At 69.3% G+C, this 115343-nt stretch carries 104 protein-coding genes, 5 tRNA genes, 1 pseudogene and 1 riboswitch (1 of these 111 only partly in view); of the genes and pseudogenes, 84 read left to right on the top strand and 26 right to left on the bottom strand.

What is annotated here, in order from left to right; all coding sequences use genetic code 11:
• Positions 1-2631 carry the 5' portion of a nitrate- and nitrite sensing domain-containing protein gene (locus ACH4EW_RS22565; RefSeq protein ID WP_398259529.1) on the bottom strand. It extends 1185 nt beyond the left edge of the window, so only the first 2631 of its 3816 coding nucleotides appear in the window; the start codon lies at positions 2629-2631; the stop codon falls past the left edge of the window.
• A 580-nt stretch (positions 2632-3211) separates the two neighbouring features.
• On the opposite strand from ACH4EW_RS22565, the gene ACH4EW_RS22560 reads away from it, so the two are divergent.
• From ACH4EW_RS22560 to ACH4EW_RS22520, 9 genes are all read left to right on the top strand, one after another.
• Positions 3212-3406 carry a hypothetical protein gene (locus ACH4EW_RS22560; protein WP_398259527.1) on the top strand — a complete coding sequence of 65 codons (195 nt, stop codon included), beginning with the start codon at positions 3212-3214 and terminating at the stop codon, positions 3404-3406.
• A gap of 88 nt (positions 3407-3494) precedes the next feature.
• Positions 3495-4271 carry a fumarylacetoacetate hydrolase family protein gene (locus tag ACH4EW_RS22555; RefSeq protein ID WP_398259525.1) on the top strand — a complete coding sequence of 259 codons (777 nt, stop codon included), beginning with the start codon at positions 3495-3497 and terminating at the stop codon, positions 4269-4271.
• The gene (gene gltX / locus ACH4EW_RS22550) at positions 4264-5775 is read left to right on the top strand and encodes a glutamate--tRNA ligase (protein WP_398259523.1); all 1512 of its coding nucleotides are present in this window, start codon (positions 4264-4266) and stop codon (positions 5773-5775) included. The genes ACH4EW_RS22555 and gltX overlap by 8 nt, the downstream gene beginning before the upstream one ends.
• 335 nt (positions 5776-6110) lie before the next feature.
• Entirely contained in the window at positions 6111-6830 is a 720-nt protein-coding gene (locus ACH4EW_RS22545) for an HAD family hydrolase (protein WP_398259521.1), read from the top strand.
• 87 nt (positions 6831-6917) lie between these two features.
• A tRNA-Gln gene (locus ACH4EW_RS22540) sits at positions 6918-6989 on the top strand.
• Positions 6990-7014: 25 nt separating this feature from the next.
• Positions 7015-7087 (top strand) — tRNA-Glu (locus ACH4EW_RS22535).
• Between the two features lie 60 nt (positions 7088-7147).
• Positions 7148-7220: transfer RNA gene (locus tag ACH4EW_RS22530), tRNA-Glu, on the top strand.
• 12 nt (positions 7221-7232) lie between these two features.
• Positions 7233-7304: transfer RNA gene (locus ACH4EW_RS22525), tRNA-Gln, on the top strand.
• 25 nt (positions 7305-7329) lie between these two features.
• Positions 7330-7402 (top strand) — tRNA-Glu (locus ACH4EW_RS22520).
• Positions 7403-7565: 163 nt separating this feature from the next.
• Here the strand turns inward: ACH4EW_RS22520 and ndgR are convergent.
• Positions 7566-8282: an IclR family transcriptional regulator NdgR gene (gene ndgR, locus ACH4EW_RS22515; RefSeq protein WP_398259519.1), complete on the bottom strand. Its 717-nt coding sequence runs from the start codon at positions 8280-8282 to the stop codon at positions 7566-7568.
• A gap of 174 nt (positions 8283-8456) precedes the next feature.
• On the opposite strand from ndgR, the gene leuC reads away from it, so the two are divergent.
• The 4 genes from leuC to ACH4EW_RS22495 all read left to right on the top strand — a co-directional run bounded on the left by leuC (position 8457) and on the right by ACH4EW_RS22495 (position 11597).
• Positions 8457-9881, top strand: a complete 1425-nt coding sequence (gene leuC / locus ACH4EW_RS22510; RefSeq protein ID WP_398259517.1) for a 3-isopropylmalate dehydratase large subunit — start codon at positions 8457-8459, stop codon at positions 9879-9881.
• A gap of 5 nt (positions 9882-9886) precedes the next feature.
• A complete protein-coding gene (gene leuD / locus ACH4EW_RS22505; protein ID WP_398259515.1) occupies positions 9887-10480 on the top strand; it encodes a 3-isopropylmalate dehydratase small subunit in 594 nt (197 codons plus the stop codon).
• 104 nt (positions 10481-10584) lie between these two features.
• Positions 10585-10812 (top strand): hypothetical protein, encoded by a 228-nt coding sequence (locus ACH4EW_RS22500; protein WP_398259513.1) that lies wholly within the window; start codon positions 10585-10587, stop codon positions 10810-10812.
• A 143-nt stretch (positions 10813-10955) separates the two neighbouring features.
• Positions 10956-11597: an HU family DNA-binding protein gene (locus tag ACH4EW_RS22495; RefSeq protein ID WP_398259511.1), complete on the top strand. Its 642-nt coding sequence runs from the start codon at positions 10956-10958 to the stop codon at positions 11595-11597.
• A 109-nt stretch (positions 11598-11706) separates the two neighbouring features.
• Here the strand turns inward: ACH4EW_RS22495 and ACH4EW_RS22490 are convergent, their stop codons facing one another.
• Both ACH4EW_RS22490 and cofC read right to left on the bottom strand, forming a co-directional pair.
• On the bottom strand, positions 11707-11910 hold the full coding sequence (locus tag ACH4EW_RS22490; protein ID WP_398259509.1) for a hypothetical protein: 204 nt from the start codon (positions 11908-11910) through the stop codon (positions 11707-11709).
• Positions 11911-11920: 10 nt separating this feature from the next.
• Positions 11921-12604, bottom strand: a complete 684-nt coding sequence (gene cofC, locus ACH4EW_RS22485; protein WP_398259507.1) for a 2-phospho-L-lactate guanylyltransferase — start codon at positions 12602-12604, stop codon at positions 11921-11923.
• A 149-nt stretch (positions 12605-12753) separates the two neighbouring features.
• Between cofC and ACH4EW_RS22480 the strand changes: the two genes are divergently transcribed.
• From ACH4EW_RS22480 to ACH4EW_RS22470, 3 genes are all read left to right on the top strand, one after another.
• Positions 12754-13506 (top strand): lysophospholipid acyltransferase family protein, encoded by a 753-nt coding sequence (locus ACH4EW_RS22480; protein ID WP_398259505.1) that lies wholly within the window; start codon positions 12754-12756, stop codon positions 13504-13506.
• Complete coding sequence (locus ACH4EW_RS22475) at positions 13503-14513, top strand: NAD(P)H-dependent glycerol-3-phosphate dehydrogenase (protein ID WP_398259503.1); 1011 nt, start codon at positions 13503-13505, stop codon at positions 14511-14513. Before ACH4EW_RS22480 ends, ACH4EW_RS22475 begins: the two co-directional genes overlap by 4 nt.
• Before the next feature lie 140 nt (positions 14514-14653).
• Positions 14654-15811, top strand: a complete 1158-nt coding sequence (locus ACH4EW_RS22470; protein ID WP_398259501.1) for a D-alanine--D-alanine ligase family protein — start codon at positions 14654-14656, stop codon at positions 15809-15811.
• 53 nt (positions 15812-15864) lie between these two features.
• Here the strand turns inward: ACH4EW_RS22470 and ACH4EW_RS22465 are convergent, their stop codons facing one another.
• Positions 15865-16350 (bottom strand): DUF3515 domain-containing protein, encoded by a 486-nt coding sequence (locus ACH4EW_RS22465; protein WP_398259499.1) that lies wholly within the window; start codon positions 16348-16350, stop codon positions 15865-15867.
• Between the two features lie 20 nt (positions 16351-16370).
• The gene (locus ACH4EW_RS22460) at positions 16371-16604 is read right to left on the bottom strand and encodes an Lrp/AsnC family transcriptional regulator (protein WP_398259497.1); all 234 of its coding nucleotides are present in this window, start codon (positions 16602-16604) and stop codon (positions 16371-16373) included.
• Positions 16605-16927: 323 nt separating this feature from the next.
• On the opposite strand from ACH4EW_RS22460, the gene ACH4EW_RS22455 reads away from it, so the two are divergent.
• Positions 16928-17899 carry a thiamine-phosphate kinase gene (locus tag ACH4EW_RS22455; RefSeq protein WP_398259495.1) on the top strand — a complete coding sequence of 324 codons (972 nt, stop codon included), beginning with the start codon at positions 16928-16930 and terminating at the stop codon, positions 17897-17899.
• A 188-nt stretch (positions 17900-18087) separates the two neighbouring features.
• On the opposite strand, the gene rpmB is transcribed toward ACH4EW_RS22455, so the two are convergent.
• Positions 18088-18273: a 50S ribosomal protein L28 gene (gene rpmB / locus ACH4EW_RS22450; protein ID WP_030928661.1), complete on the bottom strand. Its 186-nt coding sequence runs from the start codon at positions 18271-18273 to the stop codon at positions 18088-18090.
• 258 nt (positions 18274-18531) lie between these two features.
• Between rpmB and ACH4EW_RS22445 the strand changes: the two genes are divergently transcribed.
• From ACH4EW_RS22445 to ACH4EW_RS22380, 14 genes are all read left to right on the top strand, one after another.
• On the top strand, positions 18532-20154 hold the full coding sequence (locus ACH4EW_RS22445) for a DAK2 domain-containing protein (protein ID WP_398259492.1): 1623 nt from the start codon (positions 18532-18534) through the stop codon (positions 20152-20154).
• A gap of 558 nt (positions 20155-20712) precedes the next feature.
• On the top strand, positions 20713-22983 hold the full coding sequence (gene recG, locus ACH4EW_RS22440) for an ATP-dependent DNA helicase RecG (RefSeq protein ID WP_398259490.1): 2271 nt from the start codon (positions 20713-20715) through the stop codon (positions 22981-22983).
• Between the two features lie 115 nt (positions 22984-23098).
• A complete protein-coding gene (gene rsmD / locus ACH4EW_RS22435) occupies positions 23099-23683 on the top strand; it encodes a 16S rRNA (guanine(966)-N(2))-methyltransferase RsmD (protein ID WP_398259488.1) in 585 nt (194 codons plus the stop codon).
• 26 nt (positions 23684-23709) lie between these two features.
• Complete coding sequence (gene coaD, locus ACH4EW_RS22430) at positions 23710-24189, top strand: pantetheine-phosphate adenylyltransferase (protein WP_398259573.1); 480 nt, start codon at positions 23710-23712, stop codon at positions 24187-24189.
• Between the two features lie 99 nt (positions 24190-24288).
• Entirely contained in the window at positions 24289-25371 is a 1083-nt protein-coding gene (locus tag ACH4EW_RS22425) for an ATP synthase F0 subunit B (protein WP_398259571.1), read from the top strand.
• Positions 25372-25518: 147 nt separating this feature from the next.
• Entirely contained in the window at positions 25519-26190 is a 672-nt protein-coding gene (locus tag ACH4EW_RS22420) for a YceD family protein (protein WP_398259486.1), read from the top strand.
• A 2-nt stretch (positions 26191-26192) separates the two neighbouring features.
• Positions 26193-26366, top strand: coding sequence for a 50S ribosomal protein L32 (gene rpmF / locus ACH4EW_RS22415; RefSeq protein ID WP_003965982.1), 174 nt, complete (start codon positions 26193-26195; stop codon positions 26364-26366).
• A gap of 19 nt (positions 26367-26385) precedes the next feature.
• Complete coding sequence (gene rnc / locus ACH4EW_RS22410) at positions 26386-27210, top strand: ribonuclease III (RefSeq protein ID WP_114246886.1); 825 nt, start codon at positions 26386-26388, stop codon at positions 27208-27210.
• 94 nt (positions 27211-27304) lie between these two features.
• Positions 27305-28210 carry a bifunctional DNA-formamidopyrimidine glycosylase/DNA-(apurinic or apyrimidinic site) lyase gene (gene mutM / locus ACH4EW_RS22405; protein ID WP_398259484.1) on the top strand — a complete coding sequence of 302 codons (906 nt, stop codon included), beginning with the start codon at positions 27305-27307 and terminating at the stop codon, positions 28208-28210.
• Between the two features lie 109 nt (positions 28211-28319).
• Positions 28320-28601, top strand: coding sequence for an acylphosphatase (locus tag ACH4EW_RS22400; protein ID WP_398259482.1), 282 nt, complete (start codon positions 28320-28322; stop codon positions 28599-28601).
• A 209-nt stretch (positions 28602-28810) separates the two neighbouring features.
• On the top strand, positions 28811-28951 hold the full coding sequence (locus ACH4EW_RS22395; RefSeq protein ID WP_398259480.1) for a hypothetical protein: 141 nt from the start codon (positions 28811-28813) through the stop codon (positions 28949-28951).
• A gap of 88 nt (positions 28952-29039) precedes the next feature.
• Complete coding sequence (locus tag ACH4EW_RS22390) at positions 29040-29252, top strand: hypothetical protein (protein WP_018551753.1); 213 nt, start codon at positions 29040-29042, stop codon at positions 29250-29252.
• A gap of 321 nt (positions 29253-29573) precedes the next feature.
• Entirely contained in the window at positions 29574-33185 is a 3612-nt protein-coding gene (gene smc, locus ACH4EW_RS22385) for a chromosome segregation protein SMC (protein WP_398259477.1), read from the top strand.
• A 229-nt stretch (positions 33186-33414) separates the two neighbouring features.
• The gene (locus ACH4EW_RS22380) at positions 33415-34833 is read left to right on the top strand and encodes a sugar porter family MFS transporter (protein WP_398259475.1); all 1419 of its coding nucleotides are present in this window, start codon (positions 33415-33417) and stop codon (positions 34831-34833) included.
• Between the two features lie 77 nt (positions 34834-34910).
• Here the strand turns inward: ACH4EW_RS22380 and ACH4EW_RS22375 are convergent, their stop codons facing one another.
• Entirely contained in the window at positions 34911-35876 is a 966-nt protein-coding gene (locus tag ACH4EW_RS22375; protein ID WP_398259473.1) for an LLM class flavin-dependent oxidoreductase, read from the bottom strand.
• 273 nt (positions 35877-36149) lie between these two features.
• On the opposite strand from ACH4EW_RS22375, the gene ftsY reads away from it, so the two are divergent.
• Entirely contained in the window at positions 36150-37361 is a 1212-nt protein-coding gene (gene ftsY / locus ACH4EW_RS22370) for a signal recognition particle-docking protein FtsY (RefSeq protein ID WP_398259471.1), read from the top strand.
• Between the two features lie 201 nt (positions 37362-37562).
• Here ftsY and ACH4EW_RS22365 read toward each other — a convergent pair whose 3' ends face one another.
• The gene (locus ACH4EW_RS22365) at positions 37563-38222 is read right to left on the bottom strand and encodes a bifunctional DNA primase/polymerase (RefSeq protein ID WP_398259469.1); all 660 of its coding nucleotides are present in this window, start codon (positions 38220-38222) and stop codon (positions 37563-37565) included.
• Between the two features lie 423 nt (positions 38223-38645).
• On the opposite strand from ACH4EW_RS22365, the gene ACH4EW_RS22360 reads away from it, so the two are divergent.
• From ACH4EW_RS22360 to ftsH, 6 genes are all read left to right on the top strand, one after another.
• A complete protein-coding gene (locus ACH4EW_RS22360) occupies positions 38646-40121 on the top strand; it encodes a hypothetical protein (protein ID WP_398259467.1) in 1476 nt (491 codons plus the stop codon).
• A gap of 368 nt (positions 40122-40489) precedes the next feature.
• Positions 40490-41845, top strand: coding sequence for an ammonium transporter (locus ACH4EW_RS22355; protein WP_398259465.1), 1356 nt, complete (start codon positions 40490-40492; stop codon positions 41843-41845).
• Positions 41842-42180 (top strand): P-II family nitrogen regulator, encoded by a 339-nt coding sequence (locus tag ACH4EW_RS22350; RefSeq protein ID WP_398259463.1) that lies wholly within the window; start codon positions 41842-41844, stop codon positions 42178-42180. Before ACH4EW_RS22355 ends, ACH4EW_RS22350 begins: the two co-directional genes overlap by 4 nt.
• Positions 42181-42213: 33 nt before the next feature.
• A complete protein-coding gene (locus ACH4EW_RS22345) occupies positions 42214-44658 on the top strand; it encodes a [protein-PII] uridylyltransferase (protein ID WP_398259461.1) in 2445 nt (814 codons plus the stop codon).
• Positions 44659-44789: 131 nt separating this feature from the next.
• Positions 44790-46340, top strand: a complete 1551-nt coding sequence (ffh, locus tag ACH4EW_RS22340) for a signal recognition particle protein (RefSeq protein WP_398259459.1) — start codon at positions 44790-44792, stop codon at positions 46338-46340.
• A gap of 220 nt (positions 46341-46560) precedes the next feature.
• Positions 46561-48474 (top strand): ATP-dependent zinc metalloprotease FtsH, encoded by a 1914-nt coding sequence (gene ftsH, locus ACH4EW_RS22335; protein ID WP_398259457.1) that lies wholly within the window; start codon positions 46561-46563, stop codon positions 48472-48474.
• 33 nt (positions 48475-48507) lie between these two features.
• Here ftsH and ACH4EW_RS22330 read toward each other — a convergent pair whose 3' ends face one another.
• Positions 48508-49368 carry a class I SAM-dependent methyltransferase gene (locus tag ACH4EW_RS22330; protein WP_398259455.1) on the bottom strand — a complete coding sequence of 287 codons (861 nt, stop codon included), beginning with the start codon at positions 49366-49368 and terminating at the stop codon, positions 48508-48510.
• 256 nt (positions 49369-49624) lie between these two features.
• Between ACH4EW_RS22330 and proS the strand changes: the two genes are divergently transcribed.
• From proS to ACH4EW_RS22240, 18 genes are all read left to right on the top strand, one after another.
• Positions 49625-51040, top strand: coding sequence for a proline--tRNA ligase (proS, locus tag ACH4EW_RS22325; protein WP_398259453.1), 1416 nt, complete (start codon positions 49625-49627; stop codon positions 51038-51040).
• Positions 51041-51256: 216 nt separating this feature from the next.
• A complete protein-coding gene (locus ACH4EW_RS22320) occupies positions 51257-51850 on the top strand; it encodes a hypothetical protein (protein ID WP_398259451.1) in 594 nt (197 codons plus the stop codon).
• A gap of 157 nt (positions 51851-52007) precedes the next feature.
• Entirely contained in the window at positions 52008-52451 is a 444-nt protein-coding gene (gene rpsP, locus ACH4EW_RS22315) for a 30S ribosomal protein S16 (RefSeq protein ID WP_398259449.1), read from the top strand.
• A gap of 2 nt (positions 52452-52453) precedes the next feature.
• Positions 52454-52693 (top strand): RNA-binding protein, encoded by a 240-nt coding sequence (locus ACH4EW_RS22310; RefSeq protein WP_005311361.1) that lies wholly within the window; start codon positions 52454-52456, stop codon positions 52691-52693.
• Between the two features lie 79 nt (positions 52694-52772).
• The gene (gene rimM, locus ACH4EW_RS22305; protein ID WP_398259446.1) at positions 52773-53357 is read left to right on the top strand and encodes a ribosome maturation factor RimM; all 585 of its coding nucleotides are present in this window, start codon (positions 52773-52775) and stop codon (positions 53355-53357) included.
• Positions 53357-54178 (top strand): tRNA (guanosine(37)-N1)-methyltransferase TrmD, encoded by an 822-nt coding sequence (trmD, locus tag ACH4EW_RS22300; protein WP_398259444.1) that lies wholly within the window; start codon positions 53357-53359, stop codon positions 54176-54178. The genes rimM and trmD overlap by 1 nt, the downstream gene beginning before the upstream one ends.
• 129 nt (positions 54179-54307) lie before the next feature.
• The gene (gene rplS, locus ACH4EW_RS22295; protein WP_398259442.1) at positions 54308-54658 is read left to right on the top strand and encodes a 50S ribosomal protein L19; all 351 of its coding nucleotides are present in this window, start codon (positions 54308-54310) and stop codon (positions 54656-54658) included.
• A gap of 45 nt (positions 54659-54703) precedes the next feature.
• On the top strand, positions 54704-55474 hold the full coding sequence (gene lepB / locus ACH4EW_RS22290) for a signal peptidase I (RefSeq protein ID WP_398259440.1): 771 nt from the start codon (positions 54704-54706) through the stop codon (positions 55472-55474).
• Positions 55467-56546, top strand: a complete 1080-nt coding sequence (lepB, locus tag ACH4EW_RS22285) for a signal peptidase I (RefSeq protein ID WP_398259438.1) — start codon at positions 55467-55469, stop codon at positions 56544-56546. The genes lepB (ACH4EW_RS22290) and lepB (ACH4EW_RS22285) overlap by 8 nt, the downstream gene beginning before the upstream one ends.
• Entirely contained in the window at positions 56443-57342 is a 900-nt protein-coding gene (lepB, locus tag ACH4EW_RS22280; protein WP_398259569.1) for a signal peptidase I, read from the top strand. Before lepB (ACH4EW_RS22285) ends, lepB (ACH4EW_RS22280) begins: the two co-directional genes overlap by 104 nt.
• A 50-nt stretch (positions 57343-57392) precedes the next feature.
• Positions 57393-58139: a signal peptidase I gene (lepB, locus tag ACH4EW_RS22275; protein WP_398259436.1), complete on the top strand. Its 747-nt coding sequence runs from the start codon at positions 57393-57395 to the stop codon at positions 58137-58139.
• Positions 58129-58617 (top strand): NUDIX hydrolase, encoded by a 489-nt coding sequence (locus ACH4EW_RS22270; RefSeq protein WP_398259434.1) that lies wholly within the window; start codon positions 58129-58131, stop codon positions 58615-58617. Before lepB (ACH4EW_RS22275) ends, ACH4EW_RS22270 begins: the two co-directional genes overlap by 11 nt.
• Positions 58618-58681: 64 nt before the next feature.
• Positions 58682-58990: a DUF2469 domain-containing protein gene (locus tag ACH4EW_RS22265; RefSeq protein WP_003965949.1), complete on the top strand. Its 309-nt coding sequence runs from the start codon at positions 58682-58684 to the stop codon at positions 58988-58990.
• Between the two features lie 124 nt (positions 58991-59114).
• On the top strand, positions 59115-59474 hold the full coding sequence (locus ACH4EW_RS22260; RefSeq protein WP_398259433.1) for a YraN family protein: 360 nt from the start codon (positions 59115-59117) through the stop codon (positions 59472-59474).
• Positions 59474-61099 carry a YifB family Mg chelatase-like AAA ATPase gene (locus tag ACH4EW_RS22255; RefSeq protein ID WP_398259431.1) on the top strand — a complete coding sequence of 542 codons (1626 nt, stop codon included), beginning with the start codon at positions 59474-59476 and terminating at the stop codon, positions 61097-61099. Before ACH4EW_RS22260 ends, ACH4EW_RS22255 begins: the two co-directional genes overlap by 1 nt.
• 86 nt (positions 61100-61185) lie before the next feature.
• Entirely contained in the window at positions 61186-62340 is a 1155-nt protein-coding gene (gene dprA / locus ACH4EW_RS22250; RefSeq protein ID WP_398259429.1) for a DNA-processing protein DprA, read from the top strand.
• A 242-nt stretch (positions 62341-62582) separates the two neighbouring features.
• Positions 62583-63419: an RNA polymerase sigma factor WhiG gene (whiG, locus tag ACH4EW_RS22245; protein ID WP_398259427.1), complete on the top strand. Its 837-nt coding sequence runs from the start codon at positions 62583-62585 to the stop codon at positions 63417-63419.
• A gap of 117 nt (positions 63420-63536) precedes the next feature.
• Complete coding sequence (locus ACH4EW_RS22240; RefSeq protein WP_398259567.1) at positions 63537-64103, top strand: TetR/AcrR family transcriptional regulator; 567 nt, start codon at positions 63537-63539, stop codon at positions 64101-64103.
• A 215-nt stretch (positions 64104-64318) separates the two neighbouring features.
• On the opposite strand, the pseudogene ACH4EW_RS22235 reads toward ACH4EW_RS22240, so the two are convergent.
• Positions 64319-64795, bottom strand: a pseudogene (locus tag ACH4EW_RS22235) (murein hydrolase activator EnvC family protein); the annotation flags it as partial.
• Positions 64796-65072: 277 nt separating this feature from the next.
• On the opposite strand from ACH4EW_RS22235, the gene rpsB reads away from it, so the two are divergent.
• The 9 genes from rpsB (at position 65073) to ACH4EW_RS22190 (ending at position 74981) form a co-directional block, all read left to right on the top strand.
• Positions 65073-65945 carry a 30S ribosomal protein S2 gene (gene rpsB / locus ACH4EW_RS22230; RefSeq protein ID WP_398259425.1) on the top strand — a complete coding sequence of 291 codons (873 nt, stop codon included), beginning with the start codon at positions 65073-65075 and terminating at the stop codon, positions 65943-65945.
• A gap of 99 nt (positions 65946-66044) precedes the next feature.
• Positions 66045-66881, top strand: coding sequence for a translation elongation factor Ts (gene tsf / locus ACH4EW_RS22225; protein WP_398259423.1), 837 nt, complete (start codon positions 66045-66047; stop codon positions 66879-66881).
• Positions 66882-67040: 159 nt separating this feature from the next.
• Complete coding sequence (pyrH, locus tag ACH4EW_RS22220; protein ID WP_398259421.1) at positions 67041-67817, top strand: UMP kinase; 777 nt, start codon at positions 67041-67043, stop codon at positions 67815-67817.
• A gap of 180 nt (positions 67818-67997) precedes the next feature.
• A complete protein-coding gene (gene frr / locus ACH4EW_RS22215) occupies positions 67998-68555 on the top strand; it encodes a ribosome recycling factor (protein ID WP_398259419.1) in 558 nt (185 codons plus the stop codon).
• Positions 68555-69640 carry a phosphatidate cytidylyltransferase gene (locus ACH4EW_RS22210; protein ID WP_398259417.1) on the top strand — a complete coding sequence of 362 codons (1086 nt, stop codon included), beginning with the start codon at positions 68555-68557 and terminating at the stop codon, positions 69638-69640. The genes frr and ACH4EW_RS22210 overlap by 1 nt, the downstream gene beginning before the upstream one ends.
• A gap of 104 nt (positions 69641-69744) precedes the next feature.
• The gene (gene rlmN / locus ACH4EW_RS22205; RefSeq protein ID WP_398259415.1) at positions 69745-70851 is read left to right on the top strand and encodes a 23S rRNA (adenine(2503)-C(2))-methyltransferase RlmN; all 1107 of its coding nucleotides are present in this window, start codon (positions 69745-69747) and stop codon (positions 70849-70851) included.
• Positions 70852-70892: 41 nt separating this feature from the next.
• Positions 70893-71009, top strand: a riboswitch (TPP riboswitch).
• Between the two features lie 74 nt (positions 71010-71083).
• The gene (locus ACH4EW_RS22200) at positions 71084-72193 is read left to right on the top strand and encodes a thiamine ABC transporter substrate binding subunit (RefSeq protein ID WP_398259413.1); all 1110 of its coding nucleotides are present in this window, start codon (positions 71084-71086) and stop codon (positions 72191-72193) included.
• A 146-nt stretch (positions 72194-72339) separates the two neighbouring features.
• On the top strand, positions 72340-73953 hold the full coding sequence (locus ACH4EW_RS22195) for an ABC transporter permease (RefSeq protein ID WP_398259565.1): 1614 nt from the start codon (positions 72340-72342) through the stop codon (positions 73951-73953).
• A gap of 2 nt (positions 73954-73955) precedes the next feature.
• The gene (locus ACH4EW_RS22190) at positions 73956-74981 is read left to right on the top strand and encodes an ABC transporter ATP-binding protein (RefSeq protein WP_398259411.1); all 1026 of its coding nucleotides are present in this window, start codon (positions 73956-73958) and stop codon (positions 74979-74981) included.
• A gap of 39 nt (positions 74982-75020) precedes the next feature.
• On the opposite strand, the gene ACH4EW_RS22185 is transcribed toward ACH4EW_RS22190, so the two are convergent.
• A complete protein-coding gene (locus ACH4EW_RS22185; protein WP_398259409.1) occupies positions 75021-75350 on the bottom strand; it encodes a hypothetical protein in 330 nt (109 codons plus the stop codon).
• A 48-nt stretch (positions 75351-75398) separates the two neighbouring features.
• On the opposite strand from ACH4EW_RS22185, the gene ACH4EW_RS22180 reads away from it, so the two are divergent.
• Complete coding sequence (locus tag ACH4EW_RS22180; protein WP_398259407.1) at positions 75399-76481, top strand: IS630 family transposase; 1083 nt, start codon at positions 75399-75401, stop codon at positions 76479-76481.
• A 29-nt stretch (positions 76482-76510) separates the two neighbouring features.
• Here the strand turns inward: ACH4EW_RS22180 and ACH4EW_RS22175 are convergent, their stop codons facing one another.
• Entirely contained in the window at positions 76511-76921 is a 411-nt protein-coding gene (locus ACH4EW_RS22175) for a RidA family protein (protein ID WP_398259405.1), read from the bottom strand.
• A 352-nt stretch (positions 76922-77273) separates the two neighbouring features.
• On the opposite strand from ACH4EW_RS22175, the gene ACH4EW_RS22170 reads away from it, so the two are divergent.
• Positions 77274-77726, top strand: a complete 453-nt coding sequence (locus tag ACH4EW_RS22170) for an SRPBCC domain-containing protein (RefSeq protein WP_398259403.1) — start codon at positions 77274-77276, stop codon at positions 77724-77726.
• A gap of 80 nt (positions 77727-77806) precedes the next feature.
• Here the strand turns inward: ACH4EW_RS22170 and ACH4EW_RS22165 are convergent, their stop codons facing one another.
• From ACH4EW_RS22165 to ACH4EW_RS22150, 4 genes are all read right to left on the bottom strand, one after another.
• Entirely contained in the window at positions 77807-78991 is a 1185-nt protein-coding gene (locus ACH4EW_RS22165; protein WP_398259401.1) for a hypothetical protein, read from the bottom strand.
• Complete coding sequence (locus ACH4EW_RS22160; protein WP_398259399.1) at positions 78973-79707, bottom strand: ABC transporter ATP-binding protein; 735 nt, start codon at positions 79705-79707, stop codon at positions 78973-78975. The genes ACH4EW_RS22165 and ACH4EW_RS22160 overlap by 19 nt, the downstream gene beginning before the upstream one ends.
• A 287-nt stretch (positions 79708-79994) precedes the next feature.
• Positions 79995-81374 carry an aspartate aminotransferase family protein gene (locus ACH4EW_RS22155; RefSeq protein ID WP_398259397.1) on the bottom strand — a complete coding sequence of 460 codons (1380 nt, stop codon included), beginning with the start codon at positions 81372-81374 and terminating at the stop codon, positions 79995-79997.
• Entirely contained in the window at positions 81359-81850 is a 492-nt protein-coding gene (locus ACH4EW_RS22150; protein WP_398259395.1) for an Lrp/AsnC family transcriptional regulator, read from the bottom strand. Before ACH4EW_RS22150 ends, ACH4EW_RS22155 begins: the two co-directional genes overlap by 16 nt.
• A gap of 178 nt (positions 81851-82028) precedes the next feature.
• Between ACH4EW_RS22150 and ACH4EW_RS22145 the strand changes: the two genes are divergently transcribed.
• From ACH4EW_RS22145 to ACH4EW_RS22135, 3 genes are all read left to right on the top strand, one after another.
• Positions 82029-83468 carry a gamma-aminobutyraldehyde dehydrogenase gene (locus tag ACH4EW_RS22145; RefSeq protein ID WP_398259393.1) on the top strand — a complete coding sequence of 480 codons (1440 nt, stop codon included), beginning with the start codon at positions 82029-82031 and terminating at the stop codon, positions 83466-83468.
• 181 nt (positions 83469-83649) lie between these two features.
• Positions 83650-84810, top strand: a complete 1161-nt coding sequence (locus ACH4EW_RS22140) for a PotD/PotF family extracellular solute-binding protein (protein WP_398259563.1) — start codon at positions 83650-83652, stop codon at positions 84808-84810.
• 54 nt (positions 84811-84864) lie between these two features.
• Positions 84865-85407, top strand: coding sequence for a hypothetical protein (locus ACH4EW_RS22135; protein WP_398259391.1), 543 nt, complete (start codon positions 84865-84867; stop codon positions 85405-85407).
• Between the two features lie 48 nt (positions 85408-85455).
• On the opposite strand, the gene ACH4EW_RS22130 is transcribed toward ACH4EW_RS22135, so the two are convergent.
• The 5 genes from ACH4EW_RS22130 to ACH4EW_RS22110 form a co-directional block, all read right to left on the bottom strand.
• The gene (locus tag ACH4EW_RS22130) at positions 85456-86661 is read right to left on the bottom strand and encodes a serine hydrolase domain-containing protein (protein WP_398259389.1); all 1206 of its coding nucleotides are present in this window, start codon (positions 86659-86661) and stop codon (positions 85456-85458) included.
• 113 nt (positions 86662-86774) lie between these two features.
• A complete protein-coding gene (locus ACH4EW_RS22125) occupies positions 86775-87479 on the bottom strand; it encodes a response regulator (protein ID WP_398259387.1) in 705 nt (234 codons plus the stop codon).
• The gene (locus ACH4EW_RS22120; protein WP_398259561.1) at positions 87476-88606 is read right to left on the bottom strand and encodes a sensor histidine kinase; all 1131 of its coding nucleotides are present in this window, start codon (positions 88604-88606) and stop codon (positions 87476-87478) included. Before ACH4EW_RS22120 ends, ACH4EW_RS22125 begins: the two co-directional genes overlap by 4 nt.
• Before the next feature lie 65 nt (positions 88607-88671).
• Complete coding sequence (locus ACH4EW_RS22115) at positions 88672-89472, bottom strand: SAM-dependent methyltransferase (protein ID WP_398259385.1); 801 nt, start codon at positions 89470-89472, stop codon at positions 88672-88674.
• Positions 89473-89555: 83 nt separating this feature from the next.
• A complete protein-coding gene (locus ACH4EW_RS22110; protein WP_398259383.1) occupies positions 89556-90590 on the bottom strand; it encodes an adenosine deaminase in 1035 nt (344 codons plus the stop codon).
• 133 nt (positions 90591-90723) lie between these two features.
• Between ACH4EW_RS22110 and ACH4EW_RS22105 the strand changes: the two genes are divergently transcribed.
• Complete coding sequence (locus ACH4EW_RS22105) at positions 90724-91473, top strand: DUF4190 domain-containing protein (protein ID WP_398259381.1); 750 nt, start codon at positions 90724-90726, stop codon at positions 91471-91473.
• 89 nt (positions 91474-91562) lie between these two features.
• On the opposite strand, the gene ACH4EW_RS22100 is transcribed toward ACH4EW_RS22105, so the two are convergent.
• Positions 91563-92108 carry an NADAR family protein gene (locus ACH4EW_RS22100; RefSeq protein ID WP_398259559.1) on the bottom strand — a complete coding sequence of 182 codons (546 nt, stop codon included), beginning with the start codon at positions 92106-92108 and terminating at the stop codon, positions 91563-91565.
• 216 nt (positions 92109-92324) lie between these two features.
• Here ACH4EW_RS22100 and ACH4EW_RS22095 point away from each other — a divergent pair, with 216 nt between their 5' ends.
• The 7 genes from ACH4EW_RS22095 (at position 92325) to ACH4EW_RS22065 (ending at position 100125) form a co-directional block, all read left to right on the top strand.
• Positions 92325-93839 (top strand): gamma-aminobutyraldehyde dehydrogenase, encoded by a 1515-nt coding sequence (locus tag ACH4EW_RS22095; RefSeq protein ID WP_398259379.1) that lies wholly within the window; start codon positions 92325-92327, stop codon positions 93837-93839.
• Positions 93840-93881: 42 nt separating this feature from the next.
• Positions 93882-95132 (top strand): PotD/PotF family extracellular solute-binding protein, encoded by a 1251-nt coding sequence (locus tag ACH4EW_RS22090; protein ID WP_398259377.1) that lies wholly within the window; start codon positions 93882-93884, stop codon positions 95130-95132.
• 70 nt (positions 95133-95202) lie between these two features.
• Positions 95203-96351 carry an ABC transporter ATP-binding protein gene (locus ACH4EW_RS22085; protein ID WP_398259375.1) on the top strand — a complete coding sequence of 383 codons (1149 nt, stop codon included), beginning with the start codon at positions 95203-95205 and terminating at the stop codon, positions 96349-96351.
• Positions 96348-97274, top strand: coding sequence for an ABC transporter permease (locus ACH4EW_RS22080; protein ID WP_398259373.1), 927 nt, complete (start codon positions 96348-96350; stop codon positions 97272-97274). Before ACH4EW_RS22085 ends, ACH4EW_RS22080 begins: the two co-directional genes overlap by 4 nt.
• Positions 97274-98074 carry an ABC transporter permease gene (locus ACH4EW_RS22075; RefSeq protein WP_398259371.1) on the top strand — a complete coding sequence of 267 codons (801 nt, stop codon included), beginning with the start codon at positions 97274-97276 and terminating at the stop codon, positions 98072-98074. The genes ACH4EW_RS22080 and ACH4EW_RS22075 overlap by 1 nt, the downstream gene beginning before the upstream one ends.
• Positions 98075-98098: 24 nt before the next feature.
• A complete protein-coding gene (locus ACH4EW_RS22070; protein ID WP_398259369.1) occupies positions 98099-99514 on the top strand; it encodes an NAD(P)/FAD-dependent oxidoreductase in 1416 nt (471 codons plus the stop codon).
• 149 nt (positions 99515-99663) lie between these two features.
• Entirely contained in the window at positions 99664-100125 is a 462-nt protein-coding gene (locus tag ACH4EW_RS22065) for a hypothetical protein (protein ID WP_398259367.1), read from the top strand.
• A 123-nt stretch (positions 100126-100248) separates the two neighbouring features.
• Here ACH4EW_RS22065 and ACH4EW_RS22060 read toward each other — a convergent pair whose 3' ends face one another.
• Both ACH4EW_RS22060 and gabT read right to left on the bottom strand, forming a co-directional pair.
• Complete coding sequence (locus ACH4EW_RS22060) at positions 100249-101049, bottom strand: phosphatase PAP2 family protein (protein ID WP_398259365.1); 801 nt, start codon at positions 101047-101049, stop codon at positions 100249-100251.
• Between the two features lie 221 nt (positions 101050-101270).
• Positions 101271-102611, bottom strand: coding sequence for a 4-aminobutyrate--2-oxoglutarate transaminase (gene gabT, locus ACH4EW_RS22055; protein WP_398259363.1), 1341 nt, complete (start codon positions 102609-102611; stop codon positions 101271-101273).
• 245 nt (positions 102612-102856) lie between these two features.
• Between gabT and ACH4EW_RS22050 the strand changes: the two genes are divergently transcribed.
• The 4 genes from ACH4EW_RS22050 (at position 102857) to ACH4EW_RS22035 (ending at position 110965) form a co-directional block, all read left to right on the top strand.
• Positions 102857-105313, top strand: a complete 2457-nt coding sequence (locus ACH4EW_RS22050) for an ATP/GTP-binding protein (protein ID WP_398259361.1) — start codon at positions 102857-102859, stop codon at positions 105311-105313.
• A gap of 122 nt (positions 105314-105435) precedes the next feature.
• The gene (locus ACH4EW_RS22045; protein WP_398259359.1) at positions 105436-107022 is read left to right on the top strand and encodes a PucR family transcriptional regulator; all 1587 of its coding nucleotides are present in this window, start codon (positions 105436-105438) and stop codon (positions 107020-107022) included.
• Between the two features lie 213 nt (positions 107023-107235).
• Positions 107236-108681 (top strand): aldehyde dehydrogenase family protein, encoded by a 1446-nt coding sequence (locus ACH4EW_RS22040; RefSeq protein ID WP_398259357.1) that lies wholly within the window; start codon positions 107236-107238, stop codon positions 108679-108681.
• A gap of 331 nt (positions 108682-109012) precedes the next feature.
• Positions 109013-110965 (top strand): acyl-CoA dehydrogenase family protein, encoded by a 1953-nt coding sequence (locus ACH4EW_RS22035; RefSeq protein WP_398259355.1) that lies wholly within the window; start codon positions 109013-109015, stop codon positions 110963-110965.
• Positions 110966-111156: 191 nt separating this feature from the next.
• On the opposite strand, the gene ACH4EW_RS22030 is transcribed toward ACH4EW_RS22035, so the two are convergent.
• Complete coding sequence (locus ACH4EW_RS22030) at positions 111157-112110, bottom strand: N-acetylmuramoyl-L-alanine amidase (RefSeq protein ID WP_398259353.1); 954 nt, start codon at positions 112108-112110, stop codon at positions 111157-111159.
• A 540-nt stretch (positions 112111-112650) separates the two neighbouring features.
• Between ACH4EW_RS22030 and dxr the strand changes: the two genes are divergently transcribed.
• Both dxr and ACH4EW_RS22020 read left to right on the top strand, forming a co-directional pair.
• Positions 112651-113904 (top strand): 1-deoxy-D-xylulose-5-phosphate reductoisomerase, encoded by a 1254-nt coding sequence (dxr, locus tag ACH4EW_RS22025; RefSeq protein WP_398259351.1) that lies wholly within the window; start codon positions 112651-112653, stop codon positions 113902-113904.
• On the top strand, positions 113901-115211 hold the full coding sequence (locus ACH4EW_RS22020; RefSeq protein ID WP_398259349.1) for a M50 family metallopeptidase: 1311 nt from the start codon (positions 113901-113903) through the stop codon (positions 115209-115211). Before dxr ends, ACH4EW_RS22020 begins: the two co-directional genes overlap by 4 nt.
• The last annotated feature ends 132 nt before the right edge of the window (positions 115212-115343 follow it).

Raw genomic sequence — 115343 nt, 5'->3', positions numbered from 1 at the left:
GAACAGATCGGGCTGGGACGAGTCCGTACGGCCCGTTCCGTCACCCTGGCGGCGGGCGCCGAGCCGGGCACCGTTGCCGAAGGCACCGGCGAGGCCGCCGCCCTGACGCTGCGGCTGCTGGCGCGAGGTGTCCTGAGGGCCGGTGTGGGACAGCCCGGCGGACTGGAAGCCGGCGTTCTGCTGATCCGACTGACCCGGCTGACCCTTTTGGTCCTTCCTGTTCTGCTTGTTCTGCTTGTCCCGCTTGTTCTGCTGTCGGCGGGGGCCGCCGTCACGCGTGGGCAGCGCGGCACGCGGACCGGAGCCCGCACCGACCTGACCGCGCGCGGAACCCGGGCCCGCGGCGAGCTGGTCGGCCGGGGCCGACGGAGCGCCTCCGAGGCCGGGACCGGAGCCGTTGCCCGCGCCCGCACCGCCGAGCAGACCGCCGGGGGCGGAAGGCTGCTGCTGCCCCGGTCCCGGCTTGGGAGCCGGCTGCTTGCCACCGTGCGCGACATCGACGGGGAGCATGACCAGCGCAGTCGTACCACCGGAGTCGGAGGGCCGCAGCTGGATCCGGATGCCGTGACGCAAGGACAGCCGGCCGACCACGAACAGACCCATGCGGCGGGAGACCGAGACGTCCACGGTGGGCGGCGAGGCGAGCCGCTCGTTGATCGCCGCGAGATCCTCGGGGGAGAGACCGATGCCGGTGTCGTGGATCTCGACCAGCACCCGCCCGTCGGGCAGCGCGTGACCGGTGACCTTGACCTTCGTCTGCGGCGAGGAGAACGACGTGGCGTTCTCCAGCAGCTCGGCGAGCAGGTGCACGAGGTCGTTGACGACGCGGCCCGCGACCTCGGTGGCGGGCACCGCGGCCAGTTCGATGCGCTCGTACTGCTCCACCTCGGAGGCGGCGGCACGGAGCACGTCGACCAGCGGGACGGGGCGGGTCCACCGACGGCCCGGCTCCTCACCCGCGAGGACGAGGAGGTTCTCGCCGTTACGGCGCATACGGGTCGCGAGGTGGTCGAGCTTGAAGAGCGAGGACAGCTGGTCCGGGTCGGCCTCGCGCGACTCCAGTTCGGAGATGAGCGAGAGCTGACGCTGGATGAGGCCCTGGCTGCGGCGCGAGAGGTTGGTGAACATCGCGTTGACGTTGCCTCGCAGGAGGGCCTGTTCGGCGGCGAGGCGGACGGCCTCGCGGTGCACGTCGTCGAAGGCCGCGGCCACCTTGCCGATCTCGTCCCGGGAGTGCACACCGACCGACTCGACCGAGGTGTCGACGTCCTGCGGGTCGGCCTCGGAGAGCTGCTTGACGAGCTCGGGCAGCCGGTCCTGGGCGACGCGCGTAGCAGTGTCCTGCAGCCGCCGCAGCGAGCGGATCATCGACCGGGCGACGACGAAGGCGCCGACCAGCGAGACGCCGAGCACCAGCAGGATGAGCGCACCGCTGACGATCGCTTCGCGCTTCGACTCGTCGCGGAGCTCGCGGGCCTTGCTCTCCATGTCGCTGAGGAGGGTCTGCTCGATGGTCTTCATCGCCTGGATCTTGGTGGAGCTCTGGTCGTACCAGTCCAGGTAGGAACGCCGCGGCATGCCGTCCATGCCGGAGGGGCTGTCCAGGACCTTCTTCGCGTAGGCCTCGGAAGCCTTGATCTCCGGGTTGCCCTCCTGCAGCGTGGCGATCAGCTCTTCGGCGTTGTTGCCGGTCGCCGTGTAGACCGTCTTGAAGGAGCGGAGCGCAGCTTCTTCCTTGCGCAGCGCGGCGCGGCCGAACTGCTGGTCGTTCTCGTCGAGGTGCGACTCCTTGTCGTTGCCGGCGGGCAGCGACGCGGCGATGACAGCCCGCTGGACCGAGGCGTACTCCTTGGCGGAGGAGAAGGCCGCCAGCGCCCGGGTCCGCTTGATCATCTCCGAGTTGCTGGTCGCCTGCGCCATGTCCTGCGAGAGGCTCAGCAGCGAGGTGATCAGCTGGCTGTACTGGTCGATGGTCTGGAGGCTCGGGGAGCCCTCGGCGTACGCCGTCTTGCGGATCTCGCGGATCGAGGTCAGCTGGCTGGCGATCTGATGGACGCTCGAGTAGATGCCCTCGAGGGACTCGTCGCCCGACGGGTCGCCGATCTCCTCCGTCGCGTCGAGGAACGCCGCCTTCGCCCGGTCGGTCTGCTTGCGGGGCTGGGTGACCTTGAAGTCGTCGGCCTTCACTCCGTTGGACATCGGACCGGCCGAGCTGTCGCGCTCCGCCTGGAGCGCCTGGGCGAGCGTGGTCGCCTGCTTGGTCATCTTGGTCAGCAGCTGCATGTGATCCAGCTGCTGGATGTCGTTCATGGAGTCGTTGATCCGCAGTCCGCCCAGCGTGGTCGCTGCGACCACGGGAAGGGCGAGCAGAGAGACCAGACGCGTACTGATCCGCCAGTTGCGAATAGCTGCTCGCGAGCCTGTGCTGACGGAGGCCCGGGGCTTGGGCGACGAGATCGGATCGGCACCAGTGCTTGCCGTGGCACCCGGGCCCCGGTCGCGGTCACCGCCGTCGCCGGCTGAGGCCGGTCCGGGGTTCTGGGCGTGCTGGGGCGAGGAACCGCGGTTGCTCCCGCCGTGCGGCTCCTGTTCCGCCGCAGCGCTGCCATCCCTCTTGAAACGTCCCTGCACTAGCGTCGCAACCTCTGGACCAGGCGTCCCTCCGTGCGAAGACGGGTGGGACGGTGTCGGCGTCGTGGGGCGTTGTGCCCGCCCCTGGTGGTCGTGAGTGACCGGCGCTCTTCCCCTTCCCGCGGCCACTCGGCGCTCCGTTGCGCCCCTGCGCGCCGGCCCTGAAACCCGCGGCGGTTCGTGGAATTCCAGCACAGTGCTGGATCTCCAACAAGGGGCCCGTACCGGGCTGCGACCCAGGTGACACGTTGTGATGAGTGAGTGACGAGCCGTGGATCGCATTCAAGGGCAAAGCGGACTGACAAGGATGAATCGACGAGGGGTGAAGGGTGTCCCAGTCGCCATGATCAGGAGCGGAATGGATCATTCAGTGATGCAATGTCCGTTTCCGCTGGGGCGATCGGCCGCCCGAAATAGGGTAATTGTCGATGTGATCGTGAGGAAACTCACATGATGATCGTCGTCTCATCCGGGCTTTCGAAGGGAATTGAATGTTTAGCCTGACGCTTTAAAGGGATGGCACATCCGAAAACCGGCGCCCCTCCGGGCGGCGCCCGTACCGACAGGGTCCGAACGGCAGATGAAGACGACGATGATGTTCCGCAACATTGCCAACCCCCGGCGCACCACGCTGGCGCACCTCAAGGACGCCGACGAGCTGCAGACGCGGGAACTGCCGGAGCACGCCGTCGACCTGCCGACCCAGACGGCCAACCCCCGCCGCACCATCCTCATGCAAGCCCCGGCCGCGGCAGCCGTGGCAGCCTCGGAGTAGGTCCGATGCGCGCGTTGTCTCCCCTCACCCGCGTTAGCCTGGAGCGTCAGTCTTCAGCCAGTAAGCAAGTGAGGGGCGACAGCATCCCGTGCGCATCGCCAGGTTCTCCATCGACGGCAATGTCGCCTTCGGCGCCGTCGAGGGCGAGGGGCCCGATGGTCTCGTCCTCGACATCATCAAGGGCATTCCGTACGCCGAGTTCGAGCTCTCCGGCACCAAGGTCCCGCTGAGCAAGGTCCGCCTTCTGCCTCCGGTGCTCCCCAACAAGGTCGTGGCCATCGGCCGCAACTACGCGGAGCACGCCGCAGAGCTGGGCAACGAGGTACCGGACGTCCCCGTCGCCTTCTTCAAGCCCACCACCTCGGTGATCGGCTCCGGCGACGCCATCGAGTACCCCTCCTTCTCCCATGAGCTCCACCACGAGGCCGAACTGGCCGTGGTCATCGGCCGTATGTGCCGCGAAGTGCCGCGTGAGCGCGTGAAGGACGTCATCTTCGGCTACACCTGCGCCAATGACGTCACCGCCCGCGACGCCCAGAGGCGTGAGAAGCAGTGGGCCCGGGCCAAGGGCTTCGACACGTCCTGCCCGCTCGGCCCCTGGGTGGAGACCGACCTCGACCCCAGCGACCTGACCATTCAGGCCACGGTCAACGGCGAGCAACGCCAACTGGGCCGTACGAGCGACATGATCCGCTCGATCGAGGATCTGGTCGTCCACATCACGGAAGCCATGACGCTGCTCCCGGGCGATGTGATCCTCACCGGCACTCCCGCAGGGGTCGGACCCCTCCATGTCGGCGACGAGGTCGCCGTCACCATCGAAGGCATCGGCACTCTCACCAACAAGGTGATCAAGCGTGGTTAACGCACCTTTCCCCAAGCTCTCGGCTCCGCTCGAGCAGGGGACACCCCATCGTGTACGTTTCTGTCCCTCCCCGACCGGCAACCCCCATGTGGGCCTGGTCCGCACCGCCCTCTTCAACTGGGCCTTCGCCCGGCACCACGGCGGCACCCTGGTCTTCCGCATCGAGGACACCGACGCGGCCCGCGACTCCGAGGACTCCTACAACCAGCTCCTGGACTCGATGCGCTGGCTCGGCTTCGACTGGGACGAGGGCCCCGAGGTCGGCGGCCCGCACGCCCCGTACCGCCAGTCGCAGCGTATGGACATCTACAAGGATGTCGCCGAGAAGCTTCTCGCAGGCGGGTACGCGTACCACTGCTACTGCACCACCGAGGAGCTCGACGTCCGCCGCGACGCCGCCCGCGCCGCCGGCAAGCCGTCCGGCTACGACGGCCACTGCCGCGACCTCACGGCCGAGCAGATCGCCGCGTACAAGGCCGAGGGCCGCACCTCCATCGTCCGCTTCCGGATGCCCGACGAGGCACTCACCTTCACCGACCTGGTCCGCGGCGAGCTGACCTTCCAGCCGGAGAACGTGCCGGACTACGGCATCGTCCGCGCCAACGGCGCCCCGCTCTACACGCTGGTCAACCCGGTCGATGACGCGCTGATGGAGATCACCCACGTCCTGCGCGGCGAGGACCTGCTCTCCTCCACCCCGCGCCAGCTCGCTCTCTACAAGGCGCTCATCGAGCTGGGCATCGCCAAGGGCACCCCCGCCTTCGGCCACCTTCCGTATGTCATGGGCGAGGGCAACAAGAAGCTCTCCAAGCGCGACCCGCAGGCCTCGCTCAACCTCTACCGCGAGCGCGGCTTCCTGCCCGAGGGACTGCTCAACTACCTCTCCCTGCTGGGCTGGTCCATCGCCGAGGACCGCGACATCTTCTCCATCGAGGAGATGGTGGCCGCGTTCGACATCGAGGACGTCAACGCCAACCCGGCGCGCTTCGACCTGAAGAAGTGCGAGCACATCAACGCCGAGCACATCCGCAAGCTGGATGTGAAGACGTTCACCGAGGCGTGCGGCCCCTGGCTGAAGGCCCCGTTCGCCCCGTGGGCGCCGGAGTCCTTCGACGCGGACCAGTTCGCGGCGATCGCCCCGCACGCCCAGACACGCGTCACGGTCCTCTCGGACATCACGGCCAACGTCGACTTCCTCTTCCTCGACGAGCCGGCCACCGACGAGGCGTCCTGGGCCAAGGCGATGAAGGAAGGCTCCGATGCGCTGCTCGTCACGGCCCGTGCCAAGCTGGCCGACGCCGAGTGGAACGCCGACGCCCTGAAGAACGCCATCCTCACCGCCGGCGAGGAGCACGGCCTGAAGCTCGGCAAGGCCCAGGCCCCGGTCCGCGTCGCCGTCACCGGCCGCACGATCGGCCTGCCGCTCTTCGAGTCCCTGGAAATCCTGGGCCGGGAGAAGACCCTGGCCCGCATCGACGCCGCACTGGCCAAGCTGGCCGCGTAGCGGCTTCGCATCAGCACGATGGGGTGGTTGCTCGGGCAGAGCGGCCACCCCATCGGCCCACTTCGGTACGGATCTCGGGCCGGACGATCCGGCCGCAGGCGAGGAGTGGCGGCAGGCGATTGTTGCCCGGCGTATCGGAAGTCGCCGGTGATCATTCTCGATCACACCGCGGTCGTGGCTCTGTGCCGAGGGCATCGGCTGCTGTCTGCCGGCTCGGCTGCTGCCAACGGTCCGTGTGGAGGGTCAAGTTCATCGTTGCGTGGAGTTGACGGGCTTCGGCTCCGGAGCGGCAGTGACGACCACCGCGCTCGTCACGTGACCGGTAGCCTGACCGCATGCCGATCCGAGCCGTGATTTGGGATATCGACGACACGATCTTCGACTACACGGGCGCCGACCGCGTCGGCATGAGCAAGCATCTCGAACAGGAGGGCCTGCCCGACGGATACGACTCCGTCGGGCAGGCCCTCACTGCTTGGCGGACGATCACCGATGCCCACTGGGCGCGGTTCGCCGCCGGGGAGACGGACTTCCAGGGGCAGCGCCGGGACCGGGTCCGGGAGTTCCTCTCGCGGGCCCTGGAGGACGTCGAGGCCGACCACTGGTTCGACCGCCACGTGGCCCATTACGAGGCCGCCTGGTCGCTCTTCCCCGATGTGCTGCCCGCTCTGGATGTATTGGCGGACGGGTTCCGGCATGGGGTGCTGTCGAACTCCAGCATCCACAACCAGGACCGGAAGCTGCGCAAACTCGGGGTGCGGGACCGGTTCGAGGCCGTGGTGTGCGCCGTGGAGCTGGGCGTCTCCAAGCCCGAGGCCGGCGCCTTCCACGCCGCCTGCGAGGCGCTGGCGCTGGAACCGCAGGAGGTGGCGTACGTGGGGAACGAGCCGGACATCGACGCGGGGGGCGCGGTCGCCGCGGGATTGACGGGGATCTGGCTGGACCGGGACGGACGTGGCGGGCGGCCCGAACTCGTCCGTATCAGCGGGCTCGATCAGCTGCCCGGCCTGCTGGCGGGCAATACCCGTTTTGGAGCGCCGGACACCTTCGGGTAATGTTCTTCCTGCGCCGCCCGAGCGGAACAAAAGATCCGAACGGGAAGCGCAAACCGAACAAAACCCCTCATGGGGGTTGAGTTTTGGTGGGCTATGGTGTAATTGGCAACACTACGGTTTCTGGTACCGTCATTCTAGGTTCGAGTCCTGGTAGCCCAGCGCAGAAATGCAACAGCAGTAACAAGCCCCCGTTGTGTAGCGGCCTAGCACGCTGCCCTCTCACGGCAGTAGCGCCGGTTCGAATCCGGTCGGGGGTACAGATCCTTCCCGCGAGATCATCTGGGTCGCACCCACGCTCTCGATGCAGGATCGCTAGGGCCCCCGTTGTGTAGCGGCCTAGCACGCTGCCCTCTCACGGCAGTAGCGCCGGTTCGAATCCGGTCGGGGGTACTTGTAACACCATGGGCTATGGTGTAATTGGCAACACTACGGTTTCTGGTACCGTCATTCTAGGTTCGAGTCCTGGTAGCCCAGCGCAGAAATGCAACAGCAGTAACAAGCCCCCGTTGTGTAGCGGCCTAGCACGCTGCCCTCTCACGGCAGTAGCGCCGGTTCGAATCCGGTCGGGGGTACAACAGAGCGAAAGAGAAAGGCCCCTCACCGAAGTGAGGGGCCTTTCTCTTTCGCTTGCCGGTGGGGGTATGTGTCTCCCCGTCATGTCCGTTTCCTGGACAACGACTTGATGGAGGCCGCCACGACGCCGGGGCGGCCGGGAGGTGTTTCGTATCACGTGCGTCAGCCGCTGCGGCGCAGGGCCTCGCTGAGCCGGGCCGCCGAGTCGATGACCGCCTGGGCGTGCATCCGGCCCGGGTGCCGGGTCAGCCGCTCGATCGGTCCGGAGACCGAGACGGCGGCGACCACCCGGTTCGAGGGGCCGCGCACCGGCGCCGAGACCGAGGCGACGCCCGGCTCGCGCTCGCCGATCGACTGGGCCCAGCCCCTGCGCCGTACGCCCGAGAGTGCCGTCGCCGTGAAACGGGCGCCCTGGAGGCCGCGGTGCAGGCGCTCCGGCTCCTCCCAGGCCATCAGGATCTGGGCCGACGAGCCGGCCTTCATGGTGAGCGTGGAGCCGACCGGCACGGTGTCCCGCAGGCCGGACAGCCGCTCCGCCGCCGCCACACAGATCCGCATGTCGCCCTGTCGCCGGTAGAGCTGCGCGCTCTCGCCTGTGATGTCGCGGAGGTGGGTGAGCACCGGACCCGCCGTGGCCAGCAGACGGTCCTCGCCCGCCGCCGCCGCGAGTTCCGCCATCCGCGGGCCGAGAATGAAACGGCCCTGCATGTCCCTCGCCACCATGCGGTGGTGTTCCAGTGCCACAGCCAGTCGATGAGCCGTGGGTCGTGCGAGCCCGGTCGCCGCGACCAGCCCGGCGAGGGTGGCCGGACCGGACTCCAGGGCGCTCAAAACCAGAGCCGCCTTGTCGAGAACGCCGACGCCGCTAGAGTTGTCCATACGACGATACTCCCGTCTCACTCTGTGAAACGCAAGTTCAATTTCCGGCGGAAGTTGCGAACCTGTACGGGCGGCCACACAACGGCCCGTAGCCACCGCCCCGCACGGGGGTCCGGACGGTGGTGCACCGAATCTCTAGTTGGGCCGGCGACGACGCCGGCCGGAGGGAAAGCGATGGGTAGGACACTCGCGGAGAAGGTCTGGGACGACCATGTCGTCCGGCACGCCGATGGCGAGCCCGACCTCCTCTTCATCGATCTGCACCTGCTGCACGAGGTGACCAGCCCCCAGGCCTTCGACGGCCTCCGTCAGGCCGGACGCCGGGTGCGGCGCCTCGACCTCACCATCGCCACCGAGGATCACAACACCCCGACCCTCGACATCGACAAGCCCATCGCCGACCCGGTCTCCCGTGCTCAGCTGGAGACGCTGCGCAAGAACTGCGCGGAGTTCGGCGTACGGCTGCACCCGCTGGGCGACGTCGAGCAGGGTGTTGTGCACGTGGTCGGCCCGCAGCTGGGTCTGACCCAGCCCGGCACCACGGTCGTCTGTGGTGACTCCCACACCTCCACGCACGGTGCTTTCGGCGCGCTGGCATTCGGCATCGGCACGAGCCAGGTCGAGCATGTGCTGGCCACCCAGACGCTGCCGCTGGCCCGTCCGAAGACGATGGCGATCACCATCGACGGCGAACTGCCCGACGGTGTGACGGCCAAGGACTTGATCCTCGCGATCATCGCCCGGATCGGCACCGGCGGCGGCCAGGGCTACATCCTCGAATACCGCGGCTCGGCCATCGAGAAGCTCTCGATGGAAGCCCGGATGACCATCTGCAACATGTCGATCGAGGCCGGCGCCCGGGCAGGCATGATCGCCCCGGACGAGACCACCTTCGACTACCTGAAGGGCCGCGACCACGCCCCGCAGGGCGAGGACTGGGACGCCGCCGTCGCGTACTGGAAGACACTGCGCACCGACGACGACGCGGTCTTCGACGCCGAGGTCGTCATCGACGCTGCCGAACTGGCGCCGTTCGTCACCTGGGGCACCAACCCCGGCCAGGGCGCGCCCCTGTCGGCCAACGTCCCCGACCCGGCTTCGTACGAGGACACCTCGGAGCGCAATGCCGCCGAAAAGGCCCTGGAATACATGGGGTTGAACGCCGGCCAGCCGCTGCGCGAGATCAACGTGGACACCGTCTTCGTAGGTTCCTGCACCAACGGCCGGATCGAGGACCTGCGTAACGCGGCCGCGATCCTGGACGGCCGCAAAGTCGCCGACGGCGTACGGATGCTGGTCGTCCCGGGCTCGGTCCGGGTCGCTCTGCAGGCCGTCGAGGAGGGCCTGGACAAGGTCTTCACCGCCGCAGGCGCAGAATGGCGGCACGCGGGCTGCTCGATGTGTCTCGGCATGAACCCCGACCAGTTGGCCCCCGGCGAGCGCTCCGCCTCCACCTCGAACCGCAACTTCGAGGGCCGGCAGGGCAAGGGCGGCCGTACGCACCTGGTCTCCCCGCAGGTCGCCGCCGCCACCGCCGTGCTGGGCCACCTGGCCTCGCCGGCCGACCTGTCCGACGCCCGTACGCCCGCCGGAGTCTGAGAATCATGGAAGCTTTCACCACACACACCGGCCGGGCCGTCCCGCTGCGTCGTAGCAACGTCGACACCGACCAGATCATCCCCGCCCACTGGTTGAAGAAGGTCACCCGCGACGGCTTCGAGGACGGACTCTTCGAGGCATGGCGCAAGGACGAGAACTTCGTCCTCAACCGCCCGGAGCGCAGCGGCGCCACGGTGCTGGTGGCCGGTCCCGACTTCGGCACCGGATCGTCCCGTGAACACGCCGTGTGGGCGCTGCAGAACTACGGTTTCAAGGCCGTCATCTCCTCCAGGTTCGCCGATATCTTCCGCGGCAACTCGCTGAAGAATGGGCTGTTGACGGTCGTACTCGACCAGAAGGTCGTCGACGCGCTCTGGGAGCTGACCGAGGCCGACCCGACGGCCGAGATCACCGTTGACCTGGAGGCGCGCCAGGTCCGCGCCGACGGCATCATGGCCGATTTCGATCTTGACGAGAACGCCCGCTGGCGACTGCTGAACGGGCTGGACGACATCAGCCTCACCCTTCAGAACGAAGCGGACATCGCGGCATATGAGGCGGTAAGGCCGACCTTCAAGCCGCGTACAATTAACGCCTGAGCAGCGCGTTTCCAGGACTGCGCCCCCTGCCATCTGGTAGGGGGCGCAGTCGCTTGTTGAGACCCCGTACGGCGACAACTCGCCTCAGATGGCACAATCGGTGCATGGAACGCGACAGCCAACTCAAGCTTTACGGCCAAGTCGCCGACCGATTGAAGGAAGCGCACGCAAGAGTGCGCGCACTGCAAGTCCCGGAGGGCGTAAGGATGGCGCTGTCCCGGAAGCTGTTGGTCATCACTGCCGCGGCTAAGCACGATCTCCCGGACGCGGCAAGGCGTCTGGACCGGTTGATGAAGGACCTCGATGAGGGTCGATTCCCCGAAGGTGGCTGACTCTGCGGAACTGCGCAGCGGTCGAGTTCGTTGCGGCACTAGGGTGATTAGCCCGTTTCGTGTTTGATTTGCGGTATATATCTGCCTAATGTGCGAAAACGCTTGAACACTTTCGTTCTGGCAATGTCTCCGAAGGGGAAGACGTGAACAAGGCGCAGCTCGTAGAAGCGATTGCCGACAAGGTCGGCGGCCGTCAGCAGGCCGCAGACGCCGTCGATGCGGTGCTCGACGCGATCGTCCGTGCGGTTGTCGCGGGGGACCGTGTTTCGGTCACCGGCTTCGGCTCGTTCGAGAAGGTCGACCGCCCCGCCCGGTACGCCCGCAACCCGCAGACGGGGGAGCGGGTGCGGGTCAAGAAGACCTCGGTGCCCCGCTTCCGTGCGGGACAGGGCTTCAAGGACCTGGTGAGCGGCTCGAAGAAGCTTCCCAAGCACGATGTGGCCGTGAAGAAGGCGCCCAAGGGCAGCCTCTCGGGCGGTGTTTCCGCCCGTGCGACGACCAAGGCCGCAGCCAAGAAGGCCGCAGCCAAGAAGGCTGTGAAGAAGGTCACCGCCAAGAAGGCCGTGACCGCGGCGAAGACTACCGCCGCCAAGAAGGCCACCGCGAAGAAGACCACCGCGGCGGCCAAGAAGACCGCGGCAGCGGCGAAGAAGACGACGGCCGCCAAGAAGGCCGTCGCCGCCAAGACCGCGCCCGCCAAGAAGGCCACGGCGAAGAAGGCGCCTGCGAAGAAGACCACGGCGCGCAAGACCACGGCGAAGAAGGCCACTGCGCGGAAGAAGTGAGGCCGAGCAGCGCAGGGCTACTCACGCGCCGGGCCGGGCTCCCCTTGGGGAGCCCGGCCCGCGGGCTGTTGTGGGCAGTGTGCGCGGAGCCCAGTGTGCGCGGAGCCGTTCAGAACGTCTGCAGCGTCACCAGCGTGATCTGCAGATCCGCGCCCTCGCCGGTGCCCTCGATCCGCACCCGCTGCCCGGGACGCAGCAGCCGCAGACCGCCGGCATCGAAGGCCCGGGCGTCGAATTCCACCGGGGTGCCGTCGTCCAGCAGCACACTGCCGGTGCGGGTCTCGGGGTCGTACGTGTAGGAGGTCGCCTGCATGAACGGCAGCCTATCGGTCCGCCGCGGGGGCTCCCGCGGCCCAGCGGCCCGCCGTGTGCGGGCCGACGCCCAGGGCCAGTGCCGCCCGCAGATCGTCGCCGGTGTCCACGTCCTGGCGGACCGAATCGATGCCGGTCAGGCTGATCTCCACCGCTCCGGATTCCAGATGCCGGGTCCGGGAAGAACCGCCGAAATCAGGTCGCAATTCCACTCCCGGTGCGGCCGACAGAAATGTTGTACCAATTCCTGCCATATCGGTGACAAATGCGCGGGAAAATGCGGCGGAAAAGTCGAGCACCCGGGCCAATTCTCCGGGACGCAGCGCGGGGAGATCCGCATTGAGAGCGGCGAGAGCCGCCCCGGGCCGTCGGGTCCGCACGGTCCGCTCACCGTGTGCCAGGGCGGCGTTGAGGCCGCGGTCCGGTTCGTCGGGAACGATGCGCGCCCCGAGGGCCGCGAGAGCCGCCCCGGCCTCCGTGTCGTCCGTGACGACCACCACATCCCTCACCGTCCGGCAGGACAGGGCGGCGGCCACGGTGTCCCGGGCGAAGGCCAGGGCGAGCCCCGGGCGCAGTGCGGCGCCCGTTGCGGGTGTGAGCCTGCTCTTGGCCCGTGCCAAGGGCTTCAACGGGACGACCAGGGTCCAAGGACCGGCCGGGTCGGTGTTCGTGGCGATCTCCCCTTCGATGCGCATCGCCGTTTATTCTCGCCTGCCGGTGCGAGAACCTGGAGGGTCGGCCCCGAAAGCGGGGCGTACGGTGTTCTCGACAGAGTAGGGGCCTGGGGCGAGACTTGACCGTCGGTAGCCAGGCAGTAGTCAGGTCCTTAGAGGAAGGTGTCCGAGTGTCCCGCCGCAGAATCGGCTTCTGGTACCGCCTGGCGGCGGTCATCGCAAAACCGCCGCTGGTGGCTCTGTTCAAGCGAGACTGGCGGGGAATGGAACACATTCCGGCCGACGGCGGATTCATTACTGCGGTCAACCACAACTCGTATCTGGACCCGCTTTCCTACGGTCACTTCCAGTACAACACCGGACGGGTGCCGCGGCTTCTCGCGAAGGCGGGCCTGTTCAAGACCCCCTTCATCGGAATGATGCTGCGCGGTACCGGGCAGATCCCCGTGTACCGCGAGACGACCAACGCGCTGGATGCCTTCAGGGCCGCGGTCAACGCCATCGAGCGCGGTGAATGCGTCGCCTTCTACCCGGAGGGCACCCTCACCCGCGACCCCGATATGTGGCCGATGGCCGGCAAGACCGGTGCGGCCCGCGTCGCGTTGATGACGAAGGCCCCCGTCATCCCGGTCGCCCAGTGGGGCGCCAACCTGGTCATGCCGCCGTACGCCAAGGAGAACAAGCTCCGGCTCTTCCCCCGTAAGACCCTTCAGGTGCAGGCCGGACCGCCCGTCGACCTCTCCCGGTTCTACGACAAGGAGCCGACGCCGGAGATCCTGCGCGAGGCGACCGAGACCATCATGGCCGCGGTGACCGCGCAGCTGGAGATCGTACGGGGCGAGAAGGCACCTATGGAGCCGTACGACCACCGCACGGCCCGTGCAGAACTGCGGCGCAAGGCCGAAGGAAAGGAACCCAAGTGACGCACCCCGCAAAGGCAGCCGTCTTTGGAACCGGCTCATGGGGTACGGCCTTCGGCATGGTTCTCGCCGACGCCGGCTGCGAGGTCACTCTCTGGGGCCGCCGGGCCGAAGTCGCCGAGGCCGTCAACACGACCCGTACCAACCCCGACTATCTGCCGGGAATTGAACTCCCCAAGTCGATCCGGGCCACCACCGACGCCGCCGAGGCGCTGCACGGCGCCGACTTCGCGGTGCTCGTGGTGCCCTCGCAGACACTGCGCGCCAATCTCGCCGCCTGGGCCCCGCACCTGGGCTCGGACACCGTCCTCGTCTCGCTGATGAAGGGGGTCGAACTCGGCACCGCGAAGCGGATGAGCGAGGTCATCGAGGACGTCACCAAGGTCTCCGCGGACCGCGTCGCCGTCATCACCGGCCCCAACCTGGCCAAGGAGATCGCCGAGCGCCGCCCCGCCGCGGCCGTTGTCGCCTGCCAGGACGAGTCCGTGGCCCAGCGCCTCCAGACCGCCTGCCACACCTCGTACTTCCGCCCGTACACCAACACCGATGTGGTCGGCTGCGAACTCGGCGGCGCGGTCAAGAACGTCATCGGCCTCGCCGTGGGCATCGCCGACGGCATGGGGCTCGGTGACAACGCCAAGGGCTCGCTCATCACCCGCGGTCTCGCCGAGACGACCCGCCTCGGCCTCGCCATGGGCGCCGACCCGCTGACCTTCTCCGGACTCGCGGGCCTCGGCGACCTGGTGGCGACCTGCTCCTCGCCGCTCTCGCGCAACCACACCTTCGGCACCAACCTCGGCCGCGGAATGACGCTCCAGGAAACGATCGCGGTCACCAAGCAGACCGCCGAGGGCGTCAAGTCCTGTGAATCGGTGCTCGATCTGGCGCGCAGGCACGGCGTCGACATGCCCATCACCGAGACGGTCGTCGGCATTGTCCACGAAGGCAAGCCGCCGATGGTCGCACTGGGCGAGCTGATGTCGCGCAGCGCGAAGCCGGAGCGACGCTGACGGGTCAGAGGCTGGCGGGTGGCCTCTTGGCCGGGGGAGGAGCGAGGGGTGCGCGGGGGCCGGTGAACGTTCGCCGTCACCGCTCCAGCGGCCCCGGCCACGCTGACGCGAGTGGTACCAGCAGGTACGCTCAACGCGATATGAGCAGCGAGAACCTCCCCCAGAGCCCGGAGCGGCAGCTCCGTAAGCCGCGCGTGGCCGTCGTGTTCGGCGGCCGCAGTTCCGAACACGGTATTTCGGTCGTCACGGCAGGTGCCGTCCTGAACGCCATCGACCGGACGAAGTACGACGTCCTGCCGATCGGCATCACGACGGACGGCCGTTGGGCGCTCACCGCCGACGAGCCCGAACGCATGGCCATCACGGACCGGAAGATGCCGGACGTGGCCGAGCTGGCCGAGTCCACCGAGGGCGGCGTGGTGCTCTCCGTCGACCCCGGCAGCCGTGAGGTGGTGTACAGCGAGCCCGGCTCGGTCCCCAAGGCACTGGGCGAGGTCGACGTCGTCTTCCCCGTGCTGCACGGCCCCTACGGCGAGGACGGCACCCTTCAGGGGCTCCTGGAGCTCTCCGGTGTGCCGTACGTCGGCGCCGGGGTGCTCGCCTCGGCGGTCGGCCAGGACAAGGAGTACATGAAGCGGGTCTTCACCTCGTTCGGGCTGCCGGTCGGCCCGTACATCGCGGTACGCCCCCGCGAATGGGACACGGACCCTTCCGCTGCCCGCAAGCGCATCGTGGACTTCGCCGGCGACCACGGCTGGCCGCTCTTCGTCAAGCCCGCCCGGGCCGGCTCGTCCATCGGCATCACCAAGGTCGACGATCTGTCCGGCCTCGACGAGGCGATCGAGGAAGCCCGCCGTCACGACCCCAAGTTCCTGGTCGAGTCGCTGTTGCGCGGCCGGGAGATCGAGTGCGGGGTGCTGGAGTTCGAGGACGGACCGCGCGCCAGCGTGCCCGCCGAGATTCCTCCTGTGACCTCGCACGACTTCTACGACTTCGAGGCCAAGTACATCGACTCGGCCTCCGGGATCGTGCCCGCGCCGCTCACCGAGGAGCAGACGGCCGAGGTCCAGCGCCTCGCCGTCGACGCCTTCGAGGCCGTGTCCTGCGAGGGCCTGGTACGCGCCGACTTCTTCCTCACCGAGGACGGCGGCTTCGTGATCAACGAGATCAATACACTGCCGGGCTTCACCCCGATCTCCATGTACCCGCGGATGTGGCAGGAGAGCGGCGTGAGCTATCAGGAGCTGGTGGACCGGCTGATCCAGGCCGCGTTGAACCGGCCGACCGGCCTGCGCTGAGAAGACGAGAACCCGCGCCGTAGGGCGTGCGCTCCGCAACGGGAGTGCACGCCCTACAGGCTGCTGGGAACCGTCTTCCGAATGGCCGGGGCGAACGCGGCCAACGGGCTCGCGTCATGCGCGTACGCCGTCGAGAGACTCACTTCGACATACGCCTTGCGGTAGGTCGTCGTAAAACGCGGACCGGCGCCTTCCGGCTGCTCCAGCAGCCAGTTGACGCCGTTCGCCTCGATCCCCTTCGCCGTCGGGTCGTCCATCTTCGCGGGCCGGGGGACACCGCAGCGCAGTACGATCGCTCCGTCCCCCCACATGGCGGTCAGCTCGGACTTCGTCCCGGTGTCACCGCGGTCGAGCCCGGCAACGGTCTTCGGCAGCTCCTTGTGCAGTGCACGGCAGTAGGCTGCGGCTTCCGGTGACGGTGTGGGGACCGTGATCGACGCCGCGGTATCCGTCGAGGAGCAGCCCGCCGTGGCCAGCAGGAGTGCGGCAACGGACGGACCGAGGAACACGGGGCGGCAAAACCGGCGCAATGATGTCACCGGCCCAGCGTAGACGGGGACTACAGATGAACGACCGGGCAGGTCAGGGTTCTGGTGATGCCTTCCACTTGCTGGACCTTGGCGACCACCATGCGGCCGAGTTCATCGACCGTGCCGGCCTGTGCGCGCACGATCACGTCATAGGGGCCGGTGACGTCCTCTGCCTGGATCACTCCCGGAACTTTGGAGATGGTCTCGGCGACGGTCGACGCCTTGCCCACCTCGGTCTGAATAAGGATGTACGCCTGTACCACGGAACCTCCAGGGCGGCCACGAGGATCATGTGGGGGAAAGGGACGCCACGGTATCGCGTCGCCGCGGGCCGAGGGGAGACCTACGGGGCGGTTGACGTCCACAGCGTGGCGCAGACAAGACACAAGTTGACGTATCCATTGACAGTACCGACAGCAGTGACGGCCCGCGACCGCAAGTGCAGCGGTGCGAAAGGGGGACAGGTACGCCGATGACAACGGGTGCAGACTGCTCCCTGCGGCGGCGGCCGGTCCACGGTCCGGACCCCCGGCCGCTGAAGCAGCCCGGACGATCGTCCGGGGCGATAGATGAGAGGTGAGACTCGGTGAAGGGAACCGTGGGCGAGTTGGGGGAGTTCGGGCTCATCAGGGAGCTGACCTCCCGGCTCACCACCACTCCGGCAGTACTGCTCGGCCCCGGCGACGACGCCGCTGTGGTGTCCGCTCCCGACCGCAGGGTCGTGGCCAGTACGGACGTCCTGTTGGAGGGACGGCACTTCCGTCGCGACTGGTCGACGGCGTACGACGTCGGCCGCAAGGCCGCCGCCCAGAACCTCGCCGACATCGCCGCCATGGGCGCCGTGCCCACCGCGCTGCTGCTCGGCCTGGTCGTCCCCGTCGAACTCCCGGTCACCTGGGCCGGTGAGCTGATGGATGGCCTTCGTGACGAATGCCAGGTCGCAGGCGCGGCCGTGGTGGGCGGCGATGTGGTGCGCGGCGAGACGATCACCGTGTCGATCACCGCACTCGGCGATCTGCGCAACCATGAACCGGTCACCCGGTCCGGTGCCCAGCCCGGCGACGTCGTCGCCGTCACCGGCTGGCTCGGCTGGTCCGCTGCCGGATACGCCGTGCTCTCCCGCGGCTTCCGCTCGCCCCGTGCCTTCGTCGAGGCCCACCGGCGCCCCGAACCGCCGTACCACGCGGGCCCCGCGGCCGCCGGGCTCGGCGCCACCGCGATGACGGACGTGAGCGACGGACTCGTCGCCGACCTCGGGCACATCGCCGAAGCCAGCAAGGTCCGGATCGATCTGCACTCCGGACTCATCGACATCCCCTCGCAGATGTCCGACATCGGGCAGGCCGTCGGCGTGGACCCGATGCAGTGGGTGCTGACCGGGGGAGAGGACCACGCGATCGTCGCCACCTTCCCGCCGGACGTGAAGCTGCCCGCCCGCTGGAAGGTGATCGGCGAAGTCCTCAACCCCTCGGCGCTGCCGCAGGTCACGGTCGACGGGGCGCCCTGGACCAGCAAGGGCGGCTGGGACCATTTCGGGGACATCGAGGACGCCCAATAGCTTTCGGCGTATGCCCCTGTCCGCTGCTGCTCCCGCCCGTGTGCTCACCGTCGCCGGATCCGATTCCGGCGGCGGTGCACGCTCGCCCCGGTGATCGCCCGAGTGCCCCCACAAGCACAGCAAAAAGCCGGTCCACCGAGGTGGACCGGCTTTTTGGGCAACCGGAAGGCTGCGCTACGACGGGAACGTCAGCGCGCGACCTTGCCGGCCTTGATGCACGAGGTGCAGACGTTGAGCCGCTTCGGCGTCCGACCGACCACGGCACGCACGCGCTGGATGTTGGGATTCCAGCGACGGGACGTACGGCGGTGCGAGTGCGAAATGTTGTTGCCGAAGCCCGGCCCCTTGCCGCAGACGTCGCAGTTGGCAGCCACGGGTCACTCCAAAGACTTCAGGTGCACTTACAGTGAATTCCGGCGCGCCGGATTCATTTGACTGAAGTGGCGGCACCAGAGGAATGGCCCGATTCTCATCGGGCAACCGAAGCAGCATACAACGGCTGCGTCGATGGAACGAAACTACCATGGGTTCAGCCGCCCCCCGTCCCGCCCCTGTCCCCGCCGGACCCGGCGCACGGGGCTACTCTGCGGTGCAGCCGGCCACCCACGGCCGATTTCGAGGAGGACCGACAGGTGCCGCAGACCGCCGACGACATGGGCGCCGTCGCGGTGCGTACCTGGTGCTCACTGGCCCTGGAGGCGCTGGGCCGGGAGCGCGAGGCGATCGACGCGATCAACGTGTACCCCATCGCCGACGGGGACACCGGCACGAACCTCTATCTGACCGTGGAGTCCGCGGCCCAGGCCGTCGAAGCGGTCTTCGCCGCCCACGAGACCGGTACGACCGTGCCCGTCGCCGCCGACGTGGTACGGGCCATGGCGCACGGAGCACTGATCGGTGCCCGCGGAAACTCCGGCACGATCCTGGCCCAGCTGCTGCGTGCCATGGCAGGAGTGCTGTCCGACGGGCACGATGCGGACCATCTGCGCCGGGCGCTCACCAAGGCGGCAGCGGCCGCACGGCAGGCCGTCGCCCACCCCGTCGAGGGCACCGTGCTGACCGTGGCCACCGCAGCCGCCGAGGCCGCCGGGCGCACAGCGGCCGACGGCGGAACCGCGGCGGTCGCGCGCGCGGCGTACGAAGGAGCGCGGACAGCCCTGGAAGCGACCCCCGGACAGCTCGCCGTCCTCGGACGGGCAGGCGTCGTGGACGCCGGCGGACAGGGCCTGGTGACAGTGCTCGGGGCGCTCGTCGAAGCGGTCTCCGGCCGGGCTCCCGAGCGCACTTACGTGGCGGTGCCCGCGACCGTGGTCTCCGCTGTCTCCGCGCCGGAGGACTGCGCGGAGGGCGGACCGGCCTTCGAGGTCATCTACCTGCTGGAGGCCGCGGACGACGCCGTGGACCGGCTGCGGACCCGGCTCGACGGGCTCGGCGACTCGCTCGTGGTGGTGGGCGGCGACGGGCTGTGGAACGTCCATGTGCATGTCGACGACGCGGGTGCGGCGGTGGAGGCCGGTGTCGAGGCAGGGCGGCCGTACCGCATCCGGATCACCCACTTCGGCGCGGACCGGGTGCACCCCCATACCGAACCCGTGCAGCGTGCGGTCGTCGTGGTGGTCCCCGGCGACGGGCTCCGCGGCCTGTGCAAGGAGGCCGGGGCGACGACGGTCCTGGCGCGTCCCGGGGAGCGGCCCGCCAGCGGCGAACTGGTCGACGCGATCCGCCGGGCGCACGCCCGCGAGGTGGTTCTGCTGCCCAACGACGCGGAACTGCGCCACACCGCCGCTGCCGCCGCCGAACAGGCCCGCGCGGAGGGCGTCCGGGTCGCCCTGATCCCGACCCGGGCCGCCGTCCAGGGCATCGCGGCCCTCGCCGTCCACGAACCCGGCCGCAGCTTCGACGAGGACGTGGTGGCGATGACCGCCGCGGCCGGCGCCACCCGCTACGCCGAACTCGCCGTCGCCGAACGGCAGTCCTGGACCATGGCGGGCATCTGCCAGGCCGGCGACATCCTGGGCCTGATCGACGGCGACGTCGCGGTCATCGGCGAGCACGTACCGGAAACGGCCCGGAACGTACTGGACCGCATGCTGGCGGCGGGCGGCGAGCTGGTCACCCTGGTCCTCGGTGAGGACGTTCCCGACAGCCTGGCCGACGCGTTGGAGGAGCACGTACGCGAGGGCTATCTGGCGGTCGACACCGTGGTGTACCGGGGCGGCCACCAGTGCGCTCCGCTGCTGATCGGGGTGGAGTAGGACGGCGCGCGGCCGACGCGGGTCTCCTCAAGCGCCGGACGGGCTTGAATTCCCGTCCCTTGAATTCCCGTCCACGTACTTCAGCAGCGCCTCCGCCTCCGCCCGGCGCGCCCATCCGGCGCATGCTCGGTCGCCTCGTCGAACTGACTGGTGCCACCGGGGACTTCGGCGAGCCGGAGACGCAACCGGGCCCGTCCGGGAGCCGTGACGAATGCCGCCCCGCGCTCCAGCGCCTCCGCGATCCGGTGGCCAACTCGCCCTCGGCGCGCAGGGGTTGACACAGCGCACGGAGCACGCCCGGTCGGGCAGCAGTTCGTCGGCCCGGCCGCCGGCAGCATTTCCTTCAGATGCACCCGGTGACCCGGTGAGAAACCGAACTGCTCGTGGCAGTGGCGTGCGAGCGCCTCGGGCGACGGCGCGGGTCGGGCGATCCCGTGAAAGGCGATCTCGAGCCGGAAGCGGGGGAGCGGGTCCAGGGGGTGCGGCGACAATTCCGACCAGAGGATTCCGGCGTTCCGCGTGGTGCCCGCCGGACATCTGTCAGTGGTGTGGTGTGCAATGGATCGCGTGTCTGCGTTCGACGAACCCCTCAAGAAGCTGCTCGGCGGAGCCACCGCGAAGGTGATGGCCGACCACCTCGACCTGCACACGGTCGGTGATCTGCTGCACCACTACCCGCGGCGGTACGAGGAGCGCGGCCGGCTCACTGCGCTGACCGACCTCCCGCTGGACGAGCATGTGACGGTGGTCGCCCAGGTCGCCGACGCCCGGATCATGATGTTCAACAACGGCCGCGGCAAGCGCCTCGAGGTGACCCTCACCGACGGCAACGGCCGTCTCCAGCTGGTCTTCTTCGGACATGGCGTCCACAAACCGCACAAGGAACTGCTGCCCGGCCGGCGGGCGATGTTCGCGGGCAAGGTCTCCGTCTTCAACCGGAAGATGCAGCTCGCCCACCCCACGTACCAGCTGCTGGACGCCGAGTCCATCGACGGGGCCGAGGCCACGGAAGCGGTGGACGCCTTCGCCGGACGGCTGCTGCCGATCTACCCGGCCTGCAAGCAGCTGGACTCGTGGCGGATCGCCAAGGCCGTCGACACCGTGCTCCCCAGCGCGCGGGAGGCCGTCGACCCGCTGCCGCCGAGTCTGCGCGAGGGCCGCGGGTTCACCCCGCTCCCGGAAGCGCTGCTGAAGATCCACCGCCCGCAGACCAAGGCGGACATCGCACAGGCCAGGGACCGGCTGAAGTGGGACGAGGCCTTCGTCCTCCAGGTCGCGCTGGCCCGCCGCAGGTACGCCGACACCCAGCTCCCGGCGGTGGCCCGCAGCCCCAGGCCCGGCGGACTGCTCGACGCCTTCGACGCCAAGCTGCCCTTCACCCTCACCGAAGGACAGCAGAAGGTCTCCAAGGAGATCTTCGACGACCTGGCGACCGAGCACCCGATGCACCGGCTCCTCCAGGGCGAGGTCGGCTCGGGGAAGACCTTGGTCGCGCTGCGCGCGATGCTCGGCGTCGTCGACGCGGGCGGACAGGCCGCCATGCTCGCACCCACCGAGGTGCTCGCCCAGCAGCACCACCGGTCCATCACGGAAATGATGGGCGAGCTGGCCGAGAATTGGGGACTGTGGCGCGAAGCGCCTCCCCAGAAGGGTGGCGGCGGGCGACAGGCGGGAATGCCGGACGGCTCCGAGCAGGGCACGAAGGTGGTGCTGCTCACCGGTTCGATGGGCGCCGCGGCCCGCCGCCAGGCGCTGCTCGACCTCGTCACGGGCGAGGCCGGGATCGTGATCGGCACACATGCGCTGATCGAGGACAAGGTGCAGTTCCACGACCTGGGCCTGGTCGTCGTCGACGAACAGCACCGCTTCGGGGTGGAACAGCGCGACGCTCTGCGTTCCAGGGGGAAGCAGCCGCCGCATCTGCTGGTCATGACCGCAACCCCCATTCCCCGTACGGTCGCCATGACCGTCTTCGGCGACCTGGAGACGTCCGTACTGGACCAGCTGCCGGCCGGCCGCTCACCGATCGCCAGCCATGTAGTACCCGCCAAGGACAAGCCGCACTTCCTCAGCCGCGCCTGGGAACGGATCCGGGAGGAAGTGGAGAACGGGCACCAGGCCTATGTGGTCTGCCCCCGCATCGGCGACGACGCCGAGGACGAGACGGCGGGCAAGAAAGGGAAGAAGAAGGCGGCCGAGGACGACGGCGAGAAGCGCCCGCCGCTCGCCGTCCTGGACATCGCCGAACAGCTCGCGAAGGGCCCGCTCGCCGGCCTGCGCATCGAAGTGCTGCACGGCAGGATGAACCCCGACGACAAGGACGACGTGATGCGCCGCTTCGCCGCGGGACAGGTCGACGTTCTCGTCGCCACCACCGTCATCGAGGTCGGGGTCAATGTCCCCAACGCCACCGCCATGGTGATCATGGACGCCGACCGGTTCGGGGTCTCCCAGCTCCACCAGCTGCGCGGCCGGGTCGGCCGCGGCTCCGCCGCCGGGCTCTGCCTGCTGGTCAGCGAGGCCCACGAGGCCGGCCCCGCCCGCGCCCGGCTCTCCGCCGTCGCCGCCACCCTCGACGGCTTCGAGCTGTCCCGGATCGACCTCGAACAGCGCCGCGAGGGCGATGTCCTCGGCCAGGCCCAGTCCGGGGTCCGCTCCTCGCTGCGGATGCTCACCGTCATCGACGACGAGGAGGTCATCGTCGCCGCCCGCGAGGAGGCCGTCGCGATCGTCGCCGCCGACCCGGAGCTGGAGCACCTGCCCGAGCTGCGGATCGCGCTGGACGCGCTGCTCGACAAGGAGCGCGAGCAGTACCTGGACAAGGGATGACAGGGGTGACAAGGGACGACGGGTGCACGGGCCCGATCCGCCACGACGCCATATCGTGGGTGACACGGCGCCGCAGCACCCTGTGGGCCACCCACGAACCGAGGACCAGACACCCATGACTCGCGTGATCGCCGGCTCGGCCGGCGGACGCCGCCTGGCCGTCCCGCCCGGCACCGGCACCCGCCCCACCTCCGACCGTGCACGCGAGGGCCTCTTCTCCACCTGGGAGGCCCTCCTGGGCAGCCTCCACGGCACCCGTATCGCGGATCTGTACGCGGGCTCCGGCGCCGTCGGCCTGGAGGCGCTCTCCCGCGGCGCGGTCCACGCCCTGCTCGTCGAGGCCGACCCCAAGGCCGTCCGCACCGTCCGGGACAACGTCCGCACACTCGGCCTGCCCGGCGCGGAAGTCCGTACCGGCAGAGCCGAACACATCGCGACGGGACCGGCGCCCGCGGAGCCGTACGACGTGGTGTTCCTGGACCCGCCGTACGCCGTGACCGACGACGATCTAGGCGAGATACTCCTCACACTCCGTGCCCAGGGGTGGCTCGCAGTCGATGCGCTCGTCACCGTGGAACGCAGCACCAGAGGCGGAGAATTCAACTGGCCCAAGGGATTCGAGCCACTGCGGGCCCGTCGCTACGGCGAGGGAACGCTTTGGTACGGTCGCGCCGCCTCTACGTGCGAAGACGCACGATGACCGGACCGGAGAGCGAGGGAATCAAGTTGCGCCGCGCCGTCTGTCCAGGGTCATTCGACCCCATCACCAATGGACACCTCGACATCATTGGCCGTGCCTCGAAGCTGTACGACGTCGTACATGTCGCGGTGATGATCAACCAGTCCAAGAAGGGCCTGTTCACGGTCGACGAGCGGATCGACCTGATCCGTCAGGTCACCGCGGACTTCGGCAACGTCCAGGTCGAGTCCTTCCATGGCCTCCTGGTCGACTTCTGCAAGCAGCGCGACATCCCGGCGATCGTGAAGGGCCTGCGGGCCGTCAGCGACTTCGACTACGAGCTGCAGATGGCCCAGATGAACAACGGCCTCTCCGGCGTCGAAACGCTCTTCGTGCCGACCAATCCCACCTACAGTTTCCTGTCGTCCTCCCTGGTCAAGGAGGTCGCAGCCTGGGGCGGCGACGTATCCCACCTGCTGCCCCCGGTGGTCCACGACGCCCTCATCGAGCGCCTCGCTCAGCGCTGAGCAGCTGACGGACCGCCACCCGGTGTCGGACGGGTGCCGACTGGCCGTACAGTCGTCCCGTCCGTCTCCAAATCGGCTGTAGAGAGTGGCGAGCACACGGTGGACGTGCAGAAGAAGCTCGACGAGATCGTCAAGGCGGTCGGGAGCGCCCGGTCCATGCCCATGTCGGCTTCGTGCGTGGTCAACCGCGCCGAGCTGCTCGCGATGCTCGAAGAGGTGCGCGAGGCCCTGCCCGGCTCGCTCGCCCATGCCCAGGAGCTCATCGGCGGCCGGGAGCAGATGGCCGAGCAGGCCCGTCAGGAGGCCGAGCGGATCATCGAGACCGCACGCGCCGAACGCACCGCGCTGATCTCCGAGACCGAGGTCGCCAGGCAGTCCCGCGGCGAGGCCGACCGCATCCTCGACGAGGCCCGCCGGGAGGCCGAGGAGGTCCGTGCCGAGGCCGACGAGTACGTCGACAGCAAGCTCGCCAACTTCGAGGTCGTTCTCACCAAGACCATCGGCTCCGTCGACCGGGGCCGCGAGAAGCTCCTCGGCCGTGGCCGGCCCTTCGACGAGCAGGGATACGAGGACCCGGACTTCGCCGAGGCCCCCGAGCGCAGCACCGACCCGGCCACGCTCCAGCGCCGTGCGGACGAGTACGTCGACACCAAGCTCGGCGCCTTCGAGGCCGTGCTCGCCAAGACCCTGGAGGCGGTCGGCCGCGGCCGGCAGAAGCTGCACGGCCGGGTCGCCACGGATGAACTCGGCGCGCACGTGGCCGCCCAGGACGCGGCGGGCGACCAGGGGCACATCAGCGACGAGGACCACTGGGCCGGCCTCGCCGGGCTCGCCACCCCGGAGCCGGAGCCGGTGCACCAGCAGGTTCAGCCGCACTTCCCCGCCCAGACCCAGCCGAGCTACGCGGAGACAGCGCAGACATACGCGTACCAGGAGCAGCCGCAGCAGGACGTCTACGGGTACCAGCAGCAGTCGGACCCGTACGCCGCCTATCAGCAGCAGGGCTACGACCAGAGCCAGGCCCAGGCCCCGGTCCAGGGGTACGACGGCTGGCAGCAGCAGCCCATGCAGCCCCAGCAGGCGCTCCAGCCGCAGGGCGAGAGCGCCCTCGAAGAGACCAGCCTGTTCGACACCAGCATGATCGACCTGGACCAGCTCCGCCGGTACGAACAGGGGCGCTGACCGGGCGGTACAGGGGCCCGGCGGACCGGATTGGGAGCTGGGCGGCGCGTCCAGTATCCTGGCTCCTCGGTCGCGCGTATGTCCGCGATTCCGGCTGCCCGTTTCGAATCCGAATCCGGTCGGCCCTCCCCACAATGCGTGATGCACATGATCTCGAAAGCAGGAAAAGCCCTGAACGGCCACCTCGATCACCGAAACCCCCTCGTGTTCGACACGCACGAGCTGGGTCGGCGTCCCGGTGCCCTCCAGCGGCTGACCCGCACGGTGGACGCACCCGGTTCGCCGGCCCTCGGTATCGACGGGGTCATCGGTGTGCCGGAAGGCGCACCCGTGGAGCTGGACCTCCGTCTCGAATCTGTCATGGAGGGGGTGCTTGTCACAGGCACCGCCCGTGCGTCGGCCGAGGGGGAGTGCGTAAGGTGTCTGGAGCCGCTGCACCAAGAGGTTGTGGCGGACTTCCAGGAGATGTTCTCGTACCCTGACGCCGACGACCGGGGCCGCAGCAGCAAGGCGGAACCGGCCGACGACGCAGAGGACGACGAGGACAGGCTCTTCATCGAGGACGGCCTGTTCGACCTCGAACCAGTGCTGCGCGATGCGGTGGTGCTCGCACTGCCGATGCAGCCGGTGTGCCGGGAGTCCTGTGCCGGTCTGTGTTCCGAATGCGGAATCAGGCTGGACGAGAACCCCGGTCACCACCACGATGCCGTCGACATCCGTTGGGCGGCACTGCAAGGACTCGCCGACACCGTTCAGGACGGCGAGAAGGACAACATGGGCGGCGCCGAAGCGGGCGTCGACGAGAAGCAGGAGAAGTAGCCGTGGCTGTTCCGAAGCGGAAGATGTCGCGCAGCAACACGCGCCACCGCCGGTCGCAGTGGAAGGCTGCGGTCCCCACCCTGGTTTCGTGTGAGCGTTGCCAGGAGCCGAAGCTGCAGCACATCGCGTGCCCCAGCTGTGGCACGTACAACAAGCGCCAGGTCCTCGAGGTCTGAGCGGCTGGTGAGAGGCCCGATGTCTGAGTTGTCCAACGCCAAGAAGCAGGCAGACAACGTCAACACAGCCTCGTCCCACACGCTTCTGGAAGGGCGGCTCGGGTATCACCTCGAGTCCGCCCTTCTGGTGCGTGCGCTGACCCATCGTTCGTACGCATACGAGAACGGCGGTCTGCCCACCAACGAGCGGCTCGAATTCCTCGGGGATTCGGTGCTCGGCCTGGTGGTCACGGACACGCTGTACCGTACCCACCCCGACCTGCCCGAAGGCCAGCTGGCCAAATTGCGGGCCGCGGTGGTCAACTCGCGTGCACTTGCGGAAGTGGGCCGCGGCCTCGAACTCGGTTCCTTCATCCGGCTCGGCCGCGGTGAAGAGGGCACGGGCGGCAGGGACAAGGCGTCCATCCTCGCCGACACCCTTGAAGCGGTGATCGGCGCGGTCTACCTCGACCAGGGGCTCAGCGCGGCCTCGGAGCTGGTCCACCGGCTCTTCGACCCGCTGATCGACAGGTCCTCGAACCTCGGCGCCGGCCTGGACTGGAAGACCAGCCTCCAGGAACTCACCGCGAGCGAGAGCCTCGGTGTCCCCGAGTACCTCGTCACGGAGACCGGCCCGGACCACGAGAAGACTTTTACTGCTGCTGCTCGCGTCGGTGGTGTCTCGTACGGCACCGGCACCGGCCGTAGCAAGAAGGAAGCGGAGCAGCAGGCGGCGGAGTCCGCCTGGCGCGAGATCAGCGCCGCCGCGGAAGCACGGGAGGCCGCGGCGAAGGCCGCTGCCGACGGAGGGGCCGCCGACACCCCTGCCGACCCGTCGCCGTCCACGGACGTCGCTCCGGCCTGACCCGAGAACCCCTCGGTGCCCTGCGCACCGAGGGGTTTTCCCTGCCCGGATATTCTTTTCATTTCTCCAGTTCACTTTCTTCAGGAGCGACACCGTGCCGGAGCTGCCCGAGGTCGAAGTCGTACGACGCGGTCTTGAGCGCTGGGTCACCGGCCGCACGGTCGGTGACGTCGAGGTGCTGCACCCGCGTGCGGTCCGCCGCCATCTCGCGGGCGGTCTGGACTTCGCGGCCCGCCTCGGCGGCGCCCGTCTCGGAACGGCCATGCGCCGCGGCAAGTACCTCTGGGTGCCGCTGGACGATGCGTCCAGCTCGCTGCTGGGCCACCTCGGCATGAGCGGCCAGCTGCTCGTGCAGCCGCAGGACACCCCCGACGAGAAGCATCTGCGCATCCGGATCCGCTTCGACGACTCGCTCGGCACCGAGCTGCGTTTCGTCGATCAGCGGACCTTCGGCGGGCTCTCGCTCCACGAATGCGCCGCCGACAGCACGGACGGGCTGCCCGACACCATCGCGCACATCGCGCGCGACCCCATGGACCCGGCCTTCGACGACGCTGCCTTCCATACGGCCCTGCGACTGCGCCGTACAACGGTCAAGCGCGCCCTGCTCGACCAGTCGCTGATCAGCGGAGTCGGCAACATCTACGCGGACGAGGCGCTCTGGCGCGCCAAGCTGCACTACGACCGGCCGACCGCGACCCTCACCCGACCCAAGTCGGCCGAGCTGCTGGGCCATGTCCGCGACGTGATGAACGCGGCGCTCCACCAGGGCGGCACCAGCTTCGACAGCCTCTACGTCAATGTGAACGGCGAGTCCGGCTACTTCGACCGTTCGCTCGACGCGTACGGGCGAGAGGACGAGCCCTGCCACCGCTGCGGTACGCCGATGCGCCGCCGCCCGTGGATGAACCGCTCCAGCTATTTCTGCCCGCGCTGTCAGCGACCGCCGCGCGCGGCTTCCCCGTCCCGGACCTTCGGGCTCGGGCGGACCTCGGCGTAATCCGGCCCTCGACGAGCTCGAACAGTCCGAGCAGCCGCTCGGCGACCTGCCGGCCCATCCCTGGTGGGGGGAAGTGCTCCGAGAGCAATCCGCCGGTTAGCGTTCGGGCATGAACGAAGATGTACGGCTCACCGCCTGGGTTCGCGGCCGAGTACAGCAAGTAGGGTTCCGCTGGTTCACCAGGGCAAACGCTCTGGAGATCGGTGGCCTCACCGGATTCGCCCTCAATCTCGACGACGGCAGGGTGCAGGTCGTCGCCGAGGGACGGCGTGAGGATTGCCACCGTCTGCTGGAATGGCTGCGCTCGGACGACACACCCGGGCGCGTTGACGGAGTCACTGAGATCTGGGACACCCCGCGCGGCGGATACGAGGGCTTCGCGATCCGCTGATCCGGGCTCGATCCGGCTGCGTCGCGGGAGGCTGTGTTCGGAATGTGTTCGATGGGCAGCGCGGGGTGACGGGGTGGGCGCTCATCTGCGCACACATGAAATGACCTGCGAAATGTCCGGGTGGTTGCCAAGATTCGCTTGGCATGCCAGGCTGCGGCAGTAAGGATGATCTCCACGCCCCCGAGGGCCCCGCAGGAGAGTCGCGCCGCATGATCGTCAAGCCGCGCGCCCCCGGGTCCCCGTCTCTACCGGGCGTGATCGTGTTGACCGTCAAACTTTTTGGTGAGACGCTGAAATCCCCGCGCACCTTAGCTGTTTGGCAGAGCTGTTTGGCAGCAGAACAGCAGTGAATACAGAGCACTGCCGAGCACCGCGGGTGCGATTCCCTCACGACCCACACCGCATCGGTCGGTCACTCAGTGTGGAGGACCATCCATCATGGCAAAGGCGCTTCTCGGTTATGTCGGCGGTTCCGACCCGCGACTCCTCGCCGAGATGCGACGGCTCCAGCAGCGCGTCCAGGACCTCGAATCCGAGCTTGTACGGATTCAGGACGAGAACGACGCACTCAACGCCGCCGCCCAGCACCAAGAGTCGCTGCTCGACAGCATCGACATCGACGTTCCTCAGGCGGAACCCGCGCTGACCTGACCGATGGCCCCCAGGGCCGGTCGGGCTGTCCGCGTCAGCCGTCCGAGATCATCACCCGGATCGTCGCCGGATCATTGAAGATCACTGCTCTTGATCTGTCACCACCGTGACATGTCCTTGATCCGTCATGCGCTGCATCAGCAACACCGCACACGCAACACCGCACAAGGCACAAGATGTACAAGGGGCGCTTCGGCGTCCCTTCTTTCTTTTCTGCCGGACCTGTGTGACCCGCGGCGGACGCATGCCCCTTCCCTTACGGTCTGACGTGCCCTGCACCTTCATCAGCGAAACCGAGAGCGAAAGGTAGAGTCCGGCGGCGTGCACCTCAAGGCCCTGACCCTGCGTGGTTTCAAATCGTTCGCCTCCGCCACGACGCTGCGGTTCGAACCCGGTATCACGTGCGTCGTCGGTCCGAATGGGTCGGGCAAGTCCAATGTGGTGGACGCGCTCTCCTGGGTGATGGGGGAGCAGGGGGCAAAATCCTTGCGCGGCGGCAAGATGGAAGACGTGATCTTCGCCGGTACCACCGGGCGGCCGCCGCTCGGGCGGGCGGAAGTATCGCTGACCATCGACAATTCCGACGGCGCACTGCCCATCGAGTACGCCGAAGTGACGATCACTCGGATCATGTTCCGCAACGGCGGCAGCGAATACCAGATCAATGGCGACACCTGCCGGCTCCTGGACATCCAGGAACTCCTCTCCGATTCCGGTATCGGCCGCGAGATGCATGTCATCGTCGGCCAGGGCCGGCTGGACTCCGTACTCCATGCCGACCCGACGGGGCGGCGCGCATTCATCGAGGAAGCCGCGGGTGTGCTCAAGCACCGCAAGCGAAAAGAGAAGGCGCTGCGGAAACTGGACGCGATGGGGGCCAATCTGGCGCGTGTCCAGGACCTGACCGGCGAGCTGCGACGGCAACTGAAGCCTCTGGGCCGGCAGGCGGCCGTGGCACGCCGGGCCGCCGTCATCCAGGCCGACCTGCGCGACGCCAGACTGCGGCTGCTCGCCGACGACCTGGTGCGGCTGCACACCGCGCTGCGCAGTGAGATCGCCGACGAAGCGGCGCTCAAGCAGCGCAGGGAGGCCGCGGAGGCGGAGCTCAAGGCGGCCCTGGCGCGAGAGGCGGAGCTGGAGGACGAGGTACGGCGGCTGACGCCGCGGCTCCAGCGGGCCCAGCAGACCTGGTACGAGCTGTCGCAGCTGGCCGAACGGGTGCGCGGCACGATCTCGCTGGCCGACGCCCGGGTGAAGAGCGCCGGTGCCGCCCCTGAGGAGGAGCGGCGCGGCACGGGGTTCAGGGACCCCGAAAGCATGGAGCGCGAGGCCGCCCGCATTCGTGAGCAGGAGGCGGAGCTGGAAGCCGCACTGGAGGCGGCTGAACACGCGTTGGAGGACACCGCCGCCCATCGCGCCGGTCTGGAACGGGAGTTGGCGGTCGAGGAGCGCAGGCTCAGGGACGCCGCCCGGGCCATCGCGGACCGCCGCGAAGGACTCGCCCGGTTGAACGGACAGGTCAACGCGGCCCGCAGCCGGGCTGGTTCGGCCCAGGCCGAGATCGACCGGCTGGCCGCTTCCCGTGACGAGGCGCAGGAGCGGGCGGTTGCCGCCCAGGAGGAGTACGAACAGCTCAAGGGCGAGGTCGAAAGCCTGGACGCGGACGACGCGGAGCTGGGCGAGCGGCACGACTTTGCCAAGCGGGAACTCGCAGAGGCGGAGGCGGCGCTCTCCGCGGCCCGGGAGGCCGCCACCGCCGCCGAACGGAAGCGGGCGGCGGTCGCGGCCCGCCATGAGGCACTTGCCCTCGGCCTGCGCCGCAAGGACGGCACCGGTGTGCTGCTCGGCGCGCGAGACCGTCTGTCGGGCCTGCTCGGCCCGGCCGCGGAACTCCTGACGGTGGCCCCGGGGTACGAGGTGGCGGTGGCGGCGGCACTGGGCACGGCGGCGGACGCGGTCGCGGTGACGGACCCGGCCACGGCAGCGGAAGCGATCCGACTGCTGCGCAAGCAGGACGCGGGGCGCGCGGCGCTGCTGTCGGGCAGGGTGTGGGGCGGGGTGCCTGATCACGGTGGTGCTGGTGGCGACTCGAGTGCCGGTGCGGCCGATGTGGCCGGAGCGCCCGCCGGAGGACCGCCCGCAGTGGCCGACCTCGTCCGTGGGCCCGTCGAACTGGTGGGCGCCGTACGGAGGCTGCTGCGGGACATGGTGGTCGTCGGCACCCTGGAGGATGCCGAGGATCTCGTCGCTGTACACCCGGAACTGACGGCCGTGACCGCCGAGGGGGACATCCTGTCGGCCCACTTCGCGCACGGCGGTTCCGCCGGGGCGCCGACCCTCCTCGAAGTGCAGGCATCGGTGGACGAGGCCGCCGCCCAGTTGGAGGAACTGGCCGTGCAGTGCGCGGAGTTGACCGATGCCCAGCGGCTCGCCGGGGAGAGGCGCAGCGCGAGCGCCGGGCTGGTCGAGGAGGTGGGGGAGCGGCGCCGGGCCGCCGAGCGGGAGAAGTCCGGGGTGGCCCAGCAGCTCGGGCGGCTCGCCGGGCAGGCCCGTGGCGCCGTGGGCGAGGCCGAGCGGATGACCGCGTCCGCCGCCCGTGCCCAGGAGGCGCTGGAGCGGGCGACGCAGGAGGCCGAGGAACTGGCCGAGCGGCTGCTCGTCGCCGAGGAGACACCGGTCGAGGAGGAGCCGGACACCTCTGTACGCGACCGGCTCGCCGCCGACGGTGCCAACGCCCGCCAGACCGAGATGGAGGCCCGCCTCCAGGTGCGTACCCATGAGGAGAGGGTGAAGGGTCTCGCGGGCCGCGCGGACTCCCTCGACCGGGGCGCCCGCGCCGAACGCGAGGCCCGTGCCCGCGCCGAGCAGCGCCGCGCCAGACTGCGGCACGAGGCGGCGGTGGCCTCCGCCGTCGCGTCCGGCGCCCGTCAGCTGCTGGCCCATGTCGAGGTGTCCGTTGTACGGGCCGAGCAGGAGCGGGTCGCGGCCGAGGCGGCGAAGGCGGAGCGGGAGCGGGAGCTGGCGGCCGAGCGCACCCGGGGCCGCGAGCTCAAGAACGAGCTGGACAAGCTCACGGACTCCGTCCACCGCGGCGAGGTACTCGGTGCCGAGAAGCGGCTGCGGATAGAGCAGCTGGAGGCGAAGGCGCTGGAGGAGCTGGGCGTCGAGCCGGCCGGGCTGGCCGCCGAGTACGGCCCCGACCAGCTCGTACCGCCGTCACAGGCCGCCGAGGGCGAGGAGCTGCCTCAGGACCCGGAGCACCCGCGCAACCAGCCGAAGCCGTTCGTGAGGGCCGAGCAGGAGAAGCGGCTGAAGTCGGCCGAACGGGCGTATCAGCAACTTGGAAAGGTGAATCCGCTCGCCCTGGAGGAGTTCTCGGCGCTGGAGGAGCGCCACAAGTTCCTCTCCGAGCAGCTCGAAGACCTGAAGAAGACCCGGGCCGATCTGATTCAGGTGATCAAGGAAGTCGACCACCGGGTCGAGCAGGTGTTCACCGAGGCGTACCGGGACACCGCCCGTGAGTTCGAGGGGGTCTTCGCGCGGCTCTTTCCGGGCGGCGAGGGACGGCTCGTCCTCACCGACCCCGACAACATGCTCGCGACCGGTGTGGACGTCGAGGCCCGGCCGCCCGGCAAGAAGGTCAAGCGGCTCTCGCTGTTGTCCGGCGGGGAACGCTCGCTCACGGCGGTGGCGTTGCTGGTCTCGATCTTCAAGGCCAGGCCGAGTCCGTTCTATGTGATGGACGAGGTCGAGGCGGCGCTCGACGACACCAATCTGCAGCGGCTGATCCGGATCATGGAGGAGCTCCAGGAAAGCTCTCAGCTGATCGTGATCACGCACCAGAAGCGGACGATGGAGGTCGCCGACGCGCTGTACGGCGTTTCGATGCAGGGCGACGGCGTTTCCAAGGTGATCAGCCAGCGGCTCCGCTGATCCCTTTACTCAATCTTCAACACTCCTATGACCTTTTTGGGTACTTTGAGTAGAGATCTGCTGAATATGCCATTTTGACTTCGAAACTTGAACGCATATTCTCTGCGAAGTCGTCTTTAACGTTCATGTGGTGACAGTTGAGAAGTTATGCGCCACTTGGAAGAGCTCGCTCCCCCCACAAGAGCTCGCCCCCCACACCTGACGACGTGGCCAGGCATCAGGAGTACAAGTGACCAGCACAGCGCAGGGACCGGCGTCCGGAGCCCGGGAGGCCCATCCGGACCACCTCGGCCATGTCATCTTCATCACGGCAGCCGCTGCGATGGGTGGCTTCCTGTTCGGCTACGACAGTTCCGTCATCAACGGTGCCGTCGAGGCGATCCGCAGCCGGTACGACATCGGCTCGGCGACGCTCGCCCAGGTCATCGCCATCGCCCTGATCGGCTGTGCGATCGGCGCGGCCACGGCGGGGCGCATCGCCGACCGCATCGGCCGTATCCGCTGCATGCAGATCGCCTCCGTGCTCTTCACCATCAGCGCCGTCGGTTCCGCGCTCCCGTTCGCGCTCTGGGACCTGGCGATGTGGCGCATCATCGGCGGCTTCGCCATTGGCATGGCCTCGGTGATCGGCCCGGCGTACATCGCCGAGGTCTCGCCGCCCGCCTACCGCGGCCGGCTCGGCGCCTTCCAGCAGGCGGCGATCGTCATCGGCATCGCCGTCTCCCAACTGGTCAACTACGGGATTCTGCAGCTCGCCGGCGGAGATCAGCGCGGCAAGATCGGCGGCCTCGAGGCCTGGCAGTGGATGCTCGGCGTGATGGTCGTCCCCGCCATCCTGTACGGGCTTCTGTCGTTCGCGATCCCCGAGTCGCCGCGGTTCCTGATCTCGGTAGGCAAGAAGGACCGGGCCCGGCGGATCCTCGAGGAGGTCGAGGGCAAGAACGTCGACCTCGACGTCCGGGTGGCCGAGATCGAGACCGCCATGCGCCGTGAGCACAAGTCCAGGTTCAAGGACCTGCTCGGCGGCCGCTTCGGCCTTCTGCCGATCGTCTGGGTCGGTATCGGCCTGTCGGTCTTCCAGCAGCTCGTCGGCATCAACGTGGCGTTCTACTACTCGGCGACGCTGTGGCAGTCCGTCGGCATCAACCCGTCCGACTCGTTCCTCTACTCGTTCACCACGTCGATCATCAACATCGTCGGTACCGTGATCGCGATGGTGCTGGTGGACCGGGTGGGGCGCAAGCCGCTCGCACTGGTCGGCTCCACCGGCATGGCCGTCGCCCTCGCCTGCGAGGCATGGGCCTTCTCCGCCCACCTGGTCGACGGCAAGCTGCCCCACACCCAGGGCGTCGTGGCGCTCGCCGCGGCCCATGCGTTCGTGCTCTTCTTCGCCCTGTCGTGGGGTGTCGTGGTCTGGGTCTTCCTCGGTGAGATGTTCCCGAACAGGATCCGCGCCGCCGCGCTCGGCGTCGCCGCGTCCGCACAGTGGATCGCCAACTGGGCGATCACCGCAAGCTTCCCGAGCCTGTCCGACTGGAACCTGTCGGGCACCTACATCATCTACGCGTGCTTCGCCGCGCTCTCGATCCCCTTCGTGCTCAAGTTCGTGAAGGAGACCAAGGGCAAGGCGTTGGAGGAGATGGGCTGAGACCGACCGGCCCTCTCCTCGACAACGCGATGCCCCGGCCCGCACCCGCGCGCCGGGGCAGTTCCTTGCGGGCCGGGTCAGCGTGCGACCGCCTCGCAGAACAGCCGCAGACTGCGCCACCCCTCCTCGACCGGCATCCCCCCGCACAGCGGATGCAGCACCAGGCTGTCCGGTTCCCCGGCCTGCCCGGCGCACTCGTCCGGCGTGATGACCCGGTAGACCCCCTCGTCCCGCAGCTCCGCCACCGTCGTCGCCGCCGAACGCACGGCCGAGCGGATGTCCTTGGACTGCCAGGAGGCGTACGTACGAGCCTCGTGCAGGAAGTGCTCGCCGTACTCCGCCCAGGTCCGGTCCGGGTCCTCCGACACATGCAGCAGCGGCGTCTCGGCGGACGGCATCATGCAGAAGCCGTCCGTCCCGAATTCCGCACGCCGCTGGTGGTAGTAGGCCTCCAGCTCCGGCAGATGCGCGCTCGGGAAGAACGGCAGCCCGAACCGGGCCGCCCGCCGCGCCGCCGCCCGCGAGCTGCCGCCCACCAGCAGCAGCGGATGCGGCTGGGTGTACGGGCGTGGCGTGACCCGGACCCTGCGGCCCCGGAACGGGAACGGCTCTCCGGTCCACGCCTGCAGCAACGTTTCCAGAAGCTCGTCCTGGAGCCGCCCGCGCCTGCCCCATTCGACGCCCGCCTGTTCGTATTCCTCGGGCCGGTAGCCGATCCCCGCCACCGTGACGAGCCGGCCCGCGCTCAGCAGGTCCAGGACCGCGATGTCCTCGGCCAGCCGCAACGGGTCGTGCAGCGGGCCGATGATCGCCGAGACGGTGACCGCGATCCGGCGGGTGGCGCCGAAGACCGAGCCCGCGAAGACGAAGGGGGAGGGGAGCCAGGAGTTGGCGGCGCCGTGGTGTTCCTCGGTCTGCACTGTGTCGACGCCGTGCTCGTCGGCGTACGCGGCCATCTCCAGCGCGGCGCGGTACCGGGCCGAGAGCGACTCGGGGGTGGCATCGGGATCGACGAGATTGAACCGGACCACTGTGAAGGCCATGACACTCGTCCCCTTCGTCGGGCGGACTCGGCGAGGCGGGACATTAGCTGACGTAGTGTCAGAAGTGTAGGGGTGTGACGAATCCGATCCGCGCCGAAAGCGGGGGTCGGGCCCGGCCTGTGTGCTCGCTGTCGGGAACGGGTTCGAGGTCACGGGTCTCCGCGCGCGGGATCGCACCCTTACCGCCAAAAGGTGCATAACGCCCATGGGGGTGCGGGGATGATCCTTCGGGGCATCCCCCCGCGGGTGGACGTGACCGATACTGGGTGGGTTATGGAATTCGTCATCCTTGCTGTAGTCATCGCCCTGGTCGCGGTCGGCATGATCAGCGGGCTCGTGGTCAGCAGCCGCAAGAAGAAGCAGCTGCCCCCGGCGCCGTCGAGCACGCCGACCATCACTCCTCCCGCCGAGCCCCATGTCGGCGAGGAAGCCGAGACGCCGCGCGAGGAACCGCGCCGCACCATCGAGGAGGCCGGTCCCCCTCCGGTCGAGGCTCCCGCCGAGGAAGCCCCCGAGGCCGTCGAGCCGGAGGCGCCCGCCGCCCCCGCCATCGAGGTGCCCGAGCCCACCGCGGGCCGTCTGGTGCGGCTGCGTGCCCGGCTCGCCCGCTCGCAGAACTCCCTCGGCAAGGGGCTGCTCACGCTCCTGTCCCGCGACAACCTCGACGAGGAGACCTGGGAGGAGATCGAGGACACCCTCCTCACTGCCGACGTCGGCGTCGCACCTACCCAGGAACTGGTGGAGCGGCTCCGTGAACGCGTCCGCGTTCTCGGCACCCGTACCCCCGAAGGGCTGCGCTCGCTGCTGCGCGAGGAGCTCCTCACCCTGCTCGGCACCGACTTCGACCGCGCGGTCAAGACGGAGAGCGGTGTCGACACCCCCGGCATCGTGATGGTCGTCGGCGTCAACGGAACCGGCAAGACCACCACCACCGGCAAACTGGCCCGGGTGCTCGTCGCCGACGGCCGAAGCGTCGTGCTCGGTGCGGCCGACACCTTCCGGGCCGCCGCCGCCGACCAGCTGCAGACCTGGGGGGAGCGCGTCGGCGCCCGCACCGTGCGCGGCCCCGAGGGCGGAGACCCGGCGTCGATCGCCTTCGACGCGGTGAAGGAAGGGATTGCCGAGGGCGCCGATGTCGTCCTCATCGACACCGCGGGACGGCTGCACACCAAGACCGGGCTCATGGACGAGCTCGGCAAGGTCAAGCGCGTCGTCGAGAAGCACGGACCGCTCGACGAGATCCTGCTCGTCCTCGACGCCACGACCGGACAGAACGGTCTGGTGCAGGCCCGGGTGTTCGCCGAGGTCGTCGACATCACCGGCATCGCGCTCACCAAGCTGGACGGCACCGCCAAGGGCGGCATCGTCATCGCCGTCCAGCGTGAACTGGGCGTACCGGTGAAGCTGGTCGGTCTCGGCGAGGGGCCGGACGACCTGGCTCCGTTCGAGCCGGAGGCGTTCGTGGACGCCCTGATCGGAGACTGAGCCCCGCGCACACGCATCGGAGACCGAGCCCCGCGCATACGCAACAGAGCCCGACCGCATGATGCAACTGCGGTCGGGCTCTTCGCGCGGAAGCGGGGGCGGCTCAGCCGTACAGGGGTGCGCGATGGCAGCGCATACGCAACAGAGCCCGACCGCATGATGCAACTGCGGTCGGGCTCTTCGCGCGGAAGCGGGAGCGGCTCAGCCGCACAGGGGTGCGCGATGGCAGCTGTACGCCAGCGTGCCCAGCAGCAGCCGCGCCTCTGGCGGCGCGGCCGCCGTGTCCAGTACCGGCGGGCGCAGCCACCGGACCGGGCCCAGGCCGCCCTCGTCGGACGGAGGGGCGGTGATGTGGCAGCCGGGCCCCAGCGCTCGCAGATCCAGACCCGCGTCGTCCCAGCCCATCCGGTACAGCAGCCGCGGAAGCTCGGCGGCGGCCCCCGGGGCCACGAAGAACTGCACCCGCCCGCCCGGCGTCACCGCGACCGGGCCGAGCGGCAGCCCCATCCGCTCCATGCGGACCAGGGCCCGGCGCCCGGACGCTTCGGCGACGTCGAGGATGTCGAAGGTCCGGCCCACCGGAAGCAGCATCGCGGCGCCCGGCACCCGGGCCCAGGCGTCCGCCGCCGCGTCGAGCGTGGCACCCGCGGGAACCTCGGGGGCGGAGTCCAGCGGATGGGCGCCGGGGGAGGGGCACATGGCCTCGCCGCACGAGCAGCGGCCGGCTGCGACCCGCGCTCCCGGCGCGACGGCCCAGCCCCACAGTCCTGTGTACTCGGCCACTGCCGTGCACTCGGCCGAACGGCCGCGGCGCCGTGAGCCGGTGCGCATCTCGCGGATGCCGCCGATCGTGAAGCCCATGCCCCCTCCAACGTGTCCGACTCGTGGGTGGTTACGACGTGGAGTGCAATCGTGACGCTCCGTCGGTCCTGTCGATCCGTGACGCGCCAGTGCGCTCGCGGTCGTGCGGCATGGCCCACGCGCCCCGTCGTGCATCACCGCGTTCGCTGCTGATCGTCCTGTGTCAAGTGAATCGCGCCCGGCGGTGGTGGCGTTCATTCGAAGGGGTGGCGAATGGTGGCGTTTCTCCAATCGCCCTCGCGGAGTGAGTGATCGTAGGATTACCGTCGGTACGCGAGCCGTGCAAGTATGTGCGCCCATGGGTATGCCAGAGGCAATCCGATTTCCTGTTCGATCGTGCACAACCTCCGTATGGGCGGCATCGGATCAGGGCAATCCGACAGTGGTTCGCGCGACAGTATTCAGCGGGATGGGGGCGTTCCAGTGAGTGGCAGTGGCGCAGGCGATACGAATGCCGGTAAGCGCCCCAACGAGCAATTGGGCTCATGGTTCGTGCGCAGCGGCTGGTCGAAGGGCGAGCTGGCGCGGCAGGTGAACCGCCGGGCGCGCCAGATGGGCGCCCACCACATCAGCACCGACACCTCCCGGGTGCGGCGCTGGCTGGACGGTGAACAGCCGCGCGAGCCGATCCCGCGCATCCTCTCCGAGCTGTTCTCGGAGCGCTTCGGCTCCGTCGTCGCCATCGAGGACCTCGGGCTGCGCTCCGCGCACCAGTCACTGTCCGTGTCCGGCGTCGACCTGCCCTGGGCGGGCCCGCAGACCGTCGCCCTGCTCAGCGAGTTCTCCCGCAGCGATCTCATGCTCGCCCGCCGAGGATTCCTCGGCTCCTCGCTCGCGCTCGCCGCAGGACCCGCCCTGATCGAGCCCATGCAGCGCTGGCTGGCGCCCGTCACCACCACCGGACCTCCGCAGCCGGACTCGGCCGCCGCGGCCCGTCGGCCCTCCCGGCTCTCCGGCCCCGAGCTCGACCTGCTGGAGTCCACCACCGCGATGTTCCGCCAGTGGGACGCGCAGTGCGGCGGCGGACTGCGCCGCAAGGCCGTCGTCGGACAACTCCACGAGGTCACCGACCTGCTGCAGGAACCGCAGCCGGCGGCCACGGCCAAGCGGCTCTTCCGCTGCGCGGCCGAACTGGCGGAGCTGGCGGGCTGGATGAGCTACGACGTCGGCCTCCAGCCCGCCGCCCAGAAGTACTTCGTCCTCGCGCTGCACGCCTCGAAAGAGGCCGGTGACAAACCGCTCGGTTCGTATGTTCTGTCCAGCATGAGCCGCCAGATGATCCACCTCGGACGGCCCGACGACGCCCTCGAACTGATCCATCTCGCGCAGTACGGCAGCCGGGACTGCGCCACTCCGCGCACCCAGGCCATGCTGTATGCGCTGGAGGCTCGCGCGTACGCCAACATGGGCCAGCCGAGCAAGTGCAAACGAGCTGTCCGGATGGCCGAGGACACCTTCCTCGACGTCGGGATCGACGGCGAGCCCGAGCCCGACTGGATCCGCTTCTTCTCGAAGGCCGAGCTCAATGGCGAGAACTCCCACTCGTACCGCGACCTCGCCTATGTCGCGGGCCGCAGCCCCACGTACGCCGCGCTCGCCGAACCCCTCATGAGGGAGGCCGTCCGGCTCTTCGGCGAGGACCACGAGCACCAGCGGTCGTACGCACTCAATCTGATCGGCCTCGCCACCGTGCACCTCCTCCAGCGCGAGCCCGAACAGTCCACGGTGCTGGCCGAGAAGGCGCTGCGGGTCGCCAAGAAGATCCGCTCCGAGCGCGTCAACAACCGGCTCCGCAAGACCGTCGACACCGCCGCCAGGGACTTCGGAGACATTCCCGAAGTGGCCAGGCTCACCGATCTCCTCACCGAGCAGCTGCCCGAGTCCGCAGAAGCGGTCTGAGCCGCACCCCGGGCCCCGGCCACGGCAACCACCCCGAACAGACCGACTTCGGCTCCCCCGATTGCCAGGTCAGCGGGTGGTCGGCGTGGCCGGTTCGCGTTGCCTCTCCCGTACGGAAGAGTCGTCACCGCACCGTGTGCGGTTCCGGCCGCAGAGCAGTCCCAACCCCGGATACGCCACGGCCGGTTCATTGGGACGTAACACACCGAACCTTTTGTCACTGCCGCGAAACACCGTGCGGCATCGGCGGAAACCGTGCTGGGCGAATCTCATGGCGCATAACCGGCCCGCACCTTTTTCCAGTGGTCCCGCACGTGGTCCAGCTCTTTTCGCCTGCACGCGGCCGCACCGACGACGAGGAGACGCCGATGTCCCCAGGTATTACGACGCCAGTCGCAGCCGCCCCGACGCTGTCTGCCGCCAACACCGGGTTCATGCTCATCTGCTCTGCCCTGGTGATGCTCATGACCCCGGGCCTGGCCTTCTTCTACGGCGGCATGGTCCGCGTCAAGAGCACCCTCAACATGCTGATGATGAGCTTCATCAGCCTCGGGATCGTCACGATCCTGTGGGTGCTCTACGGATTCAGCCTCGCCTTCGGCTCCGACATCGGCTCCGTCATCGGCTGGAGTTCGGACTACGCCGGTCTCAGCGGGATCGGTATCACCCAGCTCTGGGACGGCTACACGATCCCCGTCTACGTCTTCGCCGCATTCCAGCTGATGTTCGCCGTCATCACCCCCGCACTGATCAGTGGCGCCCTCGCCGACCGGGTGAAGTTCACCTCCTGGGCCCTGTTCATCACGCTCTGGGCCACCGTTGTCTACTTCCCCGTCGCCCACTGGGTCTGGGGCGCGGGCGGCTGGCTCTTCGAACTCGGTGTCATCGACTTCGCCGGTGGTACGGCCGTCCACATCAACGCAGGTGCCGCGGCGCTCGGCGTGATCCTCGTCATCGGCAAGCGCATCGGCTTCAAGAAGGACCCCATGCGGCCGCACAGCCTGCCGCTCGTCATGCTCGGCGCCGGCCTGCTGTGGTTCGGCTGGTTCGGCTTCAACGCCGGCTCGTGGCTCGGCAACGACGACGGCGTCGGCGCGGTGATGTTCGTCAACACACAGGTCGCCACCGCTGCCGCGATGCTCGCCTGGCTCGGTTACGAGAAGCTCCGCCACGGCTCCTTCACCACCCTCGGTGCGGCCTCCGGCGCTGTCGCCGGTCTCGTCGCCATCACACCGTCCGGCGGTGCGGTCAGCCCGCTCGGCGCCATCGCGGTCGGCGCCATCGCCGGTGTCCTGTGCGCCATGGCCGTCGGCCTGAAGTACAAGTTCGGCTACGACGACTCCCTGGACGTCGTCGGCGTCCACCTCGTCGGCGGCGTCGTCGGTTCCCTCCTCGTCGGCCTCTTCGCCACCGGCGGCGTCCAGTCCAAGGCGCAGGGCCTCTTCTACGGCGGCGGCCTCGACCAGCTCGGCAAGCAGGCCGCCGGTGTCTTCGCCGTCCTCGCGTACTCTCTGGTCGTCTCCGCGATCCTCGCCTTCCTCCTGGACAGGACGATCGGCATGCGTGTCGTGGAGGACGACGAGATCTCCGGCATCGACCAGACCGAACACGCCGAGACCGCGTACGACTTCAGCGGAGCGGGCGGCGGCGCGGCCCCGCGCACGGCCTTGACTACGGCACCGGGCACGACGGCAGCACCGCAGACGAAGAAGGTGGACGCATGAAGCTCATCACCGCAGTCGTGAAGCCACACCGGCTCGACGAGATCAAGGAGGCCCTCCAGAACTTCGGCATCCAGGGCCTCACGGTCACGGAAGCCAGCGGATACGGGCGTCAGCGCGGCCACACCGAGGTCTACCGGGGCGCCGAGTACACCGTCGACCTCGTCCCCAAGATCCGCATCGAGGTCCTTGTCGAGGACGAGGACTCCGAAGAGCTCATCGACGTTGTCGTGAAGGCCGCCCGAACCGGCAAGATCGGCGACGGCAAGGTCTGGAGCGTGCCGGTCGACACCGCGGTTCGCGTACGAACGGGCGAACGCGGCCCGGACGCACTCTGAACCGACGGTCCCGAAACGAAAGGCAGCCGGGTGATGAGCACCGAATCCGAAGACTCGGAACCCGGCGGCTACGCGGCGGCCCGGCTGAGCCTCCTCCGGGGGACGGCGCAGTCCGGACCGCCGCGCCGTGCGGCCCTCGCATCGCTCACCGACGACTGGCTCACCGCGCTGTTCACCGCCGCGGCCGAACAGACCGGCGTCCACGGCGCCGCCCTCGTCGCCGTCGGCGGCTACGGCCGCGGCGAACTCTCCCCGCGCAGCGACCTCGACCTTCTGCTCCTGCACGACGGCAACGCCGACACCGGAGCCCTCGCCTCCCTCGCCGACCGCGTCTGGTACCCGGTCTGGGACCTCGGCCTCGCCCTCGACCACTCCGTACGCACCCCCGCCGAAGCCCGCAGGGCGGCCGGCGAGGACCTCAAGGTCCAACTCGGACTGCTCGACGCCCGACCCGTTGCCGGAGACCTCGGACCCGTCGCCGCGATGCGCACCGCGATCCTCGCCGACTGGCGCAATCAGGCTCCCAAACGCCTCCCCGCCCTCGACGAGCTCTGCCGCGAACGCGCCGAACGCCAGGGCGAACTCCAGTTCCTCCTCGAACCCGACCTCAAGGAGGCCCGCGGCGGACTGCGCGACGCCACCGCCCTGCGCGCCGTCGCCGCATCCTGGGTCGCCGACGCCCCCCGCGAAGGCCTCGCCGAGGCCCGCCGCATCCTCCTCGACGCCCGCGACGCCCTCCACCTCACCACCGGCCGCGCCACCGACCGCCTCGCCCTCCAGGAACAGGACCAGGTCGCCACCGCCCTCGGCCTCCTCGACGCGGACGCCCTGCTCCGCCAGGTGTACGAGGCCGCCCGCACCGTCTCGTACGCAACCGACGTCACCTGGCGCGAGGTCAACCGCGTCCTGCGCGCCCGCTCGGCGCGCCCCCGTCTCCGCTCGATTCTCGGTGCCGGCAGGAGCGGCGCCACCGAACGCACCCCGCTTGCCGAGGGCGTCGTCGAGGCCGACGGCGAAGTGATCCTCGCCCGCTCCGCCCGCCCCGAACGCGACCCCGTGCTCGTACTGCGCGCCGCCGCAGCGGCCGCCCAGTCCGAACTCCCGCTCTCCCGTCACGTCGTACGTCACCTCGCCGCCGCCGCGCGCCCGCTGCCGGTGCCATGGCCCGCCGAGGCCCGTGAAGAACTCGTCACCCTCCTCGGTGCGGGCGAGGCCACCGTCCCCGTCTGGGAAGCACTCGAAGCCGAAGGACTGATCACTCGGCTGCTCCCCGACTGGGAACGCGTCCGCTGCCGCCCCCAACGCAACCCCGTCCACACCTGGACAGTCGACCGCCATCTCGTCGAAGCCGCCGTCCGCGCCTCCTCCCTCACCCGCCGCGTCGGCCGCCCCGACCTCCTCCTCGTCGCCGCACTCCTGCACGACATCGGCAAGGGCTGGCCCGGCGACCACTCCGTCGCCGGTGAGGTCATCGCCCGCGACATGGCCGCCAGGATCGGCTTCGACCGGCACGACGTGGGCGTCATCGCCACCCTCGTACGCCATCATCTGCTGCTCATCGAGACCGCCACCCGGCGCGACCTCGACGACCCGGCGGCAATCCGCTCCGTCGCCACCGCGGTCGGCACCACCTCCATCCTGGAGCTCCTGCACGCCCTCACCGAGGCCGACGCACTCGCCACCGGGCCCGCCGCATGGTCCACCTGGCGCGCCTCCCTCGTCGCCGACCTCGTCGAACGCGTCGCCGCCGTGCTCGCCGGCCAGGCCCCAAAGGAACAAGAAGCCGCCGCGCCCAGTGCCGAACAGGAACGCCTCGCCATCGAGGCCCTGCGCACCGGCGAACCCGTCCTCGCCCTGCACGCCCAGGCCGAGACCCCGAACGAGGACGACGCACCGGAACCCGTCGGCGTCGAACTCCTCATCGCTCTGCCCGACCGCCCCGGCGTCCTGCCCGCAACGGCGGGCGTCCTCGCCCTGCACCGCCTCACCGTGCGAGCAGCCGATCTGCGGGCCGTGGAACTCCCCGCCGAGCTCGGCGAGGGCGATGCCGCCGGCCTGCTACTGCTCAGCTGGCGGGTCGCGGCCGAGTACGGCTCTTTGCCCCAGCCCACCCGCCTGCGCGCCGACCTCGTACGCGCCCTGGACGGCTCCCTGGACATCCGCGCCCGCCTCGCCGAACGCGAGGCCGCGTACCCGAGGCGGCGCGGGGTGAAGGCCCCACCGCCGAGGGTGACGGTCGCGGCGGCCGGCTCACAGCTGGCGACGGTGATCGAGGTACGGGCCCAGGACGCCCCGGGACTGCTGCACCGGATCGGCCGGGCGCTGGAGCAGTGCGAGGTCCGGGTGCGCAGCGCGCATGTGTCGACGCTGGGGGCGAACGCGGTGGACGCCTTCTACGTCACGGATACGGACGGTGAGCCGCTGCCCGAGGCGCGGGCGGCGGAGGTGGCCCGGGAGGTCGAGAAGGCGCTGGGCTGAGCGCCGCTGTGCCGTCCACAGGCTTTCGCCGCCGATGAGAACCGGGCGAGGGCTTTGGGATTCCCGGGGGCCGGATACCCTTGGGGACGACTGACCTGCCCCGCCCCCGACCCTGAGGACCGACGAGCGCCGTGTTCGATACTCTCTCCGACCGCCTTAGCGCGACCTTCAAGAACCTCCGGGGCAAGGGCCGCTTGTCCGAGGCGGACATCGACGCCACGGCCCGCGAGATCCGTATCGCCCTGCTCGAGGCGGATGTCGCGCTGCCCGTCGTCCGCGCCTTCATCGCCAACGTCAAGGAGCGGGCGCGCGGCGTCGAGGTCTCCCAGGCGCTGAACCCCGCCCAGCAGGTCGTCAAGATCGTCAACGAGGAGCTGGTAGGCATCCTCGGCGGCGAGACCCGGCGGCTGCGGTTCGCCAAGAACCCGCCCACTGTGATCATGCTCGCGGGTCTCCAGGGTGCCGGTAAGACCACCCTCGCCGGAAAGCTCGGCCTCTGGCTCAAGGGCCAGGGCCACTCCCCGCTGCTCGTCGCCTGTGACCTCCAGCGCCCCAACGCCGTCAACCAGCTCAGCGTCGTCGCCGACCGCGCCGGCGTCGCGGTGTACGCGCCGCAGCCGGGCAACGGCGTCGGTGACCCGGTCCAGGTCGCCAAGGACTCGATCGAGTTCGCGAAGGCCAAGGTCCACGACATCGTCATCGTCGACACCGCCGGCCGCCTCGGTATCGACCAGGAGCTGATGCAGCAGGCCGCGGACATCCGCGACGCCGTCAGTCCCGACGAGATCCTCTTCGTCGTCGACGCGATGATCGGTCAGGACGCGGTCAATACCGCCGAGGCCTTCCGCGACGGCGTCGGCTTCGACGGCGTGGTGCTCTCCAAGCTCGACGGTGACGCCCGTGGTGGTGCGGCCCTGTCGATCGCCCACGTCACGGGCAAGCAGATCATGTTCGCGTCGAACGGTGAGAAGCTCGATGACTTCGACGCCTTCCACCCCGACCGCATGGCGTCCCGCATTCTCGACATGGGTGACCTGCTCACCCTGATCGAGCAGGCGGAGAAGACCTTCAGCCAGGAAGAGGCCGCCAAAATGGCCTCCAAGCTGGCGTCCAGCAAGGGCAAGGACTTCACGCTCGACGACTTCCTGGCGCAGATGGAGCAGGTCAGGAAGATGGGCTCCATCTCCAAGCTGCTCGGGATGCTGCCCGGCATGGGGCAGATCAAGGACCAGATCAACAACATCGACGAGCGCGACGTGGACCGTACCGCCGCGATCATCAAGTCGATGACCCCGAAGGAGCGCGCCGAGCCGACGATCATCAACGGTTCGCGGCGGGCCCGTATCGCCAAGGGCTCCGGCGTCGAGGTCAGTGCCGTGAAGAACCTGGTGGAGCGGTTCTTCGAGGCGCGCAAGATGATGTCGAAGATGGCGCAGGGCGGCGGCATGCCGGGGATGCCCGGGATGCCGGGCATGGGCGGCGGCCCCGGCCGGCAGAAGAAGCAGGTCAAGCAGGCCAAGGGCAAGCGCAAGAGCGGCAACCCGATGAAGCGCAAGGCCGAGGAGCAGGCCGCGGCGGCCCGTCGCGAGCAGGCGGCGGCGCAGGGCGGTGCGTTCGGTCTGCCGGCGCAGGCGGACAAGAACTTCGAGCTGCCGGACGAGTTCAAGAAGTTCATGGGCTGATTGCCTGAAGGCTGATTGCCTGAAGAACATGCGGAAGGGGCGCCCACCGACGGTGGGCGCCCCTTCCGCATGTTCCTGTGCGGCGCGCCGAAGTTCACGAAGGGTTCATCCGTCGGGCCTCGATTCCCCCCTGTGGGCCCACTCGATGGGCCCACAGTGGCCTTTGGGGCGGGTTTTCATCTAATGTCACATTCTCAATGGTGTTTGTAGAGGAGAGCGCGTGACCACCCCCGTACCTCCCCGCGACCGGACCGATCAGCCATGGCGCTCCGAGGGCGCCCCGCCGCCTCCGCCGCCGGGCCGGAAGATGCCGGGGGGCTGGGGCGGACTGCTGCTGACCGCGCTCGCCGTCTATCTGATCACCAATCTGGTGCTGTCCTTCTTCAACGGGACAGGGGAGCCGACGATCGCGTACACGGAGTTCAGCAAGCAGGTCACCTCGGGCAATGTCTCCAAGGTCTACGCCAAGGGCGACACCATCCAGGGACAGCTCAAGAAGGAGGCGAAGGTCCCGGGGAGCGACAAGAAATACACCAAGTTCGTCACTCAGCGGCCTTCCTTCGCGGACGACAACCTCTGGGCCGAACTGGTCAAGGAGGGTGCCACGGTCACCGCGGAGCCCGTCGTCCAGCAGCGCAGCCTTCTCGCCAATCTGCTGATCTCGCTGGCCCCGATGCTGCTGCTCGTCCTGCTCTGGGTGTTCATGGCCCGGCGGATGTCCAAGGGCATGGGCGGCGGCATGGGAGGCTTCGGGCGCAAGGCCCCGCCCAAACCCGTCGAGCTGGAGGGCGGCAAGCGCACCTCCTTCCAGGACGTGGCCGGGATCGACGAGGTCGAGGGCGAGCTCAGCGACGTCGTGGACTTCCTGAAGAACCCGCAGGCGTACCGGAGGATGGGCGCCCGGATGCCCGGGGGAGTGCTCCTCGCGGGACCGCCCGGCACCGGCAAGACACTGCTCGCACGGGCCGTCGCGGGCGAGGCCGGGGTGCCGTTCTTCTCGGCATCGGCCTCCGAATTCATCGAGATGATCGTCGGCGTCGGCGCGAGCCGGGTGCGGGAACTCTTCGCGGAGGCGCGCAAGGTCGCACCCGCCATCATCTTCATCGACGAGATCGACACCATCGGCCGGGCCCGCGGCGGCGGCTCCGGCATGGGCGGCCACGACGAGCGAGAGCAGACGCTCAACCAGATCCTCACCGAGATGGACGGCTTCTCCGGTTCGGAGGGTGTCGTCGTGCTTGCCGCCACCAACCGTGCCGACGTCCTCGACCCGGCCCTCACCCGGCCGGGCCGCTTCGACCGGATCGTTCCGGTCAGCCCGCCGGACAGGGGCGGCCGAGAGGCGATCCTGGAGATCCACACGCGGCAGATCCCGCTCGCCGAGGATGTGAACCTGGCCCAGGTCGCCGGTACGACCCCCGGTATGACCGGCGCCGATCTCGCCAACCTGGCCAATGAGGCCGCGCTGCTCGCCGTCAAGCGCCGGCAGTCCGAGGTCAGCCAGTCCGATCTCTCGGAAGCCCTGGAGAAGGTCCAGCTGGGGGCGGAACGCTCGCTGGTCATGTCGGACGAGGAGCGCCGCAGGACCGCGTACCACGAGAGCGGACACGCCCTGCTCGGCATGCTCCAGCCGGGCGCCGACCCGGTCCGCAAGGTCACCATCGTGCCGCGCGGCCGGGCCCTGGGCGTCACCCTCTCGACGCCGGAGGCCGAGAAGTACTCGTACACCGAGGAGTATCTGCGCGGCCGGATCATCGGCGCGCTCGGCGGTATGGCCGCCGAGCAGGTGGTCTTCGACATGGTCACCACGGGTGCGGAGAACGACCTGGAACAGGTCACCAACCTGGCCCGCGGCATGGTCGGCCGCTGGGGCATGAGCCACAGGGTGGGCAGGCTGACGGCGATTCCGAGTGATGCCCAGCAGGCGTACGGACTCTCGGCGGCCCCCGCGACGCTCGACGCGGTGGACAGCGAGATGCGCCGCATCGTCGACGAGTGCTACGAGGTGGCGTGCCGGCTCCTGCGCGAGAACCGGGACAGGCTGGACTCGCTGGCCGCGGCGCTGCTGGAGAACGAGACGCTGGACGAGGCCGCGGCCTACCGGGCGGCCGGCATCACCCGCCTGGGCAAGTAGCGGCTGCCGCCCGGACGTGACGGTGCGCGAGGCTCACATGGTGCACACGAGATAGCGGAAGACGTTCGGCATCCAGATCGTGCCGTCCAGGCGCCGGTGCGGATGCAGGGCCTTTGCGACCTCCTTCTTCACCTTGTCCCGGTCCGTCGCCCGTACCGCCGCATCGAAGAGACGCGTCGACAGCAGCCCCCGTACCGCACTGTCCATGTCCGCGTACCCGAACGGGCACGCCACCCGGCCCGAGCCGTCCGGATTCAGACCGGCCCGGAACGCCACTACCTCGAGATCGTCCCGGCGCGACGGCCGCCAGCCGCCCGTGCGGGGCGTCCGCGCCCCGCCGAAGAGCCGGTCCGCCACCCGCAGCACCGGCGCCGTCGCACACCGCTCCGGCGGGCCCCACCCGGTCAGTACGACCGTGCTGCCCCGGGCGGCCAGCGGCAGGGCGGACCGCAACGCGTCCACGAGCCCTTCCCCGTCACCGGGCGAGCAGCCGATCGGGGAGAAAGCGGTGAGCAGGTTGTACGGCGCTCCGTCGGCAGGGGCGGCCGTGGACGGATCGCCGTCGAGGAGCCGCGGACACCCGGCCGCCGGTCCGGCGTCGCTCCCCGGATCGGGCAGCAGCCGGGTCCGGGCGAGCGCCAGCCGTTCGGAGTCGGTGTCGACGCCGGTGACGCGCGCCCCGCGTGCGGCCGCGATCAGAAGCGCGAGGCCGGAGCCGCAGCCGAGGGAGAGCAGCCGGGTGCCGGTTCCCACCTCGAGCCGCTCGTACACCGCTTCGTACAGCGGTGCGAGCATCCGCTCCTGGATCTCGGCCCAGTCCCGGGCACGGTCACCCGCGTCCACCGGGGTGGCCGTGCCCGCGTAGCTGTGGTGCCGGACGAGCGTTGGTGTCATGGAAGCGCCCCAATCCGCCGAGAGGTCGGTCGTGTCCGATCGGTCGTGCCCGAGTGGATGCTCCCCCGGTGCGTGTGCGCCCGCTCCCCCGGTATGTCAGAGAACTGCCCGTCCGCGCCCGCGCCCAGCGGTCTGATGGCAATGCTTGTGTGCTCCGGCGATGTTGTGTGCTCCGGTGGTGCGCCCGTGGGGACGGCCCGCGGAAGCAGGGCCCGTCGCCCTGTGTGGTGGGTGGTGTCGCCGTACGATGCGCGCCATGGCAAAGGCACCCGTTCTCACGCCCCAGGCCGAGGACTTTCCCCGCTGGTATCAGGACCTGATCAACAAGGCCGAGCTCGCGGACAACGGTCCGGTGCGCGGCACCATGGTCATCCGGCCGTACGGATACGGACTGTGGGAGCGGATGCAGCAGGAGATGGATGCCCGGATCAAACAGGCGGGCGCCCGGAACGCCTACTTCCCGCTCTTCATCCCCCAGTCTTACCTGACACGCGAAGCCGAGCACGTCGAGGGCTTCGCGCCGGAGCTCGCGATCGTGACCCGCGCCGGTGGAAAAGAGCTCGAAGAGCCCGTGGTGGTGCGGCCGACGTCCGAAACGATCATCAACGAGTACTTCTCGAAGTGGGTGCAGAGCTACCGGGATCTGCCGCTGCTGATCAACCAGTGGGCGAACGTCGTGCGCTGGGAGATGCGCCCCCGGGTCTTTCTCCGTACGACGGAATTCCTCTGGCAGGAGGGCCACACCGCCCATGCCACCTACGAGGAGGCCCGGGAGTACGCGGCGTGCATCCACCGGGACGTCTACGCGGACTTCATGGTCAATGTGCTGGGCATCGATGTGGTCCTCGGCCGCAAGACCCCGGCCGAGCGGTTCGCCGGGGCCGTCAACACCCTGACGCTCGAAGGGATGATGAGGGACGGCAAAGCCCTGCAGATGGGTACGAGCCATGAACTCGGCACCAATTTCGCCAAGGCCTTCCACACCGGTTACCTGTCCAAGGAGGGCAGGCAGGAACTCGTCTGGCAGACCTCGTGGGGCTCGTCGACCCGCATGGTCGGCGGGCTGATCATGGCGCACGGCGACGATCACGGCCTCCGGGTGCCGCCGCGGCTCGCGCCCGTCCAGGCGGTCGTCCTCGCGGTCAAGGAGGACGAAGCGGTGCTGAGCGTGGTCCGGTCCATCGGGGAGCGGCTGCGCGCCGCGGGAATCCGGGCCGAGGTCGACGACCGCACCGACACGCCGTTCGGCCGCCGCGCGGTCGACTGGGAGCTGAAGGGCGTGCCCGTACGGATCGAGGTCGGCCCACGCGATCTGGAGAGCGGCACCGCGATGCTGGCCCGGCGCATCCCGGGCGGGAAGGAGCCGGTTGCGATCGAGGCCCTGTCTGCGCTGCTTCCGGCGGTTCTCGAGGAGGACCAGGCGACGCTGCTGCGGGAGTCCCGGAGCCGGCGCGAGACGTCCACCAGCGAGGTCGCATCCGTCGAGGAGGCCGTGGAGGCGGCGGCCGCGGGCGGCTGGGCGCGTATCGCCTGGTCGGCCCTCGGCCCGGCGGGGGAGGCCAGGCTCGCGGAGCACGGGGTGTCCGTACGGTGTCTGATCGCCGAGGACGGGTCGGTGCCGGACGCGGACGACGCCCCCGGTACTGTCGCCCTGGTGGCCCGCGCCTACTGACGCGGGGCTGCTCGGTACTCCGGCGTACGGTTGCCGCCTACGCGTCCGGGCGTACGGGTCGCTACGTACCACCTTGGTGTGAGCTGTGAGTTTTCTCCGCAGATCTGCGCACCCGCCCTCGTCGGGACGCATCAATGGCAACTGACTGGTACGTGCAAAAATATTTGGGATGGCCCGGAATCGGAACACCGGGGCACTCGCGCTCGTTGTCACGACGTGAGCACGACACCACCTGTACTTGCCGCAGAGCTGGCGCAGGCGTGGGCCGACATTCAGCGGTACCACACCGAGCTGCCGGACCTAGCCGCACCCGAGTCCCTGATCGGAGAGTCCTCGTCCGCCTGTGGCGCCGAGCTCTCCTTCGAACGACTGCTGCACGAGGCAGTCCATGGCATCGCTGCCGCGAGAGGTGTCCGCGACACCTCTCGGGCCGGCCGCTACCACAACCGCCGATTCCTCGCGATCGCCGAGGAGTTGGGCCTCGACCACACCGAGGAGCCCCACCCCAGCAGCGGCTTCTCGCTGGTCACGCTCAATCCCGAGGCCAAACGCAGGTACCGCCCGACGATCGAGCGGCTGCAGCGTGCCCTCAAGGCGCATACGGTCGCCACCGCCGCCGACACCAAGCGTTCCTTCCGCGGCCCGGCCGCCCGGCACGGCTCCTCCGGCGGGGGCGTCCGCGTCAAGGCCGTCTGCGACTGCGGACGCAATGTGCGCGTCGTCCCGTCGGTCCTGGCGCAGGCGCCGATCGTCTGCGGTGGCTGCGGAAAGCCGTTCCGTATCCCGGAAGCCGCGGTCGCGGTGGGGTGACGCGATGCGGTGTGGCACAATGGCTAGCTGTACTCGACAGTCGCATAGGACCCCTCTCTCCTCCGGCTGACGCGTCCATCGGGCACCCGAGTACCGCAACCCCACGTGGCATTTTCGTTGTGCCCAACCACGTCATAGACCAGGAGACACCACTTCCGTGGCAGTCAAGATCAAGCTGAAGCGTCTGGGCAAGATCCGTTCGCCTCACTACCGCATCGTCGTCGCCGACTCCCGCACCCGCCGTGACGGCCGGGCCATCGAGGAGATCGGTCTGTACCACCCGGTGCAGAACCCCTCGCGCATCGAGGTCAACTCGGAGCGTGCGCAGTACTGGCTGTCCGTCGGCGCCCAGCCGACCGAGCCGGTTCTCGCGATCCTGAAGCTCACCGGTGACTGGCAGGCCCACAAGGGTCTCCCGGCCCCCGCGCCGCTGCTGCAGCCGGAGCCCAAGGCTGACAAGCGCGCCCTGTTCGAGGCCCTGACCAAGGACGCCGGCGAGGAGTCCAAGGGCGAGGCCATCACGCAGAAGGCGAAGAAGGCCGACAAGAAGGCGGACGAGGCTGCTGACGCGGCTGCGCCCGCCGAGTCGACCGAGGCCTGAGCATGCTCGAGGAGGCTCTCGAGCACCTCGTGAAGGGCATCGTCGACAACCCCGACGATGTGCAGGTTGCCTCGCGCAACCTGCGCCGTGGGCGCGTACTGGAGGTCCGGGTCCACCCCGACGACCTCGGTAAGGTGATCGGCCGCAATGGCCGCACCGCACGCGCACTGCGTACCGTCGTGGGCGCCATCGGCGGCCGTGGCATCCGCGTCGACCTCGTCGATGTGGATCAGGTTCGCTGACAGAGTTGAACACCGGCACGGGCCGGGGAGGGCCATGCGCCCACCCCGGCCCGTCGTCGTATGACAGGAGAGACACAAGGTGCAGTTGGTAGTCGCGCGGATCGGCCGTGCCCACGGCATCAAGGGCGAGGTCACTGTCGAGGTGCGTACGGACGAGCCGGAGCTGCGGCTCGCGCCCGGAGCCGTACTCGCCACCGAACCGGCCACCGCCGGACCGCTGACGATCGAGACCGGCCGGGTGCACAGCGGACGGCTGCTGCTCCGGTTCGAGGGCGTACGCGACCGTACGGCTGCCGAGGCCCTGCGCAACACGCTCCTGATCGCCGAGGTCGACCCGGCGGAACTCCCCGAGGACCCCGAGGAGTTCTACGACCATCAGCTCATGGACCTCGATGTGGTCCTCGCCGACGGCACCGAGATCGGCCGGATCACCGAGATCACGCATCTGCCGTCCCAGGATCTCTTCATCGTCGAGCGGCCGGACGGCAGCGAGGTGATGATCCCGTTCGTCGAGGAGATCGTCACCGAGATCGATCTGGAAGAGCAGCGCGCGGTGATCACCCCGCCGCCCGGTCTGATCGACGAGAGCCAGGCCGTGACCGCCACCTCGCGCGACGAAGCGGGCGACGGGGACGAGGCGCCCCACTCCGGGAAGGACGTCTGATGCGCCTCGACGTCGTCACGATCTTCCCGGAGTACCTGGAACCGCTGAACGTCTCGCTCGTCGGCAAGGCCCGCGCGCGCGGCCGCCTCGATGTGCACGTACACGACCTGCGGGACTGGACGTACGACCGGCACAACACGGTCGACGACACCCCGTACGGCGGCGGCCCCGGCATGGTCATGAAGACCGAGCCGTGGGGCGAGGCGCTGGACGACGCGCTGGCCCACGGGTACGAGGCCGGGGCGCACTCCCCGGTGCTCGTGGTACCCACACCCAGCGGCCGTCCGTTCACCCAGGAGCTCGCCGTCGAGCTCTCCGAGCGGCCCTGGCTGATCTTCACGCCGGCCCGCTACGAGGGCATCGACCGGCGCGTGATGGACGAGTACGCGACTCGCATGCCGGTCGTGGAGGTGTCCATCGGGGACTACGTGCTGGCCGGCGGCGAAGCCGCAGTGCTGGTGATCACGGAGGCGGTGGCCCGGCTGCTGCCCGGCGTGCTCGGCAACGCCGAATCGCACCGGGACGACTCCTTCGCTCCCGGCGAGATGGCCAATCTGCTGGAGGGGCCCGTCTACACCAAGCCGCCCGAGTGGCGCGGCAGGGGCATTCCGGACGTCCTGCTCAGCGGTCACCACGCGAAGATCGCACGCTGGCGGCGGGACGAGGCGTTCCGCCGTACCGCGCTCAACCGGCCCGATCTCATCGAGCGCTGTGAGGCGAGCGGCTTCGACAAGAAGGACCGCGAGATCCTCTCCATCCTCGGCTGGTCGCCGGAGCCCGCTGGCCGATTTTGGCGCAGGCCCGAGGCCGTGGAAGAATAGGCCGCTGCTGTACGTCCGGCGTGCGCCCCTGCCACAGGGGGAATGACGCCCGCCCGACGCGATCAGCACCCCCATCTCCTCACTATCTCCCGTCGATGACCTGTGGCATCGGCGAAGAAAGCAGACAACATGGCTTCCCTGCTCGATGGCGTCAACGCCGCATCGCTGCGTACTGACGTCCCGGCGTTCCGCCCCGGTGACACCGTCAACGTCCACGTCCGAGTGATCGAGGGCAGCCGCTCCCGTATCCAGCAGTTCAAGGGCGTAGTCATCCGTCGCCAGGGTTCGGGCGTCAGCGAGACCTTCACGGTCCGCAAGGTTTCCTTCAGCGTCGGCGTCGAGCGCACCTTCCCGGTGCACAGCCCGATCTTCGAGAAGATCGAGCTCGTCACCCGCGGTGACGTCCGTCGCGCCAAGCTGTACTACCTCCGTGAGCTGCGCGGCAAGGCCGCGAAGATCAAGGAGAAGCGCGACAACTGAGCTAACTCCCAGGTCCACAGGACGGCCGGATAAGCTCTGGCCCCGATGGACACGGAAGCCAAGCCCTCGGAGCGCGACCGCTCCTCCACACCCGCAGCAGGGTCGGAGGAGGGGCCGCGCTCCTCGCGTATCCCGGACCGGCTGAGCGCCTCGCTCTCCTGGCGGCGGGCCGCCGCACTCGGAGCCGTCTGCTCGGTCTTCCTGCTGCTCCTCAGCGCCTTCGTGGTGCAGCCCTTCCTGATTCCCAGCGGCTCGATGGAACCCACACTGCGGGTGGGGGACCGGGTGCTGGTCAATAAATTGGCGTACCGTTTCGGCTCCGTACCGCAGCGCGGCGATGTGGTGGTCTTCGACGGCACCGGGTCGTTCGTGCAGGAAACTCCCCAGGAGAATCCCGTCACCGGGCTGCTGCACGGTGTGGCAGCGTCCCTGGGGCTGGCAGAGCCTGCCGAGACCGACTACGTGAAGCGGGTGGTGGGCGTAGGGGGCGACCGGGTGGTCTGCTGCGACAAGCGCGGAAGGGTCGAGGTGAACGGCCGGCCGGTCGACGAGGACTACCTGTATCCGGGAGATGCGCCGTCCGGCGTGCGCTTTGACATCGTCGTTCCCGACGGCACGCTGTGGATGATGGGCGACCACCGCAGCAATTCCCGCGATTCGCGTGACCACCTGGGAGAACCGGGCGGTGGCATGGTCCCGGTCGACATGGTGATCGGGAGGGTGGACTGGATCGGCTGGCCACCGGGCCGGCTGGGCTCGCTGCCGGACAGCGCCGCCTTCGCCGGCGTACGGGCGACGGGCGGGGCCCATGGGTAACCGCGGGCGGCGGCAGGGCGGGTCCGACCCCGAGATACCGCTGCCGACCGGCAGCGGGCCGTCGGCCGCGCGCTCCATGCCGACCAGGGCGGAGCGGCGCAGGCTGGCCCGCAAGGTCAAGCGGCGGCGGCGCAGGTCGGCCGTGCGGGAGATCCCCCTTCTCATCACCGTGGCGCTGCTGATCGCGCTCGTGCTCAAGACCTTCCTGGTACAGGCCTTCGTGATCCCGTCGGGGTCGATGGAGCAGACCATCCGGATCGGCGACCGGGTGCTCGTGGACAAGCTGACGCCCTGGTTCGGATCCAGGCCCCAGCGCGGCGACGTAGTCGTCTTCAAGGACCCGGGCGGCTGGCTGAGTCAGGACAACGTCGGCAAGAAGGACCCGCCCGTCGTCGTCAAGCAGGTGAAGGAAGCGCTGACTTTCATCGGGCTGCTGCCGTCCGACGACGAGCAGGATCTGATCAAGCGGGTCATCGCGGTGGGCGGCGACACGGTGAAGTGCTGCGACAAGGACGGCCGGATCACTGTCAACGGCGTACCGCTCGATGAGCCCTATCTGTACCCCGGTAATCCGCCCTCCCTCATCAAATTTGAGGTAAAGGTTCCGGCCGACCGGATATTTGTCATGGGTGACCACAGGTCGGATTCGGCCGACTCGCGCTATCACCTGGACGACCCCGGACACGGCACGGTTTCCGAGGACGACGTCGTGGGACGGGCTGTGGTGATCGCCTGGCCGTTCGGCCACTGGCGAAAGCTGGAGGAACCGGCGACATTCGACTCGATCCCTGACGCGCGCGCCGGGACGGCTGCTGCGTCGGGCCCGTCGAATAGTGTGTCATCCAAGGATCCCAACGGAACGATCCCTCTCCCGACCCCTGCGGAACCCCCGCTCGTTATGGGAGTGGTGGGCCTGCACCGGCTAGGGCGCAGGCGGTGGCACGGAGTAAGGAGTGGATGTGGGGGATTTGGCGGTCGGCGCACGATCCGGACACGACGAACCCGAGGACCGGCCGGGCAAACCGGAGAATGTCGAGCCCGCCGGAACGCCGGCGGACCGCGCGGAGAGTGACGGCGACTCTCCGAACGACGGTGGTAAAGCCCGGCAGAAGCCACGCTCCTTCTGGAAGGAGCTGCCCCTCCTCATCGGTATCGCGCTGGTACTTGCGCTGCTGATCAAGACGTTTCTGGTGCAGGCGTTCTCGATCCCCTCGGACTCGATGCAGAACACGCTCCAGCGGGGCGACCGGGTGCTGGTCGACAAGCTGACCCCCTGGTTCGGCGCTGAGCCCAAGCGAGGCGAGGTCGTGGTCTTCCATGACCCGGGCGGCTGGCTGGAAAATACCCAGACCCCCAATCCGAATGTGGTGCAGAAGTTCCTCAGCTTCATCGGACTGATGCCGTCCGTCGAGGAGAAAGACCTGATCAAGCGGGTCATCGCGGTCGGCGGCGACACCGTGGAGTGCAAGAAGGACGGCCCGGTCGTGGTCAATGGCAAGGCCCTGGACGACAAGTCGTTCATCTTCCCGGGCAATACCGCTTGCAATGACGCACCGTTCGGCCCGATCAAGATTCCCGAGGGCCGGATCTGGGTGATGGGCGACCACCGCCAGAACTCCTGGGACTCCCGCTACCACCAGGAGCTGCCGGGCGGCGGCACGGTCTCCAACGACGAGGTCGTCGGCCGAGCCATTGTCGTGGCGTGGCCGATCAACCGCTGGTCCACCCTGCCCGTCCCGAAGACCTTCGACCAGCCGGGGATCAACGCGGCGGTGGGCATGGTCCCGGGGGCGCTCGGTGCGGCCGGTGCACTGCCGCTCGTGTTGTGGCGTCGCAGGAGGCTGACCAGCAAGCGTACCGCCGGGTAGGGTGCCGACTCGGTCAGCGATTGTCGATCTCCGAGGTGGGGGACGCTGGGATGAGTGGAACAGGACGTACGGGTGACGGCCACGGTCGGCTCGGCAGCACGCTGTCGGGGCTGGCCGTGGCCGTCGGCTGTGTGCTCTTCCTCGGCGGCTTCGCCTGGGGGGCCGTGGTGTACAAGCCGTACATCGTGCCGACCGAGTCGATGACACCGACGGTGCACGCCGGCGACCGGGTGCTCGCACAGCGGATCGACGGCAGTGAGGTGCACCGGGGCGACGTGGTGGTCTTCACTGATCCGGTGTGGGGCGACATGCCGATGGTGAAGAGGGTCGTCGGGATCGGCGGCGACAAGATCGCCTGCTGCGACAAGGGCCGGCTCACGGTCAACGGCAAATCCGTTGAGGAACCGTATCTGCGGACCAAGGGCCTCGCCTCGGCGAACAGCTTCACCGCGAATGTTCCCAAGGGCCAGCTCTTCCTGCTCGGGGACGAGCGCAGCGCCTCGCTGGACTCCCGGGTCCACCTGGACGACCCCGGGCAGGGCTCCGTACCGCGCAGCGCGGTGCAGGCCCGGGTGGACGCCATCGCCTGGCCACTGGGCGGCATGGTCGGGCGGCCGCAGACCTTCGCCTCCTTCTCCGGTGGGGTGTCGTCGCCCGGACCGCTGCGGCTGCAACTCGGGGCCGTGACGGTGGGCGTGGTGCTCATCCTCGTCGGTGCCGCATACGGCCCGATCGCGGCACGCTCCGCGCGCTCGGCACGGAACAAGCGCGAGAGGGTGCCTGCCGGTGAGCATTGAGAAGCGGAAGGTTGCCCGGGTGGTGCTTCTGGACCCTGACGACCGCATTCTCCTGATACACGGGTTTGAACCGGAGGAGCCGGAGAGCACCTGGTGGTTCACTCCCGGCGGCGGTCTGGAGGGCGACGAGACCCGGGAACAGGCCGCGCTGCGCGAGCTTGCAGAGGAGACCGGGATCACCGATGTCGAGCTGGGCCCGCTGCTCTGGCAGCGGGTGTGCTCGTTCCCGTTCGACGGGCGCCGCTGGAACCAGGACGAGTGGTACTTCCTGGCGCGCACGACGCAGACGGCCACCGATACCAGTGGGCTCACCGGGCTGGAGCAGCGCAGCGTCGCGGGTCTGAGGTGGTGGACATCCGCCGAACTGTCGGCGGCGCGTGAGACGGTGTACCCGACCAGGCTCGCCGAGCTGCTGCGCACGCTGCTCGACGAGGGTCCTCCGCACACGCCACTGGTTCTGGCCCCCGAAACCGCCTAAGCGCCCAGGGGCGCCGGAGCCTGGCGCACAATGGGGGCACGCACGGCTGAAGGGGAACATGCCAATGAGCGCCGAGGACCTCGAAAAGTACGAGACCGAGATGGAGCTGAAGCTCTACCGGGAGTACCGAGATGTCGTCGGTCTGTTCAAATATGTGATCGAGACCGAACGGCGTTTCTACCTCACCAACGACTACGAGATGCAGGTGCACTCGGTTCAGGGTGAGGTGTTCTTCGAAGTATCCATGGCGGACGCCTGGGTCTGGGACATGTACCGGCCCGCACGGTTCGTCAAGCAGGTACGGGTGTTGACGTTCAAGGACGTCAACATCGAGGAGCTCAACAAGAGCGATCTCGAACTTCCGGGTGGCTGAGTACGTTCCTTCGGGAGGATTCCCACTTCCGGGCGGCTGAGTTGTCCACAATCCCGGAGTTTTCCACCAAGATCCACCAGCTGGGACCGGACGCGTCAGAGTCGGTGCCGGAGGTGGTGCCGATATGAACGCACGGGGGGCACTCGGGCGGTACGGCGAGGATCTGGCGGCGCGGCTGCTGGCCGACGCCGGTATGTCCGTACTGGAACGGAACTGGCGCTGTCGTGCCGGTGAGATCGACATCGTCGCGATGGACGGCGACGCACTCGTGGTCTGTGAGGTGAAGACCCGCAGGGTGGGTGCCTTCGAGCATCCGATGGCAGCCGTCACACCCGTCAAGGCGGAGCGGCTGCGACGGCTGGCCGGCATCTGGCTGCACCAACACGGAGGCCCGCCGCCCGGTGGGGTCCGGATCGACCTGGTCGGCGTGGTGCTGCCCAGGCGCGGAGCGCCCGTTGCGCAGCATGCGCGGGGGGTGGCCTGATGGGGTTCGCGCGTGCGTGTTCGGTGGCGCTCGTCGGTGTCGAGGGTGTGGTGGTGGAGGTCCAGGCGGACCTGGAGGCGGGGGTGGCCGCGTTCACACTGGTGGGGCTGCCGGACAAGAGCCTGGTGGAGAGCCGGGACCGGGTCCGGGCCGCCGTCGTGAACTCCGGGGCCGAGTGGCCGCAGAAGAAACTCACGGTGGGCCTGTCACCGGCCTCCGTACCCAAGGGCGGCTCCGGTTTCGATCTGGCGGTTGCCTGCGCGGTGCTGGGCGCGGCCGAGCGGATCGACCCGGCGTCCATCGCCGATCTGGTGATGATCGGTGAGCTCGGGCTGGACGGCCGGGTACGGCCGGTGCGCGGCGTGCTGCCCGCCGTGCTCGCCGCGGCGGAGGCCGGGTACCGCCAGGTCGTCGTGCCCGAGCAGACCGCGGGGGAGGCGGCGCTGGTCCCCGGGATCTCGGTCCTCGGGGTACGGAGCCTGCGGCAGCTGATCGCGGTGCTCTGCGACGAGCCGGTGCCGGACGAGCGGGAGGCTCACGACGAGGGGCGCCCCGACACCATGGTGGCCGGGCTGATGGTGCCCGGCGCAGGCATCGGCACCGGGCTCGCCCGGGCGCCCGGGCAGCGTGATGGCAACTCCCCGGATCTGGCGGACGTGGCGGGGCAGGAACGGCCCCGGAAGGCGCTGGAGGTTGCCGCGGCGGGCGGTCACCATCTGCTGCTCTCCGGACCGCCAGGTGCCGGCAAGACCATGCTGGCCGAGCGGCTGCCGGCGATTCTGCCGACGTTGACCAGGAAGGAATCCCTGGAAGTCACCGCGGTGCACTCGGTGGCAGGCATTCTGCCACCGGGGGAACCACTGGTCACTCGCGCGCCATACTGCGCACCGCACCACTCGGCGACGATGCAGTCGCTGGTCGGCGGGGGCAACGGGCTGCCGCGGCCCGGTGCGGTCTCTCTGGCCCACCGGGGGATTCTCTTTCTGGACGAGGCTCCGGAATTCTCCATGCGGGCGCTGGACGCGCTGCGCCAGCCGCTGGAGTCGGGGCATGTGGTGGTGGCACGCAGCGCCGGGGTGGTGCGGCTGCCGGCCAGATTCCTGATGGTGCTGGCTGCCAATCCCTGTCCCTGCGGACGGCACACCCTCAGCGGTGCCGGTTGCGAATGCGCGCCCTCGACGGTCCGGCGCTATCAGGCGAGACTTTCCGGGCCACTGCTCGACCGGGTGGATCTTCGGGTGGTTGTCGACCCGGTCAGGCGCCAGGACCTGATGGGCCAGGGCGGCAGGGGTGAGTCGACGGCCACCGTCGCGGCCAGGGTCCGGGAGGCCAGGGCGCGGGCGACGGACCGGTTGGCCGGCACCGCGTGGACCACCAACAGTGAGGTGCCCGGCCATGAGTTGCGGACCCGGCTGGTCGCGGCGCCGGGCGCGCTCATGGAGGCCGAACGGGAGATGGAACGGGGCCTGCTCACAGCACGGGGCCTGGACCGGGTGCTCAGGGTGGCGTGGACGGTCGCCGATCTGCGCGGTGCCGACCGCCCGGACGCCTCCGACATCGCGGTGGCGCTGGAACTGCGGACCGGAATCCCACGGGGCGCCTTGACGAAGGCCGGAGCGTCATGACTGCGTGGGCGGACCCTGGGCAGGAACAGGAACAGGGGTGCCTTTCGGGGCGGGACCCGGAGCGGAGCGCGGGGCCGGGGGTGGCGGTGAGCGATCGGGAACGGCTGGCGCGGGCCGCACTGACCCGCATCCTGGAACCGGGGGACGAGCACGGGGGCCGCTGGCTGCGCGAGTGCGGCGCCGTCGAACTGATACGGCGGATCACCACCAGGGACGGCGCCGCGCAGCGACTGAGCGGAATGACTCCGAAACGTCTGGACGGATACCGGTTACGGGCCGAGAGCGCCGAGCCCGAGCGGGACCTGGCGACCGTCGCCGCGCTCGGCGGGCGGTTCGTCTGCCCCGGCGACCGGGAATGGCCCAGCCAGCTCGACGACCTGGCCGACGCCAGGCCGACCGGCCTCTGGGTGCGGGGGCCGCAGGACCTGAGGCTCTGGGCGCTGCGCTCGGTCGCCGTGGTCGGCGCCCGCGCCTGCACACCGTATGGATCCCATATGGCGGCGAGCCTCGGCGCGGGGCTCGCGGAGCTGGGGTGGGTGGTCGTGTCGGGGGCGGCATTCGGGGTGGACGGGGCAGCGCATCGCGGCGCGCTCGCCGTCGACGGGGCGACGATGGCGGTCCTGGCCTGCGGGGTGGACCTCGCCTATCCCCGGGGACATGCCGAGCTGATCCGCCGCATGGCGGAACAGGGGCTCGTCATCGGCGAATTACCACCGTCCGATCATCCGACCCGCAGCAGATTCATTCTCCGGAACCGGGTCATCGCCGCGTTGACGCGCGGGACGGTCGTGGTCGAGGCCGAATACCGCAGCGGTTCGCTGGCCACCGCACGCAGCGCGCAGCGGCTCGGACGCTTCACCATGGGCGTCCCGGGCCCCGCCACCAGCGGGTTGTCAGCAGGCGTCCATGAGCTCCTCCGTGGGGAGGGCACCCTGGTGACGGATGCCTCGGAAGTCGCCGAACTGGTGGGGGACATCGGCGAACTCGCTCCCGTCAGACGCGGTCCCGTACACCCCAGGGACCAGCTCGACGCGGTCTCGGCCCGGGTTCTCGACGCGCTGCCGTCCCGCGGCGCCGTGGGCGGGCGCGATGTGGCCCGCGCCGCGGGAACCGGAATCGACGAAGCGCTCGGCAGACTGTACGAACTGCACTCACTGGGGTTCGTCGAACGCGATGGCGATGGATGGCGGTTGACGCCGAGACCTACACGCAATGACGACGCGCGGCGAGGCGGTACTTGACCTGGAGCATTCGGGTGAAAAGGTGATGTCGATGACCTCGGCGGATCCTTCAGCGACGCCTCCGGGGCCGGCGCACGTAGCGACGGCCCCGGACCTCAGTCATGTTCGACCGGCTGGAATCGCACGGCGCCGATCCGCTGTCCTACGCGGACCGCGACGTCTCAGTCACGCTACGCTCACAAGGAATCCGACTCAGACACAAGTCCCCCAGCACTTCACAGCAGAACGGCTCAAGGCACCACATGCCCCAGCACACCTCCGGGTCTGACCGTGCGGCAGTACCACCGGCTGCGCGTGGCACTGTGCGCCCCCCTGCCCCTTCCTCGCTCGACGAGTTGTGGCGTTCATACAAGTCCACGGGCGACGAGCGGCTGCGGGAGCAGCTGATCCTGCACTACTCGCCATTGGTGAAGTACGTCGCGGGCCGGGTGAGTGTGGGCCTGCCTTCCAATGTCGAGCAGGCGGACTTCGTCTCCTCAGGGGTGTTCGGACTGATCGACGCGATCGAGAAGTTCGACATCGAGCGCGCGATCAAGTTCGAGACGTACGCGATCACCCGCATCCGTGGCGCGATGATCGACGAACTCCGTGCACTGGACTGGATCCCACGCTCGGTGCGCCAGAAGGCGCGGGCCGTGGAACGCGCCTACGCCACGCTGGAGGCGCAGCTGCGACGCACGCCCTCCGAGCCGGAGGTCGCTGCGGAGATGGGCATCGCACTGGAGGAACTGCACGCGGTTTTCAGCCAGTTGTCGCTGGCGAACGTGGTCGCGCTGGAGGAGCTGCTGCATGTCGGCAGCGAAGGCGGTGACCGGCTGAGCCTGATGGACACGTTGGAGGACACCGCCGCCGACAATCCGGTGGAGGTCGCCGAGGACCGTGAGCTCAGACGACTGCTCGCCCGCGCGATCAATACGCTTCCGGAGCGCGAGAAGACGGTCGTCACGCTCTACTACTACGAGGGCCTCACCCTCGCCGAGATCGGCAATGTGCTCGGAGTGACCGAGAGCCGCGTGAGTCAGATCCACACCAAATCGGTGCTGCAACTGCGCGCGAAACTGGCCGACGCCGGTCGCTGATTCCCCCGGTGGCCGGCGCGGGCCATCGCCGCTTCGGCCACTGATCGGGGCCGCACGCGCCCTCTCGAACACCGGTCGCCGTAGAGTGGAAGCGTGCCCAGGATTCGAGCGGCCTCGGTGGCCGAGCACCGGACCATGCAGCGCGGCGCCCTCCTGGACGCCGCCCGCTCCCTGCTGTCCGAGGGCGGTACGGAGGCGTTGACCTTCCCCGCCCTCGCCGAACGCACGGGCCTCGCCCGGTCCTCCGTGTACGAGTACTTCCGCTCCCGTGCGGCCGTCGTCGAAGAGCTCTGCGCCGTCGACTTCCCCGTCTGGGCAGCCGAGGTCGAGAATGCGATGGAGCAGGCCACCACGCCAGAGGGCAAGATCGAGGCCTACGTGCGACGGCAGCTCGACCTCGTCGGGGACCGCCGCCACCGGGCGGTCGTCGCGATCTCGGCGAGCGAGCTGGACGCGGGCGCACGCGAGAAGATCCGGGCCGCGCACGGCGGGCTGATCGCCATGATCGTCGAGGCGCTCGGTGACCTCGGCCACGAGCAGCCGAGGCTGGCGGCGATGCTGCTGCAGGGCTCGGTGGACGCCGCGGTACGGCGTATCGAACTCGGCGTGGCGGAAGAGCCGGTCGTGATCGCGGACACCGCCGTCGCCATGGTCCTGCGAGGCGTACAGGGCGTACACGACTGACGTCGGGGCCGCACAGCGGCAACGACGAGCAGAACGCCGGGGGCGGCGAGCCCGTCCCCGGCCCCCTCGGTCGAGGGCCGGAGTTCCGGCACGCCGAACACCGGCAGCAGCCGGGACGGCCCTCGTCGCAGCAGCTCCGGCGGCAGCAGCGACAGCGGATCCAGATATGCGTCACCGCGCCGCAGTCCCCAGTGCAGACAGCCGGATGCGCAGTGGAAGGGCCCCGCCTCCACGACCCCCACGACCTGTCCTGCCGTCACTCTCTCGTCCTTCGCAACCAGCGCACGCACCGGTTCGTACGTGGTCCGCAGCGGCGGATCGCCGGTCCCGGCCACCTCGATCGCCACCACCCCGCGCCCCGCCACACGCCCTGCGAACGAGACCCGGCCCGAGGCCGCGGCGAGCACCGGAGTGCCCGGCTCCGTGGCGAGGTCCACCCCGCGATGGCCCCGCCCGTAGGCATTGGCCGGCGGGTCCCATCCACGCACGACCGCAGGCCGCCCGGCAAGCGGCCACAGCCGGGTGCCGTCCGGCCGGGGCGTCGGCGACGCAACAGGTGCGGGTTCTTCGGCTGCCGCGACCGTCGTGCCGCACAGTGCCGCGAGAAGGAGAGCCACCCCCACGAGCACGGCCTCGCAGAAGGGAAGGCTGCGCCTGAGCAGGGAAACGGTCGGATCCGGTGTGCATCGCATGGAAGGACCGTCCCGCATCGCCCGGAACCGTGGGGATCACGAACCGGATCTGTGGACTACCGACCGGTTGTGGACAGCGCCGTCACCCGGCACCCGACCTGTCCCGTACACTTCCTATGGCGATCCGGGTCACCGGGTCGACTTCGCACGCCCCACCACCTCCCTCTCCGCGGATGGTGGCCGCGCTCCTCGGTCCCTTGTGGCACGGCGCGTCGGGGCGTCAGGCGCGACAGCAATCCTGCGGTCGCGACAACCGAGTACCTCAAGGAGTACGGCCATGGCCGTCGTCACGATGCGGGAGCTGCTGGAAAGCGGCGTCCACTTCGGTCACCAGACCCGTCGCTGGAACCCGAAGATGAAGCGCTTCATCTTCACCGAGCGCAACGGCATCTACATCATCGACCTGCTCCAGTCGCTGTCGTACATCGACCGCGCCTACGAGTTCGTCAAGGAGACCGTCGCCCACGGCGGTTCCATCATGTTCGTGGGTACGAAGAAGCAGGCCCAGGAGGCCATCGCCGAGCAGGCGACGCGCGTCGGCATGCCGTACGTCAACCAGCGTTGGCTCGGTGGCATGCTCACCAACTTCTCCACCGTCTACAAGCGCCTTCAGCGTCTGAAGGAGCTCGAGCTCATCGACTTCGAGGACGTGGCCGCCTCCGGCCTCACCAAGAAGGAGCTCCTGGTTCTCTCCCGCGAGAAGGCCAAGCTGGAGAAGACCCTCGGTGGTATCCGCGAGATGCAGAAGGTGCCGAGCGCCGTCTGGATCGTCGACACCAAGAAGGAGCACATCGCCGTCGGTGAGGCGCGCAAGCTCCACATCCCGGTCGTCGCGATCCTCGACACCAACTGTGACCCCGACGAGGTCGACTACAAGATTCCGGGCAACGACGACGCGATCCGCTCCGTCACCCTGCTCACCCGTGTGATCGCCGACGCCGTCGCCGAGGGCCTCATCGCCCGTTCCGGTGCCGCCACCGGTGACTCGAAGCCGGGCGAGAAGGCCGTCGGCGAGCCGCTCGCCGAGTGGGAGCGCGACCTGCTCGAGGGCGACAAGAAGGCTGACGCCGAGACCGAGAAGGCCGCAGACGCCGAGAAGCCGGCCGAGGCTGCTGCCGAGGCCCCGGCCGCGGACGCCGAGCAGGCCTGACACCCGTCACGGCTGATGACGGCGGGGGCCGGTGCCACAAGCGCCGCCCCCGCCGTTCACCCGTAGATCTTTCAGACTTCGAGAGAGAAACACAGACTCATGGCGAACTACACCGCCGCTGACGTCAAGAAGCTCCGCGAGCTGACCGGCGCCGGCATGATGGACTGCAAGAAGGCGCTCGACGAGGCCGACGGCAACGTCGACAAGGCCGTCGAGGCGCTCCGTATCAAGGGCCAGAAGGGCGTCGCCAAGCGCGAGGGCCGTTCTGCCGAGAACGGCGCCGTCGTCTCCCTCATCTCCGAGGACAAGACCTCCGGCGTTCTGCTCGAGCTGAAGTGCGAGACGGACTTCGTCGCCAAGGGCGAGAAGTTCCAGACCGTCGCCAACACGCTTGCCGCCCACGTCGCCGCGACCTCCCCGGCCGACCTCGCCGCGCTGCTCGCCTCCGAGATCGAGGCCGGCAAGACCGTTCAGGCGTACGTCGACGAGGCCAACGCCAACCTTGGCGAGAAGATCGTCCTGGACCGCTTCGCGCAGTTCACCGGCGGTTACGTAGCTGCGTACATGCACCGCACGATGCCCGACCTCCCGCCGCAGGTCGGTGTCCTGGTCGAGCTCGACAAGGAGAGTGCAGAGGTCGCCAAGGACGTCGCGCAGCACATCGCCGCCTTCGCCCCGAAGTACCTCAACCGCGACGAGGTCCCGGCCGAGACGGTCGAGAACGAGCGTCGTGTCGCCGAGGCCACCTCTCGCGAGGAGGGCAAGCCCGAGGCCGCCCTTCCGAAGATCGTCGAGGGTCGCGTCAACGGCTTCTTCAAGGAAGTCGTCGTCCTGGAGCAGGCGTTCGCCAAGGACAACAAGAAGTCCGTTCAGAAGGTTCTGGACGAGGCCGGTGTCACCCTGAAGCGCTTCTCGCGCATCAAGGTCGGCATCTGAGTCCGTCCGCGAACAACGGTGGGCCCCGATAGGGTCCGGTGCAGTCGTCGGCCGCACACACGCCGTACGACCGCAGATCTGACGAGGAGGCCATTGCCGCTGAGGGACATCAGACCCACCGGCAATGGCCTTCTTCGTATGTGCACGAGGAGAATCTCCATGAACAAGGGCGCGGACGCCGCAACAGGTGACCACAAGCGCGACGACGGCAAGGTGCCCGGACGCTTCATGCTGAAGCTGTCCGGAGAGGCGTTCGCCGGCGGCGGGGGTCTCGGTGTCGACCCCGACGTCGTACACGCCATCGCCCGGGAAATCGCGGCAGTCGTCCGCGACGGCGCGGAAATCGCGGTCGTCATCGGCGGCGGCAACTTCTTCCGCGGTGCCGAGCTCCAGCAGCGCGGCATGGACCGGGCCCGTTCCGACTACATGGGCATGCTCGGCACGGTCATGAACTGCCTGGCGCTCCAGGACTTCCTGGAGAAGGAGGGCATCGACTCCCGCGTCCAGACCGCCATCACCATGGGGCAGGTCGCGGAGCCGTACATCCCGCTGCGCGCCGTGCGCCACCTGGAGAAGGGCCGCGTCGTCATCTTCGGCGCCGGCATGGGGATGCCGTACTTCTCCACCGACACAACCGCCGCCCAGCGCGCTCTGGAGATCGACGCCCAGGCTCTGCTGATGGGCAAGAACGGGGTGGACGGGGTCTACGACTCCGACCCGAAGACCAACCCCGACGCGGTGAAGTTCGACGCCCTTGAGTACAGCGAGGTGCTCGCCCGCGATCTCAAGGTCGCCGACGCCACCGCCATCACGCTCTGCCGTGACAACGAGCTGCCGATCCTCGTCTTCGAGCTCACTGCCACGGGCAATATCGCCCGCGCGGTCAAGGGTGAGAAGATCGGCACGCTCGTGAGTGACCAGGGCACCCGGGCCTGAGAACCGGGGGGCCTTCTCGGGAAGTCGCGGGAAGGCCCGGGGCCGGCGGGGAATACCCCGGAACAGGTCCCGAAGGATGGACAACGGCCTGCCGGTCGGACACCGTGCAGGTGAGGACGCGACGCAGGACCCGCCGGGCCCGAGCACGCCGGGCCCACTCAAGACACGCAGGAGCACGTGGTGATCGAAGAAACCCTCCTTGAGGCCGAGGAGAAGATGGAGAAGGCCGTCGTCGTCGCGAAGGAGGACTTCGCCGCGATCCGTACCGGCCGTGCGCACCCGGCGATGTTCAACAAGATCGTCGCCGACTACTACGGTGCACTGACCCCGATCAACCAGCTCGCTTCGTTCTCGGTGCCCGAGCCGCGCATGGCCGTCGTGACGCCGTTCGACAAGAGCGCGCTGCGCAACATCGAGCAGGCCATCCGCGACTCGGATCTCGGCGTCAACCCGAGCAACGACGGCAACATCATCCGGGTGACCTTCCCGGAGCTCACCGAGGAGCGTCGTCGCGACTACATCAAGGTCGCGAAGGCGAAGGCCGAGGACTCCAAGATCTCCATCCGGGCCGTTCGCCGCAAGGCCAAGGAGGCCTTGGACAAGCTTGTCAAGGACAAGGAGTCCGGCGAGGACGAGGTGCGTCGCGCCGAGAAGGAACTCGACGACACCACCGCGAAGTACGTTGCACAGGTTGACGAGCTGCTCAAGCACAAGGAAGCCGAGCTGCTCGAAGTCTGATGAACGACTCTTCCTGGGGCGCCCCGCGGGGAGCCGGCCGCTGGGGTGCGCCCGAGACGCAGGCCGCTCCCGCGGGTCCTGCATACGATGTGCATGACGCCCAGCAAACTCGGCCCATGCCCATCGTGCCGGACGTTCCCGACACAGGTAGAGACGCTGACGACCGTGATGACCGGGACCAGGGGGCCGCGCACCTGAGCGGCGGCCCCCTGTTTCGTGACCAGAAGCCGCAGGAGCCCATGTCCACCGCGCCGCCGCCCCCGCAGAAGAAACGTGCGGGCCGTGATCTGCGATCCGCAATAGTGGTCGGCGTGGGGCTCGGCGCCGTCATTGTCGCCTCGCTGTTCATCGTGAAGGCCGTCTTCGTCGGTGTGATCGCCATCGCCGTCGTCGTGGGCCTGTGGGAGCTCACCTGCCGGCTGGAGGAGCGCAAGGGCATCAAGGCGCCGCTCATCCCGCTGGCGGTCGGTGGCGCGGCGATGGTGGTGGCCGGATACGTACGGGGCGCCGAGGGTGCCTGGGCGGCGATGGCGCTGACCGCACTCGCAGTGCTCGTCTGGCGGATGACCGAGCCTCCTGAGGGCTACCTCAGGGACGTCACGGCCGGCGTGTTCGCCGCGTTCTACGTACCGTTCCTGGCCACCTTCGTGGCCATGCTCCTGACCGCGGACGACGGGCCGCAGCGGGTGCTCACCTTCCTGCTGCTGACCGTGGTCAGCGACACGGGTGCGTACGCCGTCGGCTGGCGCTTCGGCAAGCACAAGCTCGCGCCGCGCATCAGTCCCGGGAAGACCCGTGAGGGCTTGTTCGGTGCCGTCGCCTTCGCGATGGTCGCCGGTGCGCTGTGCATGCAGTTCCTGATCGACGGCGGTTCCTGGTGGCAGGGTCTGCTGCTGGGGCTCGCGGTCGCGGCCAGTGCCACTCTCGGCGATCTGGGCGAGTCGATGATCAAGCGAGACCTCGGGATCAAGGACATGGGCACGCTGCTGCCGGGCCACGGCGGCATCATGGACCGGCTGGACTCGCTGCTGCCGACCGCCCCGGTGGTCTGGCTGCTGCTGGTGCTGTTCGTGGGTTCCGGCTGAGCCTCGGGACGGCCTCCCGTCCTGACCTGGGCTTTTACGAGTGAGGGTCCGTTGTCCACAGGGCGGCGGGTCCTCACTGCTTTGTCTGCGACACTGGATGAACCATGCCTAAGCCCGGAGAACTCACTTTCGTCGCACCCCGCGGAGCCAAGAAGCCGCCGCGGCACCTCGCCGACCTCACGCCCGCCGAGCGCAAGGAAGCCGTCGCCGCGATCGGCGAGAAGCCGTTCCGCGCCCAGCAGCTCTCACAGCACTACTTCGCGCGGTACGCGCACGACCCGGCCGAGTGGACCAACATCCCGGCCGGTTCGCGGGACAAACTTGCCGAGGTGATGTTCCCCGACCTGATGTCCGTGGTCCGCCACATCAGTTGTGACGACGACACCACCCGTAAGACGCTGTGGAAGCTGCACGACGGGACGCTCGTCGAGTCCGTCCTGATGCGCTACCCGGAGCGGGTGACGATGTGCATCTCGTCGCAGGCGGGATGCGGGATGAACTGCCCGTTCTGCGCCACGGGGCAGGCCGGTCTCGACCGTAATCTGTCGACCGCCGAGATCGTCCACCAGATCGTGGACGGCATGCGGGCGCTGCGCGACGGAGAGGTGCCGGGTGGGCCCGCGCGGCTCTCCAACATCGTTTTCATGGGCATGGGCGAGCCGCTCGCCAACTACAACCGGGTGGTCGGCGCGATCCGTCGGCTGACCGACCCGGAGCCGGACGGCCTGGGGCTCTCGCAGCGCGGGATCACCGTCTCCACCGTGGGCCTGGTGCCGGCCATGCTGCGCTTCGCCGACGAGGGCTTCAAGTGCCGTCTCGCCGTCTCGCTCCACGCGCCGGACGACGAGCTGCGGGACACGCTCGTGCCGGTGAACACGCGCTGGAAGGTGCGCGAGGTACTGGACGCGGCATGGGAGTACGCGGAGAAGTCCGGTCGCCGGATCTCCATCGAGTACGCGCTGATCCGTGACATCAACGACCAGGCGTGGCGCGGTGACCGGCTCGGCAGGCTCCTCAAGGGCAAGCGGGTGCACGTCAACCTGATCCCGCTGAACCCGACGCCCGGCTCCAAGTGGACCGCCTCGCGGCCCGAGGACGAGAAGGCGTTCGTCGAGGCGATCGCGGCACACGGAGTGCCGGTGACCGTGCGGGACACCCGCGGCCAGGAGATCGACGGGGCCTGCGGGCAGTTGGCGGCGGCCGAGCGCTGAGGCCGGAACGGCCAATGTAACCTGGGCCTGAAATCAACTTCATATTCCGACAGGGGAGCGCCACAGCGCTGAGAGTGCGGCACCGAGAACAGGTCGGCCGCAGACCCTCTGAACCTCGCCCGGGTCATTCCGGGTAGGAAGTTCGGTCATCAACTCATGCTGTTGCGCCCTGCCCGTTTCTCCAAGGGCAGGGCCGCGTCTCTTCCTGGCCAAAACCCAGGAGGAATCCACAATGAGCATCACGCGCAGAACCAAGCAGCTTGCGGCGACGGCTGTCACGGCCGCGCTCGGCGTCACGGCAGTTGCCGGATGCGGGAGTTCCGACACGTCGGACTCCGGTTCCGGCGGCACGAAGAGCTCCGATTCGAAGACCGTGACTCTCGTCAGCCATGATTCCTTCAACGTCTCCGAGGACGTGCTCAAGGAGTTCACCGAGGAGACCGGCTACACCGTCAAGGTGCTGAAGAGCGGCGACGCGGGTGTCGCGCTCAACCAGGAGATCCTGACCAAGGGCTCCCCGCGCGGCGATGTGTTCTTCGGCGTCGACAACACCCTGCTCTCCCGCGCCCTCGACAGCGGTCTCTTCACGCCGTACGAGGCGAAGGGCATCGACCAGGTGGCGGCCGGCACCCAACTGGACGCCGAGCACCGGGTGACCCCGATCGACACCGGCGACATCTGCGTCAACTACGACAAGAAGTACTTCGCCGACAAGAAGCTCGCGCCGCCGCAGTCCTTCGACGACCTGGCGAAGCCCGCGTACAAGAACCTCCTCGTCACCGAGAACGCCGCGACCTCCTCGCCCGGCCTCGGCTTTCTCCTCGGCACCATCGCCACCTACGGCGAGAACGGCTACCAGGACTACTGGAAGAAGCTGAAGAACAACGGAGTCAAGGTCGTCGACGGCTGGGAGCAGGCGTACAACGAGGAGTTCTCCGGCTCAGCAGGCGGCAAGAAGGCCAAGGCCGACCGGCCGCTCGTCGTCTCGTACGCCTCCAGCCCGCCCGTCGAGGTGCTGTACGCCAAGCCGCAGCCGGCCGAGGCCCCGACCGGGGTCGCCACCGGGACCTGCTTCCGTCAGACCGAGTTCGCCGGTCTGCTGAACGGCGCGAAGAACGAGGCGGGCGGCAAAGCTCTGCTGGACTTCCTGATCAGCAAGAAGTTCCAGGAGGACATGCCGCTCAACATGTTCGTGAACCCGGTCGTCAAGAGCGCTGAACTGCCGGAACTCTTCACGAAATTCGGCGCGACGGTGGACAAGCCGACGACCATCGCCCCGGACAAGATCTCCAAGAACCGTGAGCAGTGGGTCCAGTCGTGGTCCTCGCTCGTAGTGAAGTAGCGAAGACTCCCGTACGCGGAACGGACGCGGGCGGGAAGGACACACACGGGGAGGGGGCGCGCGGGGAGCTGTCGCGCGCCCGCTCCGGGCACGCGGGCTCCGCTCGCACGAAGGCGTGGCGCGGGAGCGCGGTGCGGCTCGGCCTGATGGCCGTGCCCATCGCGTTCTTCGCGCTGTTCTTCGCCTACCCCGTCGCCGCGATCGTAGGCCGCGGGCTGAAGGTGGACGGCGTCTGGCAGTTCGGCCGGATCGGCGAGGTGCTGGCCCGGCCGGAGATCCGCGACGTTCTCTGGTTCACCACCTGGCAGGCGCTCGCCTCGACCGCACTGACCCTGCTGATCGCGCTGCCCGGCGCCTATGTCTTCGCCCGCTTCGACTTTCCCGGAAAACAACTGCTGCGCGCGGTCGTCACCGTGCCGTTCGTCCTGCCGACCGTCGTCGTCGGGACGGCTTTCCTGGCGCTTCTGGGACGCGGCGGGCTCCTCGACGAACTCTGGGGCGTACGGCTCGACACCACCGTCTGGGCCATTCTGCTCGCCCATGTCTTCTTCAACTATGCGGTGGTTGTACGGACCGTGGGCGGGCTGTGGTCACAGCTCGACCCACGACAGGAGGAGGCCGCCCGGGTGCTGGGCGCCGGACGGTTCGCCGCCTGGCGGCGTGTCACCCTGCCGGCCCTCGCGCCCGCCGTGGCAGCCGCCGCGCTGATGGTCTTCCTCTTCACTTTCACCTCCTTCGGGGTCGTACAGATCCTCGGCGGCCCGGGGTACTCCACGCTGGAGGTGGAGATCTACCGGCAGACCGCCCAATTGCTCGACCTGCCGACAGCCGCCGTGCTGACGCTGGTGCAGTTCGCCGCGGTCGGCGCGATCCTCGCCGTGCACGCGTGGACCGTACGGCGCAGGGAGACCGCGCTGAAGCTGGTCGACCCGGCACAGACCGCCCGCAGGCCGCGCGGTGCCGGGCAGTGGGCGCTGCTCTGCGCGGTGCTGCTGACCGTGCTCGTGCTGATACTGCTGCCGCTCGGGGTGCTGGTCGAGCGCTCGCTGGCCACACCCGGCGGCCATGGCTTCGACTACTACCGCGCCCTGCGGTCCGTGGACGCCGGCGGCGGTACGTTCCTGGTCGCACCGATCGAAGCGATCTGGAACTCATTGCAGTACGCACTGGTCGCGACCGTCATCGCGCTGGTCATCGGCGGGCTCGCCGCCGCGGCGCTGACCCGGCGTGCCGGTCGGCTCGTCCGCGGCTTCGACGCCTTGCTGATGCTGCCGCTCGGGGTGTCCGCGGTCACCGTCGGCTTCGGCTTTCTGATCACCCTGGACAAGCCGCCGCTGGATCTGCGGACCTCATGGATTCTGGTGCCGCTCGCCCAGGCGCTGGTCGGTGTGCCCTTCGTCGTACGGACCATGCTGCCGGTCCTGCGGGCGGTGGACGGCCGACTGAGGGAGGCGGCCGCGGTGCTCGGGGCGTCACCCCTGCGGGCCTGGCGGGAGGTCGATCTGCCGCTGGTGCGGCGGGCGTTGCTGGTCGCGGCCGGCTTCGCGTTCGCCGTGTCGCTCGGTGAGTTCGGCGCGACGGTGTTCATCGCACGGCCCGACCACCCGACGCTGCCGGTGGCCGTGGCCCGGCTGCTGGGACGGGCCGGGGAGCTCAACTACGGCCAGGCGATGGCCCTCAGCACCATTCTGATGGTGGTCTGCGCCCTCTCGCTGCTGCTGCTCGAACGTATCCGCACGGACCGATCCGGGGAGTTCTAGAGATGCTGACACTGGAATCGGCCACGGTTCGCTTCGGTGAGCGGGCGGCGCTCGACAGAGTGGATCTGGAGGTTGCCGAGCACGAGACCGTATGCGTACTGGGGCCGAGCGGCAGCGGCAAGTCGACCCTGCTGCGGGTGGTCGCCGGACTGCACCCGCCGGACGGCGGCCGGGTACTGCTGGACGGCGCGGACCAGGCCGGGGTGCCGGTGCACCGGCGCGGACTGGGCCTGATGTTCCAGGATCACCAGCTGTTCCCGCACCGGGATGTCGGCGCCAATGTCGCCTTCGGCCTGCGGATGCACGGGGTGCCGCGGCGCGATCAGGAGCGCAGGGTCGGTGAACTCCTCGACCTGGTGGGCCTGCCAGGAGCCGAACGGCGGGCTGTTGCCGCGCTGTCCGGCGGCGAGCAGCAGCGTGTCGCCCTCGCGCGGGCGCTCGCGCCGAGCCCGAAGCTGCTGATGCTGGACGAGCCGCTCGGCCAGCTCGACCGCGGCCTGCGTGAACGGCTCGTCGTCGAACTGCGCACGCTCTTCGGGCGGTTGGGTACGACGGTGCTCGCCGTCACCCACGACCAGGGCGAGGCGTTCGCCCTCGCCGACCGGGTGGTGGTGATGCGCGACGGGCGGATCGCCCAGGTGGGCACCCCACTGGAGGTCTGGCAGCGGCCCGCCTCCGCCTTCGTCGCCCGGTTCCTCGGCTTTGACAACGTGGTCGAGGCGACGGTGGCCGGCGTGGCCGCCGACACGGTGTGGGGCAGGGTGCCGGTGCCCAAGGGCTCGCCGCAGGGGGCGTGCGATCTGCTGGTACGCCCGGCCGGGGTCCGGATCGGCCCCCCGGACGGGGGGCTGCGCTGCACGGTCGGGACGCGTACGTTCCGGGGCAACCATGTCGCCGTACAGCTGACACCGGTGGGCGGTCCGGTCCTGGAGGCGGAGTGCGCGCTGCGGGACGCCCCACAGGAGGGTGCGACGGTCGGGGTCGGCTTCGACGCGGCGGAGACCGTCGTCCTGCCCGCCGTCTTCTGACCGGACGCTAGTGCTGCTCCGCGCAAGTTCGTGGAGGGGTCAGGCTGGCATGCCGTCGAGGTAGAGGCCGCAGGCGCAGTCCAGGCATTCTTCGGGGCTGCCGGAGGGGAGCCCGTGGGGGAGGAAGTTGTCCTGGTAGCTGCTTCGGCTAGCGAGGTAGAGGGCGAAGCCCCAGGTGTGCAGCATGCCGGCGAAGCGCAACCGGCACAGAGGCAGGTGCTCTCCGTCCTTCAACTCGCCGTCCACGTAGGCGAAGCCCGCCCGGAAACGGATATGGACCCGGTTCAGCTGCGGCCAGCGCTCGGCAGCGTGGGCGTTCAGCCGCTGCCGCAGGTGGTGCTGCATGGACTCGGGCGGGTCCTTTGGCACGGCCCCATCCTGCCGAACCGTGCCGCCTCCCCGCCATGATCACCGGTTGTGAGGGCGGGATCAGGGCGGGACGCGGCGGTGGCCGTGGAACTGGACGAGGAGTCGCGCGAGATGCTGCAACGGGTCGCCTCCTCAGCGAAAGCACAGGTGAGGCAGGCACTCCGGGCCCGGATCGTGCTGGCCGCGGCCGACGGAGCGGGCAACGCGGCGATCGCCCGCCGACTGGCGGTGTGCGTGAACACGGTCCGCAAGTGGCGCGGGCGGTTCGCCGAACGCGGACTGGAGGGGCTCAAGGACGCCGCCCGTTCGGGCCGGCCGCGCCGCTACGACGACCTGGTGCGCGTCGCGGTGGTCGCCGCGGCCACACGCATCCCGCCGGGACCTGACGCCACCTGGACCCACCAGGCGATCGCCGAGCACCTCGCGGGCACCGTCTGCCCGCCGATCTCCGCCTCCCAGGTCGGCCGCATCCTGGCCAGCATGGACCTCAAGCCGCACAAAGTGCGCGGCTGGCTCGCCCGGCGGGACACCCCCGACTTCTGGGACCGCGTCCAGGACATCTGCAGCCTCTACCGCGTCCCGCCCGCCGGGGCGATCGTGCTGTCCATCGACGAGAAGACCGCGATCCAGGCCCGCGAACGCAGCCACCCAGCCCAGCCGCCACAGCCAGGTCAGGCCGCCCGACGCGAGTTCGAGTACCGCCGCCACGGCACCGCCTCGATCGTCGCCGCCCTCGACACCATCACCGGGCAGACGCTGACCGAGACCATCCAGCGCAACGACGCCGCGACCTTCACCGCGTTCCTGGACCGGCTCGACCGCCTCCTGCCCCGCGACAAGGACATCCACGTGGTCCTCGACAACGGCTCGTCCCACACCGCCAAGCACACCAAAGCCTGGCTCGCCGCCCACCCGCGCTGGCACGTCCACTGGACCCCGCCCCACGCCTCCTGGCTCAACCAGGTCGAACTCGTCTTCTCGACACTGGCCCGCGCCGTCCTCCGGCACGGCGACTTCACCAGCAGGGACGACCTGATCGAGAAGATGGACGCCTGGATGATCCAGCGCAACGAACACGCCCGCCCGTTCCGCTGGACCTACCAGGGCACCCCGCTCACACAGGCGACCTGAGCCCCACGACCCGGTCCGCGGGTGAGCGCCTACCCGGGCAGGGCCGCTGTGAGGTCGACCTCGATCAGCTGTCCGGGGAAGCCGAGTTGGGCGACTCCCAGCAGCGTGCCCGCGGTGGTGAACGCCGGCCCAATGACCGATCCGGTCAGGCGCTGCCAGGCAGCACCCAGAACCGCCACATCGCCGCTGACCACATAGATCACCGAGCGGACGACGTGATCCGGACGGGAGCCCACCGCGCTCAGGGCGGCGGCGGCGTTGGCTGCCACCTGGTCGATCTGGGCGTCGAGATCACCTGGACCCACAAGCTCCCCCGAACGGTCGAGTGGGCACTGCCCCGCCAGGAACGCCGTCCGGCCCGCCTCCACGACGGTGATGTGGTGATACCCCGGAGGCGCATGGAGTTCGGCGGGGTTGATGCGTGTGATCTTGGAGGTCATGCGCGCGAGTCTGGCAACTCGGCTGACTCGGCGCACCAGGTTTTCGGCCGGCCCACCCCGTGGCCGGGCCTGCAAGCACCCGAAGCAACCCCACCCGCTCCAACACCGACCGTGAGCCCGACCCTCCACGAACTTGCGCGGAGCAGCACTAGTGCCGCGTCCGGCGGAGGGCGCGGCCACGTTCACTTGACCGGCCCAGCCGTATCCGGTGATCCCGCCCGGCGTTCCCCGGCGTCCGAAAGTGCCGGAGCCGCCTCACCGATCACACGCGTCGGGTCTGCGCAATGGTGTCTGTGCAAGCTGGAGGAGGATACGCGGCAGATCCGGAACGACTCCGAGAAGGACGGGAACAATGACTGAGTCAGCACGTGAGGGCATCGACATCACCCGCATCCTCGACGCCCCGCGGGAACTGGTCTTCGAAGCCTGGACCACGCCCGAGCGCTTCGCCGCCTGGTACGGCGGGGATGCCGAGGTGCCGCTCGACCGGGTGTCGATGGATGTCAGGCCGGGCGGCGCCTGGAGCCTGGTCATCGTGGTGCCGGGCACAGAGATGCCCTTCCACGGCGTCTACCGCGAGGTCGTCGCCCCCGAGCGGCTGGCGTTCACCCTGAAGGACGCCACCGCACCCGCCGACATCGACGGCGAGACCGTCACCGTCACCTTCACCGACCGCGGCGACAAGACCACCGAAATGGTCTTCGAGCAGCGCGGCGGCAATCTCACGGCCGAGCAGTACGCGGCGGCCGAGGACGGGTGGGAGGCCTTCTTCGACGCGCTCGTGGCCCGTCTCGCGTCTCTCTGAGCAGGCCTCGGCCTGCCCGCTCCCGGAGGCGACCGCGGCCGTCGAACGGGCTGCACGGGCGTGGCCGGGACGCGGCGTCCTCAGGCCGTCAGCGGCAGCGCCGCCAGCTCGGCGACCAGCCAGGTCAGCGGGAGGAAGACGACCAGCAGCGTGACGGCGCGCAGGGCCGTCGCGGCCCACCGCGCCGAAGCCGGGGCACCCAGCCGCAGCAGCGCCCGCGCCGTGCGGGTGTGGTCCTGCCTGGCTTCAAGCGCCGAGGTCAGCAGCGTCGCCGACGTACAGCCGAGGACGAGCACCGCGCCCATTGCTGTGAGCGGGCCGAAGGGGCGCGGCCCCGTCCCGTACAGCGCGTAGGCGGCGATCACCGCGGAGAGCACCGCACAGACCACACCGAGCGGCCCGCCGATCCGGCGCGCCTCGTCCATCAGCACCCGGCCGGCCAGCAGCCGTACGGCGCCGGGGCGCACCGCCTGCAGGAGCCGCCCGCAGAGATACGCCAGGCCGGGTCCGGCCATGGCCAGGCCGACGGCCGTCAGTGCCCACCCCGCCAGCACTCCGGCCGGGGTGGCGCCGAGCCCGCCGGGGAGCGGGAGCAGGCTGCGCCCGTCGCCGCGGCTCAGGTACGCCTCGACGGCGAGGCCGGCCGTGATCAGCGACACTCCCCACGGCAGCCCGGTCGGGGGCGCCGCCGGAGCGGGCGGCCGGTCCTCCGGCGTGTCGTCCGAGGAGCCGTCGTCCGGGACCGTTGTCGAGACCGGCCGGGCGCGAAGTGCCAGCCCGCTGGCCGTCGCAGCGGTCAGCGGGACCAGGGACAGCAGCACGAGCGCGGCCGCGAGCGGCAGCGGGGCGCCCGCGTCGAGCAGTCCTGCCGCCGCACCGTCGAACGGCAGCCCGGACAGGTCGCCGCGCAGATGCAGGAAGAACAGCAGGGCCACCATCGACCCGAGGGTGCAGGAGACGGCTGTGGAGACCGCGGCCAGCACAGTGAGCCTGAGCGGCCCGAGGCCCACGGCGGACAGCCCGGAGCGAGGCCGGGTGCTCGGGTCCGTACGGGCCACGGCCACCGCGAACTGCACGGTGGCGGCGAGCGGTACGAAGCACCACAGCAGCCGCAGCACGGCCGCGCTGGAGTGCGCCGGGTGCCCCAGTGCGTAGCCAAGGGCGCACAGCAGCAGGAAGCCGACCCCGGCGGAGGCGGCCGCGACCAGCAGCCGCCGCATCAGAACCAGCGGATGGGAACCCCGGGCTAGACGGAGAGCGAGCACGCCGCCCTGCCCTCCGCATCGGATACGGGCAGGGCGACGGTGGCGACTGGGCGGCCGTCCAGCAGCGGGACCGTACGGTCGGCGAGGGCGGCGACCTCCGCGTCATGCGTGGCGAGCACCACCGTGATGCCGTGTGAGCGGGCCGCGCTCGTGAGGGTGCGCAGCACATGCGTCCGGTCGCTGAGGTGCAGGGTCGCGGTCGGTTCGTCGGCGAAGAGCACCGAGGGTGAGGCGGCCAGTGCACGGGCCACGGCGATCCGCTGGCGCTGCCCCTGGAGCAGAGTGTGCGGTCGCTTCCTGGCGCACACGCCGATGTCCAGCCGCTCCAGCCATTCCAGGCCGGCCCGCTTCGCCTCCCGGCGCGAGGCGCCGCGCAGCAGCAGTGGAAGAGCCACGTTCTCCCAGGCGTTCAGCTCCGGCACGAGCTGGGGCTCGGGGGCGATCCAGCCGAACTTGTCGCGGCGCAGCCGTTCGCGCAGTCGCGGGCCCAGGGTGTGGACGGGGACGCTGTTGAACCACACCTCGCCCTGCTGGGGCACCAGTTGACCGGAGAGGCAGTGCAGCAGAGTTGTCTTGCCGCTGCCCCTGGGGCCGGTCACGGCGAGGATCTCGCCGTCGTGGACACCCATGGAGACTCCGCAGAGCGCGGGTGAGCCGTTGTGGGAGTGGCGCAGGGAACGCGCCCAGATCACGTCGTTGTCCGGCGGGTCCACCATGGCGTACACCTCGGTTCAGATCGTGTGTCCCGTCCCCCTTACGGGGGAACGAAGAGGGGCCGATCGGTCACTCGGCACCGTAAGGATTCGAACCGCGGTGTGGGCACAGCACACGGCCCGGGTGCGCTTCATCCCACTCGAATAGGCGCATCCGGGCCGTGTGGACCGTATGAAATGACCGCTGCAAGCCGGTCAAGCGGTGGTCAAGCCGCAGGGCCGTCCGGCGGACGGGCGGACAGGGTGACCGGCTGTCCGATCCGTGGTCGGTCAGCCGGTCGGACCGGTGGTCAGAGCTTGGTCCAGGCCTCCGTGAGGACGGTCCGCAGAATGCCCTCGATCTCGTCGAACGTCGACTGGTCGGAGATCAGCGGCGGCGCGAGCTGGACGACCGGGTCGCCGCGGTCGTCGGCCCGGCAGTACAGGCCGTTGTCGTACAGCGCCTTGGAGAGGAAGCCGTACAGTACGCGCTCGGTCTCCTCGTCGGTGAAGGTCTCCTTGGTCGCCTTGTCCTTCACCAGCTCGATGCCGTAGAAGAAGCCGTTGCCGCGGACGTCGCCGACGATCGGCAGGTCGAGCAGCTTCTGCAGCGTCGTGAAGAACGCGTTCTCGTTGTCCAGGACGTGCTGGTTGAGGCCCTCGCGCTCGAAGATGTCGAGGTTGGCGAGGCCGACCGCCGCGGAGACCGGGTGGCCACCGAAGGTGTAGCCGTGCAGGAAGGTGTTGCCGCCCTCGTAGAACGGCGCGGCGATGCGGTCCGAGACGATGCAGGCACCGATCGGGGAGTAGCCCGAGGTCATGCCCTTGGCGCAGGTGATCATGTCCGGCACGTAGCCGAACTTGTCGCAGGCGAACATCGTGCCGAGACGGCCGAAGGCGCAGATGACCTCGTCGGAGACGAGCAGCACGTCGTACTTGTCGCAGATCTCGCGCACGCGCTGGAAGTATCCGGGCGGCGGCGGGAAGCAGCCACCGGCGTTCTGCACCGGCTCCAGGAAGACCGCGGCGACGGTGTCCGGGCCCTCGAAGAGGATCTCCTGCTCGATCTGGTCGGCGGCCCAGCGGCCGAAGGCCTCCGGGTCGTCGCCGTAAATCGGGGCGCGGTAGATGTTGGTGTTCGGCACCTTGTGCGCGCCGGGGACCAGCGGCTCGAAGGGGGCCTTCAGGCCCGGCAGGCCGGTGATCGACAGGGCGCCCTGCGGGGTGCCGTGGTAGGCGACCGCACGCGAGATGACCTTGTACTTGGTCGGCTTGCCCTGGAGCTTGAAGTACTGCTTGGCCAGCTTCCAGGCGGTCTCGACGGCCTCGCCGCCACCGGTGGTGAAGAAGACCTTGTTGAGGTCGCCCGGCGCGTACTCTGCGAGGCGCTCGGCCAGCTCGACGGCCTTCGGGTGGGCGTAGGACCAGACCGGGAAGAAGGCGAGCTCCTGGCCCTGCTTGTACGCCGCCTCGGCGAGCTCGTGGCGGCCGTGACCGGCGTTGACCACGAACAGGCCGGACAGGCCGTCGAGGTAGCGCTTGCCCTGGTCGTCGTAGATGTAGGTGCCCTCGCCACGCACGATGGTGGGAACGGGCGCGTTCTCGTAGTCCGACATGCGGGTGAAATGCATCCACAGGTGGTCGTACGCGGTTCGGCTGAGGTCCTTGCTCACGGCTATCGGGTTCCCCACATGTAGGTCTGCTTCTTGAGCTTCAGGTACACGAAGCTTTCGGTGGAGCGCACACCGGGGATGGCCCGGATGCGTTTGTTGATCGTTTCCAGCAGGTGGTCGTCGTCCTCGCAGACGATCTCCACCATCAGGTCGAAGGAGCCCGCGGTCATCACCACGTACTCGCACTCGGCCATGGCCGACAGCGCCTCTGCGACGGGATCGAGGTCGCCGACGACATTGATGCCGACCATCGCCTGCCGACGGAATCCCACGGTCAGCGGGTCCGTGACGGCGACGATCTGCATCACGCCCTGGTCGAGCAGCTTCTGGACGCGCTGCCGCACGGCCGCCTCGGAGAGGCCGACGGCCTTGCCGATCGCGGCGTACGGACGACGCCCGTCCTCCTGGAGCTGCTCGATGATTGCGAGGGATACGGCATCGACTGCTGGGGACGATCCGTTCCCGGTCCTGGAGTCTGCGCTGCGACTGGCCACGCATCCACTGTGCACCGGGACTCGTCGGTCTGGCAAGCCCAGATCGATGAAATTCGTTGTTTGGAGGTCTTGATCTCACTGAATCCGAAGTTCTCGGCGGGTGGGCATGTCGAAAGCGACACCCGAGCGACTAGGCTGGTCACCTCATCCACTGGACGTGTCGACAGGAGGGGTGGTTGTGACCACCGAGGTGCGCCGTCTGCGCAACTACATCAACGGAGAGTTCCGGGACGCCGCTGACGGGCGGACCATCGATGTGGTCAACCCGGCGACGGAAGAGGTCTACGCAACCTCGCCGCTCTCCGGCCAGGCCGATGTCGATGCCGCGATGGACGCCGCCGCGGCCGCTTTCCCCGCCTGGCGCGACACCACGCCCGCCGAGCGTCAGAAGGCCCTGCTGAAGATCGCGGACGCCTTCGAGGAGCGCGCCGAGGACCTCATCGCCGCCGAGTCGGAGAACACGGGCAAGCCCATCGAGCTCACCCGCACCGAAGAGGTCCCGCCGATGGTGGACCAGATCCGCTTCTTCGCGGGTGCCGCGCGGATGCTCGAAGGCCGCTCGGCCGGCGAGTACATGGAGGGCCTCACCTCCATCATCCGCCGCGAGCCGGTCGGTGTCTGCGCGCAGGTCGCGCCGTGGAACTACCCGATGATGATGGCCGTCTGGAAGTTCGCCCCGGCGCTCGCCGCGGGCAACACCGTCGTCCTCAAGCCGTCCGACACCACCCCGGCGTCGACCGTGCTGATGGCCGAGATCATCGGCCAGATCCTCCCCAAGGGCGTCTTCAACGTCATCTGCGGCGACCGCGACACCGGCCGCGCGATGGTCGAGCACCCGACCCCGGCGATGGCCTCCATCACCGGTTCGGTGCGGGCCGGCATGCAAGTCGCCGAATCCGCCGCCAAGGACGTCAAGCGGGTCCACCTGGAGCTCGGCGGCAAGGCCCCGGTCGTCGTGTTCGAGGACACCGACATCGCCAAGGCCGTCGAGGGCATCTCCGTCGCGGGCTTCTTCAACGCGGGCCAGGACTGCACGGCCGCGACCCGCGTCCTGGTCCACGAGTCGATCCATGACGAGTTCGTCACCGCTCTCGCCAAGGCCGCCGCCGATACCAAGACGGGGCAGCCGGACGACGAGGACGTGCTGTACGGACCGCTCAACAACGCCAACCAGCTGAAGCAGGTGAGCGGCTTCATCGAGCGGCTCCCCGCCCACGCCAAGGTCGAGGCGGGCGGCCACCGGGTCGGCGAGAAGGGCTACTTCTACGCCCCGACCGTCGTCTCCGGCCTTCAGCAGGACGACGAGATCATCCAGAACGAGGTCTTCGGCCCGGTCATCACCGTCCAGAAGTTCACGGACGAGACCCAGGCCGTCGAGTACGCCAACGGCGTCGAGTACGCCCTGGCCTCCTCGGTGTGGACCAAGGACCACTCCCGCGCCATGCGGATGTCCAGGAACCTCGACTTCGGCTGTGTGTGGATCAACACCCACATCCCGCTCGTCGCCGAGATGCCGCACGGCGGATTCAAGAAGTCCGGCTACGGCAAGGACCTCTCCGCGTACGGCTTCGAGGACTACACCCGCATCAAGCACGTCATGACCTCGCTCGACGACTGATTCTTCGTCAGCTGCGGTGTACGGCCCCGGGCACGAGCCCGGGGCCGTTTCCGTTCCCGGTATCGGCAACAGCATCGACAGGGTGTGCGGACGGAGCGTGTACCGCTGGACGGTTGGTACATTGCCCGCGCCGTCGCCCGACCGGCATCCTGCGCAGGTGCGAGCAATCCCGAAGAACCCCATGTCCCGCCGGTCCCTGCTGCGCGCCTTCGGGGCCGGAGCGGCCGGTGTATCGCTGGCCGGCTGCGGAGTGCCCGCCGCCTATGTGGAGCCCGGTGACCGTGCCGGACGCGACACCTCGGCGAGCGACCACACCCTGCACTTCGCGAACTGGCCCCTCTACATCGACACCGACGACAAGACGTCGAAGCGGCCCACCCTCGACGCGTTCAGCAAGCGGACCGGGATCTCCGTCACGTACACCGAGGAGATCAACGACAACGACGAGTTCTTCGGGAAGATCAGCCCGGCGCTGATGAACCATCAGGAGACCGGCCGGGACCTGATCGTCGTCAGCGACTGGATGGCCGCCCGGTTCGTACGGCTCGGCTGGGTGCAGGAGATGGACCGGGCCAAGCAGCCCAACGTAGCCAAGTACCTCGATCCGCTGCTGCGTTCTCCCGCCTTCGACAAGGGCCGGACGCACAGCGTCCCCTGGCAGTCCGGGATCACCGGCATCGCGTACAACCGCAAGAAGCTCGGCCGCGAGATCAGGAGCCTGAGCGATCTGTGGGCGGACGACCTGAGGGGCAAGGTCACACTGCTGTCCGGGCTCGACGAGTCCTTGGCCCTTCTGTTGCTGGGCAACGGCGTCGACGTCACCCGCTGGAAGCGCGACGACTTCTACGAGGTGTGCGACCAGGTGGAGAAGCTGGTGAAGAAGAAGCACATCCGCCGCTTCACCGGCAACGACTACATCAAGGACCTGTCGACCGGCGATGTACTCGCCTGCCAGGCCTACTCCGGCGATGTCATCCAACTGCAGGCCGACAACCCGGAGATCGAGTTCGTGGTACCCGAGGAGGGGGGCGAACTCTGGGCCGAGTCACTCATGATCCCCAACCTCGCGCGCCACAAGCGCAACGCCGAGAAGCTCGTCGACTACTACTACGAGCCCGAGGTCGCCGCGGAACTGGCGGCCTGGGTCAACTACGTCTGCCCCGTCCCCGCCGCCCGCGAGGTGCTGGCCTCCTCCAAGGACGAGGAGACCGCCGCGCTCGCGGAGGAACCGCTGATCTTCCCCGATGAGGCGATGCGCAAGCGGCTGGCGATCGCCCGCGACATCACGTCCGAGGAGCGCCCCGATTTCGCGAAGAAGTGGAACTCCATCGTCGGGTTGTGACAGCGGCCCCGGGGTGGCGTAAGGGGCGCGTAAACATGGGCGTACGCTGCGGACATGATCGAGCGAAGAGCCCTGCTGAGGCGCATACGCGTGTGGTTGGTCTTCTTTATCGTCTGTCTGGTGCTGAGCGGGCTGACCGCCTTCCCGCTCGTCCATGAACTCCGCTGGGCCGAGGATCTGTTGAAGTCCTCGGCTTCTCCCGTTCCCGAGCACTTCCCGGCCCTGATGGAGTGGATCACCCGGGTCCGCACCGGTCTCGACGAGGCCGATGCGAAGTACCCCTTCGTGCTGTACGGCACCGACTGGCTGGCCTTCGCGCACCTCGTCATCGCGGTCGCCTTCTACGGCCCCTACCGCGACCCGGTCCGCAACATCTGGGTCATCGAGTTCGGGATGATCGCCTGCGCCGGGATCATCCCGCTCGCCCTGATCTGCGGACCGATCCGGGACATCCCCTTCTGGTGGTCGGTCATCGACATGTCGTTCGGGGTCTTCGGGGTGATCCCGCTGCTCGTCGTACGCCGCATGATCAAGCAGCTGGAGGCGCTGCCGCAGGAACAGCCGCTGGAGCCGGTGTCCGCTGCGACGGCCGTCTGAGAGCCTGTCGGATCACGCCCGAGCAGAGGTCACCCGACAGACTCCGAGTCACTCCCGCGTCGGGGCCCCGAAGGCGCTGACGATCAGGCCCATCACGACGTCGTTGGCGCCCTGCCCCTTCGCGTCCGTGGAATTCACGCTGTAGACGAGGGTGCGGGAGAGATCGCGGGTGCCCCCGATCCCGGCGTTGTAACCCCAGCGGCCACCGGTCTTGCCCCACACCCGGTGGCCGCCCAGCCGCCACGAGGTCAGGCCCGCGCTGTACGCCGCGGGTGCGTCGGACTCGTAGTCACGGACCGAGGGGCCGGGCAGCATGAACATCTCTTCCAGCAACGGCCCGCGCACCACCCGGCCGCGGAACAGGGCCTCGGTGAACCGCTCCAGATCGGCGGTGGTGGAGATGATGTCGCCCGCCGCCCAGCCGTCGGTCGCACCCCAGACGCTTACATCGCGCAGTCCGGTCGTGCCGTCGTCGAGCCTCATCCTCTGGTAGCCGTGGTTGTGCGGCCCGTGGATGCGGGGATCGGTGCCGGGGTACGAAGTACCGTGCAGATCAAGCGGTTTGAGTATGCGACGGGCGACCTCGCTCTCGTACGTGTGGCCGGTGACCCTCTCGATCAGCAGCCCGGCCACGGTGTAGTTGATGTTGAGGTAGTGCTGCCGCGTCCCGGCCGGGAACTCCGCCCGCTTCGCTGTCGCCGAGGCGACCATCTCGCGAGGGGTGTGGATCACGAAGCGGTTCTCGTACCACTCCTCCACGGTCGTGCCGGGCAGATCGGCGGGGGGCAGACCACTGGTGTGGTTCAGCAACTGGCGCACGGTGACCTTCTTGTACGCCGCCGGGATAAGCTCCGGAAGATAGGCCCGCACCGGCCGGTCCAGGTCGAGCCTCTTCTCGGTGGCGAGCTGGAGCACCGTGGCCGCCGTGAAGACCTTGGTCACCGAACCGGCCCGGAACCGGGCATCCGGGTCGGCCGGGCGGCCCGACCTCACATCGTGGACGCCGGAGCTGCCGCGCCAGGCACCGGAGGTGCCCGAGACCCTTACCAGCGCGGCCGTCGCGGTGTCGCCCGGCAGCCCGGCGATGGCAGCGGCCAGCGCCTTCGCGTCCGGAGTGCCGAAGGCCGGCGCCTTTGCCGCGGTGCTCGTGGCGGCGGGCCTCGGGGCGCTTGCGGCCAGGGCCGCAGCGGCCGGGCCCGCCGCGATACCGAGGGCCAGGGCGGTAGCGAGGACGGTGCGGGTGCGGGCGTTCATCGTGGTGCCTCCGGGGCGTGGAATCCATGACGGCCCAGGCGCTGGGCCGTCGCTGTTGTCGGATTCCATCCTGGTGAGCGCCGGGCCCCGGCGGATCCCCGGAGCGGGGGATCTCAGGAGGGAGTTCTTCTCACCTGTGCGGGGGAGAGCAGCGCTTCGGCTCCCTCCGGCGAGGGAGCGACAAGACCGGTCTCGTATGCGCAGATCACTGCTTGGATGCGGTCGCGCAGGCCCAGTTTGGAGAGCACATTGCCCACATGGGTCTTCACCGTGTGTTCGCTGACGACCAGTGCCGCTGCGATCTCCGCGTTCGACAGACCCCGGGCCAGATGCAGCAGCGTCTCACGCTCGCGGGCGGTCAGCACACCGAGCCGCTCGCAGAAGGAGGCGACGACGGGGCGGGAGGTGTACTCGGCGATCAGCCGGCGGGCCACCGAGGGGGCGAGCAGGGAATCGCCGGCCGCCACCACCCGTACCGCGTGCACCAGGTCGTCCCTGCGGACATCCTTCAGCAGAAAGCCGCTCGCTCCCGCGTGCAGCGCCTCGTAGACGTACTCGTCGGAGTCGAACGTGGTGAGTATGACCGTCCGGCAGCCGGTCTCCGCGCTGATGGTGCGACAGGCCTCGATCCCGTCCATGACCGGCATCCGGATGTCCAGCAGGGCGACTTCGGGCTTCAGCCGGCGCACCGCTTCGACCGCCTGCGCACCGTCACCGGCCTCCGCGAGGACCTCGATGTCCGGCTGAGCGTCCAGGATCATCGCGAAGCCGCTGCGCACCAGCTCCTGGTCGTCGGCCACCACTACGCGAATCGTCAACTGCACACCTCCACATGGGACGTTACTCGGGGCAGGGTGACCTCCACCCGGAACCCCCGGCCGTTCGGGCCGGGGCCGGTGCGGGCCGTTCCGCCGTGGGCGGCCGCCCGTTCGGCAATGCCCACCAGGCCGAGTCCGGCGCCGGTCCCCGAGCCGGGACCGCGCCCGTCGTCGACGATGCGGACGAGCAGTTCGCCGGGGCCGTGGACCAGCTGCACGGACACCGTCCGGGCGGCGGCGTGCCTGACCACGTTCGTCAGGGCCTCCTGCACGATCCGGTAGACCGCGGCCTCGGTGTCCAGCGCCAACGGCCGGGCCGGGCCCGTGACTTCGAAGGAGACCGCCAGGCCGCTGCCGCGGACCCGCTCGACGAGCCCGGGCAGCGCGGCCAGTGCGGGCTGGGGCTCGCGCGACGACTCGTGGTCCGTCTCCCTCTCGCGCAGCACGCCGAGCATCCGGCGCAGCTGCACCATGGCGTCCCGGCCCGTCTCCGAGATGGCGTCGAACGCCGCCTCCGCGCGCTCCGGCGCCGTACGGACCGCCACCGGACCGGCCTCCGCCTGCACGACCATCAGGCTGACCGCATGGGAGAGGATGTCGTGCATCTCCCGGGCGATCCGCGCCCGTTCACGGGCCGCGGCCTGCTCGGCCTCGATCCGGTGCGTCAGCTCCAGCTGACGGGCCCGGTCCTCCACGGCCCGGGTGTAGGCCTGCCGGGTGTGGGTGAGCCTGCCGAAGCCGTACGCGGCGGAGAAGACGATGAGTGAGAACACCAGCTCACGCACCTCACCCGTATGGAACGCGGTCGCTGGGAAGACCAGGGCGAGCGTCAGGGCGCCGAACGCCTGGCGCCTGGGCGAGGGCGCGAGCGCCGCCACCGTGTAGAGGGCGACCAGACCTGTGTAAGGCAGAGTCTGTCCCGGGCCGTCGATGGCGAGCCCGTACAGTGCCTGTGTCGCGAATACGGCGAGGAGTACGCTCACCGGCGCGCGGCGTCGCCACACGAGCGGCACGACAGTGAGGGTGGTCAGCAGGTACGCCGTCGCCGTCGCCGGCTCCAGACGGGGATCCCTGGGAACCAGCCAGGGCGCGGACACCGCGGCCTGAACCAGCAGGGCCACCCCGATGTCCGCCGCCCAGGGGCCAGTGGTCCCCAGCCCCCGGGCGCGCGCCCGTATCCCCCGTAGGCCCACTACGGCTTCCGCGCGACCGCGCCGAACTGGGCGACCTGCACCGCACCGGGCGCGGCGCGCCAGCGGGCACATGAGACGATGCCCGGCTCGACAAGCTCCAGGCCTTCGAGGAACGTGGTGAACTCGGCACGGCTGCGGGCAATGATCGGCGGGGTGGCGTTCTCGTTCCAGAACCGCATCGCCGCCTCGTTGCCCTCACCGCCCAGCTCCAGGGTGGGATGCGTGAGTGCCAGATAGCTGCCGGACGGCATCGCGTCCATCAGCGTCCGTACGATCCTGCGTGCCTCGTCCGTGTCGAGGATGAAGTTCAGGATGCCCAGCATCATGACCGCGACCGGCTTCTTCAGGTCCAGCGTCGGTTCGACGGCCCGCAGGATCTGTTCCGGGTGGTGGGCGTCGGCGTCGATGTACTCGGTCGCGCCCTCCGGCGAGCTGGTGAGCAGTGCGCGGGCGTGCGCCAGCACGATCGGGTCGTTGTCGACGTACACGATGCGGGAGTCGGGGGCGGTGTGCTGGGCGACCTCGTGTGTGTTGTCGGCGGTCGGCAGGCCGGTGCCTATGTCGAGGAACTGGCCGATCCTCGCGTCACCGGCGAGAAACCGGACGGCCCGCCCCAGGAACGCCCGGTCGGCGCGCGCCACTTCGCCGATGCTCGGATACATGCCGGTGACCTGGTCGCCGACCGCCCGGTCCACGGGGTAGTTGTCCTTGCCGCTGAGCCAGTAGTTCCAGACCCGCGCGTTGTGGGCGATGTCGGAACGGATGCGCTCGTTGAGAGGGGTGGTGCGGGCTTCGGTCACGTCTCTGCTCCTCTGGCTCCGGGCCTCGCATCACGGCGGATGCGGCGCTGTCCATGATGCCGGACCGATTGTGGCCACCGGGGTCAGCGACCGGTGCCGTCCAGCCAGTTCGTCGTGTATGTGTCGATCTCGGCGGCCAGTGTCCGCCTGCCGGCCGCGTCGAGGTACGACGCCTCGACCGCGTTCTTCGCCAGCGCCGCGAGACCCCGCTCGTCCAGACCGAGGAGACGGGCGGCCACCGCGTACTCGTTGTTGAGGTCCGTGCCGAACATCGGCGGGTCGTCGCTGTTGATGGTGACCAGGACACCCGCCTGCACCATCTCCCTGACCGGGTGCTGCTCGATGTCGGCCACCGCGCGGGTCGCGATGTTCGAGGTCGGGCAGACCTCCAGCGGGATGCGGTGCTCGGCGAGGTGGGCCAGCAGCTTCGGGTCCTGGACGGAGTTGGTGCCGTGGCCGATGCGCTCGGCGCGCAGATGGGTCAGCGCGTCCCAGACGGTCTGCGGCCCGGTGGTCTCCCCGGCGTGCGGCACGGAGTGCAGGCCCTCGGCGATCGCCCGGTCGAAGTAGGGCTTGAACTGCGGGCGCTCCACGCCGACCTCCGGGCCGCCGAGCCCGAACGAGACGAGCCCCTCGGGCCGCAGGTCCACGGCGAGCCGGGTGGTCTCCTCGGCTGATTCGAGCCCGGCCTCGCCGGGAATGTCGAAGCACCAGCGCAGGACGACCCCGAGCTCGGCCTCGGCTGCCTTGCGGGCATCCTCTATCGCCTCCATGAACCCCTGTTCCGGGATGCCGCGCCGGGTCGAGCTGAACGGGGTGACGGTCAGCTCGGCGTAACGGATGTTCTGGCGGGCCATGTCACGGGCGACCTCGAAGGTCAGCAGCCGAACGTCCTCCGGGGTGCGGATCAGGTCCACGACGGAGAGATACACGTCGATGAAGTGCCCGAAGTCCGTGAACGTGAAGTAGTCGGCCAGCGCCTCGGGGGCGGTGGGGACCTTGGAGTCCGGGTGGTGCGCGGCCAGCTCGGCGACGATGCGGGGCGAGGCGGACCCGACATGGTGGACATGCAGTTCCGCCTTGGGCAGCCCCGCGATGAAGGGGCGCAGATCGGTCATCGGATACTCCGGGGCGTGGGACGGGCCGGGCGCCGGGTGCGGTCGGCCGGGCAGGGGACGGGGATCATCGTAGGCCGGGACCTGCCGCGCGGTGGTGGGTCGTAGCATGACGGGATCACGATGGGGGAGGCCCATGTCAGACAACACAGAGCAGCCCGCGGGCGGAGCTGCGCCGCGCGATCCGTGGGCTCCGCCGGACAGCAGGGCGCCGCTGGAGAAGCCGGCCGGCATTCCCCGGCCGCCTTCTGTGCACGATCAGCCGACGGTGACCTCGATGCCGGGTATGGGGGACGGCCCCGCGCAGCCCACGGGACCGGGGTTCGGCGCGGCAGCGCAGACCGGGCCGGTGCCCGGCTCCGGGGCCGGGTTCGGTCCAGGGTTCGGTCCAGGGTTCGGTCCCGGGGAGGTCCCGCCGCCGCCGATCGCACCGAACGGACCGGGTCAGCAGGTCCCGCCGGCCGCGGGACAGTACGGCTACCCGGCAGCGCCGGCTCCCCAGTACGGCAGCTACCCGGGGTACGCCGGCTACAACCAGGCACCTTGGGGCGGTCCCGTGCCTTCCAACGGCATGGGTACGGCAGCCATGGTGCTCGGCATCCTGGCCGTCTGTCTGTTCTGCCTCTACGGGATACCCAGCCTGATCCTGGGCGCACTCGCCCTGATCTTCGGCATCCTGGGCCGCAAGCGGGCGAATCGCGGTGAGGCGACCAACAGCGGTCAGGCGCTCGCCGGGGTCATCCTGGGGTCCATCGGCATCGCTCTCGGTGTGGCGATCATCAGCTTCTTCATCTGGCTGTTCGTCACCCATGCCGAGGAATTGGACGACAACACCTACAACGACGACCCGTACTCCACATCGCTGGTCGTCGGCGTCACGCGATAGCCGACATCGAGCCCCGGTGCCGGAACCTGCGGTGCCGGTGTCGTATCCCACCCGATGGCCGGGCGGGCCGGACTCCGGCCCGCCCGGTCTTACGACCTGGGGGCACGTAGTTCCGCCCGCGCGTCCATCAACGCGAACCCGAGCAGATTCAGCCCCCGCCAGGTCGCCGGATTCTCCGCACGCGGGTCGTCCGCCGCCAGCCCGATGCCCCAGATCCGGTCCATCGGGCTCGCCTCGACCAGCACCCGGTCCCCGGTGTTCAGCAGGAATTCCCGCAGCTCCGGGTGGTGGCCGAACTTGTGGACACTGCCGGCCACCACCAGTGCGTACCGCTCGCGCTCCCACACCGCCTCGTCGAAACCGCGGACCAGCCGGCCCACCTTCTTCGCCTGGGCAGGGCTCTTCGCCGACACTGCGCGGACCTCTGCCTCCGCATCCCCGAAAAGCCGTGCCTTGGCGGCCATCATCCAGTGCTCGGCAGATGCATACGTCACCCCGCCGACCGTGAAGGGCGCAGGCCACCACTGACTGAGACAGCTCGCACCGATGCTGCCGTCGGGCCGCGGGCGGTGCCCCCAGAAGCGCAGATACTTCACCTTCTCGCCGCGCCCTGTTCGCGCCAGGAGATCCTTCATATGTTCCATGACACGCGAGTCTGGCATCCGCCACTGACACTCCGTACGGGGAATTCCGCAAGAACGCGACACATGGTCGACAGATTCCGTTGCGTAACCAAAAGGCAACAACGGAATCACTTGTTGGAGTCAAACTCCTCTGTCAGGATCGGCAGTCAAATCGAGCAGAGGCTACGCCGCTCCCGCACTCCGGGGAACGCGGCGGAGGAGATCGTCATGGGCAACGGCATCCAGGTGCGGGACCGCTTCGCGGACGGCGCACAGTACATCGGCGGAAAGCTGCGGTCCGGAACATCGGGACGTCACCACGATGTGGTGAATCCGGCAACGGGCGAGACCGTCTACACCTATGAACTGGCGGGCACCGCCGACGTCGACGCGGCGGTCGCCGCCGCACGCGAGGCATTCCCCGGCTGGTCGGGTGCGACGCCGTCCGAGCGGGCCGAAGCGATGCACCGTTTCGCCGCCGTCCTCGCCGAGCAGGCCGACGACTTCGCGTATGTCGAGTCGCTCCAGTGCGGCAAGCCGATCAAGCTCTCCACCGAGTTCGATGTGCCCGGCACCGTGGACAACACCTCCTTCTTCGCGGGCGCCGCCCGCCACCTGGAGGGCAAGTCGGCCGCCGAGTACGACGGTGACCACACCTCGTACGTACGCCGTGAGGCGATCGGCGTCGTCGGCTCCATCGCGCCCTGGAACTACCCGCTCCAGATGGCCGCCTGGAAGATTCTCCCGGCCATCGCCGCGGGCAACACGATCGTGCTGAAGCCCGCCGAGATCACCCCGCTGACCTCGCTGATGTTCGCCCAGGCGGCCACCGCGGCGGGCATCCCGGACGGTGTGATCAACATCGTCACCGGGGCGGGCAAGGAAGCCGGCGAGCATCTCGTAGGCCACCCGGACGTCGTCATGACCTCCTTCACGGGCTCCACCGCCGTCGGCAAGCGGGTCGCGGAGATCGCCACCTCCACCGTCAAGCGCCTCCACCTCGAACTCGGCGGCAAGGCCCCCTTCGTGGTCTTCGACGACGCCGACCTCGAAGCCGCGGTCCACGGCGCGGTCGCCGGAGCGCTCATCAACACCGGCCAGGACTGCACCGCCGCCACCCGCGCCTACGTCCAGCGCCCGCTCTACGACGCCTTCGTGCAGGGCGTCGCCGGACTGATGGAAACCGTCCGGCTCGGCGACCCCTTCGACCCGTCGACCGACCTCGGCCCGCTGATCAGCCATGCCCAGCGGGACCGGGTTGCCGGATTCGTGGAGCGAGCCCGCGCCTACGCCACCGTCGTGACCGGCGGCGAGGCCCCCGGCGGCGAACTGGCGGCCGGCGCCTACTACCGGCCGACCCTGGTCGCCGGTGCCGCCCAGGACAGCGAGATCGTCCAGTCGGAGATCTTCGGCCCGGTCCTGGTCGTGCTGCCCTTCGACACCGATGACGAAGGCATCCGACTCGCCAACGACACCCCGTACGGACTCGCCGCCTCCGCCTGGAGCCGCGACCTGTACCGCGCGAACCGCGCCACCCGCGAGATCAAGGCGGGCTGTGTCTGGGTCAACGACCACATTCCGATCATCAGCGAGATGCCGCACGGCGGATACAAGGCCAGTGGCTTCGGCAAGGACATGTCGGCGTACTCCTTCGAGGAGTACACGCAGGTCAAGCACGTCATGTACGACAACACCGCGGTCGTCCGCAAGGACTGGCACCGCACGATCTTCGGGGACCGATAATCCGGCCGCCCCCGGCCACACACACCCGAGAGGGCAACGCGCATGGAGCAGTACGAGCCGGAGCGTCTCTCCGCGGCCCAACTGGCCGCGATGCGACGCAGTCTGACCAGCGGCCGGGGCGCCCTGACCCGCCGGTCGCTACTCCGCGCCTCCGGAATGGGGGCGCTGGCGATCGGTGGTCTCGGCACGCTGAGTGCCTGCGGCATCCCGCCCGCGCAGCGGGAGGGGGGCGCCGCAGCGGCCTCCGACGACCACTCGGCCACGGAGAAGCAGATCAACTTCTCCAACTGGACCGAGTACATGGACGTCACCGGCGACGGCAAGCACCGGCCCACCCTGGAGGCGTTCACCGAACGCACCGGGATCGAGGTCAAGTACACCGAGGACATCAACGACAACGTCGAGTTCTTCGGCAAGATAAAGCCGCAGCTCGCGGCCGGCCAGGACACCGGCCGTGACATCATCTGCGTCACCGACTGGCTGGCCGCCCGCATCGTCCGCCTCGGCTGGGCGCAGAAGCTCGACCCGTCGCACCTGCCGCACGCCTACGCCAACCTCTCGGCCCAGTTCCGCTCCCCGGACTGGGACCCCGGCCGCGCCTACTCGTACCCGTGGGCGGGCATCTCCACCGTCATCGCCTACAACTCCAAGGCGACCGGCGGCCGTAAGGTCGACTCCGTCAGCCAGTTGCTCGACGATCCGGAACTCAAGGGACGGGTCGGCTTCCTCTCGGAGATGCGCGACTCCATCGGCATGACCCTGCTCGACATGGGCAAGGACCCCGGCACCTTCACCGACGCCGACTACGACGCCGCGCTCGGCCGGATCCAGAAGGGCGTCGACAAGAACCAGATCCGCCGTTTCACCGGCAACGACTACACCGCGGACCTCGACAAGGGCGACATCGCCGCCTGCGTCGCCTGGGCCGGCGACATCATCCAGCTCCAGGCCGGAAACCCGGACATCAAGTACGCGATTCCCGCCGCGGGTTATGTCATCTCCAGTGACAACATGCTGGTACCGGTGAAGGCCCGCCACAAGTCCAACGCCGAGAAGCTCATCGACCACTACTATCGGCCGCCGGTCGCCGCCGAGCTCGCCGCGTACATCAACTTCGTCTGCCCGGTGGACGGGGTCCGCGACGAACTCGCGAAGATCGACCGGTCGATGGCCGACAACCCGTTGATCCTTCCGGACAAGGAGATGGCGTCCAAGGCGCACGCCTTCCGCTCGCTCAGCGCCGAGGAAGAGACGGCGTACGAAGAGAAGTTCGCCAAGCTCATCGGCGCCTGACCACGGCCCCCTCCCCTCTTTCTTCTATCCCCTTCCCCGACCTCCCCTGACACCACTGGGACTGCGACCCATGACACAGCAGCAGACAGGCGGCGATGTCCGTCTCACCGGGATCAGCAAGGCGTACGGCTCCTTCAAAGCCGTTCAGCCGCTCGATCTGACCGTTCCGCAGGGCTCCTTCTTCGCCCTGCTCGGGGCGTCCGGCTGCGGCAAGACCACCACCCTCCGGATGATCGCGGGGCTGGAGGAGGCCACCACCGGCACCATCTCGCTGGGCGGCCGGGACATCACCGACCTCCCTCCGTACAAGCGGCCCGTCAACACCGTCTTCCAGAGCTATGCGCTCTTCCCGCACCTCGACATCTCCGAGAACGTCGCCTTCGGTCTGCGCCGACGCGGCATCAAGTCGGTCAAGAAGCAGGTCGACGACATGCTGGACCTCGTCCAGCTCGGCGACTTCGCGAAGCGCAAGCCGCACCAGCTCTCCGGCGGCCAGCAGCAGCGCGTCGCCGTCGCCCGCGCCCTGATCAACCACCCCCAGGTGCTCCTCCTCGACGAGCCGCTCGGCGCCCTCGACCTCAAGCTGCGCCGCCAGATGCAGCTGGAGCTCAAGCGCATCCAGACCGAGGTCGGCATCACGTTCATCCATGTCACCCACGACCAGGAGGAGGCCATGACCATGGCCGACACCGTCGCGGTGATGAACGGGGGCCGCGTCGAACAGCTGGGCGCCCCCGCCGAGCTGTACGAGAACCCGAAGACGACGTTCGTCGCCAACTTCCTCGGCACCTCGAACCTCATCGAGGGCGAGATCGTCTCCGCGGGCACGGACATCGTCGTGGCGGCGGGCGGCGGAAAGCTGCGGCTGCCCACCGACCGGTGCGCGGCCCCGACCGGCAACGGCGGCAAGCTGCTCCTCGGCGTACGCCCGGAGAAGATCTCGCTCGCGCACGCCGACGACGCGGACGCGATAGCCGACGGCCGCAACCGGGTCACCGGCCGGATCGTCGACTCCAGCTTCATCGGCGTCTCCACGCAGTACGTGGTGGAGAGCCCGGCCGGCACGGCACTTCAGGTCTACGAGCAGAACATCGAGCGTGACACCCGGTTCGCCCCCGGAGCCGAGGTCGTTCTGCACTGGAACCCGGACCACACGTTCGGCCTGGACGCCGCTCAGGACATCGACGCCGGTGTGGAGACGGTGGAGGACGCGGCGTGAGCGTCACCAAGGCGCCACCCGTCGCGCCCATCACGGAACTGAAGGTACGCAAAGCCTCCACCCGCAAGCGCCTCGTCCCCTACTGGCTGCTGCTCCCCGGCATGCTGTGGCTCGTCGTCTTCTTCGCGCTGCCGCTGGTCTACCAGGCGTCGACCTCCGTGCAGACCGGCTCCCTGGAGAAGGGATACGAGGTCACCTGGCACTTCCAGACGTACTGGGACGCGCTGAAGGACTACTACCCGCAGTTCGTCCGGTCCCTGCTCTACGCGGGCACCGCCACGATCCTCTGCCTGCTGCTCGGCTACCCGCTCGCGTATCTCATCGCGTTCAAGGCGGGCCGCTGGCGCAATGTCATCCTGGTGCTGGTCATCGCGCCGTTCTTCACCAGCTTCCTGATCCGTACGCTCGCCTGGAAGACGATCCTCGCGGACGGCGGCGTGGTCGTCGACATACTGAACACGCTGCACATCCTGGACGTCACCAGCTGGCTCGGCTGGACGGAGTCCAACCGGGTGCTGGCCACGCCGATGGCCGTGGTCTGCGGTCTCACGTACAACTTCCTGCCGTTCATGATCCTGCCGCTCTACACCTCGCTGGACAGGATCGACGGCAGGCTGCACGAGGCGGCCGGCGATCTGTACGCCACCCCCGCCACCACCTTCCGCAAGGTGACCCTGCCGCTCTCCATGCCGGGCGTCGTCTCCGGAACGCTGCTGACCTTCATCCCGGCCAGCGGTGACTACGTCAACGCGGAACTGCTGGGCTCCACCGACACCAAGATGGTCGGCAGCGTCATCCAGACCCAGTTCCTGCGCGTCCTCGACTATCCGACGGCGGCCGCGCTCTCCTTCATCCTCATGGCGGTCGTCCTGATCATGGTCACCGTCTACATCCGCCGCTCCGGGACGGAGGACCTGGTCTGATGCCCGTACTGCGCTGGATTCGCCGGAATCTGATCGTCATCGCGGGTCTGCTGACCCTCGCGTACATGATCCTGCCGAACATCGTCGTGATGGTGTTCTCGTTCAACAAACCGAACGGGCGCTTCAACTACGCCTGGCAGCAATTCTCCCTGGACGCCTGGAAGGACCCCTGCGGCGTCGCCGACATGTGCGGCTCGCTCTCCCTGTCCCTGCAGATCGCCGTCTGGGCCACCATCGGCGCGACCGTCCTGGGCACGATGATCTCCTTCGCGCTGGTCCGCTACCGCTTCCGGGCGCGCGGCGCGATCAACTCGCTGATCTTCCTGCCGATGGCGATGCCCGAGGTCGTCATGGCCGCCTCGCTGCTCACGCTCTTCCTCAACATGGGCGCGCAGATGGGCTTCTGGACGGTCCTCATCGCGCACATCATGTTCTGCCTGAGCTTCGTCGTGACGGCCGTCAAGGCACGCGTGATGTCGATGGACCCGAGGCTGGAGGAGGCGGCCCGCGATCTGTACGCGGGCCCCGTGCAGACCTTCCTGAGGGTGACGCTGCCGATCGCGGCCCCCGGAATCGCGGCAGGAGCGCTGCTCGCCTTCGCGCTCTCCTTCGACGATTTCATCATCACCAATTTCAACGCGGGCTCCACCGTGACCTTCCCTATGTTTGTCTGGGGATCGGCACAGCGTGGCACGCCCGTGCAGATCAACGTCATCGGCACGGCGATGTTCATCATTGCCGTCACGGTGGTTGCCGTCGGCCAGCTGATCGCGAACCGGCGGAAGAACAGCGCACGATAGAAAGCCCTGAAGGAGTTGGAAACCATGGCCCCAGCTGCCATGCGTACTGCTGCACAATCACTCTCCGACGCCAAGCCCGTCGCGTTCTGGCTCGACGACCCCGGCAGGCCCGACGCACTGCCCGCGCTCACCGGCGACGAGCACTGCGACCTGCTCGTCATCGGCGGCGGCTACAGCGGACTGTGGACCGCGCTGATCGCCAAGGAACGCGACCCGGAGCGCGATGTCGTACTGATCGAGGGGCACGAGGTGGGCTGGGCCGCCTCGGGCCGCAACGGTGGATTCTGCGCCGCCTCCCTCACCCATGGCCTGCCCAACGGTCTGGAGCGCTGGCCGGACGAAATCCAGAAGCTGGAGGAGCTCGGCGAGCGGAACCTCGACGCCATCGAGGCGGCCGTCGCCCGCTACTCCATCGACTGTGAATTCGAGCGCACCGGCGAAATCGATGTCGCCACCGAGCCCCACCAGCTCGAAGAGCTCTACGAATGGCACCAGGAAGTCGAAAAGCTCGGTTTCACCGGGGTGGAATTCCTGGACCAGGACGCGGTGCGCGCCGAAGTCGACTCACCGACATTCCTGGGCGGGCTCTGGGACCGGCGCGGGGTCGCCATGCTGCACCCCGCCAAGCTGGCCTGGGGTCTGAAGCGGGCCTGCCTGGACCTCGGGGTACGGATGTACGAGCACACCCGGGGCCTCGAACTGGCCAGGTCCACGACCGGAATGGCGGTCCGTACGCCGTACGGGAGGGTCTTCGCACGCCGGGTCGCACTCGGTACGAACATCTTCCCGTCGCTGGTCAAGCGGGTGCGCCCGTACACCGTGCCCGTCTACGACTACGCGCTGATGACCGAACCGCTCAGCGCCGACCAGCTGGCCTCGATCGGCTGGAAGAACCGGCAGGGGCTGGGTGACAGCGCCAACCAGTTCCACTACTTCCGGATGTCGGCCGACAACCGGATTCTGTGGGGCGGCTATGACGCGATCTATCCGTACGGGGGCCGGCTGAGCGCCGATCTCGATCAGCGGCCAGAGACCTTCCTCAAGCTCGCGGGCCAATTCTTCGACTGCTTCCCGCAGTTGGCCGGCGTCCGTTTCAGCCACGCCTGGGGCGGGGCGATCGACACCTGTTCCCGCTTTTCCGCATTCTTCGGCACGGCCCATCAGGGCAGGGTCGCCTACGCCTCCGGATATACCGGACTCGGCGTGGGAGCCACCCGTTTCGGCGCCGATGTGATGCTCGATCTGCTGGCGGGCGAACAGAATGAACGGACCGCTCTGGAAATGGTCCGCAGCAAGCCGATGCCGTTCCCGCCGGAGCCCTTCGCCTGGGCCGGGATCGAGCTCACCAAGCGGTCCCTGGCCAGGGCGGACAGCAATGGCGGGCACCGCAATCTGTGGCTGCGGACGATGGACCGGCTGGGGCTCGGCTTCGACAGCTGAGCACAACGGGCACGCCCCCTCGGGGGGCGTGATCCACTTCACTGCCGACTGATGGCCCGAACCCGCGTAATGGATCGGCACCACCCCTCTCTCTCCCGTGTGAACGCACCAGCAACGCATGGCCGGTGCACACGGAAGGGAGGCCGATCATGGCGGGCGCGGGGGTCGGAGCAGCAGTCGAGTGGCTCGCATCGGTGGCACCGGATCCGGACGCCTGCCGGTGGGAATGGAAGCGCAATCCCGAGGGGGTCGCGCTCCTTCCCGCCGGCCGGCGCTGGGACGTACTGATTCTTCCGGGGGAGCTGGGCTATCCCACGCTTGATGTGCTCACGCGTCTCATCGACCGGCCAGGGCCGGTTCTGTCCGATTTCGGCGATGCCCGCATGGGCTTCTTCGTGCCGGCGGGCACCGCCACCCGCTGGGTCGGCACCGGCGTACGGGGAGCGGGGCGGGGGACCTGGATAGTCGTGCCCTTCCCGGGGCGGGAGGCCGCAAGCAGGGTCCGCTGGCTGATCCCGCCGGACGGCTCGGGAACGCTCACCGACGCGACACTTCTGGAGCTCGCGCTGCATGAGGCGGCGGCGAGGAGGGCCGAGAGCTGCGGGGTCTGACGGCAACGGCAGGGGCCGGAGACAGGGGCCGCGGGGATCGGGTGCCGGGGACGGCAAACGAGGGCGGCAGCACCCCCTCGGGCCTGGGCCGGCCAGGACCCCGCGCCGGCGCCCACCTCCCGGTCAGCCCCGCGCAGCGCGGGGACTTCGGCAGCTGAGACCCAGCGGCACAAGCAGCAGCCCGCACAGGAACCAACTGCCCAGCACGTCCAGCGGCCAGTGATAGCCGCGCAGCACCAGACCGATGCCCGTCGCCGCTGTCAGCGAGACAGCGGCGACGGGCATCATCCACGACGGTCTCGAATACGGCGCGACCAGCAGCGCCGCCGCCCCGTACGCCACCGCGGCCGTCGCCGCATGGCCGGACGGGTAGTAGCCGGTGGCGTCGGTCAGTGGGCCCGGGCGGGCGATCCAGTCCTTCAGCGGAACGACCAGCAGGGGCACCGCGGCCATGGTGAGCACCGCGTACAGCGGCTCACGGCGTGCCCCGCGCAGCAGGGCCCAGACGATCGCGCAGCCCAGCACCGGGAGCGCGAGCTGCATATTGCCGAGGTCGGCGAGGAATTCGGTCAGGGCGGCGGGGCCGTGCCCGACGACGGCCCGGCCGGTCTGCTCGTCCAGCCGGCGCAGCGGACCATCGGCCGCGACCTGCCAGGTGGTGAGCGCGAAGAGCGCCAGAAGGCACGAGGCCAGAGAAATGACAAGAGCCGACCGCCCGGGAACAGGGGGGGTGGTTCCGGGGCGGCCGGCCGGATCGGTTCGCCGCGCGCCCCGGGGGGTTTGGGGCGAGCGGCCATCCGATCGGTGAGGAGTTCCGGAGCCAGTGGCTCCAGTGGTGTGCGCGAACGCACGGCCAGGACGGTGCTGGGGAAGCTCCGGCCCGGCGTCGCCGACAGTCCCCTGCGGGCGGGGTGTTTCTCTCATCTGGGGAAACCGTACGTCAGCCGACGGGGGACCGACAGACGGAAACGGATCCCGCCATCGGCCCCCCACACGTTCTTCACCTCGCGTCCCGGTGAAGCCGGCTGAGGCGAACAACCGTTCACGTTTCTCCGGGGCCGGTGAGCGCCGAGGGCGGTCGTCAGCTCACGCGGCCCCCGCATCCCGGCGGGAACGCCTTCCGCCACCGCCGGGGTTCACGCAGGTCAGATCTGGCCGAAAGCCTGCTCGATGACGTCGAGGGCCTCGTTCAGCAGGTCCTCGCCGATCACCAGCGGCGGCAGGAAGCGCAGCACATTGCCGTACGTGCCACAGGTGAGGACCAGCACGCCCTGGGCGTGGCAGGCCTTCGCGAGCTTCGCGGCGGCCTCAGGGTTCGGGTCCTTCGTGCCGGACTTCACCAGCTCGATCGCGATCATCGCGCCGCGACCACGGATGTCACCGATGACATCGCCGTTCGGCAGCTTCGCCTGCATCTCGGCGAGGCGGCCCTTCATGACCTCCTCGATACGCTTCGCCTTACCGTTCAGATCCAGCTCACGCATCGTCGCGATGGCACCGAGCGCACCCGCGCAGGCCACCGGGTTTCCGCCGTACGTACCGCCGAGGCCGCCCGCGTGCGCGGCGTCCATGATCTCGGCGCGGCCGGTCACGGCGGAGAGCGGGAGGCCGCCCGCGATGCCCTTGGCGGTGGTGATCAGGTCGGGGACGATGCCCTCGTCCTCACAGGCGAACCACTGGCCGGTGCGGCAGAAGCCGGACTGGATCTCGTCGGCGACGAAGACGATGCCGTTGTCCTTGGCGAACTGGGCGATCGCCGGGAGGAAGCCCTTGGCCGGCTCGATGAAGCCGCCCTCGCCGAGCACCGGCTCGATGATGATGGCGGCGACGTTGTTCGCGCCGATCTGCTTGGTGATCTGGTCGATGGCCTGGGCGGACGCCTCCGCACCGGCGTTCTCGGCACCGGTCGGCCAGCGGTAGCCGTACGCCACCGGCACCCGGTAGACCTCGGGCGCGAACGGCCCGAAGCCCTGCTTGTACGGCATGTTCTTGGCGGTCAGCGCCATCGTGAGGTTGGTGCGGCCGTGGTAGCCGTGGTCGAAGACGACGACCGCGGGGCGCTTGGTGTAGGCGCGGGCGATCTTCACCGCGTTCTCGACGGCCTCGGCGCCCGAGTTGAACAGCGCGGACTTCTTGGCGTGGTCGCCCGGCGTCAGCTCGGCGAGCTGCTCACAGACCTCGACGTACCCCTCGTACGGCGTGACCATGAAGCAGGTGTGGGTGAAGTCGGCGAGCTGCGCGGACGCCCGGCGTACGACGGCCTCGGCGGAGGCGCCGACCGACGTCACGGCGATGCCGGAACCGAGGTCGATCAGACGGTTGCCGTCCACGTCCTCGATGATTCCGCCACCGGCGCGGGCGGTGAACACCGGCAGGGTGGAGCCCACACCTGCGGCCACCGTCGCGAGACGGCGGGCCTGGAGCTCCACCGACTTCGGGCCGGGAATGGCAGTGACGACGCGGCGCTCCTGCGGAATAGCGGTCATGAGGGGCTCCTGTGGGGTGTTTCGGACGCTTTTCTGTCTGCAGGCTATGGGCGAGGCCCGGGGTTCGGCATGTTCCGTTCGGGAGTGGTGCTCCGGCGGGGTTGTCCGTCACGGACATAGTGAGGGGGTGCGGTGTCACCGGCACCGGGGCTCCCGATCCGGGGAGCCTTGCTGAACTCGCCGTGTCTGCGCACTAGATTGACCGGGGCAGCGGACGGATCCGGCCGGTCAGGGGGCAACGGTTCATGACGAGTGACGACGCGCACGGTGCGCATGGTGTGCGTGGCACGAGCGGTACGGAGCGGGAAGGCGGCCACGGGGACGTGCCCCGCCGCCCGGTGCCGCGCCCGGCCGGGCCGCCGCCCGCCGCCCCGCCGATGCCTGTCGGCTCTCCCCGGACTGCTCCGCCGCCCGCCGCTCCGCCGATGCCAGCCGGCCCTCCCGGGACCGGGCCGTCGATCGTGGAGTGGCTGAACAGCGTCCGACCCGCCGCCGCACCCGGTGTCTGGCGGTACGGGCACGTGCCGCGCCCCGCCGAGAAGCCCCCCCGCCCCTCCTTGCTCGGGCCGTTGATCGCGCTGGCGCTCTGGCTGCTGATCTGGGTGCTGCTGGTGGATGTCCGTGCCCCGATTCCGTTTGTGAAGACGCCGCTGATGGCGATCACACCGGCGGACTGGTGGGCGCCCTATGGGCTGCGGGGAGGCTATGTCCCGGGCGCCGCGTACAGCATCGAGACGTTGTACTACCAGGTACTGGTGCTGATCGCCGGGCTGTGGGCCGCCCGCATCGGGAACTGGGCAGGGCTCTTCCGGTACTGGGCGGGACCCCGTCCGGACCGTTCCCGGCTGATGCTCTCGGGCTTCGGGGCCATGCTCGCGCTGTGGCTGGTCTGGAGCGGCAAGGTGCCGCTGCTGGACGTCGTGCTGTACTTGATCCCGCAGAGCTGGTTGCAGGGCGGCGGCAACGCGTACCTGGCGGCTCTGGTCGCCTACGGGGCCTATGCGCTGGTCATGGCCCTGGTCGTGTGGCCCTTCGCCCGGACCGGGCGCTGGCGCACCGCCCTGCGCGATCTCCGGGCACGCAGCGCCACCACGTCTGCGCAGGACGCGCAGGGCCCGTCGCCCGTGACCGGAACGGACACGGCGCACTGGCCGGAGCTGCGTAACGCGGGTTTCGTCGACGCGGCGGAGGTGCTCACCTCGGCCGTGCGCGCCGGGCGCATGAACGACGTGGACTGCGCCCGTGTGAACCACGCCTGGGCGCAGTCCCGGGCCCGTCACGACTTTCCGGCATCCTTCGACGAGGCGGTCGCGCGCCAGGGGGCCGACGCCTTCCTGCACCCCTCGGGGCGCCGGGACCTCCCCCTCCGGACCGCACGCCACGATCTGCTGGTCGGCCAGGTCCGTATCGGCGGCTGCCCGGACGACGAACGCAACCCGTACCCGCGCAGGGGGTCCGGGGTGGCTCTGGACCCCGCCGTCCTGGGCACGTCCTTGCTGGCGGTCGGCCCGCCCGGCGCGGGCAAGACGGCGAGACTGGTGCGTCCGGTCGTCGAGAGCCTGGCCCTCCAGGCGCTGACGGGCCGGGCGGCGGTGCTCGCCGTCGGCGCCGCGGGGTCACCCCTCGGCCCCGACGACGGGTACGACGTCGTCGTGAAAATCGGCGACCCCTCGTCCGTCCACGACTTCGATCTGTACGGGGGATCGACCGACCCCGACGAGGCCGCCGCCATCCTCGCGGAAGGGCTGGCCGGAGACGTCCCGGGCTTGGACGGCCGACGCGCGGCCCTGGTCCTGGCGCAGCTGCTCGGCCCCTACCGGGCCGTCCACGGCTGCTTCCCGGCGGTGCCGGTGCTGCGGGAACTGCTGGCCGGGGACGAGTCCGCTCTCGTCGAGCTGCGCCGTTCCCTGGAAGCGGGCGGTCACCCCGCCATGCTCCGCGAGCTGGATGCCCGGACCCGGCAGGCGGGCGGCGCGGGAGACCCCGGGTCGGTACTGGCCGATCGCGTCGCCCTCCTCGACCGGCCCGCGTTCGCCGGGTTCTTCGCCACCGGCGAGGACGCCCGGCCCTTCTCCCTCCGTTCCCTCGGGCAGCACCCGCTCAGGGTCCGGATCGACCTGCCGGAACGCGCCCATGCCGGGGCCTCCCGGGTGCTGACCCGCCTCGTCCTCGCGCAGTTCAACGCGGTCGCCGCAGCCCGTACGGACCGGTCGGTCTTCGCCTGTCTGGTGCTGGACGACGCGACCCACACGATCACCGCCGAGACCGTCCAGGGGCTCAGGCGGCTCAGGTCGGTGAACGCCGGGGCGGTGCTGGCCCTGCGCACCATCGACGACGTGCCCGAAGGACTGCACGCGGCCCTGCTGGGCGCGGTGGGATGCGGCATGATCTTCTCGGGCGTCACCACCTGGGACGGGAAGCGGTTCTCCGAGACCTGGGGCAAGGAATGGGTCTCCGTCCGTGAGGTGGCCCAGCACGGGGTCTTCGCCGACCAGCCGTTCACCCGCGCCATGCATGCCCTGCGCAAGCTCGCCACCGGGAAGGCGGTCACCGTCGACGCCGTCACCGTGCGACAGGTGGAACGCGAACGCTGGTCCGCCTCCGCGCTGGCCTACGAGCTGCCCGCGGGGCACGCGGTCCTCTCGCTGACGACGGTCGACGGCGAACACGCGCCCCCGCTGCTGGTGCGACTGGGGGACTGAGCGCCCGAGGGACCCGGCGAGAGCGCCGAGCGGTTACGGCGGACCCTGCCGCCCTGGCAGAATCGGTAGGAGTCGTTCATACGGGACGGCGAAAATCGACTCCCTGAGGTCCCGCGGTTCCCATGCCCCCCACACTCGCCTCGCTCGTCCAGCATTCGGCGCTCAAACTCACGGTGCGTGCGGGGGCGGACCGGCTGGACGCCCCCGTCCGCTGGGCGCACGCCAGCGAGCTGGCCGACCCCGTTCCGTACATGGAGGGCGGTGAGTTGCTGCTCGTCACCGCCACCAACCTCGACGCCGAGAATCCCGAGGTGATGCGGCGGTACGTGCGGCGGCTGGCCGGAGCCGGAGTCGTCGGGCTGGGCTTCGCCGTCGGCGTCCACTACGACGACGTACCGCAGGCGCTGATCGACGCCGCCGAGGAAACGGGTCTGCCGCTTCTCGAGGTGCCGCGCCGCACCCCGTTCCTCGCCATTGCCAAGGCCGTGTCGTCGGAGATCGCCGCCGATCAGTACCGGGCCGTGACAGCCGGGTTCGAGGCCCAGCGGGAACTGACGAAGGCCGCACTCTCCGGCGACGGCCCCGGCGAACTCCTCAGCCGTCTCGCCGCACATGTCGACGGCTGGGCAGCCCTGTACGACACCTCCGGCGCGGTCGTCGCCGCGGCCCCCGACTGGGCCGCCCGCCGGGCCGCCCGGCTCACGCCCGATGTGGAACGGCTGCGGGAACGCCCCGCCCCGGCCAGCATGGTCGTCGGCGACACCGACGACCGGGTCGAGCTCCAGTCCCTGGGCACGGGCCGCCGGGTCCGGGGCGCGCTGGCCGTGGGTACCGGCGCGGCACTGGGCACCGCCGAGCGGTACGCCGTGCACTCGGCGGTCGCGCTGCTGACCCTGACCACTGCCCGCTCCCGGTCCCTCCAGGGCGCGGAGCAGCGGCTGGGCGCGGCGGTGCTGCGCATGCTGCTCGCCGGCCAGCCCGACCACGCACGGGCCGTTGCCGGGGATCTGTACGGGGGGCTGCTCGACGCCCCGTTCCGGCTCGTCATCGCGGAGGCGTCAGCCCCCTCGACACCGGCCTTGCTCGGCGAGGCGATGGAGGCGGCGGCCTTCCGGACCGGCGAAACCCTGCTGGCCGTGCCCGAGGGCGAACGGCTCATCGTCCTCGCCGCGGACGGCGGAGCGGCGGTCGCGGCCTGCGCGGCGTACGCGCAGGCCCAGGAGACCCGGGAGGCGCGGCCCCCGCGCGAACCGGCGACGGCGGGGGAGGACCAGGTGGTCGTGGGCCTGTCCGCACCGGCGGGCCCCATCGCCGTGTCCGCCGCGTACAAGCAGGCCGAGCAGGCCCTGTCGGTGGCCCGCCGCAGGGGCAGGGCACTGGTCGAGCACGAGGAGCTGGCAACCGGCTCGGTGCTGCCGCTGCTCGCGGACGACGCCGTACGGGCCTTCGCCGACGGAATGCTCCGCGCCCTGCACGAACACGATGCCAAGGGCCGCGGCGACCTGGTCGCCTCGCTGCGGGCCTGGCTCTCCCACCACGGCCAGTGGGACGCGGCCGCGGCGGACCTGGGCGTGCACCGCCACACCCTGCGCTACCGGATGCGCCGGGTGGAGGAGATCCTGGGCCGCTCACTGGACGATCCGGACGTCCGGATGGAGCTGTGGCTGGCACTGAAGGCCACGACCACCCCGTCGGTGCCGGAGCCGTAGCGGTTGCCGTTGTCGTCGGGGAAGCGTCATGAGCTCCCCCCGGTGCCGGAGCCGCTGCCCATCGTGGACGAGGTCGTAAGCTCTGCGCCGACACCCCCGACAAACCGGCGTGTACCCGTCGTGCTCTGCTCCACGCCGGACAAACGCCAGGTCGGCCGTTCGGCCCTACGGTGGGGGCAGCACACTCCACGACTCCGAAGGGCCGGAACCTCCATGACTTCCACCCACGCCTTCTGGCTCGCCGGCCGCCAGGCCACCGGTGAGGACAGCTTCGACGTCACCAACCCCTGGGACGGCCGTCTCGTCGGCACCGTCAGCGTGCCGACCGACGCCCAGATCGAGGAGGCCGTCGCGGCGGCGCACGCGGTGCGCGAGGAGTTCGCCGCGACCCCGGCCCACGTCCGGGCCGCCGCACTCGACCACGTCGTACGGCGCCTGGTGGAGCGCACCGAGGAGATCGCCCAGCTGATCTCCGCCGAGAACGGCAAGCCGATCAAGTGGGCGCGCGGCGAGGTCGGCCGTGCCGTCTCCGTGTTCCGCTTCGCCTCCGAGGAGGCCCGCCGTTTCAACGGCGGCGACGCCCAGCGTCTCGACACCGACGCCGGCGGCACCGGCCGTCTCGGCCTGACCCGACGCTTCCCGCGCGGCACCGTCCTCGGCATCGCGCCGTTCAACTTCCCGCTGAACCTGAGCGCCCACAAGGTGGCCCCGGCCATCGCCGTCGGTGCCCCGATCATCCTGAAGCCCGCCCCGGCCACCCCGATCTCGTCGCTGATCCTGGGCGAGCTGCTGGCCGAGACCGACCTGCCGGCCGGTTCGTGGTCCGTGCTGACGGTCCCCAACGACCGCATGCCCGCCCTGGTCCAGGACGAGCGCCTGCCCGTCATCTCCTTCACGGGTTCCGGCCCGGTCGGTTACTCGATCCTGGAGTCGGTGCCGCGCAAGCACTGCACCCTGGAGCTCGGCGGCAACGGCGCCGCGGTCGTCCTCGGCGACTACGCCTCCGACGAGGACCTGGACTGGGCAGCGACCCGTATCGCGACCTTCTCCAACTACCAGGGCGGCCAGTCCTGCATCTCGGTGCAGCGCGTCATCGCGGACGCCTCGGTCTACGACCGGCTCCTCCCGAAGATCGTCGCGGCCGTCGAGGCCCAGGTCACCGGCGACCCGTCCGACGCCGCCACCGAAGTCGGCCCGCTGGTCAGCGAGGACGCCGCCAAGCGCGTCGAGTCCTGGGTCGACGAGGCCGTGCAGGCCGGCGCCCAACTGCTCACCGGCGGCAAGCGGGACGGCGCCACCTACGCGCCGACCGTGCTCGCCGAGCTCCCGGACGGCGTCACCCTCTCCACCGAGGAGGTCTTCGGACCGGTCCTGTCCGTGCAGAAGGTGGACGGCGAGGCCGAGGCGTTCGCAGCGGTCAACTCCTCCAAGTACGGCCTGCAGGCAGGCGTGTTCACGCACGACCTGCAGACCGCCTTCCGCGCCCACCGCGCCCTCGAGGTCGGCGGCGTGATCATCGGAGACGTCCCGTCCTACCGCGCGGACCAGATGCCGTACGGCGGCGCCAAGCAGTCCGGCGTCGGCCGCGAGGGCGTCCGCTACGCCATGGACGACTACACCTACGAGCGCGTGCTGGTCCTCACCGGCCTCGCCCTGTAGGTCCGCGAACGGGATCGAACCGATCCACCAGCGCCGCCTGCGATCCGCCTGGACAGCATGACAGCAGGCGGCAGAAACGGCCGGAGCCCACTGTGCGGGGGCTTCGGCCGTTTCCGCTTCCCCCGCTCACGGCCCGACCACCGTGTCACCGCGGGGCTGGCCAGTGGAGTGGCTCCCGACCCGATCGGCGTCCGGGGGATGGTGGGAGTGCCAGTAATCGGGTACATCAGGACAAGTAGCACCGGTTGGTACGGCTCGGCAGGCGCCCATGCGCGCTCCGCGCGGACCGGCCGCGTCCGCCCACCCCACAACGCGGCGAGGTGAGCTCCTCATGTCCGCACCATCCGCTCCGAAGAACACGCCCAGGGTCACCGAGCGTGAAGCGCGCCAAGTGGCCGAGGCCGCGCGCGAACAGGACTGGCACAAGCCCAGTTTCGCCAAGGAACTCTTCCTCGGGCGCTTCCGCCTCGACCTGATCCATCCGCATCCGCTGCCGGCCGCGGACGACGTCCGGCGCGGCGAGGCGTTCCTCGCCCGGCTGCGCGACTTCTGCGAAACGAGGATCGACAGCACCCTCATCGAGCGTGAGGCGAGGATTCCCGACGAGGTGATCAACGGCCTCAAGGAGCTCGGCGCGCTCGGGATGAAGATCGACCCGAGGTACGGCGGCCTCGGCCTGACCCAGGTCTACTACAACAAGGCCCTCGCCCTGGTCGGCTCCGTCAGCCCCGCGATCGGCGCGCTGCTCTCCGCCCACCAGTCCATCGGCGTACCGCAGCCGCTGAAACTCTTCGGCAGCCAGGAACAGAAGGACACCTTTCTGCCCCGGCTGGCCAGCACCGACATCTCGGCGTTCCTGCTCACCGAACCGGACGTCGGCTCCGACCCGGCCAGGCTCGCCACCTCGGCGGTTCCGGAGGGACCGGACTACATCCTCGACGGTGTGAAGCTGTGGACGACCAACGGTGTCGTCGCCGACCTGCTCGTCGTGATGGCCCGCGTTCCGAAGTCGGAAGGCCACAAGGGCGGCATCACCGCCTTCGTCGTCGAGGCGGACTCCCCGGGCATCACCGTCGAGAACCGCAACGCCTTCATGGGCCTGCGCGGCCTCGAGAACGGCGTCACTCGCTTCCACCGGGTCCGGGTCCCGGCCGCGAACCGCATCGGCCCCGAAGGCGCAGGGCTCAAGATCGCCCTCACCACGCTCAACACCGGACGGCTCTCCCTGCCCGCCATGTGTGTCGGCGCCGGGAAGTGGTGTCTGAAGATCGCCCGCGAGTGGTCGGCGGTCCGGGAGCAGTGGGGCAGGCCGGTCGCCCGGCACGAGGCCGTCGGTGCCAAGATCTCCTTCATCGCCGCAACCACCTTCGCGCTCGAAGCAGTGGTCGACCTCTCCTCCCAGATGGCGGACGAGAACCGCAACGACATCCGGATCGAAGCGGCCCTCGCCAAGCTGTACGGCTCCGAGATGGGCTGTCTGATGGCCGATGAACTGGTCCAGATCCGGGGCGGCCGGGGCTTCGAGACAGCCGAGTCCCTCGCCGCCCGCGGCGAACGGGCCGTCCCCGCCGAACAACTTCTGCGCGATCTGCGGATCAACCGGATCTTCGAGGGCTCCACCGAGATCATGCATCTGCTGATCGCCCGCGAAGCCGTCGACGCCCATCTGAAGGTCGCAGGGGACATCATCGACCCCGACAAACCTCTCTCCGCCAAGGCGAAAGCGGGCGCGAACGCGGCCGGCTTCTACGCCCGCTGGCTTCCGCGGCTGGTCGCAGGGCCAGGGCAACTCCCGCGTTCGTACGGGGAATTCAACCCGCCCGGACACCCTGACCTGTCCACCCATCTGCGCTACGTCGAACGCTCCGCCCGTAAGCTCGCGCGCTCCACCTTCTATGCCATGTCGCGTTGGCAGGGCCGGATGGAGACCAAGCAGGGCTTCCTCGGCAGGATCGTCGACATCGGCGCGGAACTCTTCGCGATGAGCGCCGCCTGCGTCCGCGCCGAACTGCTGCGTTCCTCCGGCGACCACGGCCGCGAGGCCTACCGGCTCGCCGACGCCTTCTGCCGCCAGTCCCGCGTCCGGGTCGAGGAACTCTTCACCCGCCTGTGGTCCAACACCGACGACCTGGACCGGCGCACGGTCGACGGCGTCCTGTCCGGTGCGTACACCTGGCTGGAGGAAGGCATCATCGATCCCAGCGGCGACGGCCCGTGGATCGCCGACGCCAGTCCCGCCGAGAGTCGTCGCCCGAACGTGCGGAGGGTCATTCGGCCGAGCTGATATTGGAGAATCAGCAGGCCCTCGGCCGGATGTCCGGCCGAGGGCCTGTTCCTTCCGCACCCCTCGCCGATCTCGTACGCGAGCGGGGCCCGCTCCTGCGACTCCTCAACCGGCCGGCAGGCGCCCTGCGACGCCGACCGGGATCGCGACCGCGCTCGCGGCCTTCACCTCGGCCTCGGCCGGTACGGCCGTCAGGCCTCCTCGGCGTCGGCGTCGACCTCGACGACGGCGTCCCTGATGGCGGCCTCGACCGCGGCAACGATCGTCCTGGTGTCGGCCCCCTTGCCGACCTGCCCGGCAAGCGCCGCGATCGCGGCCGACTGAGCGGCGATCGTCTTGTCCATGCGCCGGACCCTGACCTGCACGTCCTTCAGGATGGACTGCGCCTGCCAGGTCGGGTTCGTCTTGAAGTCGGCCGCGTCGGAAGGGGCGTCGATCGCGTCGGTCTTCCACACGGCGTCGAAGATGTCCTTCTTGGTGATACCCGCCATGGGGTCCTCCTCTGTGTTCGGGGAGCCGGGGTTCCAGCTCGCGGGGTGCTTCAGCCGCTCGGCCACGTCGGCGCGGAGGCGCGCCATGGTGAAGCCGCGGGGGTCGATCTTGTCGCTGGACCATTCCAGGTGGCCGATCACGGACTTGGCCGACCAGCCGTGAGCCCGGCACAGCGCGGCCTGGACCCGGACGATCGCGCTGTACTGCGCCTTGGGCCAGGGGTCTTTGCCGTCGCCGAGGTTCTCGCACTCCCACCCGTAGAACCTGCTGTTGCCGTCGACACCGTTGCTGTTGCCGCGGGTCGGCGGGGTCGGGCGAGTGCCGTAGGACTCGGATATGACCTGCTCGAGCACGCGCGGGTCGCCACCGCCGGCGTGATTGGTGCGGCCCCAGCCGACCATGTGCACACGGCCGTCCTTCGCGATCATTCCGTGACAGAGCGGGCCCGGCAGAGAGGCGTAGCCGTCCCGCACGGTCGCAACCGTGGCAGCGGTGCCCTTGGTGACCGTGTGGTGCACGATCGACCCGTTGACCGGACCCCACGCGCCCTTCGAATTGCGGTTGTGGGTACGCCAGTTGCCGACCTCGACGACGCGCACGCCCTCGGCGCGCAGCGCGGCGAGCACCTTCGCGGCAGTCATGGGCTGTGCCATGTGTGATTCCCCTTCAGCCTGCGTTGTACATGATGGTGCGGAACTTTCTTTTGAAGCCGTTCGGCCCCTCGTCGGTCTTTTTCGCCTTCTCCGCCCAAAAGTACGACCTCGTCAGGCGGTATCCGCAGCCGTGACCGGGTACTTCGTCTCCCCACCGGCGCACGCGTCCACGTGTTCCGCACCGGCGCCACTGGCTGCCCGGGGGCGGCGTGTTCCGTTTTCATGCCCGAACTGACGGCGCGGTACGCCGGGTTGGCCGTCGGACACGCTCAACCGCACAGCGCGGACCCCGGTCGTGGCCGTCGCGTGCCCGAGGGCAGGATCAGTCCTTGCCCGGTCGCCTCCGTCCGGCCGCGGACGCAACCACCGGAGGACGGGACGGCTTGCTGATCGGTCGCCGCTGTCGTGCCCGGGGCCCCGGTAGTACGACGGGTCGTTCTACAAAGCTCCTCGCCGGGAGCGGCCCCCGGGCGGGCCGCTCGGCCCGGCGCGGGGGACGCACTGTCCACGCCCACAGCCGTTGCGGCAACAATGGGGGGCATGAGCGACAGCCCTGCCCCCCTTGCCGACCCGCACCTCGTCTTCGATGCCACGGAAGGCCGCCGGGATCTCGTCATCCTCGGCTCCACCGGTTCCATCGGCACCCAGGCCATCGACCTGGTGCTGCGCCACCCCGACCGCTTCCGCGTCACCGGGCTCTCCGCCGCGGGCGGACGGGTCGCCCTCCTCGCCGAGCAGGCGCGGCGACTGCGGGTGCGCACCGTGGCCGTCGCCGCACCGGACGCCGTACCGGCCCTGCGTGAGGCGCTGCGCGAGCAGTACGGGACGGGCGAGCCGCTCCCCGAGATCCTGGCAGGCCCCGAAGCCGCCGCCCAGCTCGCCGCCGGCGACTGCCACACCGTGCTCAACGGAATCACCGGCTCGATCGGTCTCGCCCCCACGCTCGCCGCGCTCGAGGCGGGCCGCACGCTCGCCCTGGCCAACAAGGAGTCGCTGATCGTCGGCGGCCCGCTGGTCAAGGCGCTGGCCGAGCCCGGCCAGATCATCCCGGTCGACTCCGAGCACGCCGCACTCTTCCAGGCGCTCGCCGCGGGCACCCGCGCCGACGTACGCAAGCTCGTCGTCACCGCGTCCGGCGGCCCCTTCCGGGGACGTACCAGGAGCGAGCTGGTGAGTGTCACCCGCGAGGAGGCCCTCGCGCACCCGACCTGGGCCATGGGACCGGTCATCACGGTCAACTCCGCCACCCTGGTCAACAAGGGACTGGAGGTCATCGAGGCGCATCTCCTCTACGACATTCCGTTCGACCGGATCGAGGTCGTGGTCCACCCCCAGTCGTATGTTCACTCCATGGTGGAGTTCACCGACGGCTCCACCCTCGCGCAGGCCACGCCCCCGGACATGAGGGGCCCGATCGCCATAGGCCTCGGCTGGCCTCAGCGCATCCCGGACGCCGCACCCGCCTTCGACTGGTCGAAGGCGTCCAGCTGGGAGTTCTTCCCCCTCGACGACGAGGCCTTCCCGTCCGTGGGACTGGCCAGACACGTGGGCACGGTCGGCGCCACCGCCCCGGCCGTGTTCAACGCCGCGAACGAGGAATGCGTCGACGCGTTCCTGGCCGGACGGCTGCCCTTCAACGGAATCATGGATACCGTCACGGCGGTGGTGGCCGAACACGGCACCCCCGCCACGGGAACTTCGCTCACGGTCGCAGACGTCCTCGAAGCGGAGACCTGGGCACGCGCCCGGGCCCGTGAACTCACGGCGAAAGCGACAGCGGAGGCGCGCGCATGAGTATTACGACGGTCCTGTTGACGATTCTGGGCATCGTCGTCTTCGTCATCGGGCTGCTGTTCTCGATCGCCTGGCACGAGCTGGGGCATCTGTCGACGGCGAAGCTCTTCGGTATCCGCGTCCCCCAGTACATGGTCGGCTTCGGACCGACGATCTGGTCGCGGAAGAAGGGCGACACCGAGTACGGGATCAAGGCCATCCCGGCCGGCGGCTACATCCGCATGATCGGCATGTTCCCGCCGGGAGCGGACGGGCGCCTGGAGGCGCGGTCCACGTCACCGTGGCGCGGCATGATCGAGGACGCCAGGTCCGCGGCCTTCGAAGAGCTCGAACCGGGTGACGAGAAGCGCCTCTTCTACACGCGCAAGCCGTGGAAGCGCGTCATCGTGATGTTCGCCGGACCGTTCATGAACCTGGTCCTCGCCGTCGCGATCTTCCTCGGTGTGGCGATGACCTTCGGGTTCCAGACCCAGACCACCGAGGTGGCCGGTGTCCAGAAGTGCGTGATCGACCAGAGCGAGAACCGCAAAGAATGCAAGAAGTCGGACCCGGTCTCGCCAGCACTGGCCGCAGGACTCAAGAAGGGCGACAAGATCGTCGCCTTCGACGGCCAGAAGGTCGACGACTGGGCCACGCTCTCCGACAAGATCCGCGAAACCATCGGCCCCGCCACCATCACCGTCCTGCGCGACGGCCAGGAGAAGACCCTCCACGCCGTGCTGCAGGAGAACTGGGTCGCCAAGAAGGACTCCAAGGGCGAGGTGATCCCCGGTGAGTTCGTTCCGGCCGGATACCTCGGCTTCGCCGCCCAGACCGAGATCGTTCCGCTCTCCTTCGGCGAATCGGTCGTCCGCATGGGAGACATGATCGAGAGCGGCGTCCACTCGATCATCGCCCTCCCCTCCAAGATCCCGGAGCTGTGGGACGCGGCCTTCGGCGGCGGTGAGCGCGCAGCGGACTCCCCGGTCGGTGTGGTCGGTGCGGCCAGGATCGGCGGCGAGGTGATGACGCTCGACATCCCGGCGCCGAACCAGATCGCGATGATGCTGTTCCTGCTGGCAGGCTTCAACCTCTCGCTTTTCCTCTTCAACATGCTGCCCCTGCTGCCGCTCGACGGCGGACACATCGCCGGAGCGCTCTGGGAGTCCTTGCGTCGCAATGTGGCACGGGTCTTCGGGCGCCCCGACCCGGGCCCCTTCGACGTGGCCAAGCTGATGCCGGTCGCCTACCTCGTCGCAGGCGTCTTCATCTGCTTTACATTGCTGGTGCTGGTGGCCGACATCGTCAATCCGGTCAAGATCTCCTGATCTCCCGACCGGCCCGGTGCACCATGGGTGACGGCCCGGCACACAGTGTGTGTCCGGGCCCGTCCTTCCGAGCCGCACTGTCGGACGCGATGTGCTCCGGGGCGTCGCCGGTGCCGTAACCTCGAAGTCCGG

Origin of the sequence: Streptomyces sp. NPDC018000 (assembly GCF_044328025.1) — a bacterium.
Classification (GTDB): domain Bacteria; phylum Actinomycetota; class Actinomycetes; order Streptomycetales; family Streptomycetaceae; genus Streptomyces.
This window is presented reverse-complemented; position numbering and strand designations above follow the sequence as displayed.

What these genes read in the sequence shown, in the direction of transcription:
- ACH4EW_RS22560 (WP_398259527.1), top strand. Translation starts at nt 3,212, where the DNA reads ATGAAGACGACGATGATGTTCCGCAACATTGCCAACCCCCGGCGCACC.
- ACH4EW_RS22545 (WP_398259521.1), top strand. Translation starts at nt 6,111, where the DNA reads ATGCCGATCCGAGCCGTGATTTGGGATATCGACGACACGATCTTCGAC.
- ndgR (WP_398259519.1), bottom strand. Translation starts at nt 8,282, where the DNA reads ATGGACAACTCTAGCGGCGTCGGCGTTCTCGACAAGGCGGCTCTGGTT.
- leuC (WP_398259517.1), top strand. Translation starts at nt 8,457, where the DNA reads ATGGGTAGGACACTCGCGGAGAAGGTCTGGGACGACCATGTCGTCCGG.
- leuD (WP_398259515.1), top strand. Translation starts at nt 9,887, where the DNA reads ATGGAAGCTTTCACCACACACACCGGCCGGGCCGTCCCGCTGCGTCGT.
- ACH4EW_RS22500 (WP_398259513.1), top strand. Translation starts at nt 10,585, where the DNA reads ATGGAACGCGACAGCCAACTCAAGCTTTACGGCCAAGTCGCCGACCGA.
- ACH4EW_RS22490 (WP_398259509.1), bottom strand. Translation starts at nt 11,910, where the DNA reads ATGCAGGCGACCTCCTACACGTACGACCCCGAGACCCGCACCGGCAGT.
- cofC (WP_398259507.1), bottom strand. Translation starts at nt 12,604, where the DNA reads ATGCGCATCGAAGGGGAGATCGCCACGAACACCGACCCGGCCGGTCCT.
- ACH4EW_RS22470 (WP_398259501.1), top strand. Translation starts at nt 14,654, where the DNA reads ATGAGCAGCGAGAACCTCCCCCAGAGCCCGGAGCGGCAGCTCCGTAAG.
- recG (WP_398259490.1), top strand. Translation starts at nt 20,713, where the DNA reads ATGGATCGCGTGTCTGCGTTCGACGAACCCCTCAAGAAGCTGCTCGGC.
- rsmD (WP_398259488.1), top strand. Translation starts at nt 23,099, where the DNA reads ATGACTCGCGTGATCGCCGGCTCGGCCGGCGGACGCCGCCTGGCCGTC.
- ACH4EW_RS22420 (WP_398259486.1), top strand. Translation starts at nt 25,519, where the DNA reads ATGATCTCGAAAGCAGGAAAAGCCCTGAACGGCCACCTCGATCACCGA.
- rnc (WP_114246886.1), top strand. Translation starts at nt 26,386, where the DNA reads ATGTCTGAGTTGTCCAACGCCAAGAAGCAGGCAGACAACGTCAACACA.
- ACH4EW_RS22400 (WP_398259482.1), top strand. Translation starts at nt 28,320, where the DNA reads ATGAACGAAGATGTACGGCTCACCGCCTGGGTTCGCGGCCGAGTACAG.
- ACH4EW_RS22395 (WP_398259480.1), top strand. Translation starts at nt 28,811, where the DNA reads ATGATCGTCAAGCCGCGCGCCCCCGGGTCCCCGTCTCTACCGGGCGTG.
- ACH4EW_RS22390 (WP_018551753.1), top strand. Translation starts at nt 29,040, where the DNA reads ATGGCAAAGGCGCTTCTCGGTTATGTCGGCGGTTCCGACCCGCGACTC.
- ACH4EW_RS22375 (WP_398259473.1), bottom strand. Translation starts at nt 35,876, where the DNA reads ATGGCCTTCACAGTGGTCCGGTTCAATCTCGTCGATCCCGATGCCACC.
- ftsY (WP_398259471.1), top strand. Translation starts at nt 36,150, where the DNA reads ATGGAATTCGTCATCCTTGCTGTAGTCATCGCCCTGGTCGCGGTCGGC.
- ACH4EW_RS22365 (WP_398259469.1), bottom strand. Translation starts at nt 38,222, where the DNA reads ATGGGCTTCACGATCGGCGGCATCCGCGAGATGCGCACCGGCTCACGG.
- ACH4EW_RS22355 (WP_398259465.1), top strand. Translation starts at nt 40,490, where the DNA reads ATGTCCCCAGGTATTACGACGCCAGTCGCAGCCGCCCCGACGCTGTCT.
- ACH4EW_RS22350 (WP_398259463.1), top strand. Translation starts at nt 41,842, where the DNA reads ATGAAGCTCATCACCGCAGTCGTGAAGCCACACCGGCTCGACGAGATC.
- ACH4EW_RS22345 (WP_398259461.1), top strand. Translation starts at nt 42,214, where the DNA reads ATGAGCACCGAATCCGAAGACTCGGAACCCGGCGGCTACGCGGCGGCC.
- ACH4EW_RS22330 (WP_398259455.1), bottom strand. Translation starts at nt 49,368, where the DNA reads ATGACACCAACGCTCGTCCGGCACCACAGCTACGCGGGCACGGCCACC.
- proS (WP_398259453.1), top strand. Translation starts at nt 49,625, where the DNA reads ATGGCAAAGGCACCCGTTCTCACGCCCCAGGCCGAGGACTTTCCCCGC.
- ACH4EW_RS22310 (WP_005311361.1), top strand. Translation starts at nt 52,454, where the DNA reads ATGCTCGAGGAGGCTCTCGAGCACCTCGTGAAGGGCATCGTCGACAAC.
- trmD (WP_398259444.1), top strand. Translation starts at nt 53,357, where the DNA reads ATGCGCCTCGACGTCGTCACGATCTTCCCGGAGTACCTGGAACCGCTG.
- rplS (WP_398259442.1), top strand. Translation starts at nt 54,308, where the DNA reads ATGGCTTCCCTGCTCGATGGCGTCAACGCCGCATCGCTGCGTACTGAC.
- lepB (WP_398259440.1), top strand. Translation starts at nt 54,704, where the DNA reads ATGGACACGGAAGCCAAGCCCTCGGAGCGCGACCGCTCCTCCACACCC.
- lepB (WP_398259438.1), top strand. Translation starts at nt 55,467, where the DNA reads ATGGGTAACCGCGGGCGGCGGCAGGGCGGGTCCGACCCCGAGATACCG.
- lepB (WP_398259436.1), top strand. Translation starts at nt 57,393, where the DNA reads ATGAGTGGAACAGGACGTACGGGTGACGGCCACGGTCGGCTCGGCAGC.
- ACH4EW_RS22265 (WP_003965949.1), top strand. Translation starts at nt 58,682, where the DNA reads ATGAGCGCCGAGGACCTCGAAAAGTACGAGACCGAGATGGAGCTGAAG.
- ACH4EW_RS22260 (WP_398259433.1), top strand. Translation starts at nt 59,115, where the DNA reads ATGAACGCACGGGGGGCACTCGGGCGGTACGGCGAGGATCTGGCGGCG.
- ACH4EW_RS22255 (WP_398259431.1), top strand. Translation starts at nt 59,474, where the DNA reads ATGGGGTTCGCGCGTGCGTGTTCGGTGGCGCTCGTCGGTGTCGAGGGT.
- whiG (WP_398259427.1), top strand. Translation starts at nt 62,583, where the DNA reads ATGCCCCAGCACACCTCCGGGTCTGACCGTGCGGCAGTACCACCGGCT.
- rpsB (WP_398259425.1), top strand. Translation starts at nt 65,073, where the DNA reads ATGGCCGTCGTCACGATGCGGGAGCTGCTGGAAAGCGGCGTCCACTTC.
- tsf (WP_398259423.1), top strand. Translation starts at nt 66,045, where the DNA reads ATGGCGAACTACACCGCCGCTGACGTCAAGAAGCTCCGCGAGCTGACC.
- pyrH (WP_398259421.1), top strand. Translation starts at nt 67,041, where the DNA reads ATGAACAAGGGCGCGGACGCCGCAACAGGTGACCACAAGCGCGACGAC.
- ACH4EW_RS22210 (WP_398259417.1), top strand. Translation starts at nt 68,555, where the DNA reads ATGAACGACTCTTCCTGGGGCGCCCCGCGGGGAGCCGGCCGCTGGGGT.
- rlmN (WP_398259415.1), top strand. Translation starts at nt 69,745, where the DNA reads ATGCCTAAGCCCGGAGAACTCACTTTCGTCGCACCCCGCGGAGCCAAG.
- ACH4EW_RS22200 (WP_398259413.1), top strand. Translation starts at nt 71,084, where the DNA reads ATGAGCATCACGCGCAGAACCAAGCAGCTTGCGGCGACGGCTGTCACG.
- ACH4EW_RS22195 (WP_398259565.1), top strand. Translation starts at nt 72,340, where the DNA reads ATGGCCGTGCCCATCGCGTTCTTCGCGCTGTTCTTCGCCTACCCCGTC.
- ACH4EW_RS22190 (WP_398259411.1), top strand. Translation starts at nt 73,956, where the DNA reads ATGCTGACACTGGAATCGGCCACGGTTCGCTTCGGTGAGCGGGCGGCG.
- ACH4EW_RS22175 (WP_398259405.1), bottom strand. Translation starts at nt 76,921, where the DNA reads ATGACCTCCAAGATCACACGCATCAACCCCGCCGAACTCCATGCGCCT.
- ACH4EW_RS22170 (WP_398259403.1), top strand. Translation starts at nt 77,274, where the DNA reads ATGACTGAGTCAGCACGTGAGGGCATCGACATCACCCGCATCCTCGAC.
- ACH4EW_RS22160 (WP_398259399.1), bottom strand. Translation starts at nt 79,707, where the DNA reads ATGGTGGACCCGCCGGACAACGACGTGATCTGGGCGCGTTCCCTGCGC.
- ACH4EW_RS22140 (WP_398259563.1), top strand. Translation starts at nt 83,650, where the DNA reads ATGTCCCGCCGGTCCCTGCTGCGCGCCTTCGGGGCCGGAGCGGCCGGT.
- ACH4EW_RS22135 (WP_398259391.1), top strand. Translation starts at nt 84,865, where the DNA reads ATGATCGAGCGAAGAGCCCTGCTGAGGCGCATACGCGTGTGGTTGGTC.
- ACH4EW_RS22130 (WP_398259389.1), bottom strand. Translation starts at nt 86,661, where the DNA reads ATGAACGCCCGCACCCGCACCGTCCTCGCTACCGCCCTGGCCCTCGGT.
- ACH4EW_RS22110 (WP_398259383.1), bottom strand. Translation starts at nt 90,590, where the DNA reads ATGACCGATCTGCGCCCCTTCATCGCGGGGCTGCCCAAGGCGGAACTG.
- ACH4EW_RS22105 (WP_398259381.1), top strand. Translation starts at nt 90,724, where the DNA reads ATGTCAGACAACACAGAGCAGCCCGCGGGCGGAGCTGCGCCGCGCGAT.
- ACH4EW_RS22100 (WP_398259559.1), bottom strand. Translation starts at nt 92,108, where the DNA reads ATGAAGGATCTCCTGGCGCGAACAGGGCGCGGCGAGAAGGTGAAGTAT.
- ACH4EW_RS22095 (WP_398259379.1), top strand. Translation starts at nt 92,325, where the DNA reads ATGGGCAACGGCATCCAGGTGCGGGACCGCTTCGCGGACGGCGCACAG.
- ACH4EW_RS22090 (WP_398259377.1), top strand. Translation starts at nt 93,882, where the DNA reads ATGGAGCAGTACGAGCCGGAGCGTCTCTCCGCGGCCCAACTGGCCGCG.
- ACH4EW_RS22085 (WP_398259375.1), top strand. Translation starts at nt 95,203, where the DNA reads ATGACACAGCAGCAGACAGGCGGCGATGTCCGTCTCACCGGGATCAGC.
- ACH4EW_RS22075 (WP_398259371.1), top strand. Translation starts at nt 97,274, where the DNA reads ATGCCCGTACTGCGCTGGATTCGCCGGAATCTGATCGTCATCGCGGGT.
- ACH4EW_RS22070 (WP_398259369.1), top strand. Translation starts at nt 98,099, where the DNA reads ATGGCCCCAGCTGCCATGCGTACTGCTGCACAATCACTCTCCGACGCC.
- ACH4EW_RS22065 (WP_398259367.1), top strand. Translation starts at nt 99,664, where the DNA reads ATGGCGGGCGCGGGGGTCGGAGCAGCAGTCGAGTGGCTCGCATCGGTG.
- ACH4EW_RS22060 (WP_398259365.1), bottom strand. Translation starts at nt 101,049, where the DNA reads ATGAGAGAAACACCCCGCCCGCAGGGGACTGTCGGCGACGCCGGGCCG.
- gabT (WP_398259363.1), bottom strand. Translation starts at nt 102,611, where the DNA reads ATGACCGCTATTCCGCAGGAGCGCCGCGTCGTCACTGCCATTCCCGGC.
- ACH4EW_RS22050 (WP_398259361.1), top strand. Translation starts at nt 102,857, where the DNA reads ATGACGAGTGACGACGCGCACGGTGCGCATGGTGTGCGTGGCACGAGC.
- ACH4EW_RS22045 (WP_398259359.1), top strand. Translation starts at nt 105,436, where the DNA reads ATGCCCCCCACACTCGCCTCGCTCGTCCAGCATTCGGCGCTCAAACTC.
- ACH4EW_RS22040 (WP_398259357.1), top strand. Translation starts at nt 107,236, where the DNA reads ATGACTTCCACCCACGCCTTCTGGCTCGCCGGCCGCCAGGCCACCGGT.
- ACH4EW_RS22035 (WP_398259355.1), top strand. Translation starts at nt 109,013, where the DNA reads ATGTCCGCACCATCCGCTCCGAAGAACACGCCCAGGGTCACCGAGCGT.
- ACH4EW_RS22030 (WP_398259353.1), bottom strand. Translation starts at nt 112,110, where the DNA reads ATGGCACAGCCCATGACTGCCGCGAAGGTGCTCGCCGCGCTGCGCGCC.
- dxr (WP_398259351.1), top strand. Translation starts at nt 112,651, where the DNA reads ATGAGCGACAGCCCTGCCCCCCTTGCCGACCCGCACCTCGTCTTCGAT.
- ACH4EW_RS22020 (WP_398259349.1), top strand. Translation starts at nt 113,901, where the DNA reads ATGAGTATTACGACGGTCCTGTTGACGATTCTGGGCATCGTCGTCTTC.